At 63.4% G+C, this 88,184-nt stretch carries 68 protein-coding genes (1 of these 68 cut by a window edge); 31 read left to right on the top strand and 37 right to left on the bottom strand.

Translation table 11 applies throughout. The annotated features are described in order from the left end of the window. The coding region (locus tag ACR9Y2_RS38565; RefSeq protein WP_435047245.1) for a beta strand repeat-containing protein at positions 1 to 4,716 on the bottom strand (4,716 nt) is incomplete at its 3' end. A 942-nt stretch (positions 4,717 to 5,658) separates the two neighbouring features. Between ACR9Y2_RS38565 and ACR9Y2_RS38560 the strand changes: the two genes are divergently transcribed. From ACR9Y2_RS38560 to ACR9Y2_RS38550, 3 genes are all read left to right on the top strand, one after another. Further along, on the top strand, positions 5,659 to 6,720 hold the full coding sequence (locus tag ACR9Y2_RS38560) for a HEAT repeat domain-containing protein (RefSeq protein ID WP_435047244.1): 1,062 nt from the start codon (positions 5,659 to 5,661) through the stop codon (positions 6,718 to 6,720). Positions 6,721 to 7,558: 838 nt separating this feature from the next. After that, a complete protein-coding gene (locus tag ACR9Y2_RS38555) occupies positions 7,559 to 7,888 on the top strand; it encodes a PadR family transcriptional regulator (RefSeq protein WP_435047243.1) in 330 nt (109 codons plus the stop codon). A gap of 9 nt (positions 7,889 to 7,897) precedes the next feature. Further along, positions 7,898 to 10,588, top strand: coding sequence for an ADOP family duplicated permease (locus tag ACR9Y2_RS38550; protein ID WP_435047242.1), 2,691 nt, complete (start codon positions 7,898 to 7,900; stop codon positions 10,586 to 10,588). A gap of 3 nt (positions 10,589 to 10,591) precedes the next feature. Here the strand turns inward: ACR9Y2_RS38550 and ACR9Y2_RS38545 are convergent, their stop codons facing one another. Next, positions 10,592 to 12,034, bottom strand: coding sequence for an alginate export family protein (locus ACR9Y2_RS38545; RefSeq protein WP_435047241.1), 1,443 nt, complete (start codon positions 12,032 to 12,034; stop codon positions 10,592 to 10,594). A gap of 84 nt (positions 12,035 to 12,118) precedes the next feature. Here ACR9Y2_RS38545 and nrfH point away from each other — a divergent pair, with 84 nt between their 5' ends. The 3 genes from nrfH to ACR9Y2_RS38530 all read left to right on the top strand — a co-directional run bounded on the left by nrfH (position 12,119) and on the right by ACR9Y2_RS38530 (position 15,297). Beyond that, a complete protein-coding gene (gene nrfH / locus ACR9Y2_RS38540; protein ID WP_435047240.1) occupies positions 12,119 to 12,574 on the top strand; it encodes a cytochrome c nitrite reductase small subunit in 456 nt (151 codons plus the stop codon). Between the two features lie 18 nt (positions 12,575 to 12,592). Next, positions 12,593 to 14,011, top strand: a complete 1,419-nt coding sequence (locus ACR9Y2_RS38535) for an ammonia-forming cytochrome c nitrite reductase subunit c552 (protein ID WP_435047239.1) — start codon at positions 12,593 to 12,595, stop codon at positions 14,009 to 14,011. Positions 14,012 to 14,118: 107 nt separating this feature from the next. Continuing rightward, complete coding sequence (locus ACR9Y2_RS38530) at positions 14,119 to 15,297, top strand: hypothetical protein (protein ID WP_435047238.1); 1,179 nt, start codon at positions 14,119 to 14,121, stop codon at positions 15,295 to 15,297. Positions 15,298 to 15,426: 129 nt separating this feature from the next. On the opposite strand, the gene ACR9Y2_RS38525 is transcribed toward ACR9Y2_RS38530, so the two are convergent. After that, positions 15,427 to 16,362, bottom strand: coding sequence for a DUF4097 family beta strand repeat-containing protein (locus ACR9Y2_RS38525; RefSeq protein WP_435047237.1), 936 nt, complete (start codon positions 16,360 to 16,362; stop codon positions 15,427 to 15,429). A 170-nt stretch (positions 16,363 to 16,532) separates the two neighbouring features. On the opposite strand from ACR9Y2_RS38525, the gene ACR9Y2_RS38520 reads away from it, so the two are divergent. After that, complete coding sequence (locus ACR9Y2_RS38520) at positions 16,533 to 19,973, top strand: pyruvate carboxylase (protein ID WP_435047236.1); 3,441 nt, start codon at positions 16,533 to 16,535, stop codon at positions 19,971 to 19,973. 117 nt (positions 19,974 to 20,090) lie between these two features. On the opposite strand, the gene ACR9Y2_RS38515 is transcribed toward ACR9Y2_RS38520, so the two are convergent. The 3 genes from ACR9Y2_RS38515 to ACR9Y2_RS38505 all read right to left on the bottom strand — a co-directional run bounded on the left by ACR9Y2_RS38515 (position 20,091) and on the right by ACR9Y2_RS38505 (position 22,533). Further along, positions 20,091 to 20,780 carry a porin family protein gene (locus ACR9Y2_RS38515; RefSeq protein ID WP_435047235.1) on the bottom strand — a complete coding sequence of 230 codons (690 nt, stop codon included), beginning with the start codon at positions 20,778 to 20,780 and terminating at the stop codon, positions 20,091 to 20,093. Between the two features lie 144 nt (positions 20,781 to 20,924). Next, positions 20,925 to 21,884, bottom strand: coding sequence for an MBL fold metallo-hydrolase (locus tag ACR9Y2_RS38510; protein WP_435047234.1), 960 nt, complete (start codon positions 21,882 to 21,884; stop codon positions 20,925 to 20,927). Beyond that, positions 21,874 to 22,533, bottom strand: a complete 660-nt coding sequence (locus ACR9Y2_RS38505; protein ID WP_435047233.1) for a sulfite oxidase-like oxidoreductase — start codon at positions 22,531 to 22,533, stop codon at positions 21,874 to 21,876. Before ACR9Y2_RS38505 ends, ACR9Y2_RS38510 begins: the two co-directional genes overlap by 11 nt. A gap of 62 nt (positions 22,534 to 22,595) precedes the next feature. Between ACR9Y2_RS38505 and ACR9Y2_RS38500 the strand changes: the two genes are divergently transcribed. Continuing rightward, positions 22,596 to 23,063 carry a hypothetical protein gene (locus ACR9Y2_RS38500; RefSeq protein WP_435047232.1) on the top strand — a complete coding sequence of 156 codons (468 nt, stop codon included), beginning with the start codon at positions 22,596 to 22,598 and terminating at the stop codon, positions 23,061 to 23,063. A gap of 513 nt (positions 23,064 to 23,576) precedes the next feature. Here ACR9Y2_RS38500 and ACR9Y2_RS38495 read toward each other — a convergent pair. Both ACR9Y2_RS38495 and ACR9Y2_RS38490 read right to left on the bottom strand, forming a co-directional pair. After that, a complete protein-coding gene (locus ACR9Y2_RS38495; RefSeq protein WP_435047231.1) occupies positions 23,577 to 24,305 on the bottom strand; it encodes a hypothetical protein in 729 nt (242 codons plus the stop codon). A 21-nt stretch (positions 24,306 to 24,326) separates the two neighbouring features. Beyond that, entirely contained in the window at positions 24,327 to 25,634 is a 1,308-nt protein-coding gene (locus ACR9Y2_RS38490; protein ID WP_435047230.1) for a thiol-disulfide isomerase, read from the bottom strand. A gap of 153 nt (positions 25,635 to 25,787) precedes the next feature. Here ACR9Y2_RS38490 and ACR9Y2_RS38485 point away from each other — a divergent pair, with 153 nt between their 5' ends. The 5 genes from ACR9Y2_RS38485 (at position 25,788) to ACR9Y2_RS38465 (ending at position 29,451) form a co-directional block, all read left to right on the top strand. Continuing rightward, complete coding sequence (locus tag ACR9Y2_RS38485) at positions 25,788 to 26,123, top strand: helix-turn-helix domain-containing protein (RefSeq protein ID WP_435047229.1); 336 nt, start codon at positions 25,788 to 25,790, stop codon at positions 26,121 to 26,123. Between the two features lie 158 nt (positions 26,124 to 26,281). Then, a complete protein-coding gene (locus ACR9Y2_RS38480) occupies positions 26,282 to 26,611 on the top strand; it encodes a flagellar biosynthesis anti-sigma factor FlgM (protein WP_435047228.1) in 330 nt (109 codons plus the stop codon). A 127-nt stretch (positions 26,612 to 26,738) separates the two neighbouring features. Next, positions 26,739 to 27,101 (top strand): hypothetical protein, encoded by a 363-nt coding sequence (locus tag ACR9Y2_RS38475; RefSeq protein ID WP_435047227.1) that lies wholly within the window; start codon positions 26,739 to 26,741, stop codon positions 27,099 to 27,101. 40 nt (positions 27,102 to 27,141) lie between these two features. Continuing rightward, positions 27,142 to 28,503: a flagellar hook-associated protein FlgK gene (flgK, locus tag ACR9Y2_RS38470; protein WP_435047226.1), complete on the top strand. Its 1,362-nt coding sequence runs from the start codon at positions 27,142 to 27,144 to the stop codon at positions 28,501 to 28,503. 42 nt (positions 28,504 to 28,545) lie between these two features. After that, positions 28,546 to 29,451: a flagellin gene (locus ACR9Y2_RS38465; protein ID WP_435047225.1), complete on the top strand. Its 906-nt coding sequence runs from the start codon at positions 28,546 to 28,548 to the stop codon at positions 29,449 to 29,451. Between the two features lie 98 nt (positions 29,452 to 29,549). On the opposite strand, the gene ACR9Y2_RS38460 is transcribed toward ACR9Y2_RS38465, so the two are convergent. Continuing rightward, positions 29,550 to 30,140: a hypothetical protein gene (locus ACR9Y2_RS38460; RefSeq protein WP_435047224.1), complete on the bottom strand. Its 591-nt coding sequence runs from the start codon at positions 30,138 to 30,140 to the stop codon at positions 29,550 to 29,552. After that, positions 30,133 to 30,468, bottom strand: a complete 336-nt coding sequence (locus ACR9Y2_RS38455) for a PadR family transcriptional regulator (RefSeq protein ID WP_435047223.1) — start codon at positions 30,466 to 30,468, stop codon at positions 30,133 to 30,135. The genes ACR9Y2_RS38460 and ACR9Y2_RS38455 overlap by 8 nt, the downstream gene beginning before the upstream one ends. A 144-nt stretch (positions 30,469 to 30,612) precedes the next feature. On the opposite strand from ACR9Y2_RS38455, the gene ACR9Y2_RS38450 reads away from it, so the two are divergent. Next, complete coding sequence (locus ACR9Y2_RS38450; protein WP_435047222.1) at positions 30,613 to 30,981, top strand: PadR family transcriptional regulator; 369 nt, start codon at positions 30,613 to 30,615, stop codon at positions 30,979 to 30,981. Continuing rightward, positions 30,978 to 33,725 carry an ABC transporter permease gene (locus tag ACR9Y2_RS38445; RefSeq protein WP_435047221.1) on the top strand — a complete coding sequence of 916 codons (2,748 nt, stop codon included), beginning with the start codon at positions 30,978 to 30,980 and terminating at the stop codon, positions 33,723 to 33,725. The genes ACR9Y2_RS38450 and ACR9Y2_RS38445 overlap by 4 nt, the downstream gene beginning before the upstream one ends. 12 nt (positions 33,726 to 33,737) lie before the next feature. Here the strand turns inward: ACR9Y2_RS38445 and ACR9Y2_RS38440 are convergent, their stop codons facing one another. Genes ACR9Y2_RS38440 through ACR9Y2_RS38425 form a run of 4 tightly spaced genes read right to left on the bottom strand, consistent with a single transcriptional unit; the run spans position 33,738 to position 37,989 of the window. Next, complete coding sequence (locus ACR9Y2_RS38440; protein ID WP_435047220.1) at positions 33,738 to 35,189, bottom strand: aldehyde dehydrogenase family protein; 1,452 nt, start codon at positions 35,187 to 35,189, stop codon at positions 33,738 to 33,740. Positions 35,190 to 35,203: 14 nt separating this feature from the next. Further along, positions 35,204 to 36,211 (bottom strand): metal-dependent hydrolase, encoded by a 1,008-nt coding sequence (locus ACR9Y2_RS38435; protein WP_435047219.1) that lies wholly within the window; start codon positions 36,209 to 36,211, stop codon positions 35,204 to 35,206. A gap of 15 nt (positions 36,212 to 36,226) precedes the next feature. Continuing rightward, positions 36,227 to 37,342: an oligogalacturonate lyase family protein gene (locus ACR9Y2_RS38430; protein WP_435047218.1), complete on the bottom strand. Its 1,116-nt coding sequence runs from the start codon at positions 37,340 to 37,342 to the stop codon at positions 36,227 to 36,229. Continuing rightward, positions 37,339 to 37,989, bottom strand: coding sequence for a class I SAM-dependent methyltransferase (locus ACR9Y2_RS38425; protein ID WP_435047217.1), 651 nt, complete (start codon positions 37,987 to 37,989; stop codon positions 37,339 to 37,341). The genes ACR9Y2_RS38430 and ACR9Y2_RS38425 overlap by 4 nt, the downstream gene beginning before the upstream one ends. Positions 37,990 to 38,062: 73 nt before the next feature. Here ACR9Y2_RS38425 and ACR9Y2_RS38420 point away from each other — a divergent pair, with 73 nt between their 5' ends. From ACR9Y2_RS38420 to ACR9Y2_RS38410, 3 genes are all read left to right on the top strand, one after another. After that, on the top strand, positions 38,063 to 38,626 hold the full coding sequence (locus ACR9Y2_RS38420; RefSeq protein ID WP_435047216.1) for a DUF4352 domain-containing protein: 564 nt from the start codon (positions 38,063 to 38,065) through the stop codon (positions 38,624 to 38,626). A 16-nt stretch (positions 38,627 to 38,642) separates the two neighbouring features. Further along, positions 38,643 to 39,506 (top strand): hypothetical protein, encoded by an 864-nt coding sequence (locus tag ACR9Y2_RS38415; protein ID WP_435047215.1) that lies wholly within the window; start codon positions 38,643 to 38,645, stop codon positions 39,504 to 39,506. A 63-nt stretch (positions 39,507 to 39,569) separates the two neighbouring features. Continuing rightward, entirely contained in the window at positions 39,570 to 41,090 is a 1,521-nt protein-coding gene (locus tag ACR9Y2_RS38410) for a YifB family Mg chelatase-like AAA ATPase (protein WP_435047214.1), read from the top strand. A 27-nt stretch (positions 41,091 to 41,117) separates the two neighbouring features. On the opposite strand, the gene ACR9Y2_RS38405 is transcribed toward ACR9Y2_RS38410, so the two are convergent. From ACR9Y2_RS38405 to ACR9Y2_RS38385, 5 genes are all read right to left on the bottom strand, one after another. After that, positions 41,118 to 41,843 (bottom strand): class I SAM-dependent methyltransferase, encoded by a 726-nt coding sequence (locus ACR9Y2_RS38405; protein WP_435047213.1) that lies wholly within the window; start codon positions 41,841 to 41,843, stop codon positions 41,118 to 41,120. Between the two features lie 29 nt (positions 41,844 to 41,872). After that, positions 41,873 to 42,832 carry an alpha/beta fold hydrolase gene (locus ACR9Y2_RS38400; RefSeq protein WP_435047212.1) on the bottom strand — a complete coding sequence of 320 codons (960 nt, stop codon included), beginning with the start codon at positions 42,830 to 42,832 and terminating at the stop codon, positions 41,873 to 41,875. Beyond that, positions 42,829 to 43,338, bottom strand: a complete 510-nt coding sequence (locus ACR9Y2_RS38395; protein ID WP_435047211.1) for an SRPBCC family protein — start codon at positions 43,336 to 43,338, stop codon at positions 42,829 to 42,831. The genes ACR9Y2_RS38400 and ACR9Y2_RS38395 overlap by 4 nt, the downstream gene beginning before the upstream one ends. A gap of 13 nt (positions 43,339 to 43,351) precedes the next feature. Beyond that, positions 43,352 to 43,708, bottom strand: a complete 357-nt coding sequence (locus ACR9Y2_RS38390; RefSeq protein ID WP_435047210.1) for an ArsR/SmtB family transcription factor — start codon at positions 43,706 to 43,708, stop codon at positions 43,352 to 43,354. A gap of 381 nt (positions 43,709 to 44,089) precedes the next feature. Then, complete coding sequence (locus ACR9Y2_RS38385) at positions 44,090 to 44,803, bottom strand: FMN-binding negative transcriptional regulator (protein ID WP_435047209.1); 714 nt, start codon at positions 44,801 to 44,803, stop codon at positions 44,090 to 44,092. Between the two features lie 234 nt (positions 44,804 to 45,037). On the opposite strand from ACR9Y2_RS38385, the gene ACR9Y2_RS38380 reads away from it, so the two are divergent. Together ACR9Y2_RS38380 and ACR9Y2_RS38375 are read left to right on the top strand one after the other, a co-directional pair. Then, positions 45,038 to 48,511 (top strand): PAS domain S-box protein, encoded by a 3,474-nt coding sequence (locus ACR9Y2_RS38380; protein ID WP_435047208.1) that lies wholly within the window; start codon positions 45,038 to 45,040, stop codon positions 48,509 to 48,511. Positions 48,512 to 48,569: 58 nt separating this feature from the next. Next, a complete protein-coding gene (locus ACR9Y2_RS38375; RefSeq protein WP_435047207.1) occupies positions 48,570 to 50,504 on the top strand; it encodes a hypothetical protein in 1,935 nt (644 codons plus the stop codon). A gap of 32 nt (positions 50,505 to 50,536) precedes the next feature. Here ACR9Y2_RS38375 and ACR9Y2_RS38370 read toward each other — a convergent pair whose 3' ends face one another. Both ACR9Y2_RS38370 and ACR9Y2_RS38365 read right to left on the bottom strand, forming a co-directional pair. Continuing rightward, positions 50,537 to 53,200 carry an ADOP family duplicated permease gene (locus ACR9Y2_RS38370; protein ID WP_435047206.1) on the bottom strand — a complete coding sequence of 888 codons (2,664 nt, stop codon included), beginning with the start codon at positions 53,198 to 53,200 and terminating at the stop codon, positions 50,537 to 50,539. 4 nt (positions 53,201 to 53,204) lie between these two features. After that, a complete protein-coding gene (locus tag ACR9Y2_RS38365; protein ID WP_435047205.1) occupies positions 53,205 to 53,534 on the bottom strand; it encodes a PadR family transcriptional regulator in 330 nt (109 codons plus the stop codon). Positions 53,535 to 53,712: 178 nt separating this feature from the next. Here ACR9Y2_RS38365 and ACR9Y2_RS38360 point away from each other — a divergent pair, with 178 nt between their 5' ends. The 4 genes from ACR9Y2_RS38360 to ACR9Y2_RS38345 all read left to right on the top strand — a co-directional run bounded on the left by ACR9Y2_RS38360 (position 53,713) and on the right by ACR9Y2_RS38345 (position 58,438). Beyond that, positions 53,713 to 54,411, top strand: coding sequence for a TetR family transcriptional regulator (locus ACR9Y2_RS38360; RefSeq protein ID WP_435047204.1), 699 nt, complete (start codon positions 53,713 to 53,715; stop codon positions 54,409 to 54,411). Between the two features lie 68 nt (positions 54,412 to 54,479). Beyond that, a complete protein-coding gene (locus tag ACR9Y2_RS38355) occupies positions 54,480 to 56,177 on the top strand; it encodes a DUF5597 domain-containing protein (RefSeq protein WP_435047203.1) in 1,698 nt (565 codons plus the stop codon). Between the two features lie 69 nt (positions 56,178 to 56,246). Then, on the top strand, positions 56,247 to 57,560 hold the full coding sequence (locus tag ACR9Y2_RS38350; protein WP_435047202.1) for a DUF4062 domain-containing protein: 1,314 nt from the start codon (positions 56,247 to 56,249) through the stop codon (positions 57,558 to 57,560). A 56-nt stretch (positions 57,561 to 57,616) separates the two neighbouring features. Then, positions 57,617 to 58,438: an aldo/keto reductase gene (locus ACR9Y2_RS38345; protein WP_435047201.1), complete on the top strand. Its 822-nt coding sequence runs from the start codon at positions 57,617 to 57,619 to the stop codon at positions 58,436 to 58,438. A gap of 82 nt (positions 58,439 to 58,520) precedes the next feature. Here ACR9Y2_RS38345 and ACR9Y2_RS38340 read toward each other — a convergent pair whose 3' ends face one another. After that, positions 58,521 to 59,423, bottom strand: coding sequence for a LysR family transcriptional regulator (locus ACR9Y2_RS38340; protein WP_435047200.1), 903 nt, complete (start codon positions 59,421 to 59,423; stop codon positions 58,521 to 58,523). Between the two features lie 145 nt (positions 59,424 to 59,568). On the opposite strand from ACR9Y2_RS38340, the gene ACR9Y2_RS38335 reads away from it, so the two are divergent. Continuing rightward, positions 59,569 to 61,044, top strand: coding sequence for an MFS transporter (locus ACR9Y2_RS38335; RefSeq protein ID WP_435047199.1), 1,476 nt, complete (start codon positions 59,569 to 59,571; stop codon positions 61,042 to 61,044). Positions 61,045 to 61,059: 15 nt separating this feature from the next. Here ACR9Y2_RS38335 and ACR9Y2_RS38330 read toward each other — a convergent pair whose 3' ends face one another. The 7 genes from ACR9Y2_RS38330 to ACR9Y2_RS38300 all read right to left on the bottom strand — a co-directional run bounded on the left by ACR9Y2_RS38330 (position 61,060) and on the right by ACR9Y2_RS38300 (position 68,428). Next, on the bottom strand, positions 61,060 to 62,130 hold the full coding sequence (locus tag ACR9Y2_RS38330) for a hypothetical protein (RefSeq protein ID WP_435047198.1): 1,071 nt from the start codon (positions 62,128 to 62,130) through the stop codon (positions 61,060 to 61,062). A 408-nt stretch (positions 62,131 to 62,538) separates the two neighbouring features. Continuing rightward, positions 62,539 to 64,092, bottom strand: a complete 1,554-nt coding sequence (locus ACR9Y2_RS38325) for a hypothetical protein (protein ID WP_435047197.1) — start codon at positions 64,090 to 64,092, stop codon at positions 62,539 to 62,541. A 4-nt stretch (positions 64,093 to 64,096) separates the two neighbouring features. Further along, on the bottom strand, positions 64,097 to 65,005 hold the full coding sequence (locus tag ACR9Y2_RS38320) for an ABC transporter ATP-binding protein (RefSeq protein ID WP_435047196.1): 909 nt from the start codon (positions 65,003 to 65,005) through the stop codon (positions 64,097 to 64,099). After that, a complete protein-coding gene (locus ACR9Y2_RS38315; protein ID WP_435047195.1) occupies positions 65,002 to 65,400 on the bottom strand; it encodes a GntR family transcriptional regulator in 399 nt (132 codons plus the stop codon). Before ACR9Y2_RS38315 ends, ACR9Y2_RS38320 begins: the two co-directional genes overlap by 4 nt. A gap of 111 nt (positions 65,401 to 65,511) precedes the next feature. After that, on the bottom strand, positions 65,512 to 66,855 hold the full coding sequence (locus ACR9Y2_RS38310; protein WP_435047194.1) for a hypothetical protein: 1,344 nt from the start codon (positions 66,853 to 66,855) through the stop codon (positions 65,512 to 65,514). Then, positions 66,852 to 67,634, bottom strand: coding sequence for a GNAT family N-acetyltransferase (locus tag ACR9Y2_RS38305; RefSeq protein WP_435047193.1), 783 nt, complete (start codon positions 67,632 to 67,634; stop codon positions 66,852 to 66,854). The genes ACR9Y2_RS38310 and ACR9Y2_RS38305 overlap by 4 nt, the downstream gene beginning before the upstream one ends. 50 nt (positions 67,635 to 67,684) lie before the next feature. Further along, positions 67,685 to 68,428, bottom strand: a complete 744-nt coding sequence (locus tag ACR9Y2_RS38300; protein WP_435047192.1) for a class I SAM-dependent DNA methyltransferase — start codon at positions 68,426 to 68,428, stop codon at positions 67,685 to 67,687. A gap of 56 nt (positions 68,429 to 68,484) precedes the next feature. Here ACR9Y2_RS38300 and ACR9Y2_RS38295 point away from each other — a divergent pair, with 56 nt between their 5' ends. After that, the gene (locus tag ACR9Y2_RS38295; protein ID WP_435047191.1) at positions 68,485 to 69,984 is read left to right on the top strand and encodes a PLP-dependent aminotransferase family protein; all 1,500 of its coding nucleotides are present in this window, start codon (positions 68,485 to 68,487) and stop codon (positions 69,982 to 69,984) included. 129 nt (positions 69,985 to 70,113) lie between these two features. Next, positions 70,114 to 72,678 (top strand): ABC transporter permease, encoded by a 2,565-nt coding sequence (locus ACR9Y2_RS38290; protein ID WP_435047190.1) that lies wholly within the window; start codon positions 70,114 to 70,116, stop codon positions 72,676 to 72,678. Positions 72,679 to 72,791: 113 nt separating this feature from the next. On the opposite strand, the gene ACR9Y2_RS38285 is transcribed toward ACR9Y2_RS38290, so the two are convergent. Next, on the bottom strand, positions 72,792 to 74,291 hold the full coding sequence (locus tag ACR9Y2_RS38285; RefSeq protein ID WP_435047189.1) for an FAD-dependent monooxygenase: 1,500 nt from the start codon (positions 74,289 to 74,291) through the stop codon (positions 72,792 to 72,794). A 551-nt stretch (positions 74,292 to 74,842) separates the two neighbouring features. On the opposite strand from ACR9Y2_RS38285, the gene ACR9Y2_RS38280 reads away from it, so the two are divergent. The 3 genes from ACR9Y2_RS38280 (at position 74,843) to ACR9Y2_RS38270 (ending at position 77,876) form a co-directional block, all read left to right on the top strand. Beyond that, positions 74,843 to 76,066, top strand: a complete 1,224-nt coding sequence (locus tag ACR9Y2_RS38280) for a PQQ-dependent sugar dehydrogenase (protein WP_435047188.1) — start codon at positions 74,843 to 74,845, stop codon at positions 76,064 to 76,066. 88 nt (positions 76,067 to 76,154) lie between these two features. Continuing rightward, the gene (locus tag ACR9Y2_RS38275) at positions 76,155 to 76,628 is read left to right on the top strand and encodes a cytochrome c3 family protein (protein ID WP_435047187.1); all 474 of its coding nucleotides are present in this window, start codon (positions 76,155 to 76,157) and stop codon (positions 76,626 to 76,628) included. A gap of 138 nt (positions 76,629 to 76,766) precedes the next feature. Next, complete coding sequence (locus ACR9Y2_RS38270; RefSeq protein WP_435047186.1) at positions 76,767 to 77,876, top strand: hypothetical protein; 1,110 nt, start codon at positions 76,767 to 76,769, stop codon at positions 77,874 to 77,876. Positions 77,877 to 78,456: 580 nt separating this feature from the next. Here the strand turns inward: ACR9Y2_RS38270 and ACR9Y2_RS38265 are convergent. From ACR9Y2_RS38265 to ACR9Y2_RS38235, 7 genes are all read right to left on the bottom strand, one after another. After that, a complete protein-coding gene (locus ACR9Y2_RS38265; protein ID WP_435047185.1) occupies positions 78,457 to 79,761 on the bottom strand; it encodes an APC family permease in 1,305 nt (434 codons plus the stop codon). After that, entirely contained in the window at positions 79,758 to 81,536 is a 1,779-nt protein-coding gene (locus ACR9Y2_RS38260; protein ID WP_435047184.1) for a M1 family aminopeptidase, read from the bottom strand. Before ACR9Y2_RS38260 ends, ACR9Y2_RS38265 begins: the two co-directional genes overlap by 4 nt. 57 nt (positions 81,537 to 81,593) lie before the next feature. Beyond that, entirely contained in the window at positions 81,594 to 81,965 is a 372-nt protein-coding gene (locus ACR9Y2_RS38255; RefSeq protein WP_435047183.1) for a DUF7670 domain-containing protein, read from the bottom strand. A gap of 90 nt (positions 81,966 to 82,055) precedes the next feature. After that, positions 82,056 to 84,110, bottom strand: coding sequence for an Ig-like domain-containing protein (locus ACR9Y2_RS38250; RefSeq protein WP_435047182.1), 2,055 nt, complete (start codon positions 84,108 to 84,110; stop codon positions 82,056 to 82,058). Between the two features lie 135 nt (positions 84,111 to 84,245). Continuing rightward, positions 84,246 to 85,052: a VTT domain-containing protein gene (locus ACR9Y2_RS38245; protein WP_435047181.1), complete on the bottom strand. Its 807-nt coding sequence runs from the start codon at positions 85,050 to 85,052 to the stop codon at positions 84,246 to 84,248. Positions 85,053 to 85,106: 54 nt separating this feature from the next. Continuing rightward, entirely contained in the window at positions 85,107 to 85,559 is a 453-nt protein-coding gene (locus ACR9Y2_RS38240) for a MarR family winged helix-turn-helix transcriptional regulator (RefSeq protein ID WP_435047180.1), read from the bottom strand. A gap of 12 nt (positions 85,560 to 85,571) precedes the next feature. Next, a complete protein-coding gene (locus ACR9Y2_RS38235; protein WP_435047179.1) occupies positions 85,572 to 86,807 on the bottom strand; it encodes a serine hydrolase domain-containing protein in 1,236 nt (411 codons plus the stop codon). A 43-nt stretch (positions 86,808 to 86,850) separates the two neighbouring features. On the opposite strand from ACR9Y2_RS38235, the gene ACR9Y2_RS38230 reads away from it, so the two are divergent. Beyond that, positions 86,851 to 88,184 carry the 5' portion of a hypothetical protein gene (locus ACR9Y2_RS38230; protein WP_435047178.1) on the top strand. The gene runs 322 nt beyond the window's last position, so only the first 1,334 of its 1,656 coding nucleotides appear in the window; its start codon is at positions 86,851 to 86,853; its stop codon lies off the right edge, out of view.

Genomic DNA, 88,184 nt, shown 5'->3' with positions numbered 1-88,184 from the left:
CCCTGTGTTGATCGAGCACGCGCTGCTGTCCAGCGCGTTCGAGGCGGCGCCCGGTGACACCGGACCCAGGAAGAATCCGACGTCGCTCGAGTACATCCACAGCCCGTTGCCCCCGCGGTCATAGTGCAGGAAGCAGAAGGGCTGCCCGCCCCCATTGGCTGCCGCCGCGATCAGGAACTGCACCCAGCCGAATGCGCTGCCCGCAAACCCGGGCGGGTCCGGATACGTCAACGTAAACGTCTGGCTGGAACCACTGCCGGCGTTCGGCCCAACCGTCATCGTCCCCAGCGTTGCGGCCAACGACGTCCAGGTACCCCTCTGCACCCAGCCCGAGTCGATGCCCGACCGGTCCAGCGTGCGCATGTAGATGTTGCGCACACTCGCCTGCTTGAACACCAGGTTCGCGTTCAATGTCAGCGTTGTTCCGGCGCCAACTACACTCGAAGCCGAAGTGTTCAGCGCGCATAGCGAGTTCTGCAGCCCGTTCGACAAGGTACCCGGAGTCACCGGGCCCACGAAGAATCCACCATCCCCGTAGAACCACAACCCGTTCCCCGCCACGTCATAGTGCACAAAGCAGAACGACTGGCCGCCTCCGTCCGGGCTCACGCCGAACAGCATTTGGATCCACGCCAGATTGTGATAATCGTCGGCCACCGCAAACACTCCGGTGAAGGTCTGCGTCGTGCCGCTGCCGCTACCAGGTACCACCGAAACCGGAGTGGGTCCGGAGATGATGATCGTCGGATTGCTCGCCTGCCCATCCAGTAGCCCGCCGCCCGTCACGCTCACCTGGTTCGTCACCAGCGCCGGAGCCCCCGACGAAACATTCACCGTCACGGTGATGGCCGGGTAACTGGCGCCGGCCGCCAGCGAGTTGCTCCGCGTACACGTACTCCCTCCGGCCGGACACGACCATCCGCTGCCCGCCATCGATACCAGCGTCATGCCCGCCGGCACCGCCTCGGCTACCGTCACCGTCCCGCTGGTCGCCCCGCCACCACCCGGATTGGTCACCGTCACCGTGTAAGTCGCGTTCTGCTGCCCTTGCGAGAAATTCCCGGCATGGGTTTTGGTGATGCCCCAGGTGGCACTCTGCACCGTCAAGGTAACCGGGACTGTCACCGCGGAGGTCCCTCCGTTGAACACCGCCTGTCCGGTATGAACCCCGGCCGTCACCGGCACGCCGCCAGGAGAGCCGGCCACGTTGAACGTGATCACCCTCGACGTCGCACAACAGTTGCCCGATGGTGTGATCGACAACCACGAGCCGCCGTTGCCCGCCGAGGCCGTTGCCGTGAAGTTCAGGGCCGAACCGTTGCTGTTCACTGTCGCCGTCTGCGATAAGGGGTTGGCTCCTCCAAATGGCATGCTGAAGTTGAGCCCGCTCATCTGAGTGAAGATGTTCGTTCCCAGTTGAACACTCACGGGCACCGTCACACTGCTGCTGCCGCTTTCAAACAGGAGTTGGCCTGTATACTGGCCGGCCACCAAGCCCAGGCTGGGTAGATTGCCCGGCACGATGCTCACCGTCACCGTCGATGGCGCCGAGCCGCTTGCGGTCGACACCTGCAGCCACGCGCCGTTGTCGAACGTCATCGGCGTGACTGTCCAGTTCAAGGGCCCCGTACCCATCCTCCGCAGCGTCAACGATTGACTCGCTGGGCTGCCCCCCGTCGCGGCGCCAAAGTACATCTGCCCCTGCACGTTATCGAAGAAGGACTGGCTGCCGGGTGCTACCGTCAGCGTCACCGGCACCACCATTGCGGTGGACCCGTTGTCCAGGATCACCTCTGCTGTATACGTTCCGGCCGCCATGCCCACCGGAGCGGCCACCGTAATCGTCAGCACGCGCGGCGTCGAACAACAATTCCCGGTCGGCGAAACCGTCATCCAATTGCCGCCGTTGCCGGTCGCACCCGCCACCGAAAAGTTCACGCCCGCGCCAATAGTCGTCGCCGTGACAATCTGCGGCAGGGGATTCGCGCCCGCCTGCGGCATCGTGAACTGCAGCCCGTTCACCTGGGCGTAGCCGTTCCCGCCCACCACCACGCTGATCGGCACGGTGACACTGCTTAGCCCGGAAAGGAAGAGCACCTGACCGGTGAAGACGCCGGCCACCAACCCCTGGTTCGGCAGGTTTTGAGTGACGATGCCGATACTCACATTGGACGGCGCGGTTCCATTGACTGCCGAAACGGTCAGCCAGTTGTTGCCGTCGAACGTGCTCGTCTGCGCCGTCCAGTTCAGCGTTCCTGTTCCTCGATTGCGAAGCTGCACCGTCTGCGGAGCCGGATTGCCCGCATGCGTGGCCAGCGAGTAGCTCAACTGCCCCGGCACGTTATCGAAAAACGGCTGGTTCGTCGGGGATACGGTCAGCGTGACCGGAACCGTCTGCGAGGTCGCTCCGGTGTACAGAGAGACTTGCGCCGTGTACGTCCCGGGCAGCATGCCCACCGGCGCGGCGACACTCAGCTTGATCGGCCTCGTGGTGGTACAGCAGTTGCCGGTCGGCGTCACACTCAGCCACGCCCCTCCATTGCCGGTCGAAGCGGCCACGCTGAAGTTCATCGGCGAAGCCGTGTGGGTGGCAGTGATGACTTGCGGCAGGGGATTCGCGCCACCCTGCTGCATGCTGAAATGGATCCCGTTGATCTGGCCAAAAACATTCGCTCCCACCTGCATACTCACAGGCACCGTCACCGTACTGCCGCCACCCATGTCGAAGAGCAGCTGCCCCGTGAAGACACCGGCCACAAGACCCCCATTGGGCAGGTTGGCGGGAACGATGCCCACCGTCACCAGCGAGGGCGCGGTTCCGCTTGTGCCCGCCACCGTCAACCAGCTGCCTCCGTCGAATGTCGTGGCCTTGACACTCCAGTTCAGGGTTCCGGTCCCGCGATTTCTGATCGGCAGCACCTGCGGCGAGGGTGCCGCGCCCGCCAGCGTCATCGTGAAGCTCAACTGGCCGGGCACGTTATCGAAAAATGTCGTAGCCGCCGCGGCGACTGTCAACGTCACCGGGACGGTCACCGACGTCGCGCCGCTGTACGCAATGATCTGGGCCGTGTAGGTGCCTGCCGGCATGGCGGCCGGAGCATTTACGCTTGCCACCAGGGCTCTCGGTGTCACACAGCAGTTCCCTGAGGGCGTAACACTCAGCCAGTTCCCTCCCGTCGCACTGGAGTAGGCCACGCTGAAGTTCATAGCCGCTCCCAGGCTCGCGATCGTGACGTTCTGCGGCAGCGGGTTCGGGCCTGCCTGCTGCATCGTGAAGCTGATTCCGTTCACCTGCTGAAAGCCCTGTCCCACCGCTACCGTAATTGGCACCGTAATGCTGCTGCCCGAGGTGAGAAACAACAGGTTGGCGGTGTAGACTCCTCCGGTCAGTGCCCCGTTTGGCAGGTTCGCGGGCACGATTCCGATGGAGATTTGGGACGGAGCCGTGCCGCTCGTGCTCGAAACCGTCAGCCAGTTGCCGCCATCATGTGTCACCGGCGTCAGCGTCCAGTTCAGCGTGCCTGGCCCCGCATTGCGGATCTGCAACAGTTGATCGGGCGGTGGGTTGGTTGCGGCGGTTGGCAGCGAAAAGCTCAATTGGCCGGCCGTGTTATCGAAGAAGGGATTGTTCAGTGGCGCGATCGTCAGCGTGATGGGGATCACCATCAACTGGGACCCATTGTCCGCCAGGATCTGGCCGAAATAACTCCCCGCTGCCAGCGAAACGATGGGATTCGCACTGATCGTAATCGCTCGCGGCGAAACGCAGCAGTTGCCCGAAGGGCTGACGCTCAGCCACGTCCCCCCCAGCGAACCGGATGTGGCCGATGTGCTGAATCCGAACTCTGCCCCCTGGCTGGCAATGGTGATGGTCTGGTCCAGTGGATCGATACCCGCATACGGCTTTGTGAAACTCAATGCATTCACCTGCGACATCGCGTTCGTTGCGATGGTTAAGCCGATCGGAACCGTGATGATACTCGCTCCCCCCGCTGTCTGGAATAGGAGTTGGCCGCTGTACGTGCCTGCCGTACTGCCGCCATTGGGCAGGTTCGCGGTATTGATGCCCACCGTGATCAGGGATGGCGCCGTGCCCGAGGACGACGACACCGTCAGCCAGTTGCCTCCATTGGAAGTTGCTGTGGTTAACGTCCAGTTCAAACTCCCCACGCCGGCGTTACGCACCTGCACTACCTGCGATGGCGGATGGCCACCCGGCTTCATCGAGAAACTCACCTGCCCCGGGGTGTTGTCAAAAAACGTCCCCGCCACCGGAGCCACAACCAGCGTCACCGGCACTGTCTGCACAAGGGCGCCGGACGTAAAAACAACCTGGCCCGTGTAGGTGCCCACCGCCATCGCCGCACTCGTAGTCACCACCACTCTCACTCCTCGCGGAGTTACGCAACAGTTCCCCGAAGGCGAAGCCGTCAGCCAGTTGCCGCCCGATGACGTCGAAGCCGAAACTGAGAAACCGAAATTCGCGGCCGTGGTGCTCGCCACCGCCAGCACTTGCGGCAGGGGATCGTCAGCGCCAAATGCCTTGGTGAAGTGCAGCGGATCAATGTGCGCGAACTGCTGTGCCAGAAGACCGCCCGGCAGCGCCAGCGCCACCGCCAGCAGGGCAACCGCCCGCAGGAACCCTTGAATAAGGCGGTGCGCGTTCAACACGCGATCGCGAGACACACCTGTGACCTGAGTCGTCTTTGGCTGCATGATCCCTCCATTGCTCCTCTGCATGCGCCGCCACCCCATCGGTGGCATCTTCGCGCTAGCTTCCCGGGTGGCGACAGTATAAGGCCATCGGCTCTTTGGGTTGAAGATCTTTTCTGACATTTTCTGGACAGGATCCTCCGGCCTAGTACTCATGGCCTTTCCTGTTCGCTGCGGCAAAAGCGCAATTCCGGCCTGTCTGGACAGCATCTGACTCGAACCTCCTCCGCCTCATCCGTTCCCCCGCTTCGAAGACCAACGTGCCAACCAGGTGCAATGCCCACAACGCATCCCCTCTCGGCTCTGCCTGCCCGCCCATCTGACGGCTGACCCCATGCTTGGCTGAACACTGCGCGCCTGTGACCAACACGACGGCCGCCCATCCTTCTGCGTGTGCCCAAACAGCCGATAACGTCCGTGAGCGGATGACCTCTGAATCGCCCCGCTCCCTCCGGCAGAGGCCGCCAATCCGGCGCCGTCTGGTCCTCACCGCGCATTGCGCGGAAATCTGCGCGAAACCGTCATGCTGCCCGGATTATTCGTGAGCTTCGTCGAACTGGACCCCAAGTGCCCGCGCGCCTCCCGGAACTCCGCCACTGGTCAATCCCCCTGCGCCAAGGCTCGGCACCTTGCGGCGCGGCGCACCGGAACCTGAACGACGGCCTGCTCACTCAGCCATCACTCGGAACCGCAAGAATTGAGAGACACCCTCCGCTTTCAGCCGATAAGTCCATCGTTGATCGGCCCAGCCTTCCGGCTGTGCCAAAGCGAACGTGTATCTGGACCAACAGTGGAAGCAGTCGTCAGCCGTCTACCAATCCCCGGTGAACGCGAGCGTGGTGCCGTTTGGGTTTCGTCCTTCCGCGCCCCGGCCGGCTCCCTCCGCACCAGCCCGGACCAACCGGCCCGCCCTGGGTCCCCCCCACCTCGGATCGGTGGCCTCTGATGGCAACACTCCTGGGCCGGACTCTCACCTCCGGCGAACAGGCTATCCTGGAACCCGTCCGGGATTGCCTCGCAAGTCCCAGGAAAGCTCCGCGCGATCTTTGGCGGGATCTAGGTCTCCCGGCGCCGGCCCCGCTCTTCGCAGTCGTACTCTCTCTCATCCAAGTGCCGCCTGTGACGCTGGAGCATCGCGCCCTCTGCGACTACCTCATCAGTGTTCCGGAGTTCCTCCCCTTCCTCTCCAGCCCAGACTCTTTCAGCCGCGCGGCCTTCGTGCTCATCGGCCGCGCAATGCTCCTCGTGGACTCTCGCTTCGACGCAAAACTGGCCAATGTCCTCTTCACGCAGGACCCACCCCAAACTCAATCGCTCCTCCATGTCCTCGGTGCCTTGGACGAAATCTCGCCCGGTGGCCGCCTTACCCTGACCCTGGCCCGCCTTCTGCGGGACTGCTCGCCCGCCGTGGCTTCCAAAGTGGCCATGCTCCTCGCCCGCCGCGTCTCCAACCCAACTTGGGTCGACAGCCAGCTCTCCTCCGGCAATCCGCGCTTGAGGGCGAATATCGTGGAATCCCTTTGGGGTGTCGATACACCCCATGTCCGCGCGCGCTTGACCAAAGCCATCGAAGACTCCAACAACCGCGTCGCCGGTAACGCCCTCTACGGGTTGCACTTGCTCAAGGATCACCGCGTCGCCCACCATCTGCAGTCCATGCTGGCGCACGAACATCCCTCCTTCCGCGCCACGGCCGCCTGGGTCGTGGGCAAAACCGGAGAACGCCGCTACCGCGAACCCCTCCTGCGGGTGCTCGGAGACCGGAACAGTACCGTCCGCGACGCCGCCCGCCGCGCCATCCTGAACTTGCCCGCCGAGGAGAATTCCTGCCCGGCCCCCCACACTGCCCCGCCGCTCGTCACAGACCAATTACCCCAGCCGCCACCTCAACCGGAACCGGCGATCGAAACACCCACTCCCTCCGCTCCGCACAACGAGAGCCCGCGGGACACTTCCTTCAACCTCAATCTGGACGGATCGTTCAAGCAGTTGGCCCGCAAGTCCTAATCCCCGCTCAACCGAAACTCGGCCCGCACCTGCGCGCACAGCATCATTGAGCCGCGAACGTAAGTGAGTCGGTGGAGTCACCGCAAACCCCCAGCCCACCCCATGCGGTCACTGGCGAACTGGAAAAATCTGTTCTTTTGCTCTCAGGCACTTACGTACTCCTGATACAGGAAAGGCCTTGCATCGCCTGCTATGCTCAGCACCGTCCGGGCCGCGCAAGCGCGTACCGGCAGCGCAGGATGCTGGTCGACGGACAAGTATCCTGCCTGATCTTTGAAATCCTCACCTCCGCTTCTCCCGATGAGACCGCCGCGCCGAGCTAGGCGAACCCCAATGCCCCGGCAAATCGACGCTCGTCCCAATCCACCAGCTCTGAGCGATCAAAGCCATTCCGCCCCGGCGTCGGCGGTCAGATCGAATCCCGCAACCAGCACGCGAACCCGAATCCATCAGATTTGAGGGACCAAAGCCATTCAATCTCGACCCCGGCGGTCTGATAGAGTTGCTACAACGAGCACCCGCCCCCCCAATCCGCCAGCTCTGAGGGATCAAAGCCATTCAATGTTGACCCTGGCGGTCTGGTAGAATCCCGCAACCTGCGCATGCCCCCAATCCACCAGCTCTGAGCGATCAAAGCCATTCAGTCCTGAAACCTGCTGGCCGATCGAGCCCCACCAACGAGCACCCCCCCTTCAATCCACCAGTTCTGAGTGATCAAAGCCATTTATTCCCCGGGTGTTCTCCAGGCCGGAAGGCCCATCTGCTCACTTTGTTTACTTGACCCCCGCCCTCACCCATGGTTCACTATCCCTAGAACGATACCCCTAGCATAATAGGTATGCCTCCACAGAACTCCGCCCAAACCGCCCTCGACCTCCTGGTCCTGACCCTGCTCGACCGCCGCGGACCCCTCCACGGCTACGCCATCGCCAACTTCATCGAGGACCTCTCCGACGAGGCCCTCAAGGTCGAGGAAGGTTCCCTCTACCCCGCGCTCCACCGCATGGAGGAGAAAGGTTGGGTCGCCGCCGAGTGGACCATCACCGGCAGCAAACGCCGGGCCCGCCAATACAGCATCACCGCCCAGGGCCAGGGCCAGTTGTCCGCCGAAGCCCAGCGCTGGGCTGGCTTCTCCATGGGCGTCGCCCGGGTTCTGCAGCAGGCGTAAGGAGTCCCCATGAGCTGGCTATCCCGCTTCAGGAATGCCCTTCGGCCGGAACCGCTGGAGTCCGAACTCGACGACGAGTTCCAGGAACACCTCGAGCAGCGCGCCAAACGCCTGGAGGCCAAAGGTCTCTCGCCCGAGGAGGCCCGCCGCCAGGCCGCCCTCCGTTTCGGCAACTCCACCCTCATCCGCGAACGCAGCCGCGACATCCGCCTCTGGTTCGGCCTCGAAACCGGCCTCCAGGACCTCCGCTACGGCTGGCGCGCCCTCCGCCGCAACCCCGTCTTCGCCATCACCGCCATCCTCTCCCTCAGCCTCGCCATCGGCGCCAACACGGCCATCTACTCCGTCGTCGACGCCGCCATCCTGCGCAAACTGCCCGTCCCGGACCCGGACCGCCTGATCTACCTGGCCACAACCCCCGTCCAGCAACCCGGTTCCGAACCACGCGACGAGAACGTCTCCTTTAGCTATCCTCTGCTCTCCCGCTTTCGGGAGGCGGCTGGCGACTCTGCCCGGTTGGTGGTCGCCGGCTATCCCGGCCGCGGCGAGGTGCATGAATCGGCGCCTGGCGCGCCCCTCGAGAAGGTCACCCGGGCCTATGTTTCCGGAGAATTCTTCCAGGTATTTGCCGTCACGCCGGCACTGGGCCGCCTGTTCACGGCCGCCGAAGACAAGGTCCCCGGCGGGCACCCTGTGATGGTCCTCAGCTATGACTACTGGCAACGCCGCTTCCACGGCGATCCCGGTGTCCTCGGCCGTACACTGGTCCACGAAAAGGTGCTCCATACGATCATCGGCGTGGCGCGTGAGGGCTTCTTCGGCAATGAGCCCAGCCGCTTCGTCGACGTCTGGATGCCAGCGATGATGTATCAAAAGCAGGCCTTCACCAACGAAGGCTGGCAATGGATGCGCATCGCCGGACGCCTCAACCCCGGCGCGACTCGCGAACAGTTGGCTGCCCGCTTGCAGCCGGTGCTCAGCCAGTTCAACACGAACAGGCTGAAGCAGTTTGCGACGGCGCCCGCCGTGCTCGTCAAACAGATCCTGGCAATGAAGATCTTCGTGCAATCCGGAGCGCGCGGCGTATCCAGCTTCCGCACCACCTTTGCCCGTCCTCTCTGGATTGTGCTCTGCGTCGCGGCCGCCATCCTGCTCATCGCCTGCGCGAATGTCGCCAGCCTGCTGCTGGCCCGGGCGTCAGCCCGCGCCGCCGAGATGGCGATGCGCATCTCCCTGGGCGCCGCCCGCTTGCGCCTGGTCCGCCAATTATTGACGGAGAGCCTCATGCTGGCCGGCCTGGCTGGAATCGCGGGCTGGCTCATCGCCCGGTTGGCGGCCCCAGCGGTCGTCGCCATGCTGGCTACCTCCGGAGACCCCTACCGGTTCGTCCTAGCCCTGGACTCCCGCGTCCTCCTCTTCTGTGCCGTTACCTCCGCCGTGGCCACCCTGCTGTTCGGCATGCTGCCGGCCTGGCAGGCTTCCGGGACTCAGCCCATGCAGGTGCTCCGAGGCGTGGCCAGCCACGGCGGCCGCCTGCGCCTGGGACGCCTCTTCGTCAGCATCCAGGTCGCCTTTGCCTTCTGCCTCGTCATGGCCGGAGCCTGTTTCCTCTTCAGCTTAAGAAACCTGCGGGCCGTCGACGCCGGCTTCGACCCCCACCAACTCGCCCTCTTCTCCATCAGTAACGAGTTGGGAGATAAGGATCCGCGGCGCCTGGGCCTGTTGCTCCAGGTGCGTGACCGCGTGGCGGCACTGCCCGGCGTACAGGCAGCGGCTGTCGCTCCCTGGGCAGTCCTGGAAGGCAGCACCTGGACCGACCAGATCTTCCTGCCCGGCAAACCGCCCAGTGAACGGGAAGAGATCTTTTACCCCGTTTCGTCCGGCTACTTCCAGACGATGCGGACCCGGATGTTGGCTGGCCGCGACTTCATGCCGCGCGAAACCCAGGAGGATCCAGTCATCGCCACTGTGGTCAACATGGCCTTCGTTCGCCAGTATTTCCAGTCAGAAGACCCGGCGGCCGCGATCGACAAACCATTTCAACGCTCGAGCCAGCCCAGGATGGTGAACCACCGGATCGTCGGCGTGGTCAACGACTCCCACTACTACAGTCTGCGGAGGGCGCCCGCCCCGATGGTCTACATGCCGCTGAATGGAGATCGCTACTTCAGCCTGCATGTTCGTTCCGGCCTCGATCTGCCTTCCCTCTCCAGGCTGGTCGAAAGGGAAGCCGCGGCCGTCGGCTCAGGCTCCCGCCTCCGCGAAATCTCCACGCTCGAAACCCTCATCGGCAACACCCTCCTGCGCGAGCGCCTGCTGGCCGTCATCGGCGGTACCTTCGCCCTGCTGGGTCTGGTCCTGGCCGCCATCGGCCTGTTCGGCCTGCTCAACTACTCCGTCGCCCGCCGGACCCGTGAGATCGGCATCCGTTCCGCCCTCGGCGCCCAGCGCGGCGAAATCGTCATGTTGGTGGGTAAGGACTTAGCTGGCATGGTCGGCGGGGGCTTGCTCACCGGACTCTTGGCGTCGCTGGGCCTCATCACCCTGGTGCGCTCCCTGCTGTTCGGCATCCGCACCGTAGACCCGCTGGTCATCGGCTCAGCCACCGCCATCTTCGCGCTGGTCGCCCTGCTGGCCGGAGCCTTCCCCGCCGGCCGGGCCGCCGCCGTTGATCCGGTGGTGGCCCTGCGCAGTGAGTAGCCGCTAGAACTTGTAGTTCAGCTCAATGTAGGCGAACTGGGCGTTCTGGTCGTTCGGATAGATCGCCCGCATCGCCGCCTTGCCGTCCACATACGCATAGAAGCCGGTGATGCTCCAGTTCTTGTTCACAGTCCAGTCGATGCTTGTATCCCACTGATTTGCCAGGCTCTTCGCCTTGCCGGTGTTGCGCCCGATGAAGCCGAAACTCCAGGGTTGGAACGCGCCGCCACCCACATACCAGAGATCGTTGCGATTGGTCAGCGCCAGGGAATGGAACTCCGACCGGATCGTTACTGCCTTGTGCGGCCGCAGCGCCAGAATCCCGTAGATGTCCCGGTTGTTCATCATGTTGTAGAACGGGATGCGCGCATACGGGCGCGGCGTCGGCAGCATCTGGAAGTAGGACCCATGCCTGTTGTCCGTCGGGTCGTTGTCGCCGCCCGTCCGCGTAATGCCCCCCATCAGCCACGGCTTCAGCTTCGGCATCGCCTTGGGCTGCCACCCGGCTTCGAGGTCAAAGGCGTTCGACCTGTGATCCTGCCGGCCCCACTTGCCGCTCTGCAGCATCCCCCACAGCATGAAGTCGAAGATGCCGGCCGACGTCTCGGTCCTGTGGATGTAGTGGCCGCCGTAGGTCCCGATCCGGATGTTGTTCATATCCGCCAGCCGCACAGCCGCCGCCCGGTTGTCCGTCTTCAGCACGTGGCGCCAATCCTGGTAGTAGACCGCCAGCGCCCGCCATTCACCCACGTTCCTGCCCTTGCCCACCTGTCCGGTGGCGGAACCGTACGAGAATCCGGTCTTGAGGTTGCCCCACCCATCCACCTGGAATGCACCGCGGGTCGTTAGGGCACTGACCACTGAATAGGTGATCGCCCCCTTCGACGCCTTGTACTCGAAACCGTCGAAGCTGCGGCCCACATGCGACCAGCCAAATGGTCCGATCAGGCGCTGGTTAACGCGGTCGCGTTTGAGCGCCGCCAGGGTCGCATCCTTTGGCGTAACTTCTCCGCCGTCCATCCACTCGAAACGGCCCACACGCAGGCTCTGGTCCTTGTCGCCGAACAGGCCTTTGAAGCGCAGATAGCCCTGCTTCGGGAAGATCATTCCGGCAAACCGGTGCGCTTTGTTCGCCCCATAGTAATTCCCGCCCAATCCGAGCTGGAGCTGCGGTGCGACCGAAATCGCGTCATCCGGCAGGCTCAACAGGAACGGCGCCGCCAGCTCGAACTGCCAGTCCACCTTCTTGGTGGTCTGCGCAAAGCTCAGCTTGAAGATGTTCCCGCTGAAGGCATAGTCGTTGTTCGCGGCGCCCTGGAAGTAATCCCAGATCTCAGTCCTGGAGCGCAAACTCCCGCTAATAGTTACACTTCCGACCTTGATCGGGTCCTGGCCGAAGGCGGCCAAACCGTAGAGAGAGAGCGAGAGAAGTACTGTGGTGCGCATTAATTTAAGGCTATCGAGTCCTGAATTTCAGAAATGTGACCTGAGTCACTGTGAAGGTTTCATCCATGATATAAATTCGAGGCAATGAAAGAAAAGGGCGCCATCACATCGCTGCTGCTCGGGATCCCCCTGGGTGTCCTGATGGGCGTCGGTGTTTACACGTTCGGCTATGCCCGCGGCGCCTCCTATCTGACCGACGACCCCAAGGCTTGCGCTAACTGCCACGTCATGCGGGACCAATATGAGGGCTGGATGAAGTCGAGCCACCGCAAAGCCGCGGTCTGCAACGACTGCCACACGCCGCACGGCTTCCTGCCGAAGTACTTCACCAAGGCCCTGAATGGCTTCCATCACTCCCTGGCCTTCACCTCCGGAAGATTTCCAGACGACATCCAGATCACCGCGCGCAACCACAAGGTGGCCGAAGAGGCCTGCATGAAATGCCATGAAGACATCACCGATGGCATCCGGTCCACGCGCCACAAAAAAGACGATATCGCCTGCACCACCTGCCACCGCAACGTAGGCCATCAGCACTAATCGGGGTTTCATTTCACCATGCCAGCCAACAATTCGAAAAAGCTACTCATTCTTGCCATCCTTTTCACCGCCGTCGTGACGGTGGGCATCACTGCTTTGCTGGTGAATATCCTCGAGCACAAGCAGGAGTCGAAGAATGCCTTCTTCCGGGTCGTGGAACTGACCGATGAGACGGACGACCCGGCCGTATGGGGCAAGAACTTCCCGCTGCAGTACGACGACTACAAGCGGACGGTGGACCAGACCCGGACGCGCTACGGCGGCAGCGAGGCCTTGCCGCATGCCCCCACCCAGGCCGACCCGCGTTCCGTCGTCGCGCAGAGCAAGATCGATGAGGACAAACGACTCAGAACCATGTGGGCCGGCTACGCCTTCTCAGTCGACTTCCGCGAGGAGCGCGGCCACTCCTACATGCTCGACGACCAGCGCTATACAAAGCGCGTGACCGAGTTCAAGCAACCCGGCACCTGCCTTAATTGCCATGCGTCGACCTACAACATCTACAAGAAGCTCGGCGATGGCGACATCTTCAAGGGCTTCGACAAACTGAACCACACGCCCTACCTGGAAGCGGCCAAGCTCGCCAAGCACCCCGTCAGCTGCATCGACTGCCACGAGCCCAAGACGATGCAGTTGCGCATCACGCGGCCGGCGTTTATCGAAGGCATCCGGGCCTACAAAGCCTCGCAGGGTGTCCAGAACTATGACGTGAATACGATGGCCACGGCCCAGGAGATGCGCAGTTTCGTGTGCGGGCAGTGCCACGTGGAATACCACTTCAAGGGTGACGAAAAGCGCCTCACCTTCCCATGGAAGAACGGGCTGAAGGCGGAGAACATGTATGCCTACTACGAAGAGATCAAGTTTAAAGATTGGACCCACAAGGAGACCGGCGCTCCGGTGCTGAAGGCCCAGCATCCGGAGTTCGAATTCTGGAATCAGGGGATTCACGCGCGGTCCGGCGTCGCCTGCGCCGACTGTCACATGCCGTATAAGCGCGAGGGCGGCACCAAGGTCTCAGACCATTGGGTGCGCAGCCCGCTGTTGAACATCAACCGCGCCTGCCAGGGTTGCCACCACTTCCCCGAGGAGGAGATGAAGGCCCGTGTGGAGCAGATCCAGGCGCGCTTCCACGAGTCGCGCGACGTCGCCATGGACGCTCTGATGGCCTTGATCGAGGACACGAAGAAGCTGCGCGAGGCCGGCGCGACCGACGATCAGCTGAAGGATGCCTGGGCGGCCCAGCGCAAGGCCCAGTTCTTCATCGACCTGGTGGAGGCTGAGAACTCGGGCGGATTCCATGCGCCGGGCGAGTCGCTGCGGGTACTCACCCAGGCACTGGACACCATCCGGAAGGGCCAGTTGTCGCTGCGCGGCATTACCGTGGTCAAAAAGGCGCAAGCGGGCGTTGGCGGTAGGTCCGGCCACGGCGACTAGCCGCTGGCAGACGCCGCAGCCTATCGCGAAGATTCAAATTTTCAATGCATTCGGGGCAGAATCTGCCCATTCGATAGCCTGTTGGGACGCTACACTAGGGATGACCCATGAACCGTACCGGGCTCCTGCTGTGCCTGATCAGCTCCCTTGCACTCGCCGCTTGTCATGCTTCGGAGGGTCCGGCGACCTCCTCCACGAAATCCGCTCCTGAAAAGGCTGCGGCCACTCCGCCGAAACCCGCCAACCGGGAAGCGGACGATGCCGCCCGATTCCTCGCCGGTATGCCCGGCCTGGAAGGCAGTGCCTATAAGGCTCTGGAAAGCCAGAAGGCCTGGATCGACCATGCTCGCCAGATGGATGAAGCGTGGGCCGGCTTCGAGAAGCGCCGCAAGGCGGGCATGACCAAGTTCCAGCGATCCGAGCTGGTGGGTGCTCCGGTCGACGGCAGCCCGATCTGGTATCCCTTCTCCGGCGGTGACGCCCTGACGATGCTGGTGTTTTTCCCCGGGCACACCACTTACTCAATGGCTGCGCTGGAGCCGCCGGGCCGCATACCCACCGCCGCTCAGTTCGAGAAGCTCGACTTGGGCAAGGAGCTGCCGCAGATCGCCAGCACGCTGTCCTCGCTGCTGGGTAAGAGCTTCTTCGTCACACGCGAGATGGACCGCCAGTTGCGCGGCCAGGTAACGGACGGGGTGGCCGAGCCGATGCTGATTCTGCTGGCCCGGCTGGGCTACCAGATCAATGGCTACCAGTATGTCCAGTTGGACGAGAACGGGAAGCTGGTTCCTCGCGCGGTCGATACCCAGCGCGCCGCCTTCGGCCGGAACCGCGGACTGTCTTTGGAGATCGAGCGGGCGGGCGAGAAGCCGGCCACCCTGGTCTACATCTCACTGAATCTGGACGACGCCCATATGAAGGACAATGCGGCCTTCAAGACTTACGTGGCCGGGTTGGGCAAGAGCTGCACGCTGCTGAAGTCGACATCCTATATGATGCACAGCGACGGCTTCAAGCAGATCCGCCAGATGGTGCTGGACGACAGCGCCCTGATCATCCAGGACGACTCCGGTGTGCCGTGGAAGTACTTCACCCCGGAGCATTGGCAGGTCCAGCTGTATGGCGATTATGTGTCACCGTTCGGCGCGGACTTCCAGTTCCGCACCCAGAAAGACCTGCGGGCCGCCTACGAAGCGCAGCGCAAGGACGTCAAGCCGATGGCCTTCCGCATGGGCTACGGCGCGGGCAAGATCGAATCCAATCTGCAGGTTGCGCGCCACAAGTAGCGCTGCCAACAACCAGTTCAAACGTACGGGGCGGAGCCGATCCGCCCCGTACGTGCGTCTGGACGTGAAAAAGCCCGGAGCGCCGGGTCAGGGCGCGCCGGGCAGTAGTTCCCGCAGGAGATGGGACAGTTACTTCTTCAGAAGCCGGATGTTGCCATTGGAACTGGTGAGGTCCAGCAGGGCGCCACCACCGTTCAGTTGGCCGCTGACGCGGGTCTTGCTGAACTGATTGGTGTTGATGGAGATGTCCGAGGTGATGCTGCCGTTCGAGGTGGAGGCGCGCAGGTCGGCATGGATGTTCTCGGGCACGCGCAGGTTGATGGACGAGTTCGAGGTGCTGGCGCGGACCGCATTGTTGTTCCACGAGTCGAGCGTAGCATTGATGCTGCCGTTGGAGCTCTCCAGGTCCATCGACCGGCCGGTTTCCAGCGAAACGATCTGGACGTCGATGGAGGAGTTGGAGGTGTGCGCGCTGAACGCGCCTTCCACGCCGTCGGCCTTGATGCGGCCGTTGGAGGTAATGATGGTGGCGGCGCCCTTGAACTTATCCAGCTCGACGCTGGCGTTCGAGGTGGTTGCTTCCAGGGAACCCTCGACATTCCAGACTCGGATGGAGCCATTGGAGGTCTTCAGCCGGGCATTGCCCTGGATGGATTCGACCCGCATGCTGCCGTTCGAGGTCTGGATGTTGTCCAGAATGGCCTTCTTCGGAACCTTGATGACGAAGCGGGCTCCGCAGTTGCAGTTGCGCTCCATGGGCCGCAGCGCGCGAATACGGAGGGAGCCGGGATCGGAAATGACGTCGATCTTGAGATCCTTCATGACCTCTTCACGCGAGGCATACTTGGTGCCGCTGATATCGACCCTGTCTCCATCCCAGCCGAGGACTTCAACGGAACCGTTGAAGGTCTCCAGCACGACCCGGCCGCCGGGATTGAGCTTGTGCTGATAGGAGAACTCCTCCTTATACCGGTCTGAGTTGCCCCAGTCCGACGGATCGATGTCGCAGCCGGTGAGCGAGAGGGTTCCAAAGACTAGAGAGAGTGCGAGCCAGTTTCGTTGCATAGAGACCTCGTCGTCTTTACTACGGACCAAGCGGCGGCAATGTTCCGAAACTTCGCCCTTTGTGCCAAAAAAGCTGGTCGCAGGCCGGGGCTGGTGGAAACGGCCAAGGGGCTGGAAACTGTCGTACGGTTTGACGGTGAGGGCTTGGGCGTCATGTTAGCCTGAACTTAATGAAGAAGTTACTGGCGCTGAACAGAGGGGAAATTGCGATTCGGATCTTCCGTGCCGCCAACGAGTTAGGGCTCGGAACGGTGGCTATTTACAGCCAGGAAGACCGGTTGAGCCTGCATCGCTTCAAGGCCGACGAAGCCTACCTGATTGGGGAAGGCATGGGGCCGGTCCAGGCCTATCTGGACGTCGAGGGCATCGTTTCGCTGGCCAAGGAGAAGGGTGTTGATTTCATCCACCCCGGGTATGGATTCCTGAGCGAGAATCCAGCCCTGCCCAAGGCGTGCGCCGCGGCAGGGATCACCTTCGTCGGGCCGAGCGAACGAATCCTGGAGATGCTGGGCGATAAGACCGCGGCGCGGCGCCTGGCGCACGAGGCCGGTGTACCGACCCTGCCTGGAACCGAGAAGCCCGCCGCAAGCTTCGAGCAGGCCAAAAAGCTGGCTCCGAAGATCGGTTTCCCGTTGATTCTTAAGGCTGCTTTCGGCGGCGGCGGGCGTGGTATGCGGGTGGTGACCAAGCCCGAGGAACTGGAGGCGCGGTTCCACGAAGCGACGGCCGAAGCGCAGGCGGCGTTTGGCAACGGCGCGGTGTTCATGGAGCGCTACATCCGGCGCGCCAAACACGTGGAAGTACAGATTCTGGGAGATACACGCGGCAACATGGTCCACCTGTGGGAGCGTGACTGCAGCGTGCAGCGGCGTCACCAGAAGGTGGTGGAGGTGGCTCCGGCGTTCGGGCTGGATCTCAGGATTCGCCAGGAACTGTGCGCGGCGGCCGTCAAACTGTGCTCGCACGCCAAGTATTACAGCGCCGGCACGGTGGAGTTCCTGGTGGACGTGGACTCCGGCGAGTGGTTCTTCATTGAAGTGAACCCGCGCGTGCAGGTGGAGCACACGGTGACCGAGGAAGTGACGGGCATCGACATCGTGCGGGCCCAGATCCAGGTGGCGCATGGACTGGAGCTGCATGGCGCCGAGATGGGCATTCCACCGCAGGACGAGATCCGGGTGACCGGAGCGGCGCTGCAGTGCCGCGTGACGACCGAGGATCCGGCCAAGAACTTTCTACCCGATTACGGCAAGATTCAGACCTACCGTTCGCCCGCCGGCTTCGGTGTGCGCCTGGACGGAGCGTCGGCCTATGGCGGAGCGGTGATCACGCCCTATTACGACTCGCTGCTGGTGAAGGTGACGACGCGCGGCAACAACTTCGTGCAGGCCTGCCAGCGCATGGACCGCGTCTTGCGCGAGTTCCGCATTCGCGGCGTGAAGACGAACATCCCGTTCCTGGAGAACGTGATCCACAACGCGAAGTTCCAGGCGGGCGAGGCGACGACGACCTTTCTGGAGCAGACACCGGAGCTGTTCCGGTTCAAGGCCCGGCAGGACCGGGCGACACGGCTGCTAACCTACCTGGGCGACGTGATGGTGAACGGGAATCCGGAGATGGCGAACCGGGTGGCGCCGGCGACGACGCGGACGGCTCCGGCACCGGAGCACAACGCGGCCGAACCGCCCAAGGGTACGCGGCAACTGCTGGACGAGTTGGGCGCGGCCGGGTTTGCGGAGTGGACCCGCAACCAGAAGCGGCTGCTGGTCACGGATACGACGATGCGCGACGCGCACCAGAGTCTGATGGCGACGCGCATGCGGACCTACGACATGCTGCAGATCGCCAACTATTACTCCCACCGGTTGAGCGGGCTGTACAGCCTGGAGATGTGGGGCGGGGCGACCTTCGACGTCACCATGCGATTCCTGCACGAGGATCCCTGGATGCGGCTGAGGCGGCTGCGGGAGCTGGTGCCGAACATCTGTTTCCAGATGCTGTTCCGGGCGTCGAATGCAGTGGGCTACACCGCGTATCCGGACAACGCCGTGCGGCGCTTCGTGGAAGTGGCGGCGGCGGAAGGCATGGACATCTTCCGCATCTTCGACTCGTTGAACTGGCTGCCGAACATGAAGGTGGCGATGGAAGCCGTGCGGCGGACGCCCAAGGTGTGTGAGGCGGCGATCTGCTACACGGGCGACATCCTGGACCCGAAGCGCGACAAGTATCCGCTGGCCTACTACGTGAAGATGGCCAAGGAACTGGAGAAGATGGGCGCGCACGTCCTGGCGATCAAGGACATGGCCGGGTTGTTGAAGCCCTATGCGGCGCACAAGCTTGTGAAGGCGCTGAAGGAAGAGATCGGACTGCCGCTGCACTTCCACACGCACGACACCAGCGGGCTGAACGCGGCTTCGATCCTGAAGGCCAGCGAGGCGGGGGTAGATGCGGTGGACGCGGCGCTGTCGTCGATGAGCGGTTCGACTTCGCAGCCCAACCTGAACTCGATTGTGGCGGCGCTGCAGCACGACCGGACGCGCGGGACGGGGCTCGATTTCGAGGCGCTGAACCGGGCGTCGGACTACTGGGAAGTGGTGCGGGCGAACTATGCTCCGTTTGATACGGCTCCGCGGTCGGGGACGGCAGACGTGTATATCCACGAGATGCCGGGTGGGCAGTATACGAATCTGAGGGAGCAGGCCGAGAACCTGGGCCTGGGTCCGAGATGGCCCGAGATCGCGCGGATGTACGCGGACGTAAACCAGGCGTTCGGGGACATCGTGAAGGTGACGCCCTCGAGCAAAGTGGTGGGCGACATGGCGCTGTTCCTGATCCAGCACGGCATGACGGTGAAGGAGTTCGAGAACCTGGGCGCCGGGCACAGCCTGAACATTCCGAACTCGGTTGTGGAGATGTTCGAGGGGACGCTGGGCGAGCCGGAGGGCGGCTGGCCAAAGAAGATCTCGAACGTGATTTTGAAGGGCAAGAAGGCGGGCAAGGGCCGGCCGGGCGCAAAGTTGGCGCCGATCCAGTTCGACGAAACGCGCGTGGTGGTGGAGAAGAAGACGGGCCACAAGCCATCGGAGACCGATCTGATGAGCTATGTGATGTACCCGGATGTCTTCACGAAGTTCGACAGGGCGCGAGCCGCTTATGGGGACCTGACGGTGCTGCCGTCCCCGACGTTCTTCTATGGGATGAAGACTGGGGAAGAGATCACGGTCGAGATTGAGGCTGGCAAGTCGCTGGTGATCAAGTTCGTGGCGGTGGGCGACCCGCATCCCGACGGGACGCGGACCGTATTCTTTGAACTGAACGGCCAGCCGCGCGAGGTGACGATCCGGGACCGGAAGCTGAAGGCGGAGACGAAGGCGCATCCGGTGGCGGATGTAGCGGTGCCTGGCCAGGTGGGCGCGCCAATTCCGGGGGCGGTGACGAGTATCGCGGTGGAACTCAACCAGGAAGTGAAGAAGGGCGAGAAGTTGCTGGTGATGGAAGCGATGAAGATGCAGACGACGGTATATGCTCCGGTGGCGGGCCGCATTAGTGCGCGGCATGTTGCTGTCGGGCAGACCGTGCAGCCGAAAGATCTTCTGATAGTGATCAGTTAGAAGTCCGGCTCGAACATCCTAATAGATCACTCGGGCTCTACGCGACGGGAAGAGAATAATCTTCCCTTCGCATAGAGCCCGATCTGTTGGAATCTAGTCGAATTTACCGGCCGCCGGCTAGAACCGGACGTTGAGCAGGAAGTCGACCTGATTCTGATTGGATTTGAAGAAGCCCGTGGGATTGGAGGCAAAGTTTTCCCAGCCCCACCGGGTGTAGCGAAACTGGGGTTCGATCTTCAGTGATTTGGCCCCCAGGCTGACGCCGCCCCCGACGGAAAAGCCGGGTGCGAAGCTATTCTTCAACTCACGCGGCACGATGTCGGAGCCGTTCTGCGGATTGCCGCTCAGGACGGTGGTGTTGCGTTCCCCTTCGGACACATACCGGAAGTTGGGACCTGCCACCACAAAGGGACTCAGCGGGCCTTTGAAGACCCGATACTTCAACAGAATGGGGAATTCCCAGGTGTTGGAGCTGGTTTTAGTGGTCACCAGAGTGTTGACGGGAGCCGCATCGGATGTGTAGCTGTAACGACGGTAGAGCGCATCCACCTCCAGACCCAGGTGCAGCGGCAGATTGAACTGGACCATGGGGCCGACGATGTAGCGGTGGTTGGAGAACGAATATCGAATATTCGATGGTGTCAGGATATCGACGTTACGAGAATCGAAGGGATCATTCAAGCCGACTCCGCCGATTACGCCCACTGAAATTGGGCGTTCTTCTGTCTGCGCATTTACCGCGCATGCAAAAGCGAGAGTGCATGCGGATATGGCGAAGATGCGGTGAATAGTGGGGTTATTTCTCATAGGCATTCCTCTTGTATGTAAGACGCTATGAGATCGGCTGAAGTTGCGGAAATCAGGCCAATGATGAATATGAAGTTACACGCACTATTTATTTGCGACGAATAGCGCGTGTATCAATTTTATAGGTCTGAGGGATGAGGTAGTTTATACCAGGCGCAGTTCGTCGCCGATGACGCGGGCGGGGATGCGGCTGTCGCAGGCGTTGCCGGCGGCGCTGAGGATGCGTTCCAGCGGCTCGTTGGACGATTCCTGGCTCAAGTGGAAGGTCTGGTGGTGGATGGGGAGGACGAGGTCGGCGCGGGCGTCATTGGCCATTTGCCACGCCTGTTCAGGGTTGCAGTGCACGCGGATCCAGGGATTGTAAGCGCCGACGGGCATGATGGCGAGGTTGGCGCCGCCCACCTGGCGGAAGGTGTCGGTGATGGCTGTGTCGCCGCCGAAGACGACGCGATAGCGGCCGGTCTGGATGATGTAGGCGTTATAGCCGCGGTAAGTGTCGCTGCGCAGGCGCGCGCCCCAATGGCGGACTTCGAAAGCGCGAATGGTGGCCGGACCAACGCGGACCTGCTGGCCCCAACCCACCTCCTGCACGCGGCGGTAGTTCTGGATCCGGAGTAGATCGGACGTTGCATGGGCCGTGACGACTTCGGGCTTATCCGCCTCCAGGGCGCGCAGGCTGGGCAGGTCGAAGTGGTCCATGTGGGCGTGCGAGAGCAGGATCAGGTCGACTTTGGGGAGCTTTTCCAACTCCAGCGCCGGTTCGATGAGGCGTTTCATGCCGAGGGTGAACGGGCCGATGCCCAGGCCGATCCAGGAGCTGAACACAGGGTCGGTGATGATAGTGAACCCATCAATCTTCATCAGGACGGTGGAGTGCCCCAACCAGGCGGCGTGGATTCCCTGATCGGGCCATTTGGCCGGATCGGGATGCCTGGGCGCCGGAGCAATGCTGCTGCCCAGGTCCTTGGCGAACTGTTTCCAGAAGAAGGGCGCGGCCCTGTAGACCAGGCCTGCTCCGACACCTGCCGCGCCCACGCCAATTCCACCAAGCCAGGCGCGGCGTCCAATGCGCCGTTTGGCCGGCGCCACGAGGTCAGTAGCCAAAGCGTTCCTCCTGCCAGGGGTCTCCATTCATATGGTAGCCATTGCGTTCCCAGAACCCGGCTTTGTCATTCTCGATGAGTTCGATGCCGCCGATCCACTTGGCGCTCTTCCAGGCGTAGAGTTGCGGCACGATGAGGCGGGCCGGGGCGCCGTGTTCGACAGAGAGGGGTTCGCCGTCATGGTGCGTGGCGATCAGCGCGTCTTCCGCCAGGAACTGGTCCAGGGGGAGATTGGTGGTCCAGCCGAAATCGTACCCATGCACTAATACATACCGCGCCTGGGGAGAAATGGTTCCAACGGACTGCATGAGGTCGCGCGTGGAGACGCCTTCCCAGATGTTGCCCAGGCGGCTCCAGCGGGTGACGCAATGGAAGTCGCTAAAGACTTTAGTTCGAGGGAGTTGCTGAAATTCATCCCAACTGAAGGAGGCCTCTTTTTCGACCAGGCCGTGGATTTCGAGCCGCCATTTGGCCAGGTCGATGCGCGGCGGGCCGCCGGCGTCCAGAATGGGCCATTTCAGGGTACGGCTCTGGCCGGGCGGGATGCGATTGGCGCGGTGGGTGTCTGGACTGACGATGATGTCTTCCGGCAGGCCCTCGGGGGTAGGGGGCTTCGCCGACTGCAGTTTCTTCGACTCGAGATCGAACATTCTTTCACCTCGCCTGAGAAGATTCGCCGTCACGAGCCACTAATTCCGGCAGCAGCAGCCCTATGAGATCACGAATCAGACTCTATCTAGTACTGATGCTCGCATTCGCCTGTGGATTCGCCGTCGCCCGGGACAATGGGGCGCCGGCCGAGTATCTGGGCGGGACTTTGGCGGCGCTGGAGACCGGGCAGAACGGCAAGCTGAGTGCGACGGATCCTATTTCCTTTATTTTCCTATCAAAAGGGTCGGTAGTGCGCGTGCCGTACGAGCGAATCAACTTATTGGAGTATGGCCAGAAGGTGGACCGGCGGCTGTGGGAAGCCATTGTCATCTCGCCGCTGATGGTCTTGAGTAAGAAGCGATCGCACTATCTGACGGTGGGGTTTGAGGCTGAAGATGGTAAGCAGCAGGCGATGTTGTTCCGCGTGGAGAAGAACGCGGTGCGGGCGATGCTGGTGAGCCTGGAGGCGCGAACGGGACGCAAGGTGACCTTCATGGATGAAGAGGCGCGGAAAGCAGGAAAGGGATGATCCGGCGGGCTTCGTCAATTTTCGCCATATGTTTTCTGGCGCTGGCTAGGGCTCAGGCGCCGGATGCGCTTTCACTCCAGTTGCGAACGCTGAAACGGGTATACGTCGATAAGTTCGGAGGCGGCGAAGGCGCGGCACAGATCCGGGACATGCTCATCGCCAGCATGCAGGGCGCCCGGCTCTTCGTCATCACGGAGAACCCGGAACGAGCAGATGCCGTACTGCGCGGATCGGGCGAGGACTTGGTCTTCACCGATGTATTCCAGTCCTCCGAGGGGATCAATGCACGCACGAACCTTGGGGCAGGGAAGGGATCGTCGTCGAAGAGCAGGGATTACCTCAGCCTGGGTGGCGGGGTGGGCGATAACGAGCAGTCGAGGATCCAGGAACGAAAGCACGAAGCGTCTGCTTCGGTACGGATTGTGAATAAAGATGGCGATGTGATTTGGTCAACGACCCAGGAGAGCCAGGGGGCGAAGTTCCGGTCGGCGAGCGCGGATGTGGCTGACAAGATCACTCGGCAACTGGCACAGGAGTTCGGGCGAGTGCCTGGGCGGCCGGTGATTGAGCCAGCACCGCCCGGAAGCGCACCTTCGAGCCCGGCCGGCCCGCCGTCGAGATGACAATGCGGGCGCCCGGTTGTGCGGTAATGGGCTCCGCCAGAAGATAGAGGCGGGGGGCAGCGGGTTGGAATTGACGGATCCAGATCAGCGGGATGTGGGCTCCTCCGGGCTGCTGGAGGTACAGGTGGGCTTCACCGCCTTTCGGCATGGAGGCGATGCGCAGGCCCAAGATGGTCGCGGACCGGAGGAAAGCGCCGGCATCCGACTCGACGGCGCCGGCCGGGAGTTCCTCGGGATGGTAGGAATGTGGGATTGCCCCGCTGGCGAATTTTGGATCGCCCTCAGGCGCGCCACCGTTCACCCAATCTGCAATCGTCTGGATTTCTTCCTGGGTGAGGGCCATCTCATTGCGGAAGGCACCGAAGCCCTTGACCGCATTCCAGGGCGGCATGGTGCGGTTGGAGATCTCTTCGCGAATCGCCACGGCCCACGGACGGGCCTGCTCGTAAGTTGTGAGAGAGAAAGGGGCTTTGCCGCCGGCCTGGTGGCAGCCCAGGCATCGCTTCTCGAGGATTCGTGAAATCTCCCTGGACCAGGTGAGCGGAGTGGTTATGGGGTCGTGCGCCAACAGCCTGGTGGCGGAGAGCAGCAGCCAGCCGATGGCGCAGCCTGGTTTCATTTTCGTTCCGCAGCGGCCGGATTAATCCCCTGAGGACGCAGGCTTCTTCGCTGTCTTTTTGCGTGGGTAGAGTTCTCGCCGGTCCATTTTGGGATCGATGGAGATATCGAAGAAACCAATCATCATCTCTTCCCAGCTCTGGTCGCCCCAGTGGACTTCCTTTTTGGGATCGGGGTTGAACGGATTATTGGCGGAGTTGTCGTAGGTGGCAATGCACTCCATCTGGGTGCCGGCCGGCAGGGTGAGGTCGCCGGACGGTTCATAGACGAGTTGCCAGTTGAAGTCGTAACGCGGCACGTTGAGCAACTCCCGCGTGCGGCCGTCGGGGTAGATGAGCTTATAGGAGAACGCCTTGCCCCGTAAGTGCATGTGCGGTTGGAGGTTGACTAGCTTTGCCGGAGCGGCCAGGGTGGTGACTGCCTTCACCTGGTAGTTGGCGTTGCCTGGAGGAATGGCGAACTTGCTGGTGGAGGCGGCGGCCATGGTGACGCGTTCGGAGACCGGTCCCGCGGCGAATTTCAAACCCAGACGGGAACGGTCAGATTGCGCCTTGCCGTTAGCAGTGTAGTGGACCTGGAAGATGATGTCGCTGCCGGCCGGCACGAGGCGGGCCTGGCCTGGCTTCAGTTCCATGGGCGGCGTTCCGGGCGCGTAGCCGGCCAGCCACTCGTCGGCCATGCCGTCGCGACCCTCTCCGCCGGAGCCGCGTTCATCCTTTGGAATGAATGGGATGCCCGGCTTAGCCTCGGCCAGCCACTTCGACCCGGGGGCGCGGACGAAGGCGATCATGTGGTGGACGATGGCCCGGTTGCCGGGGCGGGCTTCGGAAGCGGTGATCCAGCGATCCTCGGTGAAGCCGGTAGGGATGACGAAGTAGGTGTACTCGAGCGTGCCGGAGGCAGGGACTTGGAAGTCGACCGGCATCTCATAGGTGCGATCGGGCTTGCCCATTTGCCAGCCTTCGGAGAAGTGAACGGGCGCGGGCGCCTGATGGGGGTCGCCGGCCGGCGCTCCGGTGTCGGACCAACGGGTGAGGAGGTCGATGTCGGTTTGGGAGAGAGACCGGTCGTTCGAGAATTTGCCGGTGTGCGGATCGGCGAACCACGGCGGCATTTTGCGGGTTTGGACGGCCTGTTTGATCGACTTAGCCCAGGGGCGGGTGGTGTCGTAGGTGAGGAAGGACATGGGCGCGGCTTCGCCCGGGCGGTGGCACGACTGGCAGTTCTTCTGCAGGACCGGCAGGACGTCCTTGTAGAAGGTGACGGCGGCCGCGGGTGCGGCCCAAATGGGGGCACACATCAGGCCCAGAAACAGAAATCGGGTGGACAAGTCGGAATCGCCTCTCTTCTGATTACAGTATACGGGAGCGAGTTGATACTGGATTTCCGGGGGGGCGCCAGGGATTCGGACGGTGGTATCCTGAGTGTTGTTCCGGGGTACTCAGTGCCTAAAGGTAATAGACGGCAAGAGACACCAAAACGGGTGGCCACCACGGGTGGGCAGCAGGGCGGGAAGCCCTTGCTTCTGCGAGAGCACCGGATCAAGCACAAAGTCCGCTTGGAAGACATCGCCGAAGCCACGAAAATCAGCCGCCGGTTTCTAGAGGCGATTGAGATGGGTGAGTACGGCAAGCTGCCAGGTGGAGTGTTTACTACTAGTTACATTCGCCAGTATGCGGCGGCGATTGGGTTTGAGGCGGACGAGATTCTGGCGGACTGCCAGGCGAGTCTTGGAGAGAAGCAGCCGGAGCGGCGTGAGCCGGGCAGTGAGGCTGCTGCTGGTGCGACGAAGTGGTATCGATTCCTGTCACTGGGCTAATTTGCGGATTGTGAGAGAGTTTCTCGAAAACTCTCGTTGGCATTCGATAAGCACAGTGGATCACATCCAAATCAAAATATTCTAAAGGCGGCGGATCCGGGCCGATAAGTTGAGTGAAGGAGCTGGTGAACCCATCTGGGGTAAGCTAGCAGAACCGGATGCGCATAGACACGAATAATATGGCCGGAATCGGAGCCTCAGGGCTAGATCGTACGCAAAGTGCGGACGCGGTCGAACAGCAGGCTGGGCAGGCGGTTGCCAAGCGTGGCGCCGGCGGCGCTGCCGATCAGGTCAATCTCTCTGTTTTGGCGGAGCGGCTGCAAGCGATGGAGCCGCAGTCGCCGGAGCGGCAAGCCCGCCTGGAGCAACTGGCGGCGGCCTACCAGGCAGGCACGTACAACCCCGACCCGGCGGCGGTGAGTGAAGCGATGATCGACGATGCCACGATGGCGAGTGGTGAATCCACTGGCAGCGTGGGTCCAGGCTAGCGAACGGGCTCGCTGAAGGCGAGCGCCCAATACCCATGCGGCCGTGGTTCGATGCAACCAGCCCGTCCGCGTCTCAGGCACGCTGCTGCCGATTCTCCAGAACTGACAAGCGGGATAGTGGTGTTTCATGAGCATTGCTTCTTCGTCGAGCGGCCCGATGGCGGCTGTCGTGTGTGCCCACCTTGATTCGGTCGAACGCCGATTGTTGGCGCGACCCAGTGTGGATGAGATTCAGGAGATCCAGAACGAGCTTGAACTGGTGATAACGCTGGTGCGTTCATTTTCGGTACCGGTGATGCCGCCGGGTATCCTGGAGCACACGTTCCGTCCCATGCAGACGCGCCTGCGACGGTTGTCGGCGCTTCTGGAGCAGGCGCTCTCGTTTTGTGATGGTTGGCAATCGTTCTTAGGGACGCAAGCGGGATACAACCCGGCCGGGGCCTGGAATGCGGCTCCGCCGGCTTCCGGGCTGCTAGATCACCGGGGCTAAAGATTGTCCGGCCGGCGGGAAGCCGGTACAGGAGCACGCGATGGGCAGCTTGATGGTCTCGCTGCGCAATGCAGCCGGATCGATGGGCGCATTCGAACGAGCGATGGGCGTCGTGCAATCGAACGTCACCAACGCCTCAACACCGGGCTATGCGCGGCAGCGAGTGGAGTTTCAATCCGAACGGATCCAGCCAGAATTGGGTTTGTCGGGTGGTGTGACGTGGAGCGGGACTCTGGATTCGCGGAGTTCGTTCGCCGAATCGAACGTGAGGCGGCGGGCCGCTGAGTTCGGGGCTGCCGATGAGATGTCGGCGCAGTTGAAGCGGGTGGAGCCGTTATTCGACATCAGCGGAGATTCGGGCGTGCCGGGCGCGCTGACGGATCTTGTGGAGTCGTTCTCAGCGTTGACGGTCTCACCGAACGACAATGCGATGCGGCAGACTGCCATTGATCGAGCGACGCAGTTGGCTGACAGCTTCCACGCACTATCGAATGGATTGGCCGAGGCTTCGCATACGGTGGAGCGCTCACTACAGGATCAGGTGAGCAGCATCAATTCGACGGTCGCGAAGATTGTCGAGATCAATCGCGAATTCCGGTCCGATGTCCGAGCAGTGAGCGATGCCGGCTTGCAGGCGCAGCTGGCGACCCTGCAGGAGGATCTCTCAGAGAGTGGCGACTTCACGATCCTGACGGCCGAGGATGGCAGTTCAACCATCTTCCTGGGCGGGCAGGTGATGGTCGCGGGGGGCGACAAGGCTTATCCGCTTTCGGTCGACGCCAGCGGCGGGCAGGCGCTGCTGCTGGATTCGCAGGGGCGCGACGTAACGGACAAGGTCTCCAGCGGGCGCGTGAGCAGTCTGCTGACATTGCGCAATTCGATCATTCCCCAGCATCAGTCAGAGATTGACAGGCTGGCGCAGGTTGTGGCGGACACCGTCAATACGACGCTTGGCGGAGGGGTGGATAGTACCGGCCAGCCGCCCACGCAGAATCTGTTCGAGTACGACTCGACGCTTGGCGCCGCGCGAACTTTGCGGACGAATGCCCTCCAGCCTGGTGATTTGGCGCTGGCGGACAGCACGGCTCCCGGCGGCAACGGGGTGGCGTTGAAACTGGCGGATCTTTCCCAGGCCAAGAGCATCGACGGGCTGACCTTCAGCGAGTTTTATGGCAACCGGGCGGCGTCAGTTGGACTGCAGTTGCAGAGTGCGGAGGAGAGTGTCGCGACAAAGTCGCAACTGGTGGCACAGGCGCGGGAGTTGAGAGACGAAGTGCAGCAGGTGGATTTGAATGAGGAGGCGATCCTGATCATTCAATACCAGCGTGGTTATCAGGCCTCGGCGCAACTGGTGAAGACGCTGAATGAGATGACGGAGATCGCGCTGGGCCTGCTGCGATGACCAGCGGCCGCCTGAGCGCATGCGGCGAGGACTATTGATTCTATGATTCGATCGATTGATGGCAGCACGGATCTGTACCTGGAGAGGCTGCGGCAGATCAATGCCCGGATGGCGAAGGCGCAAAGCGAGGTGAGCGGGGGAAAGCGGGTGGAGTCGGCCTCGGACGACCCGGCGGTGATTGCGAACCTGATGCAAGTGCGGACCGACCTGGCACGGCTTAATCAGGTCAGCACGAACCTCGACCGTGTACAGTCCGAGGTGGACTCCGCTGAAGGCGCCATGCAGAATGCGGTCAGGGTTTTCGACGAAGTCCGCACTTTGGGATTGAGTGCTGCTAACAGCGAACAGACCGCGGTGTCGCGGGCCAGCGTGGCGGAGCAGGTGGGCACCCTGATGCAGCGTATGGTGGCGCTGGCGAATACGCAGGTCGGGGGGCGGTTCATTTTCTCTGGCGATAACGATCAGGGCGCCGCGTACGGCCTCGATCTGCAGCAAAACCCGCCATGGACCAGCTACCAGGGGTCCGATTCGAGCCGCCAGGTGGCGCATCCGAATGGTGGAATGATCCCCGTTGCGAGGGATGCGCGGATGATTCTCGACAATTCCGATCCCGCAAAAAACGTGTTCCAGGCAATGGAGAATCTGCGCCAGGCGCTGCTCGCCAACGACGCGGATGCGATTCAGGCCTCGTTGGCGCCATTGCCTGGAGTGTCCGACCACCTCAATTCCTCACTGAGTTTCTATGGAAATGTGCAGAGCCGGTTGGAGGATGCGGTGAACACTTCTTCGAAGGAGCAGGTGCGGCTGAAGGAGGACCGTGGGCGTCTGGAAGATGCGGATCAAACCCAGGCGATTCTGGATTTCACGCAGTTGAAGTACAGCCAGCAGGCCGCGCTGGAGGTGCGATCGAAGATGGGGAAGACCAGCCTTTTCGACTACATGGGGTAGAGCCGCGGAAGCCGGATCCGACGTCGGGGTGTTATGTACAGGCTGGGGGGCGGCAGGTTCCCCTTGATGGCCCGTGGGCGAGGATTATGGGTTCGGGTCTATCGCGCGGCGTGGCAGCCGGTTGCGGCACGGGTCCGGAATAAGAAGGTGCCGGCGAGAAAGCAAGTGGATCTGATCAAGGTTTGTTGGAACGGCCGCTCCATTCCTGGCCAGAGCTGCCCCATGCGCTGAAACTGGAGGTTTGATAAATACACCGACGCCAGTTGGACCACAGCCATCAGTATGACCGTGGCGAAGGCGGCAGCCACAGCCCGGTGCCGGTATTGCCGCGCCCGAGCCCAGCCGCACAGCAGCGGAGCGATGGCAAGGTAGATCGTCAGGTGCACTGATGGTTCCCACGAAGGGATGATGCCGATCAGGCGGTTGCGCAAAAGCGCGACGACCATGGACAGGAGAAAGGCCACCACCCAGCTTGTGCTCCAACCCCAGAAGGCAAAGCCGAGCATGCGTAGCGGAGCATCATGGAGATCCCTGCCCAGATGTGCGGCGGCTGTGCGGAAAACATTCCACCAGAACCAGCCTCGGCCCCGCGTGGAGGCTTCCTCTTCGAGATCGCCCACCATCGAGGTGGCGTTTTTGGGCTCGGACACGAGTGAAAGCAGCCACTGCGCCGCCACAGTACTATCCATCGCACACCTCCGACAGTTTCAGTCCTTTCAATAGCCGTTGATAGGCCCTTTGTGCGGATGTCACGGCCTCGACGCCCACTGCCGTCACAGTGAAATAGCGCTTGGACCGTCCGCCGCGCTGGGGTGTGGGTTCTCCAAACCGGGATGTCGCCAGCCCCTTCTCTTCCAGGCGGTCCAGAGTGATATAGATGGCACCCGGACTGGGTTCACGGCCAGTGCAGGCGGCTATTTCCGCCCGGATCGTCACACCATAGGCATTCTGTTGCAGCCGCAGAATCGCCAGCAGGACAACCTGCTCAAACTCGCCGAGCGGGGCTGGGCTCTGCATTTGAACTACATAATAGGCTAAACCGGTAGCCGGCTCAAGGCCACATTGGCAGACTGGACGCGAGTCGGCGCCACTGCACTTTTCCGTTGACATTCAGTTCCGCTCCATATATATATCAATCGATATCTATATGGAGCAGGAGCTATGACCAAAGCGCGCCGTCCGGAGAGCTTCGTTCCGCTGAAGCCCAACTGGTTTCACGTACTCCTCTCGCTGGCCGATGGGGAACAGCACGGCTACGGCATCATGCAGGAGGTGCTCGATCGTACTGATGGGAAGGTGCGGCTCTGGCCCGCGACGCTCTACGGCACGATCAGGCGGCTCATGGAGGAGAATCTCCTCGAAGAGTCCGAGACACGACCCTCCGTCGAGCTCGACGATGCGCGCCGCCGGTACTACCGCCTGACTCCGCTGGGTCGAAGCGTACTTAAGGCCGAAAGCGAACGGCTGGAGGATCTCGTGCGCGTGATTCGCGGGAAACGCGGGTTGACGAAGAAAGAGGCGGACGCATGAGGCCGGTTTCCACGGATTCACAGCGGCCAGTGGCGATGACTTTGCGGCTGTACCGCGCTTTGGAGCGGGCATTCCCGCATGAGTTCCGCAACGTTTATGGGGATGAGTTACTGCAGGCGGCCGAGGACCTGGTCGAGCCCGTTTGGCGGCGGCATGGCGTAGCCGGACTGCTGAGGCTGCTGCTGGATCTGGCGTGGCGCGTGCCGGTGGAGTATGCGGCGGAATTGCGCTACGACGCCCGCCATGGGGTGCGCAAGCTGGCTGGTTCTCCGGGGTTCACGGCGGTTGCGCTCACCTCCATCACCTTAGGCGTCTGCATTGCGACGTGCGCCTATTCCGAGATGAACGGGCTGCTGCGCGACCTGCCCGGCGTGCCGGCTCCGGAGCAACTGGTCTCGCTGCAGGCACCGGTCTCCTATCCCGCCTACCGGCGGTACCGCGAATTGCCGAACCTGTTCGCGGGCTCCTTCGCCTATGTGGCTCCGGTGCCGTTCGGGGTCCAGAGCGGGGCGCGGACTGAGCGCGTGTGGGGGCACCTGGTCACGGCCGGTTACTTCTCGACCCTGGGGGCGCGCCCGATGTTTGGCCGGTTCCTGGATGAGTCCGATGCACAGCCTGGCCTGGCTCCGGTGGCCGTGGTCAGCTTCCGGTATTGGAAGCTGCATCTGGGATCGGATCCATCGGTAGTAGGCCGCAGGCTGCGCGTGAATGGCGGCACCTGCACCATTGTCGGCGTGGCCGCTGAGGAGTTCCTGGGCGCCTCGCCCACCATCTTTCCGGCTGATGTGTGGCTGCCGGTCACCGTCGATGCGCGGCTGGCTCCGGAGATGGGGAAGGACGCCCTGGAGCGTCGCGATCTCAGCATGTTCCAGATGGTAGGCCGGCTCAAGCAGGGCACTTCGGAGGCGAGCGCACAGGCAGAGTTGAATGCGGCCGCACAACGTTGGGCAGATAGCTACGGCGATGCGGATCGCCACCAGAAGGGGCTCCGGGTGCAGTTGATGGGGGGCGGGAAGATCCTGCCTCTACGCAAACAGGACGTGCCGTTCTTCAAGGAGTTCCTGATGGTGCTGGGCGGGCTGCTGCTGCTGATCGCCTGCGCCAATGTCGCGAATATGATGCTGGCGCGCGCCGTGGACCGCCGGAAGGAGATTTCGGTGCGGCTGTCCCTTGGGGCGAGCCGGGCACGGCTCATCCGGCAATTGCTCACGGAGAGCGTGCTGCTCTCGGTGGCGTCGGCTCCGCCGGCCCTGCTGCTGAGCTACTGGCTGATGCATGCCCTGTCGCAGTTGAAGATGCCTCTGCCGATCCCCGTCGGCTTTGACCTGACTCCCGACTGGCACGCCCTGCTGTTCACCTTTGCCGCGACGGGGCTGGCCGGATTGGCGTTCGGGCTGGCGCCGGCCTTCCAGGCGACCCGCACGGATCTGGTGCAGGCGCTCAAAGGAAGCGGTGGGCTGCGAGCCGAGATGCGCAGGGTGCCCCGATTGAAGAACGGGTTGATGCTGCTGCAGATGGCGGCCTCGTTGACACTGCTGTTGATGACGGGCTACCTGGGCATCGGAATCCAGAGCACACTGGGCGTACAGGAAGGGTTCGATCCCAGGAACCTGTACATGGTTTCGCTGGATCCCGTGCGTGACGGGTACGCTCCGGAGCGCGCAGCTGACTTTCTGGAAAAGCTACTGGAGCGTGTGAAGTCGAAGCGCGGGGTGATCTCGGCCAGCCTGACAGACACGCTGCCTGTTTCGCTGGATGGCAACGCCGGGATCCGGTTCCTAAATGCGGATTCCAGCGAAGACGGGCGGCGCGCCGCGAATTGGGCCCGGAAGCACACAGTGGGCCGCGGCTACTTTGAGACGGTGGGGATTCGCATCCTTTCTGGACGCGGCTTTCAGCGGCAGGATGAGCGGGCCGGAGCCTCGGCGGTGATCGTCAGCCAGGAGGCGGTGCGCCGCATCTGGAATGGAGCCGATCCGGTGGGCCGGCGGATTGAACTGGGGAATGCGGCCGCGCAAGGCGGCTTCGGAGCGATGCCCGGGACGATCGATTTCCGGGCCAGCGCGCTGTCGGCGGCGCCGGTCACCTATGAAGTCGTGGGTGTGGCCGGGGACGTTTCGGAGGACCTGGTGGCGAGTAAGAAACATTCGGCGGTCTACTTTCCGTTGCGCCCGGCGGACCATGCCCAGCCCTCACTGCGCGGTGTGACGTTGCTGGTGCGCGGCGCTCCGGGTGTGGACGTCATCAGTGCGGTGGAACGCGAGATTGCGAGCCTCGACACCCGAGTGACGCCCTTCCACGCCAGCAGCATGATGGAACACATCTCACAGTTCATGTCGATGCTGAAAGCCGCTTCGTGGACCTATGGCCTGATTGGGCTCTTCGGGCTGGTGCTGGCGGCCGTCGGGCTGGCGGGTGTCACGGCATACTCGGTGGCGAAACGGTCCCGCGAGATCGGGATCCGCCTGGCGCTGGGCGCGCAGAAACGCGATGTGCTGGCGCTGGTGATGAAGGAGGGCGCGCTGATGGTGCTGCTCGGCACGGCTGTGGGGTTGGCGCTCTCGATCGCTGGGATTCGCGGGCTCTCCGGCGTCTTCTTCACAGTGGCCAGCGTGCAGGGCTACGACCCGATGCTGCTGATTGGAGCGCCGGCCTTGCTGGCCGGGCTGGCTTTGCTTGCCTGCTATGTCCCGGCGCGGCGCTCGACCAGCATTGATCCGGCGGTGACCTTGCGATCGGAGTAGCCGGACCCGCGGCTACCCGCGCCGGATGCGCCAACTGATCAGCTTGGGCTCCGTCATCTCCTCAATCGCGTAGCGCGGACCTTCGCGGCCGGTGCCGCTGAGTTTCACGCCGCCATAGGGCATCTGGTCGAGCCGGAATTGCGGGACATCGTTAATCAGGAAGCCGCCCACTTCCACCCGGTGCGCGGCGTGGAACGCCTTGTCCAGATCGTTGGTGAAGATGCCGGCCTGCAGGCCGTAGTCGGAGTCGTTCACTCGCGCAATGGCATCGTCCAACTCGTCGTAGGCGTTGATGGCGGCAACCGGCCCGAAGGCCTCCTGCCGGAAGACGCGCGACTGCTCGGGCACCTCCGTCAGGACCACGGGTTGCAGGGTCGCGGCGGAACGCGGGCCACCACTGTGGCGGGCAGCTCCAGCGGCTACCGCTTCTTCCACCCATTGCTCCACGCGCTGCGCCTCAGTTTCCGTGATGAGTGAACTCACCTGAGTCTCCGGGTCCAGCGGAGGGCCGACGCGCAGGGCGCGGGCGGCGGCGGTGAAGCGCTGAACGAATTCGTCGTGGATGCGCCGATGAACGAAGATCCGCTGTACGGAAATGCAGACTTGGCCGGAATGCGCATAGGCGCCCGGCACGGCGCGCTCGAGGCAGTCGGCCAGGTCGGCGTCCGGTTCCACCAGGAGCGCCGAGTTGTTGCCCAGTTCCAGGGTGACGCGCTTCAGGCCCGCGCGGGCACGGATCCGCAGGCCCACCTCGGCGCTGCCTGTGAACGTGATCATGCGGATGGATGGGTGCTCCACCAGGAAGTCGCCGATGGCGCCGCCGGGCCCGGTGACGACGTTGAGCGCTCCAGCCGGGAGACCGCATTCGTGCAGCAGCCGTGCCAGCTTCAACGCACACACGGGCGTGGCGGAGGCGGGTTTGTGGATGACGGCATTGCCGCCGGCCAGGGCGGGTCCAATCTTATGCACGCTGAGGTTGAGCGGGAAATTGAAGGGCGTGATGGCGGCGATGACACCGACCGGTTCGCGGACGGTCATAGCCATGCGGCCTTTGCCGGAGGCCAGCGCCTCCATGGGGACCACTTCGCCGGCCAGGCGATGGGCTTCTTCCGAGGAGAAGAGAAGGGTTCCGGCGGCCCGTTCGACCTCCACACGGCCTTCGCGCAGGGGCTTGCCGCTCTCTGAGCTGATGGTGCGCGCGAAGTCCTCTTTCTGTTCCAGTAGGCGATAGTGCGCCGTGCGCAGGATGGCGCTGCGTTCGTCCAGCGTCAGGGCCCGCATGACCGGCGCCGCGGCTACGGCTGCGTCGACCGCTTGCTGAAGTTCCGTGGGGCCGGCCGCATACACGGTGGCGAACGGAGAGCTGTCGTAGGGAACGCGAACCGAGAGTGGAGCGGCGGTGCGGATCTCCCTGTCGGCGATCCACATGGGGTACTCCGGATTGTGCGTTTTGGCTGTCGTCACAGGTGGGCGCCCTCCTAGGGCTTCTTTCCTGATCCCATCCTGCCAAACACGAACCCCTCGTGCACGACGCGGCCCTGCGGATCGACGATCCACTCGGCTGAGAACGCTCCTTCTTCGGGCAGGCCGAAGCGCAGGTCGTGGACGGTGAGGCTCACCGCGCCTTCCTGCGACGAAGCGGGGGTGATGCGCCAAAGCGCGGCCTGGGAGAAGTCGAGAAAGACGCGGGCCGTTTCCGTGGCCAGGACGGCCTTGCGCACGGCACTCACATCGGGTTTGGGGAACGTCCGTCCCGAATCCGGATCAAACTCGTGGTGCAGATCGAGCGGGACCACATGCCAGGCGCTGGGGGTTTCCACGACTCCAGTCCACTGCCAGGGCTGGAAAGCGCCGGGGAGGGCCAGGACGCGGCGCGGCATTTCGCGTCGGTACATGCGGGCTTCCAGGGTCTTCACGGCCTGGTCGTGAAGTTGGGCCCGTCCGCCGATGTAGAGCGCGACGAGCACTAGTCCAGCGACGGCCATACCGCGTCCTGCTCCGCGCCGGGCGCCCATCTCGCTTTCCACCAACCGGCCCAGCATGGGGCCCAGCACGCAGAGCAGCAGAATCGCCCAGACCCAGACATCCACGATGTTCAGGAGATCGAGATGCAGCCACTCGCCGGAGAATGGCAGCTTCAGGCGGATGCCGTAGACGTTCATCCAATCGAGCACGAGGTGGCTGAGGAGGGCGACGGCCGAGATGAGGTAGGCCTTCAACCAGTCGAGCGGCCGGACGCCCTGGCGGCGCGCCAGCAGCCACCAGATGGGCAAGGGCGCCAGCGCCACCAATGGCAGCCAGAAGAGAGCATGCGAGAAGCCTCGATGATTGGCCAGGTAGCAAAGCGATCCGCGGAGCCCGGTGACGATGTCGAGGTCGGGCAGATTGGCGGCGATCACGGCCAGGACGGTGGCCCGCGGCACCAGTTTGTTCAGGCCGGCGCGCGCCAGCAGGACTCCGGTGAGCGAGTGGGTGAGGTTATCCATGGCGACTTACCGGATTCATGGGGCGGGCACTTCCGCGGCATAGACCTGCGGGTGACCTGTGCGGTCGCTGGTGAAGATCACCAGTTGCTCGTCGGGTGAGAAGGAAGGGTGTGGATGGGTCCACTGCGGGCCGTAAACGGTATCGGTAGAGACCTCCATCCAGCTCAAGGCGCCCGATTTGGCGGCGCTGCGGGCAGCGGCAAAGTCCTCAGCGAGGGCATAGCGGGAGGTGAGCCACTGTGTGCCGCCGCTGGAGGCCTGCGACTGGCAGATGGGCTGGCGGGCTCCGCTGGCGGAGTCGATCAGGAACAGGCCCAGGTCGGGATGATTGGTGTCGCACAGCACGCGAGTTCCTGCGCGGTTGGGTGTGATGTGCCAGGCGTTGAATTCACAGATGCGGTGGCGTTCGCGGGTCTCCCAATTCATGCGCCAGAGGCCAAAGGGCCAGACGGTGTACACGAGGTCGCCGGTGCGGCCGAGAAAGGTTTCGTGCACTACGAACTCGTCGTTGCCGTGTTCGTAGAGACACTCCATGGCGCTGCCATCGCGGCGTACACGGTGCATGCGCGGGGCGGGGTCGCCGGCGAACTCGATCCACTCGGGGTCGAGCGGATGGAACTGGGGATGGATGACGGTTCGGGGGAAGGGAATCAGGTGCCAGCCCGTACCGTCGGTGCGGCCCACGACGAGACCGCTTTGCGGGCCCTGCTTGGCCGCTGCCGTCAGCCACTCGCCATCGGCCGAAAGGGATACTTCGCCGAGTTGGGTGCCTTCGAAGCGGGCGATCAGGCGTTCTTCCAGGTTCTGCCTCTGGATCGACCAGACCGAACCGGAGCGAACGAAGTAGACTTGCTGCCCGGACAGGTCGATGGCTGGCGAGAAGGGATGGATTGCGTCCCCGTCGGTCCACTGCCGGATGGGGCCGGACGGAAAGTCCTCAATCGAGAATAGCTGGGCCGAGCCGGTCCGGTAGCTGGTGAAGATGAGGGTGCTGCCGTCCGGGGTAAGCGAACTCTGCAGAAAGTAGGTTGCGTGGTTGATGCAGGCGGCGGAAGTGAGCCGGTGAACGGCGGCGCCTGTGGAGGGATCCCGTTCCAGGGCGTGCTCGGAAGGGTAGATTGTTGATTTCACTTGCGAAAGATAAGGATATGCTGCCAGGGCAGATCAGGCAACACCTTCTCAAACCGGAAGCCTTCCGGTTCCAGTTCGGCGCGCACGCCGGCCACGCTCATTTTGTGCTCCTCGCGGATGGGAACGGAGGGATCCTCCTTGCGGAACTCCAGCAGCACCAGCCGGCCGCCTGGTTTGAGACTGGCGCGTATCGCCCGCAGCATCTCCTGGGGTTTGGAGAACTCGTGGTAGACGTCCACCAGCAGGACCAGGTCGAGCGTGGCGGGCGGCAGTTTTGGACTATCCTCTGACGCCTGGACCACCTCGACATTGCGCAGGCCTTTTTTTTCAATGCGCTCGCGGATGAGACGGAGCATGCCGGGTTGGAGGTCGGACGCATAAACCTTACCGGAGAGACCCACCCGGCCGGACAGCAATTCTGTGTAGTAGCCTGAGCCGGCGCCCACATCGCCGACGACCGCGCCGGCTGGCACTTCCAGTAATTTCACGGCAAGCTGCGGATTTTCTTCACGTTCCCGATCACTGCGGTCGAGCCAGGACGCTCCGCCCATGCCCATGACGCCCGCATAGGCGCGGCCGGTGACAGGGTGCTTCTCCTGCTGTGCCGGGGCCACCCCACTTCCGGCCAAAAGAAGGGCGAAAGCCATTATTCCAGATGATTGCAACATGGTCCGCATTTCGATAAGGTTCTACAGTGGAGTGATTCGGAGTGACCTCGGAATGATTGTGAAATTCATCAAACTACCAACCCTGAGCCTGCTGCTGGTTTGCCTGGGGCTCGCCTTTATCCTGCCCGGATGTTCACGTTTCAAGAGCGGTTCAAACAGTACCAGGGTATATCAGATGGGTTCCCCGGCCGTTGCGGGCCCTTTGACCTACACAGTGCTGGACACGGAGTGGAAGGAATCCCTGGAGGGATCTTTGGGCGCCCAGTTGCCCGAGCACCGGTTCCTGGTGGTGAACGTCTCGATCATGAACGGCAGTGGTGGTGACATCAATGTGCCGCTGTTGGCGTTGATCGATGCGGAGGGCAAGGAATACCGCGAGAAGGACAAAGGTGAGGGCGTAAACCAATGGCTGGGCATTTTGCGTCCGATTCCTCCGGCGCAGACCTTGAATGGCCACATCCTGTTCGATGTTCCGCTGGGCGGCTACAAATTGCGCATCTCCAGCGGCGGCGATGCGGAGTCTGAGACCACCGCCCTGGTGGACCTGCCCCTGCATGTGGAAGCACCGCCGGTGAAGGGCGTCGATTCCCTGGCCACCCCTGCGAACCCCAAGTAAGGCGCACAATGGAAGCGTGAAGCTTCTGTTCTTCGCGCCCTTATTCTTAACAGCGGCGGCTGGTTTCGCCCAGCCGCCTGCTGCCTCCACACGTGGACTTTCCGTTGTCAGGCCCACCCTCCACTACAAGCAGGAGGAAGGGGCCGCCATTGCCGATACCTACAAATACACCGCCGGCGAATTGCTCTACTTCAGCTTCCGCATCGGCGGCTTCACCGTTCAGAAGGATAAGGTGGACCTACGCTGGCAGTTGGTCGCCGTCGATCCGGACGGGCTCCTCCTGATGGCGCCCCTGAACGGAACGATCCAGGAAGAGCTCAGCGATAACGACAAGAACTGGCTGCCGAAAGTCGCCCAAACCCTCCCTTTGCCGGCGCAGCTTCCGCCCGGCGCCTACAAATTGAAGCTCCACGTGGCCGATGAGTTTGCCAAAACCAGTATCGACACCGAAACCGGTTTCAACGTTTCGGGCCGGCCATTGCCCGTCGTCCAGGGATTGTCGATTCTCAATCTCCGATTCTTGCGGAACCCCACAGACCGGCAGGCCATGGAAAACGCTATCTATCACGCGGGCGAGACCTTGATCGCGCGGTTCGAGCTGGCCGGCTTCCAGTTAGGGGAAAAGAACCGCTTTCAGGTGGATTACAGCCTCTCGGTGTTGAATGCTGCAGGGAAGGTACTGTTTTCGCAACCCCAAGCTGCATCGGAGACGAACTCGCCCTACTATCCGCAGCGCCTGCTGAATGGGGAGTTGACCTTGAACCTGAACGCCGGGGTCCTCGCCGCTGAGTACGCGTTGCTGGTGAAAGTGAAAGACCATGTGGCTGGGGTTGAGACCGAGTCGACCGCCAAGTTTACTGTGGCTCCCCCTCCGAATTAACGGCATTGCCTGAGAACATCGCCGGCGGCGGGACACTCTGTTTTGTCAGGTCTCTGACGGTCCATGCCGCTCTTTCATACGCGCAGCGCTGCCATATTCGGGATTGAAGCGCGTCCCATCGACATAGAAGTCGATCTGTCCCAGGGCGGATCGCAGCGGGACTTTGTCGTCGTCGGTATGCCCGACACGGCGGTCCGCGAAAGCCGCGAGCGGATTCGCTCAGCCATCCACAACTCCGGTTTCGGGTATCCCAACCGGGCCGTCACCATCAATCTGGCGCCGGCCAACGTGCGCAAGGAAGGCGCCGGTTTCGACCTGCCCATGGCGACGGCGATTCTTGGCGCGATGGGTACGGTGCGGAAGTGCGACCGGCTGATGATGGTGGGCGAGTTGTCGCTGGATGGAGGACTGCGCCCAGTGCGCGGCGCCATCTCGATGGCAGCCTGTGCCCGCGACGAAGGGGCGCACAGCCTGGTGGTGCCGCGTGAGAATGCGCCCGAGGCCGCCGTGGTGGAAGGCCTGAAGGTCTATGGAGTTTCCCATCTCAGTGAGGTGGTGGGCCTGCTTTCGAATCCTGAACGGTTTACGCCACAGAAGCCGAGCGTCCCCGCGGCGATTGACCCCGCACTGGATGCCATGGACTTCCGGGATGTGCGTGGGCAGGCTACAGGCAAACGGGCGATGGAGGTGGCTGCCGCCGGGGCGCACAATCTATTGCTGGTGGGGCCGCCCGGCTCCGGCAAGACCATGCTGGCCCGGCGGTTGTCCGGGATACTGCCGCCCATGTCCCTGGCCGAAGCACTGGTCGCGACGCAGGTTCACAGCGTCGCTGACGCACTGCCGAAAGGGACGGGACTGCTCGCGGCCAGGCCATTTCGGGCGCCACATCACACGATTTCTGACGCTGCGCTGGTCGGTGGAGGCGTCGGCATGCCGCGGCCGGGTGAAGTGAGCCTGGCCCACAATGGCGTGCTGTTCCTGGACGAACTGCCCGAATTTCCCCGCAATGTCCTGGAAATGTTACGCCAGCCGCTGGAGGAAGGCTCCGTGACGATTGCACGTTCACAGATTACGCTGAACTTTCCCTCCTCGTTCATGTTGGTCGCGGCCATGAATCCCTGCCGCTGCGGTTATCATGGCGATCCCACCCGGGAATGCCGTTGCACGGGCGCCCAGATCCAGATGTACATGGGCAAGATCAGCGGTCCCCTGCTCGATCGCATCGATTTGCACATCGAGATTCCGGCCGTGCCCTATCAGGAACTACGCAGCCGCGATACCGGATTGTCATCGGCGGAGATGCGGCAGCGCGTGCTGGCTGCCCGGGCGATCCAGCAGCAGCGGGGCTATGTGAATGCGATGATCCCGCCCGGTCGGTTGCGCGGCATCTGTCCGCTGGACGATGCCAGTGAACGCACCATGGAGATGGCGGTCCGCCGCATGGGGCTCTCCGCGCGGGCTCACGACCGGATTCTGAAAGTGGCGCGCACCATTGCGGATCTATCCGCCTGCGAACAGATCCAGGCCAAGCATGTCGCCGAGGCGGTACAGTACCGGTCGCTGGACCGCAGCTACTGGAGCTGAATCCAGTCCTCTCGAATGCGCTCGGGATCACGCCGGCTTCGCCCACTCCATGACGAGGAACCAGGGCACGCGCCGGTAACTGGCCGCTTTGGCCGGCGGAGTTTCGGCGATGGGCGCCGGTTCATCGAAGTGGGTGAGTTGCAGGCCCGCCTCCAGCAGCAGCCGCATGTAGGTGCTCAGCGGGCGGTGGTGGTTCACGACCCGGATGTCCCGGTAGTCGATCCACACCGAACGTTCCTTCAGGTAGTCGTCGATTGGGAAATGCAGGCGGCGGCCGGTGCTGCCTTTGATCCAGCCTTCGCCGGCACAGGCCGTGTTGAAGCTGGTCAGGTTGGCGATCAGTAGGGAGCCCCCGGGCTTCAATACGCGCGCCATCTCCAGGATGGCCGCCCGGATGTCGGGGATGTCGATCAGGGTCAGATAGCTGACAACCAGGTCAAAGGATGCGTCCTCAAAGGGCAACCGCTCCGCCGTGGCTTCCAGGTAGGCGCCGGTGGTGTCGCGTTTGCGGGCCGCGGCCAGCAGCGCCGGGGTCGGATCGATGCCCGTCACCTCGACTCCGTGGCGTTTGAGCATGCGGCAGAAGCGGCCCTCCCCACACCCTACATCCAGGGCGGTCTTCGGTGATTGTGCCAGGGCACGCGGCAGCATGACGGGGTCCAGGACGTACCGTCGTCCAAAATCGCCCGTGTTGCCCATGTCCGCGATCCAGGCTGCCGCGGACTTCTGCCACCCATTGTCCATGTCAACCATGGTAGCCGGGCGGTTCTCTTCCGGACTAATTAAGGTTGGCCGGGTGCGCCGAAAAACTGTCCGGCCGCGGCTGCCAGTTCCTTGGGCGCCAGGAGAACAGCGGAGTGATCCTGTCCCTCCAGAGAGAGGTATCGGGCCTTCGGCAGCAGTCCGGCCAATGCCTGCGCGCCGTGGTGAAAGAACAATTCGCTCCGGCCGCCCACCGCGATCAGCGCCGGCGCAGTCTCAGTGCTCCAGCGATCGCGCGGCAGCGGCTGCCCTGTCTGTGTACCGGCCAGGATCGCCAGGTCGTAAGGGATCGTCTGCGCAATCGCCGTCATCTTCGACCACCCGGGCATCAGATATCGCATCGCGCTGACCGCGGGCGCCGGAATCCCCATGCCCTTCGAGAAGAAGAGCTGGACGGCTTCGTTGCGGCGGCCGGCCGCGGTGAGCGCAGCGGCTTCCTGGCTGAGTCCTTCCGCCATCGGCGGCCGGCTTTCGTCCACGATGAAGGGCGGCTCGAATAGGACCAGGCGCCTGACCTTCGGACCCAGGCGGCTGGCGGCGTCCAGGGCCAGTGCCGCCCCCGAGGAGCTGCCGAACAGATAAACCGGTCCACCCGACGCGTCGATCAGCGCCTCTATATCTTCGACCTCCCGCCCCGGTGAGTACGGTTGAGTGTCGGTGCTCCCGCCCCTGCCTCGCCGGTCATAGTTCAGCGCGGTGAAGCGGTCAGAGAGTTGCTCAGCGAACCGCCTCGCTCCACCGCGATCGGCCAGGGCCGCGGCAACGATGACAACTACGGGCCCTTGGCCCGTCTGCTCGTACGCAATCACCGTACCGTCCTTGGACGTCACCCGCTTCTCCACCGCGCCGGCCGGAATCCGGTCTGTGTTCAGTGCCATGCTGGCTGCGATCCACAGCCCGGCCAGAAGGGTCACGAGGATCGCCAGGAGTCCGCCGGCCCAGCGAAGGATCCGCCGCGGACGGCGGCTTCCGCTGCTCACGTTCGTGCCGCTTCCTGTCCGGAGAGGGGCGCTGCTGCGGAGTTCAACAGCTCTGCCAGTTTGTCGTAGCTCTCCGCGGCACCGTGCTCCATGCCCATCCGGATGACGATGTCCCGGATCTCCTGCGACGGGTAGAGTACGGTGGCCGTCATCGTGGTTCGGCCGCCCTGCTCCACCAGCAGCGTCGTGACCTGCGATTCGCCCGGGTAGTCGTCAAACGATTCCATGTGGACCGAGCGTTCCGGCGGCGTGACCTCGCGGTATACCCCGCGCATTCCCATGTCGCGGCCGTCCGGGCCTCGCAACAAAAACCGGAACGTGCCGCCCACTCGCAGGTCGATGTCGCAGACCACCAGTTCCCAGCCGCGCGGGCCAAACCAGCGCTTCAATAATTCCGGTTTTGTGAAGGCGTCGAAGACCATGCGGCGCGGCGCGTCGAAAACCCGCGTCAGGACAATCTCCCGCTCAGTGGGTGTGGTGACCTTCAAGGTCCCTGTGTTTTTCATCGTGGCTCCTCTGTCATTTCTGCTTGCGTTTGTGCTGCTTTCCGGCGGCTTTCATCTCATCCAATAGTTCGTCCAGGCGCTCGAAACTGCCCTCCCAGAACTGCCGGTAGTCTTCCAACCAGCCGGCAATGTCCGCCAGCGGCTTTGCTTCCAGGCGTCGCGGCCTGCGTTGTGCGTCGCGCCCCCGCGAAATCAGCCCGGCCCGCTCCAGTACCTGCAGATGCCTGGAGATCGCCGGTTGCGAGATCGCGAACGGTTCGGCCAGTTCCATCACCGAGGCCTCCCCGGCCGCGAGCCGGGCCAGAATCGCCCGCCGCGTCGGATCGGCGAGGGCCGCAAAGGTGGCATCCAGACGTTGTGATTGGTTCATCGCTCGTTTGTTATATAACTAACGCATTATGTAGCGGGATTGTGGAGATGTCAATACCCTGGCTGCGGACTCCGCCGGAATCTGCGGGTGAGGGGACTGCCCAGGGCTCTGTGTTCGAGGTTCGCGGTCCATTGCCGCGCAATGCCGGTATCGCGGTCGCGGCCCTCATTGGGCTCACCGCCCTTCCGGACTGCGACTGCCTCTGACCGATGGAGACTGGACGTTTCGAGCTATATCTGGCGCCCGGTCATCCAGCAGGCTTCACTGCCTGGCTCGCGAATGTTCCGGCGATGGGCCGAACGCCGGGGAGACGGGCGATCGGCTGTTGTGCCCGGTCATTGCGGCCGCGGGCTCTCCTGGCTCAGGGGCACGCGCCGCCGATTACTCCTTGATCCGCCCGTAATGCGCCTTCGTGAGTTCGGTCAGGTTGCGCTCCTTGCGCCCGTTCTCCAGGCCCTTCAGGATGCCCGCACGGTCGGCGGCGGAACGATCCTGCCCCAGTTTGAATTTTGCTTCCACCTGGTCGATCACCATCTCATAGGCCACGATGCCCTGCCGCATCCCTTTCAGGTACGACTCCGGCAACTTCGCAAGATCCCAGTGGTCGCCGCCGCCATAGTCGCCTTCGTTGCGGGCCACCAATCGCTCCAGCGATTTCGCGAACGCCGCGTCGTCGTCCACCCGTTTGGGCTTTCCCGTCGCATGGACTACTGCAAAATTCCAGGTCGGCACCGCGTTCTTTGTGGTGTACCAGTTCGGTGAAATATAGCCGTGAGGCCCGTGGAAGACAACGGTGCACTGCGTGTTGCCGTCGAAGACCTGATTCTGCCCGTTGCTCTTCGCAAGATGCCACCAGACCCTGCCCCAACCTTCCGTCGAGCGGTCGAACAACGTGGGCACATTTGTGATTTGAACACCCCCGGCGGCCGTGACCAGCATGGCGAAGGAGTACTCTTCCAGGAAGTCGAGGATCACCGCGCGATCCGATTCACGCTGGCGGTCCGGAATGTAGATGGTGCTTTTATCTGCTTCTTCCATGGCAGCGCCCAAGCCGAGAGAAGACAAGGCGCCCAGAAACTCACGGCGTTTAGGCATGCAATTAGGAAAGCACGCCTTGGCTTAGGCTTCAACTTAGCTGTGCCTCACCCAGGACGTTTTCCATGAATTGGTGCGGGGTAACCGGCATCCGGAGCTGCCCGATGCCCCCTCACTGCAGGCCGTTTCTGTCCTCGCCCACGCGGCTGCAATTCGCTGAGCCGCGAACTCAAACGCTCCCTGTGACTTCCGGTCCATTGCGTTTTTGACTATTTGGCATAGACTTAGGTCGAGATGAAGGAAGCGGAGCAAGAGTCCCGAAAGTCGCCTTTTGCTGTCGCCTTCCTGGTCGTGCTCATCATCGTCATCGCCTTGATGGGCTCTCTCTACCTTCTCCGTCAACATCGTGGTTTTGACGCCGAGGTGCAACTCAGGGTGGCCGCGGCGGCCAACATGAAGGCCTCGGATGTCGCCGCTTGGCGAGCGGAGCGCCTCGCCGACGCCCATGTGCTGGCCGCGGGAATCGGGCACATGCCGGCCATGGCCCGAATCCTCCGCGATGAGGCTGGGCCACCAGACCTCGAGCAGGCCCGCGGGTGGCTCGAACTGATTCGCACTCAATACCGCTACGCCAGCGTGACGCTGATTGGGCCGCACGGTGAGGTCAAACTTGTGACCGGCCGTGCCTTCCCAGCCTCGCATCAGATTCAGGATTGGACCACCCGCCTGGGTGATGTGGCAGAGATCTCCTTTTGCGAAGTTGCGCCCGCAAGCCGTGGCCGCGCACCTCTCCTTAGCGTCCACATGGCCCTCAAATCGCCGCAAGGAGACCGCTTGGGCTATCTGCTTCTGGGCATCGACCCGGAAGTCTACCTGTTCCCGACGCTACGCGATTGGCTGGGAGCGGGAGAGACCGGTGAACTTCTGCTGGTGCGCCGGACGGGCGGCTCAGTGCTGATCCTGAACAATACGCGGCTGACTCCCAATTCCGCCCTGGCGCTGCGTGAGCCGCTCTCCCTGTCGTCCCTGCCCTCCGTCCGGGCGGTCACCGGGGAGACCGGCCCGTTGGAAGGAACCGACTACCGTGGACGGTCTGTCATCGCCGCGGGACGTCCAGTGGCCGGATCGGATTGGTATATCGTCGCAAAGATCGACCGCAGTGAGGCGCTGGCGCCGGAACTCCAATCCACACTCCAGTTCGCCGCCCTCATGGCTGCACTTCTGCTTCTCAGCGGGGCCCTCTTTCACTTGCTCATGCGCCGTCAAAGCGCCCTCTTCTACCAGGAAAATTACCGTAACGAGATAGAAAGAAACCGCCTGCTCAGCCTCTACAATTCGCTCTCCCGGAACGCGAATGACACCATCCTGGTTTTTGAGCGTGACGGCCGCATCATTGAAGTCAACGACCGGGCGGTGGAAATGTTCGGCTATTCGCGTGAAGAGCTGCTGTGCATGCGTGTTCCGCAGTTGAAGCCGGAGGCGAGTGTCGACGACTTTGAGCGCGTCATGAAAGTGGTGGACGAGAAGAAGAGTGTCGTCTTTGAGACCGCCAACCGCCGGAAAGACGGCCGCTCATTCCCTACTGAAGTCAGTTCATCCGAGATGTTGGTGGACGGCCGCCGCATCTATCAGAGCATTCTCAGGGACATTTCTGAGCGCAAGCAGGCCGAGCAGCAGATTCAGCGGCTCAATCGACTCTACGCCGTGCTCAGCCGCTGCAATGCGGCTATCGCCCGCGCTCGCTCAGAGGAGGATCTCTTCCACGAAGTCTGCCGCATCGCCGTGGAGTCCGGCGGCTTCGAAGTTAGTTGGGTCGGCCGTGTGGATCCCCAAACCCTGCTCGTCTCACCGGTCGCCAAAGGGGGGCCGGGTGCGGCCTATTTGGATGAAGTCCGCATCGAGGCGGGTACGGGGCCGCTCAGTATCGGGCCTACGGGCGCCTGCATCCGGGACGGCCACGCCGTCGCCTCATTTGATTTCGATACCGATCCCAACATGGCGCCCTGGCGCGAAGCGGCTTCCAAACATGGATTGCGATCTTCCATCTGTCTTCCTGTTTCTCGTCGCGGCAGGACCGACTATGTCATCGGCATGTACTCTACTGAGCCGGGTTTCTTTTGCACCGAGGAGGTCGGACTGGCGGAAGAGGTTGCGGAGAGTCTGTCGCTGGCCCTGGAACGCATGGACCTGGAGCGCGAGCGGGAGCGCGCTGAACGGGACCGCATCCTGGCCCAGGAACGGCTGGAACTCGCCCTGGACGCAGCCAACGAGGGCTATTGGGACTGGAACCTCGAAACCGGAGAGCGTTTCCTGAGTCCCCGATTCTGCACCATCCTCGGGTACCAGCCGGGCGAACTCAGCGTCATCCATCCGATGTGGTGGGAGCTGACGCACCCCGACGACCGGCAGAGACTCGAAAGCGCGCAGGCGGCTATGACCAGCGGGCTCAATTCCAGCGCACACGTCGAGTTCCGCGTCCGCCACAAAGACGGGCATTACCTGTGGATTCTTGGTTCGGCCAAAGTCGTGGAACGCGACAGCGCGGGTTTGCCGCGGCGCATCGTCGGCGCCCGGGTCGACATCACACACCGCAAGTTCCTTGAGCAACAGGTGCTCCAGGCCCAGAAGCTGGAATCTGTCGGACGCCTCGCCGGCAGTGTGGCCCACGACTTCAACAACCACCTGACCGTCATCAACGGCTATGCCAGCCTGCTGCAAAGGGAGGTCGCCCCTGGCAGCCTGCTGGCTGATTCCCTCGATCAGATCCACGACGCAGGCGAGCGGGCGGCCGCGCTCACGCGGCAATTGCTGGCCTTCAGCCGCAAGGAGATTGAACATTGCGAGGCGCTGGATCCCAATACGGTCATCTCGGACCTCGAAAAGATGATCGGGCGCCTGATGGGCGAAAATGTCACCCTTCATCTGGAACTGGACCCCGATGCCGGTTCTGTGATGGCCGATGCGACTCACCTGGAGCAGATCCTCATGAATCTGGCGATCAACGCCCGTGACGCCATTGCCCGCTCCGGGCATGTCATCATCCGCACCACGAGGGCGGAGTTGCAGGCCGATGACTCCTGGCCCCATCGCCGCGGCCCGCACGTGCGGTTGACAGTCGCCGATGACGGCTCCGGCATGCCCCCGGAAATTCTACAGCGCATCTTCGAGCCGTTCTTCACCACCAAGGACCGGACACATGGCACTGGCCTCGGGCTCTCCACCGTCTATGGAATCGTCGAACGCAGTGGCGGCTTCATCGAAGTGGAAAGCGAACCTGGACACGGCTCCTCATTCCACGTCTTCCTGCCCTCCATCCCGCAACCGCAAGGCGCATCGAAGACTACGGTGATGACCAGCGAAGAACTCGCCGGAACCGAAACCGTGTTGGTGGTGGAAGACGATGAGAATGTCCGCCGCACGGCTGTCGACATCCTCGGGCACTACGGCTATCAGGTTCTCGCAGCGGCCAGCGGGAGCGAGGCTCTGGCAATGAAAGAGGCATTCCAGGGCCACATCGACATGGTCATCAGCGATCTCATGATGCCCGGCATGAGCGGGACGGAGCTCGTCCAGCAGTTGCGGCTGGCAGACCCGCACTTGAAGGTTCTCTATGTCTCCGGCTATGCGGGCGACGGCATCCACAAGGAGGAGTTGCTGGGCGCAGGCGCCCACTTTGTGCCCAAACCGTATACTCCTGACACGCTCCTTAGGATCGTGCGGGCATTGCTCTCCGGCAGGAATGCCAATACTACGCCGGCGGGCGCTTAGCCCCGGCGGGCACCCGTCGCACTCATCTGATCGAGTTGATATCGTGAGGTCCATCCCGATGCGCCTCAGAAACCTGCTCCTCCTGTTCACGGCGGCCCTCTTGTCGGGCCAGCAACCCCGCGCCGAGCTCACAGTTCACATCGACACGCCCATGGTTCCACCCGCCTGGGCCCTGCTGGAACGCGACCTGCTCAAGTACAACTCGCTCGCCGTGCAGGAGTTTGCCCGGAAGTTCATCGACGATCGCGGTTACCTGCTGCACACGCCGCGCTGGGGCACCCTCGACGGGCCTGACGACGCCATCGAGACTTACTGGAACTGGACTCTCCTGCACGCCCTCGGCGGCTCCGATGCGGTGCTTGACCTCTATAGAAAAGGCCAGGAGGGCCATTGGCGGCAATATGGGGAATTGCGCACCAAGCTCACTCCGCTGGCCGCGAATGGCGCTTATTCCAAGGAGTTCATCACCCAGTCGGACTGGTTTCACACCGGCGAAGGGATGCGGGCCTTCCTGCTGCAAGGTCTCTCCGATCCCAATAACTCCCTTTACCGTGAACGCGTCAAACGTTTCGCCGCCATGTACGACGGTGAGGATCCAGAGGCGCCCAACTACGACAAGGACAAAAAGATTCTCAAGAGCATCTGGACCGGCAGCAAAGGGCCCATGCTCCGCAAGGCGACCACCTACGATTGGGTGGGCGACCCGGTCCCCGGCACTTTCCATCTCCTTCACAATCCGGCCGGGCGCGGCAAAATGCTCGACCTCGAGTCGCACTACCAGAAGATGCTGGCCCATTGCGCCGAGTACCTCGACAGCACGGGCGACAACTCCCTCAACCTCGCGTCCACCATCCTTGGGCTGAATGCCTATGCCCTCACCGGCGATGAGAAATACCGCCAGTGGGTACTCGAATACGTAGGCGCCTGGAAGCAGCGCGCTGCGGAGGCGGGTGGCAACATCCCCAGCAATATCGGGCTCGACGGCAAACTTGGCGGCGAATACAAAGGCCAATGGTGGAAGGGTACCTATGGTTGGAACTTCACCATCTTTGACGGTGAACTGGAACAGATTGCGCATCGCAACTACTTCACTGACGGCTCTTGGCCCGGTTTTGGCACCGCGCTGCTGCTCAGCGGCGACCAGTCCTTCGTCGATACGCTCCGCAAGCAACTGGATAACCTGTACGCACAGAAGAAGGTCGAGAAGGGCGAAACGCTGCTGCCGCAGATGTACGGAGATCCGCGAGGCTACAAGTTCGATGGGCCGCCTCAGTGGTATCACTACACCAACAAGCTCTACATCGACCGCCTGGCTGAGATCTACTTCTGGTCGATGAATCGCAAGGACCTCGAACGGATCCCCATCGCATCTTCTTTTGAAGTCCGTTCCGGCCGTGGCGGCTATGGCGAGCAGGATCGAACCTCTGCCTGGCTGGGCTTCCTCGAAGGCAAAATCCCCGACTTCCCCGAGAAGTCGCTGCAAAGCGACCTGGCTCGCGTCCGCCTGCGCGTGGACATGATTCACAACGACCAGACGTCGCCCGATTCAAGGCTGGCCGACTATCTGCTCGATTTCAACCCAGCCACCACCAATGCGCTCACCAACCTCACGCTAGGCGGGTACTTCTCCACCGGCCGCATCTGGGTGCTGCACAGCCGCTTCCGGTACTTCGATCCCGTGCGCCGCCGCGCTGGTCTGCCCGAAGATGTGGGTGCTCTCGTCGAGAAACTGGACGCTGCCTCAGCGACCGTTACCCTCGTGAATACGAATCCGATTCAGCCCCGCGAAGTAGTGATACAGGCCGGTGGCTATGGGGAGCATCGCTTCGAAGCGATCACCATCGCGGGCCGCAGGACCCAGTTTCAGGGGCCGGTCATCACCGTGCGCCTTGATCCGGGCGCCGGCGCTCGCCTGGAGTTCCAAATGACCCGCTATACCAACAGGCCCACGTTCGCGTTCCCCTGGGACCGCGGCTGGTATCCGGTGAAATAGAAGCAGGACTCGAGCTTCCCGGAGAGCGAGGCTCACCCCTCCCTGAGCGCCTGGATCGGATCCGCCGAAGCCGCCCGGATCGCTGGCCCCAGCACCGCCAGCAGCGCCGCCAGCGCCAGTGCGGCCGCGGCCCAGGCCACAATCACCGGGTCGAGCGGTTCCATGCCCAGATTCTTGTAATCGACATACCGCTGCGCCGCCCACCAGGCCACCGGCGTCCCCAGCACACACCCGGCCAGCGCCACGCCAACGCCCTCCCCAATCACCTGGCGCAGCAGGTTCGACGGGGAGGCCCCCAAAGCCATGCGAATCCCAATCTCCTGGCTGCGCCGGGAGGTGGCATAGGCCATCACACCGTAAAGACCCACCATGCACAACACGAGCGCCAGGACTCCAAACGCGCCGCACAGCCACGCAAACAGCCGCTCCCGTCGCAGGGTGGCCGCGATCTGCTCCTGCATGGTCACCGCCTTCACAATCGGCAGATTCGCGTCGAGGTCGGACACCATCCTGCGCACTCCGCCCATCACCTGCAGGGGTGGAATCGAGGTGCGCACCAATACGGTCGTCGTGTCGCTATTGAGTGTATTGGGCAGATAGAGTACGCTCGGCTGCTCAGTCAATCGTGAGTAACGCGCCCGGGCCGCGACCCCCACGATCTCGATCGATTTGCCGTCCATCGGGAAGCTCAGGCCCAGCGGCGACCGGCCCAGTTCCTTGCCGAAGTCCTCGCTCACAATGGCCACCCGGGCCTGCGACAGCACATCCTGCCGCGTGAATGGCCGGCCGGCAACAATCCTGACACCCAGGGCATCGAGATAGCCCGACGTCACGAAATTGACTGCCGTGGAGATCACCTTCGCATGGCCCGGAATCCGGATGTCATCCCAATACCCGCCGCCCCTCATCGGCCGGATCCGCGCCAGGCCGGCCGACTCCACCCCGGGTATCTCCCGCAGTCGCTGCTCCAGTTGAACATAGAACTGCCGCAGCTTCTCTTCGTGGTATCCGGATTGGCCGGGACGAAGATCGAACATCAGGATACGCGTCCTCTCAAAACCTGTATCGCGTGTAACGATCTTCCTTAAATGGGCGGTGAAGGCCGCACCCGCCGCCACCAGCAGGACACTGAACGCCACCTGCGCGAGCACCATCAGCTTGCCCGGAGCAAGCCACGTGTGCCGCACGCCGCCGCTCGCCCCGCTGCCTTCCTTCAGAGCCGGCGCCGCATCCATTTGGGCTGCGCGCCATGCCGGGTACAGTCCAAATGCCAGGGTAGTGACGGCCGTTACCGCCAGTGTCGCCAGGATCACTCGCAGGTCCACGGCAAAGTTCAGACGCAAATCTCCAGGCATCAGCGTCACCGCGAAGTTGGCCGTGGCGTAAGCAACCGCGATGCTCAGCACGCCGCCGCAGGTCGCCAGCAGGGCGCTTTCCGTGAAGAACTGGCGCATCAGCCGCGCCCGGCTGCAGCCCAGGGACACTCGCAACGCCACTTCGCGGCGACGGCTGTCGGCCCGCGCCAGCATCAGGTTCATGATGTTCGCGCACGCTATCAACAGTACAAAGCCCACCAACACCAGTAACATCCTCAGCGGATTGCCGAACTCGCGCCGCAGGCTCCCAATGCCGCCGCTGGCCTGCTGCAGCCGGATCGCCGGCGCATCCTCCGGGTTCTCGGGGGCAGCGCCCCAACTGGAGCGGAACAGCGCGGTCATCTCCGGAGCCAATGCTTCGGCCGTCACCTCCGGAGCCCGCCGCGCCAATATCTGCAGATACCACGTCATCGGATCCGTGGCTGCTTTCCGCTCCTGGCTGTCTGTCTCGAGCACCGAAGGCGCGTGCTCGATCGTCGTGTACAAGTCGGTCGTGTCGCCGGTGGCGATCCCGCCAAACTCGGCCGGCAGCACACCCGCGATCGTGTACGAGCGGTTGTTGATCCTCAACACACGCCCCACCGCTTTGGCATCGCTCCGCAGGTTCGATTCCCAGAACGAATGCGCCACCACAACCGCCAGCGGGGCATCCGCGCGGTCGTCTCCAGGCAGCAGCAGCCTGCCCGCCAGGGGCTGCACTTGCAGCATTGCGAAGAAATTGCCGGTAACCGCCCGCAGCCGCGCCACTGAGTTGATGCCCGCATAGCTGGTGCTGACGTCGTCAGGATTCAGATGCGCCGCCACGTTGGCCCTTTCCATCTTTGTCCGGAACGTGTCAAAGGCCGACCGGCTGAAGAAGTCAGCCACGTGCGTCGCCCCGTCCAGATGCATGCTCCCGCTGGAGCTCTGGTAGAGCCCCTCCGGTCGCCCCTTCGACTGCCACAGCACTTCCGTCAGCTGTTCGGGATGCGGCACCGCCAGCGTCCGCCACAAGACTGCATCCATCAGCGACAGAATCGCCGTGGTCGCCCCAATGCCCAGGGCCAGTGAGAGCACTGCCGCCGCGGTCACGGCTGGCGCCTTGCGCATCATGCGCGCTCCAAAGGTCAGGTCCTGCCAGAGCTGCGCCAGGGGCTGCCAGCGCCGTTCGTCCCGGCACTGCTCCTTATACAACTCCACCCCGCCGAACTCACGCCGCGCGCGCAGCATCGCCTCATTCGGAGTCAGCCCCTGCCGCTCAAAGCCCTCGGCCAGCGACTCCAGGTGATACCTCACCTCGCGTTCGAGTTCCGACTCTTTTCTGTTCCATGGCAGCTTCATGACGTTAAGCCTCCAGAACCCAGCGAATCGACTGCGCATAGAGCTTCCACTGGTCGAGCTCCGCCTCCAGTTGCGTCCGCCCTAGTTTCGTCAAGGTGTAGAACTTCGCCATCCGCCCGTTTTCTGACTCGCGCCACTCGGCCTCCACCAGCCGCTTGCGTTCCAGACGGTGCAGCGCCGGATACAGCGATCCCTGCTGCACATCCAGGGTCTCCTTCGAGGCAATCAGGATGCGTTGCGCAATCGCATATCCATGCAGCGGCCCGGCCGCCAGCGTCTTGAGCACCAGCAGGTCGAGTGTGCCCTGCAATAGGTCTGATTTCTTGGGTTCCATGCCTAGAGTGTCTACATGCATAGAATCACGACATATGCAGAGTGTCAAGGTATAATCTCATCGAAGCTTCCCACCCAATTCTTCCACTGCGCGCAAGAGCGGCACTATATGCCGTCATCAACATGAAATGCCTGGATTGCCACTAAGCGACAAGTCGTGCTAGGTTCGCAGTAGCTCTATGACCTCTCAGGCATCGCCGCATTCAAAGGACCTGGTACAGGAATCGCCCGACGCGCTGCCCACTTTGCAGGCCCGCAAACAACAGTTCGTGCGGGACGCCATCTGGGATGCGGCCATCGACCTGTTCGCTGAGAAGGGCTTCGACGAGACCACCGTCGACGACATCGCACGGGCTGCAGGCGTATCCCGCCGCTCCTTCTTCCGCTACTTTGCCTCGAAGAACGATCTGATGGCGCACGCGATGCTGAGCTACGGAACTCTGCTCACCGCGGCCATCCAGTCTTGTCCGCCGGACTACTCACTGCACCAGGTGTTCCGCTCGACAGTCGTCCAGATCGTCCAGGCGTCAGCCGCACACCCTCGTACCCCGAAGATCATGGCCATCCTGGCGGAACATCCCGCCGCGCAGGCTGCCGAGATGTCGAGACTGGCCGAAGTGCAGAACCAGGTCGCCGCGGCATACGCCCAGCGCTGTGAGCTGTGCGGTGAGGACGACCTGACGGCGAGTTTGCTCGCGGGGCTTACCTTGCACGTGGCCGGGCTCGCCGTCCGATGGTGGTTCGAGCACGGACAGTCCGACATCTCGGCAGCAGTCGATCAGGTCTTCGACAAACTCGGCCCGCTGTTGAATCCGAACCCCGAAGCCGCAACAGGGAGCCCGTCGAAATCCGGCGCTGCCCGCAAACCGCGAAAGTGAGCCGGCATGCTACGCTCCGCTGGACGCTTCGATCCCGATCTCTCACCCTCCTTCGATCCGTGAACCCTATGAAGTCCATCCGCCTCCTCCTTCCGGCGCTCCTCCTCGCGGCTGCAATCTGCTCGGCGCAGACGGCGCCCCTGCCCCAGATCCGTCAGAACGGTGCCGTCCAGCACTTCTTCGTCGACAACAAACCCTTCCTGATGCTCGCGGGCGAGCTCCACAACTCCAGCGCCTCCAGCGCCGAGTACATGAAACCGATTTGGGACAAACTCGCCGCCATGCACCTCAACACGGTCATCGGCACCGCCAGTTGGGAACTGGTCGAGCCCGTCGAAGGACAGTTCGATTTCGCCCTCGTCGATGCTCAGATCAAACAGGCCCGCCAGCGAAACATGCGGCTCGTCCTCATCTGGCTCGCCACCTGGAAGAACGCCGGCTCCAGCTATGTGCCGCATTGGGTGAAGTCCAATCCCAAACGCTTCCCGCCCATGCTACTGAAGATCCGCCCCAACTCGGGCCTCGCCTCCTTCCTCGCCGCCGACATGGAGCAGAAGGGCACCGGGCCGCTGAGCCCCCTGGGAGAGGAAACCCTCAAGGCGGATGCCAAAGCCTTCCGCGCTCTCATGCGCCACATCCGCGAGGTCGACCCCCAGCACACAGTCATCATGATGCAGGTCGAGAACGAAGCCGGTTCGCTCGGCGACAGCCGCGATCGTTCGCCCCTCGCGGAAGCAGCCTGGGCCCAGCCCGTGCCCGCTGCCTTGATGAACTACTTCACCCAGCACAAGGCCGCACTGTTGCCGGAAATGCAGGACCTCTGGAAGCGCAACGGGTATAAGACGAGCGGCACCTGGGCCGAGGTGTTCGGCACCGACGAATGGGCGGATGAGATCTTCATGGCCTATCACGTCGGCCGCTACATCGGCGAAGTTGCCAAAGCCGGCAAAGCCGAGCTCAACCTCCCCATGTACGCCAACGCCTGGCTCGGGCCCCAGCCCAACCAGGAAACCCCGGGCAAGTACCCCAGCGGCGGACCCGTCGCCCGAGTGATGGATGTCTACCGCGCCGCCGCCCCCTCCCTCGACTTCCTCGCGCCCGATATCTACGTACCCGATTTCAAGGGCACCTGCGCGCTCTACGCCAGGTCCGGCAACCCGCTCTTCATCCCCGAGGCGCGTGACCAGGTGGGCAACCTGTTCTGGGCCTTCGGCCATCACGCCGCCTGGGCCTGGGCGCCGTTTGGTGTCGAGGATCTCAATCCCGAGGGGCAGGTCTCGCAGGCCTACATGCTGCTCACTGAAATGCTGCCCCAACTCGCCGCGTGGCAGGCCGCGGGCAAGGTGAAGGCCATTCTGGTGGCCGAGGGCGAGAAACCGGAACCCCTCTCCCTCGGCGGCTACCGGATCACGCTCCGCCGTGGCGGGACAGGCGGAACCGCCGCAGGCGCCAGCACCCCGTCCGGCGAACTCCCCGGAGCGGTCTCGTTGTCAACCCGCGCCCTGTCAAACGACACCCGGCCCTTCGCCCTCGTTGTCAACACCGCGCCCGAAGAGTTCCTCTTCATCGGCGCCAACGGCGACCCGGCCTTTGCGGTGGACTCCCCCGGCCCGGCGCGCGTCGGCATCTCAGCCAAGGACGAGGGCCGCTACGAAAAGGGCAAATGGGTGCCGGGCCGCCGCATCAACGGCGATGAGATCTATACGCCCGCCCTACCCGGCCCGAAGATCGGCATGTTGAAAGTGAAGCTGGTCCGCTTCGATTGATTCGAGCACCACGCCGCTCCCGGCCTGCCCGCGCACCTGTGATACCCTGCAAACCAATCGAGGGCGCTCATGCCGGGAAAACTACGCATCTTCATCTCAAGCACCATGGAGGACCTCGAGAACGAGCGCGCCTTCATCGTCAGGCAGCTCCAATCCATGAACTTCGAGCCGGTCAACGCGGAAGGCATCCTGCCCAATGGCGCCACCTCCTGGGACCGTATTTCCGAGGAGATCGAAAGCTGCCATGCCATGATCCTGCTCGGCGGAGTCCGCTACGGCTGGATCCCCACCTCCGGTCCGCTCTCGCAGCAGAACGTGTCCGTCACGCACGGTGAGTATCTCGCGGCGCGCGCCCACGGTCTGGCTGTCCTGCCCTTCTTCAAGAATCTGAGCTACAAGGCTGACCGCATCAGTGAGGATGCCAAGCGCCGTGACAATTTCCGCAGCGAGATCGAGGAGTGGGAAGGCGGTCAGTTTCGCAGCAACTTCACCAACGTGGTCGACCTCTCTGAGAAGGTGGCCGCGGCCGTGGTGACGATGCTCTCCGATCATTACCAGCGGGACCTCATCGCCAAGCGCCGCACCCAGATGGAAAGCGCGCCGCCCCCCCCGCCGCCTCCGCCCGCCAAGGTCGAGCCTCCGGTCCACCTCGCCCGTTCCGTGGCCGAGGGCAAAGCGATTCTCTGGGTCGGTTCCGGCATCTCCCTGCGTGCCGGCATGCCCTCCACCGATGTCCTGACCTCCGAGCTTGTCCGGTCCATTCGCGAAAAAGCCGCCGGCTATGCGCCTCCGCCCGTCGGCAGCGGCATCGCCTCCGTCACCAGCGACTTCGAACTCCTCCATAGCCGAGACCTGCTGCTCGTGAAGCTCCGCGAACTCCTCGACCTGCCCGGCGGCGTCACCCCGGGCGAGGCGCATCTCCACGCCGTCCGTCTCTTTCCCCGCATCATCACCACCAACTACGACCAACTGCTCGAGGCGGCCGCCGCGACAGAAGGAACAGGGCACACGCTCGTCGTCGGCCCCAGCCTCCCCTCACCTCCGCCGCAAAAGTACATCTGGAAGATCCACGGCGCCGTGGACTTCCCCGACGTCCTGGTCATGAGCGAAAAAGACCTGGCCCGCTTTGAAGCCCCAGGCACCGGACTGGAGGCCGCGTTGATCGCCCTCCTCAAGGATGCGCCGCTGCTCGTGGCCGGAACCTCCCTCCGCGACCCCAGCATCCTGCGCCTGTTCCGGGCACTCCGGCCTGTTCTGGACGGATACTGGACCATCGTCCCTGGTGACGTCGTGGGCAAGGCCCGCGCCGCTGACCTCCGCCTCCAGCCCGTCGAGGCGACCTTGGAGAGCCTGCTGGCCGCGCTGGCACAACCCGGAAATTAACCCGGCATCGAAACCCGCCAGCATTCGCGCTACCCTACAGGCGGATAGGGTTCCAGATGCCAGACTCCGATTTTCTCCGCCATCATTTTGGTGCCAAAAACTGGCCCGTCTATCGCTTGGGCCTCTCAGCCACTTACAGGCCGGGTGAACGAACGGTCCGCTGCGCGCTCGATCACGGCGTGAACTATCTGTTCGCCTATGCCATCGATTCCAACGTGACCGGCGTTGTTCGTGGCATGAATGCGGATCAGCGCGAAAAGGTGCTCCTCGCCACCGGCAGCTACAACTGGATCCTTGGCCACACTTCGCTTAGGAAATCGCTGGAAAACGCCTTGCGAAGATACAAGACCGACTACATCGACGTGTTCCACTTCCTGGGCGTTCTGAGGCCGAAGGAGTTTCCACCTCGCATTCAGGACGAACTCAGTGCCTTGCGCGCGGACGGCCGGGTACGCGCCACCGCCATCTCCTGCCATCATCGGAAGTTTGCCGGAGAACTGGCCGCTCGCGGAGCCGTGGATGCGCTGATGGTCCGCTACAACGCCGCCCATCCCGGCGCCGAGACCGATATCTTTCCGCATGTGGCGGAGCATAAGACCGGCGTCATCAGCTATACGGCCACCCGCTGGCGCCGCTTGCTCGCCCGGCCGCGAGGCTGGCCCGCCAACGAACCAGTCGCCACCGCCGGACAGTGCTACCGGTTTGTACTATCCAATCCCAATGTCGACGTAGTCTTAACCGCACCCAGCAATGAACGCCAACTGCTGGAGAATCTCCGCGAGGTAGAACGCGGCCCGCTGCCCGAAGACGAAATGGCCTACCTGCGGCGCTTCGGAGCCTATGTGCACGGCCACGCCGGCTGGTTCATGGGGCAGTGACCACACGCCCCGCCGTATTCGCTGCGACGGGTGACTCCGCTCGAATGGCTGTTCACTGCCTGTGTAGAGAGGCCGGGCCAAGCTACCCCGTCGCCTGATCCCCGCCGCAGACCTCCAGCACAACACCCCGCATCCACCCGTGCCCCGCATCCGCTTCCATCCTCGGGTGCCACATCAACGAAATCGTCAATTCCGGAGCGTCAAACGGCAGGGGAAACGTAAACAGGCCCGAACGCAGAATCCCCGTCTGCCTCTCCGGCACCGTCGCGATCAGTTCAGATGCCCGGGCCAAGGCCAGCGCGCTCGCAAATTCGCCAACAATCGCCACCGTCCTGCGCTCCAAACCGATCGCCCGCAACGCCTCATCCACCGGACCCTGATCCCGGCCCCGCCTCGACACACCGACATGCCGGCCCGCCGCATACCTCGCAGCCGTCACCTTGCCCTTGCTCAGCGCATGCCCCTTCTGCACCACACCCACAAACCGGTCCCGGAATAGCTTCTGCACCCGAATCTCCGAGCCCGTCGCCGCCCCCACCACGCCCGTCTCCAGATCCACCTCTCCATCCCGCAGCCCGGCACTCTCCTTGTCCGGCTTCTGCACGAAACACAGCCGCACCCCCGGAGCCTGCTTGCTCGCGCGTGCAATCAGCTGCGCTCCGAAGTTTTCCACAAAACCCTCGCGCGCACGGATCGTGAACGTCCTGGCCAGACGTTTGAGGTCGAGCTGCTCGGCCGGCCGCAGCACCGCCTCCACCTGCTGCACCAACCCGCCCACCTGCTCGCGCAACTCCAGCGCCCTTGGTGTCGGTACCAGCCCGCGACCTGCCCTCACCAGCAGCGGATCCCCGGTCGTCTCCCTCAGCCGTGCCAGCGCCCGGCTCATGGCCGAAGGACTCAGCCGCAGCCGCCGCGCCGCGCGCGCCACACTGCCCTCCGCGAGCACCGCGTCGAGCGTCAGCAGCAGGTTGAAGTCCGGAGTCAACGTGCCTTGATCTTAACTCAATCTCGTTTTGGTATGGCGTCTGGTGCACGAATACAGTGCAACCGGTGCGTCTTCCGCTATCTCACATAGAAAGGTATGGTTGGGACAGAGCAAGGAAACCAACTGACAGAAGGCGAAGAACCCCATGATGACAACCACTGCGGAACAGGAATTCAGGACGGCCGGAACAGCGCGGCACAGCCCCCCGCTCCTCTGGGTCCAGGCGAGCCTCTCCCTCTCGATGTTGATGCCGTCGCTCGACACCAGCATCGCGAACGCAGGCCTGCCTGCGCTGGCCCAGGCATTCGGAGCTTCCTTCCAGGCGGTCCAGTGGATCGTACTGTCTTACCTGCTGGCCATCACTACCATGATCGTCGGTGTCGGACGGCTGGGCGACATGCTGGGCCGCCGCCGCGTCCTGCTGGCTGGCATCTCGGTCTTCACAGTGGCTTCGGTGCTGTGCGGCGCCGCGCCTACGCTCTCGTTCCTCATCGCCGCCCGCGCCGCGCAGGGCCTCGGGGCCGCCGTCATGCTGGCCCTTACCCTGGCCTCGGTCGGTGAGACTGTACCCAAGGAACAGACTGGCCGCACCATGGGCCTGTTGGGCACCATGTCCGCCATCGGCACAACCCTGGGACCCTCGCTCGGCGGCCTCTTCATCGCCGGACCCGGCTGGCGCTGGATCTTCCTCATCAATCTGCCACTGGGGCTCGCCAACCTCTTCCTCGCACATCGCTTCCTGCCCGCCAGTCATCCGCCTACTGCGAGTCCTGTGCCGGCTCACTGTGAACCGAAGGCCGCTCCCGCCTTCGACATACCTGGGACGTTGCTCCTGACCGGGACGCTCGCCGCCTATGCGTTGTCCATGACCCTGGGCCATGGCCGCTTCGGATCAATCAACCTGACACTACTCGCCGCCGCCGTCGCTGGCGCCGCTTTGTTCGTGCGGGTCGAAGCCAAGGCCGTGTCTCCGCTGATCCGGTTGGAGCTGTTCCGCAACCCGCTGCTCAGCGCGGGCCTCGCGATGAGCGCGATCGTCTCCACCGTACTGATGTCCACACTGGTAGTCGGACCGTTCTATCTCGCTCGCGCCCTCGGCCTCGACGCTGCCTCGGTAGGCTTCGTCCTCTCGGTGGGACCGCTCGTCGCGGCACTCGCCGGAGTGCCGGCCGGTCGCATTGTCGACCGCTGGGGCGCGCCGCGCATGACCCTCGCCGGCCTCATCGGAATCGGCGCCGGTAGCCTCACCCTGTCGTTACTGCCCGCGACCCTCGGCATCGCTGGATACCTGGCCCCCATAGTCTGCATCACAGCCAGCTACGCACTCTTCCAGGCAGCCAACAACACGGCGGTCGTCACCGGCGTCCAACCTGCGCAGCGCGGTCTCGTCTCTGGCCTGCTCAGCCTGTCCCGTAACCTCGGCCTGATCACGGGGGCGTCTGCCATGGGGGCAATCTTCGCACTGGCTTCATCGACGACCGCCATCACCGCGGCCAGCCCTGAGGCGATAGCCGCCGGTATGAAAATCACCTTCGGCGTAGCGGCGATGCTCATGGTCGCCGCTGCTACCCTCGCCCTCGGCGCCAACCGTCGGTCTTCCGTTAATCCAGCCGTGGCCTGAGGCTGGCTCCGTTGCCTACCCAGGCCGCTTCGAAAAATCGGTTCCACTGATGACGAAGCCGGTCGACGCGTAATTTGGATTCCCGACCGGCGGGGGCGTCCCGTACTTCTGCACCCGTGGCGGCCCGGGCAGGGCAATGGATACCTCGTTCAAATCAGTCGCCTTCGGAACGCTCACCGCGAAAACGGGAAATCGGCTGAGATTGCCGCAACGCCGGTAGGCAATCGTGATCTCGTTGGCCGTCTGATTCCCCAGGATCGCTTTGTAGTTGTTCCGGGCATGGTTTCTGCAGTCTGTCGGCGATTGCCCCTGCACCGTATTGTTCTTCGTCCCTCTGACGTACTTGACGCTGTCCTGCCCGGTTCTCGTGGATTTGACGACTACATATTGGGCGCCCATGTCCAGGCTGGACGCAAACTGCGGTCTCGTGAACTCGCTCGCCATCACCACAACCGCGTTCTGGAAGCTGGGGCACCCGCCCGTCTTGGACAACTCCCGCAGTTCATAGAACAGCCGGACGTCATCGGGGAACGGCAGCGGCATCAGGACAACCAGCACCGATTCCTCATAGCGCTTGAGGACATAGCCAGCCGGGTCGAGCAACGAAGCGCTCAGCGCGTGCAGTCCCAACCGGAACTTGCTGGATTGGGGCGCTTCCGTGGTCCGCATGAAATTCTGCGGATCCATGCGCCTCACAATGCCCGCACCGCCAGCGTCGAGCCGGATGCGGGTCCGCCTTGCTCCGCCCAGCACCCAGACATCATCATCGTTCTTGACGGCCGTATTGGTGACCTCCTTTTGATGGCTGTCGTTGTTGATAATGCCCAGGATCTTTTCCCGTGTTGGGTCTTTGGTTGGATTTTCCTTTGCGTAGTTGTACTTCTTTTCCGGATGGCTCATCTGTCGAAAAGTCAATCGGCCATCCGCAAACGCATCAGATAGACTGTCCGAATCCTGCCAGATCTTGATCTGCTGGTGCCAGTAGACGATCCGTTGAGCGGCTTCCTCGGACATGGTCTTGTTCTCGGCAATGATGTCTGTAATCGCGACTCTCGCGTCTAACAGCTCTTGTGTGGGCGGCGGCATCGGACGGACCTCCTGGAGAAGAAACTAAAGTCGTTCACCCGTGAACTCCGGCCGGCAGAGAGTGCCGGTGAGCCATGCGGCTGGCCTGGGCTTTTTTGGCGCAATACTTCTGCAAACAGGGAGAGGCCCAGAATCTGATCTGTTCCCAGTTTGGCGGCCAGCTTATCACATACCAGAATGTCAGGATTCGACCCGAGGCGAACCAGTCACCCTGCCGCAAGCGAACAAACGGAGCCGCGATCGTAAGTGAGCGGAGGAGTCCCCGAAACGCCCCACCCCAAAATACAAGCAGCCCCAGCCGTTCCACATACCCAACGACGACCGCCGAAAGCAAACCACGCAAAGCCGCTGTGCCTATGCAGGTTTCCTGACTCGCTGTGGTCAAGCCCCTAGTCACCCCGCGCCAGCTCACTCCCCCGAAGTCACCACGAACGCACCCAACGCCACACCCCGCAGCTCAATCGCCAGCGCAGCCGATTCCCCCATCGCGCCCGGCGTGATCGCCACCCGACCGCCCGTCAACGCTTCCGGCGGCACCAGCCAGCCATTGCCCGGCAGTGGCCGCCTCGCGCCGGCCGCCAGCTGAAAATGCGTCTGCAATCGATGCAACGGCGACAGCCACGCTGTCCGGGGCCCGTACACCACCGGAGCGCTGTCACCCAGATGCCGCCGCCACGAGCGGCCCATCCCCTCATTCCACAACCGCACCTCCGTGAGCGGGGAAATCGGCGTCAGCGCTTCACAAACTACCTTCAGCAGGCCCTCCCGGTAAGCGTCCTGGCCTGTCAACTCCTCGGTCATGCATCGACCCAAACCCGGTACTGCGGCACCGCTGCCCGCCGCGATCCAGGTCGTCTCGCCACGGCTTACGAAATTCACTGTCGATCGACCCACAATCGTCACCCGGCCAGCCTGGATTTGGTCCATTGCCCGGCGCGGGATCCGCAGGCCCAGCCAGTCTTGACCGTGATCGTTCAACACGAAATTGGCAAGCACGTCGGACGGCCCGGGACGGTGACCCGGGGTGGGCACGACGCTCCGCAGTCGCTGGCCTTCCGCGCCAGTAATCTCCACCTGCGGTCTGTCGATGAGGTACTCGGCTGCGCCGGGCGCCGGAGTAATGGTCACCGGCAGCGCTATGGAAACGAACGTCGCCTCCGTCCGCCCAGCCCGGAAGGTTCGGGGCGCTTCCGGCCGTGCGTCAGACAACCGCAGGGCGAGTACGGCCTGTTTCGGGTTCAAGGCCACCCGCAACCGGGCCGTCAGCGCCGGCGTCAGCCCCGCGAAGAGCACGGCCGCCGCGGCTACCGAAACCGCGCCCACTACCCGCGAAGAAGTGGTGCGCCGCCGGCTGTATTGCAGCACGATCACCAGTGCCGCGGCCAGCGCCACCACGCCGGCGGGCAGTCTCCTCCTCATCTCGTCTGGAACAGTCCAGGGCGGTACGGTACCCGAGAAGGCTGCCAGATACGCTGCCCCTCCAAAGAGCAGGATCGCCGCTACCAGGAAGTGCGGGATCCGTCGGCAGACCGCAGCCATCGCCATCGCCGGACCCGTCACCACCGCCGCCAGCACAGCCTGTTTCCCCAGCAGCGCCGGCATCGAATGCCCCAGTGGGAACCCATGAGCCGACACAACCGCGCAATCCGCGACTAGCGCCGGTACGTGGAGGAACACGATCACAAACAGTACTTTCGACCCCAGCAGCGCCGGCCAGCGGTAAGGCCACGTGATCCAGAAATGATCTGGATCGGCCAGCGGCTCCTCCTGCACCACCATCGCGGTCAGGCACGCCCAAGCCAGGGGCAGCAGCAGATTCAGCCAACCCTCCGGTGCGTCGATCAGCCAGTCCGTGCGCCAACTGTCCAGCCACGAGAGAGCCGCTAGCGGTACCCACGTCGCCAGCACCGCCCACCACAGCCGGCGGGCGTCTTTCAGGAAGATATGCAGCATCATCGGCATGGCGTCACCTCGCCCCCACTCCGGTTTCCGTCGACTTCGCCAGCGCCACCCCAATCGCTCGCAGCGTCATCGACCGTGCCGTCACATCCCTTACGCCGCGCAGCCGCCGCTGGACCTCGGCCTCTGTCTGCTGACGGTCGAACCTGCAATCCGTGAACCGTATGACCACGGACGACTGCTCCGGATTCAGCCAACTCCGCGGCAGGTCCCCCGGCAGCATCGCCGGCTCCTCCAGCGTCACCTCCACCTCCCGGAAGCGCTCCGTCAGGCTGCCCATCTCCTCCGCGAACGCCAGCCGGCCCTCGTCCAAATACGCAACATGACTCGCAAAGCTCTCGATCTCCGGCAGGTCGTGCGATGCCAGCAGCACCGTGGATTCCGGAGTGCGCTCCAGGAGGCTCTCGATCAGTTGCTCGCGCACCAGCACGTCCAGGCCACTGAAGGGCTCGTCCAGCAGGATCAGCTTCGGCCGGTGCGCCAGCGCCGACGCCAGCACGGCCTTCAACCGCATGCCCCGCGACAGTTCGCTCAATTTGCGGTCCAGCGGAAGCTGGTACAGCCGCACCAGTTCTGCTAATTCGTCGTCCCGCCACGTCGGGTAGAACCGGCGGCAATAGGAGAGGAAGCAACCGGTCTTCATCCAGCCCGGCAGGCGTTGGTTCTCCGAGATGTAGCCGATCCCGGCCAGTTGCTCTGCCCCCATTGCCCGGGAATCCACCCCCAGCACCTCCGCCCGCCCGGAAGTCGGCTGCTCAATGTTGAGCAGCGTCTTGAGGAACGTAGTCTTGCCGGCGCCGTTCGCACCCAGCAACGCAAAAACGGCCCCTTCGGGCACCTCCAGGGTCACTTGGCGCAAGACTTCCACAGAACGGAACCGCTTGGTCAACTCCTCGGTACGCAGCGGGCTGCTCATGGCCTCTCCTTCAGGGCCGGCTCCAGCTTGAGCCAGTGTTCATCGATCGCGTCGTGCAGCTCCTGCCGTGACAGGCCCAGCTTCTTGGCCTCGACCGTCAGTTGTTCCACTTCGCGGCCTAGCAGTTGGCCGCGTTCCGTGCGCGTGCCGGGCGGCGGTGCCAGCACCACCGTGCCGATTCCGGGCCGCACCTCCAGCAATCCCTCCGCCGTCAACTGAGCCACCACCTTCTGCGCGGTGTTTGGGTGGATCTTCATCGCTTTGCTCAACGTGCGCACAGAAGGGAAGGGATCGCCCGGCCGCAACCGGCCGGAAATCATGGCCTTCTTCGCCTCAAACGCCACCTGTTCGTGGACCGGAATCCCCGATTGCAGCGTCACCCGGAACGGAATCATGCTTTGTCTCCGGTGCCGGTTCGCATCACAGGTGTACTATGTCACGTGTTACACCATGGCGCAAGAGGAAAAGTGCAACCTCTGGCGGCCCCAGCAGACTCACACCCACGGCTACTCAATGGCACGTGTGTCGCGAAGTCCGCCTCGGCGGGCCCGTTCCGTCAGCCGCCCCAGCACGCAGATCAGCAAGGCCATTCCATACGACGGAAGCAGCGACCGGGACCACCACGCATCATCCCAAGCTCCCACCAGCAACACCGGCAGATACCAGGGAGCCGTCACGCCCGCCACAAGAGCCGCACAGCCCACCCAATCCAGCCAGCGACTGCCTCCAGCCCGTGGCCGCTGCAGAATCCAATCTCCCGTCAGGATCGCCGACACAACCACCACCACATAGGTGGCGGCGCCCCGCATCTGCGTCACCCGATCATCCGGCAGATACTGTGACAACCCAGCAGCCACGGCAATGGCCATTGCTGCCATCAACCACTGGGCCAAACGCGTTCTGGAAAACAACGAAGCGGAATCCGCCAAAGCCCGAAAGCACAGCCGTATGGCGCCAAAGCCGGTCACCCCGGCAATCATCATGTACCCGGCCGCCGCGCCCCGTGCGGCACCACCCCACATCGCCATGGCGATGTTCGGGTTCATGCCCTGCTCGGCGTAGGGAGACGAATGAGTGGCCGCATTGGATATGCCCACCAGTAGGAGCGCAGCGAACAGCGGTAGGGCCAGCCCCCAGGCAGTCGCCGCCACGATCTGTCGGCGGCCTGCGGTCCGGCGGCCCCAACCAGCAGCAAAGTAGCCGAACGGCGCTACATACAGGGCCACTACCGACAGGCCTTGCCAGATGAGCATACCCGCTGGCCTGCTCTTATCCGCCGGAAAGCCATGCGGGATCTCCGGCCACCCCACATGCACGCGGACCAATCCCGCGATGAGAATCGCCAGGCCCAGCTTCGTCGAGAAGTTTGCCAGCCTTGCCGCCGTCGTCTCGCGTTGCAGACCGGTGAAGCAAAGGAACCCAAGAGTACACACGATCAGGCCCTCGAACACCAGGCTTCCGTCCTCCTGTCTCAGGGCTTGGGAGAGCGCCCAGCGCTGGATCCTCAGCAACTCCGAGATCCACAGGATCAGCAGCACTACACCGCATGCCCGAACGACCTGTGCCGGCCCACTGCCCACGGAATCCGCCAGGGTTTCGAATAGCGGTTTCCGCGAAGTGTGCACCGCCAGCGCAGGCAGCAGGAAAAACACCACGGCCAGGAACAGCGCAACCACGGCCAGAATGACCACATACACCGGCAGCGGCCATTCCATCCAAAATCGCCCGCCATACAGGAAGTAGAACGGCAGGTTGAAGAAGAGAGCCGACAGCATCCACGCCTGCAGCCGCCAATCCAGTGGTGACGCGGGGTCCGCCGCCACGGGCCTCGAGAAAGGAAGCCGGATCACTCTGCTTTCGACACCAACCGCGCTGGAGGGGTTCCGCCGCGCTGCGCCGGTCCCTCCACATACGTGAACCGCTCCACAAAACCCAGCCGTTGATACGCCGCGATCGCCGGAGCATTCGTCGACTCCACGTTCAGCCCGATCGTCCGGATGCTCTCTGCGCGCAGCGCTTCCACCACGGCCGACGTCACCACCTGCGCCAGCCCCTGACCCCGGCAGTCGGGCCGCGTGAAGATATTGCCGACTCCGGCGACACTCTCCGCGCGTGACACCACATGCACCCCACCCACCGCCACCAATGCGCCACCGCGCCGCACGCCGCGGAAGAAACCAGTCGCCACTTGATACGGCGCGAATGCCACGCCCCCTCCGTCGCCCGTGTCGTACAAGCTCCGGATCTCGTCCTCATCCTCAGGACCCAGCACCACACATTCGCCGTGGCGCGGCCGCCACTCCTGCACCACCATGCGATGCATCTGATGCTCCTCGCTATAGCTCCATACCCCGGCAACGGCTGCCCATTGCGGCAGACGCAGGTTCAAATAACCCCAGTCCGCCGGGATGGTCCCCAATAGCTCGCACAGTTCCGCCCCTTCGCCCATCACGAAGATCGGCCGGATCGAAATGCCGCCAAACACCAGGGCCAGCGCCTCGCCGCACGCCCACCATTCGCACTGCTCGAACAGACCGTCATCCAGGTCGGCCAACGCATACAGCGCCCACACACGATCCCTGTCCAACAGGCGCCGGATCTCGTCGCGCTCGGTAATACGGGTAATCATCGCCTCTCCAGCATCGCCCAATCCGGACCCCGCAATAAACTCCCCCGCCCTCACGCGCCCGGTTGCTGTCCCCTCTGTGCCAGCACGTAGATCACCCAGGGAGCAATCTCGGTCTCATGTACCCAGTCGCCTGGTTCATCCGGGCCGGCCAACGGGCGGTACACCTCTTCCGCCGCAAGCCCGGCCGCCTCGAAAATCGCGCGATACGAGTCGTCCGGGCAGTACACATCGTCCACCGGGCGGCGATCTTCCACGTCCTTCATCACCGTTTGCACCGTATCGCCCGGACCGGCTCGCCAGTTCTCGGGAAAATCAGCCGTGGAGAAGGAAGCCCATTCGTGGATGTACAACTCCGGCGACGACACAATCAGCACAATCCGCGCGCCAGGCGTCGTCAACCGGCCCAGTCCAGCCAGCAGCGGCGTCTTCTCCACCATCGGAATGTTGTCAAAAGTGAACACGGCGGTGGCCACGTCGTAGCTGCCTGCTGCAAACTCGCCGAAATCACCATTTGCCATCAATCGGTAGTCGCCATGCGGATCTCGGACCCTCGCCTCGCTGATCATCTCCGGTGAGATGTCCACTCCGGTCACCTCAAATCCGCAGGCCCGCAGGAACCGTGTCGAGCGGCCCGCCCCGCAGCCAAAATCCAGTGCCCGTCGGCCTTCGACATGCGCCGCCAGAATGCCTGGCAGGTCGCGGAATGCCAACGCATAGGTGCCGGGAAACTCCAACCGGGCGTACGATTCAGCACGCCGGCGGTCGGCATAGACGTTCAGGAACGCATCGCTCACCACTACACGCTAACGGATGACTGGTATATTCAGTAGGTCCAATTCTTGCCAGACTCATGGAACCAGTCGTTGCAGCGCTGGGCCTCTTCCCCTCTGGGCTCGACCCCTCGTTGCCTCTGCCCCTGCAGCGCCAGGTCTTCAATCAGGTGCGGGCCGCGATCCTCCAGGGACGCCTCGCGCCGGGTACCCGCCTCCCTTCCACGCGTGCCTTAGGGCGGGATCTTGGGGTCGCCCGCAACACCGTCCTCTACGCCTTCGATCAGTTACAGGCCGAGGGCTACATCGAATCGCGTCCAGGCTCGGGCATTTTCGTTTCCCGGCTGCTGCCGGAGACGCTCCTCCGCGCCATGGCGGCAACTCAGCTACGCCCGCCGGCTCTGCCAGGCGATGGCACGGTCTCACGCCGCGCAGAACTCGTCCGGTCGGGCTGGAAGCCCACCATCCACCGTGGCTCCTACATCCCGTTCGCCACTGAACCCATCGCCGCTGACCGGTTTCCATTGGAGCTGTGGGCTCGCCTTTGCGCACGCCATTTCCGCACCGCCAAACCACGCGACCTCGGCTATGGCGAACTCGCCGGCTACCCGCCCTTGCGCGACGCCATTGCCCGCCACCTGCTCGAATCCCGTGGCATCCGTTGCACCGCATCGCAGGTGATGATCGTCTCCGGTGCCCAGCAGGCTCTCGACCTCACTTTTCGCGTCTTGCTCGACCCCGGCGACCGCGTAGCGCTGGAAGAGCCCTGCTATTCCGGGATGCGCGCGGCCCTCCTCGCGGCCGGCGCCCGCCCCCTCCCCATCCCCGTGGACGCCGAGGGCATCCAGGTACAGCACCTCGCGTCCCTCCGTGGAGCCCCACGGCTGACCTGCGTCACCCCTTCCCATCAATACCCGCTGGGCGTCACCTTGAGCCTCCAGCGGCGCCTCTCGCTTCTGGCTTGGGCCGCCCGGCGCAAGACCTGGGTTCTCGAGGACGACTATGATGGCGATTTCCGCTACAGCGGGCGCCCTCTGCTCGCCATGCAGGCTCTCGACCAGGCTGGCCGCGTGATCTATGTAGGCACCTTCAGCCGGACCATGTTGCCCTCGCTTCGACTCGGCTACCTCGTGCTCCCGCCCGCCCTGGTCGACGCGTTTACCGCGATGCGCGCGCTCATTGACGATGCTCCGCCGCAATTGACACAGGCCGCGGCCGCCGCTTTCCTTCTCGAAGGGCACTTTGACCGTCACCTGCGCCGCATGAGAATCATCTATGCCGAGCGCCGCGACGCACTGCTGGAGGCCGCATCCAGCCAACTCAAGGGACTCCTGGAACTGCAGCCCGGCGAGGCGGGCCTCCAACTCATCGGCTGGCTGGCCGACGGCCTCACCGAAGAGGCCGCCTGCGAACACGCCGTGCGATCCGGCATCGATGTCCGCCCGTTGAGCCCCTGCCGGTCCATGCCAGGGGGCCGCCCCGGCCTTCTGTTGGGCTTTGCCGGCTTTTCTCCGGCCCGCCTTCGTTCTGCTGTCACGAAACTGGCGCACGCTTTGAAGGCAGCCGGACAGGGCAGGTAGGTCGCGCGGCGGTCCCCCCCTTAGCCTTGTGCAGTTTTTCCGCCAGAGTCCGCACACATTCGCCCGCCTCAACCGTATATAGGGAGTGCTGCAAAGCTTCAATTCTCACTGAAAGTGACGGAGGGACCAGTGCTGGCAGATCTGCGCGATGCAGTGCGGCAATTGCGAAAGGCGCCCGGTGTCACCGCCACCGCGGTGATGACACTCATGCTGGGCATCGGGGCAACCACCTCCATCTTCACCCTGGTTCATCAGGTGATGCTGAAATCGCTCCCGGTCACAAAGCCCGAAGAGCTCTGGAAGATAGGTGACAAAGTCCGCTGCTGCAATTGGGGTGGATACACCCAGGGCGATGACGGCGATTTCTCTCTCTTCTCCTGGGAAGCCTACCGGCACTTCCGCTCCCAGACGCCAGAATTCGTTGATCTCGCCGCACTTCAGGCGGGCAACGCGCCACTGGGCGTCCGCAAGTCCGGCTCGGGTGCACCAGCCGAAACCCGCAACGGGGAGTTCGTCTCCGGCAACTTCTTCCGTACCTTCGGCGTGCAGCCGTGGATCGGCCGCCTGATGACCGACGAGGATGACGTCGAAGGCGCGCCGCCGGTCGCCGTCATGAGCTACCGCATCTGGAGCGAAAAATACGCCTCCGATCCCTCCGTAGTCGGCGCGGCCTATCAAATCAACGGCCATTCCTTTACCATCATTGGTGTCGCTGCGCCGGGCTTCTACGGTGCGAAACTCGCCGGCTGGGGCATGCCCGATTTCTGGCTGCCGCTGACCGCGGAACTCGTCATCGATGGCGAGACAGCCCGCCTGAAACGGCCCAACGCGAACTTCCTCGATCTGATTGGTAGAGTGCGTCCTGGCGTTAACCCGAAAACCCTCGAAGCCAAGCTCAAGGTGGAATTTCACGACTGGCTGGCCGGCCACGTGCCCGATATGGAGCCGGGCGAGAAACAACTGTGGACCCAGCAGACCGTGCGCTTCGTTCCGGGCGGATCGGGCATCGAGGTCATGCGCGATCAGTACGAAGACGGGCTCAACCTGCTCCTGATTGCCGCCGGTTGCGTGTTGCTGGTGGCCTGCGCCAACCTCGCGAATCTCATGCTCACACGCGGCTTGAAGGATCGCGTCCAAACCTCCATCCGTGTCGCCTTGGGTGCGTCCCGCGCACGCCTCATGCGCGGTGTCCTGGTCGAATCCATACTGCTATCCGTCATCGGAGGACTCCTGGGCATCGCCGTGGCCTACGCCGGCACAAAGGTCATGGTTTCCCTCGCCTTTTCGGGCGGCAGCCAAAGCAACTACGTCCCACTCCAGGCGGCCCCGTCCTGGCCCATCCTGCTGTTCGCCCTCGCCGTCTCCATGCTCACTGGCATCCTGTTCGGCATCGCACCGGCGTGGATCACCTCTCATGCCGATCCCGCCGATGCACTGCGCGGCCTGGGCCGTTCCGTCGGCGCCGGGCGCGCCTGGACCCAGAAGACACTGGTCATTGCACAGATCGCTGTCTCGGTCGTGTTGCTATCCGTGGCCGCCCTGTTGGGCAAGAGCCTCCGCAACCTGGAGCATCAGGACTTCGGCTTCGAAACGAAAGACCGCTATATCGCCTCGATCAATCCCATGCTCGGCAACTATAGGCCGGAACAGCTCGAGCCCATGTTCCGCCAGATCAACGAGCGCCTGCTCCAGATCCCGGGCATGCGCATGGTCGCGCCTGCCCTCTATGCACCCATGACGGGCGACAGTTGGAACAACAGCATTCGTGTAGCGGGCCAGCCGGAGCCGGGCGCCAAGGAAGATACCGGAGCCGGCTTCGTCCGCGTCATGCCGGGCTTCTTCGACGCCATCGGCGCCAGGACCGTGTTGGGCCGGTCCATTTCGGAGAACGATACATCGACTACGCGCCCCATCGCCGTCGTCAACCAGGCGTTCGTGAAGCGATTCTTCAAGGACCAGAACCCAATCGGGCAGCACTTCGGTGCCGGCAATATCAAATACTCGGGCACGTACGAAATCGTCGGTGTCGTCAACGATGTCCGGTACATGACCTACGAATACAAGAAACCCGTCCGGCCCATGTACTGGCTGCCGGAAGCCCAGACCGTCCACTTTGACAATCCGGCATACCAAAGCGGCGAAATCTGGTCCCACTACCTCTACAACATCGTGCTATGGGCGCCGGGCAGCCAGCCGGAGCTGGAGAAACAGGTGCGCAATGCCATCGCCGGCGTCGATCCGAATCTCGTTCTCTATGAAGTTGAACCATACAGCAGGATCGTGAGCGCGGACTTCCAGCAGCAAAGGCTCATCGCCTCCCTGACGACCCTCTTCGGCTTGCTCGGACTCGTGCTGGCGGTCGTGGGACTCTTCGGCGTGCTGTCTTACATGGTGGAGCGCCGCACCGGAGAAATCGGAGTGCGCATGGCCTTGGGGGCGGATCGCGCCTGCGTCGTCGCCATGGTATTGGCCGGCGCCCTCAGGCAGGTGTGCGTCGGTCTCGCCATCGGGATCCCCCTGGCGATCGGGGCGGGCAGGCTAATGACCGTTCATCTCTTCGGAGTGCAGCCCGGCGATCCCGCCATGTTGACCGTCGCCACACTCCTGCTCGGCTTGGCAGCTCTGCTCGCCTCCGCCATCCCGGCCTGGCGCGCAGCCTGCGTGGAACCCATGTCGGCGCTCCGCGCTGAATAATCCTCACGCCCTGCCTGCAAGCGCTCAGGGCAGGTCATCGCTGAAAGCCGGCGGGCCAGGTACAACCCGCCGGCCATGGCCATCAACTCCCCATCCGCGCCTCTCTCCCGTGTCTACGCGGCAACCGGCGCTCCGAACCATTTGGTAAGCGACTCGGCCAGTCCCTCCTGGTCCGCCTCCCCCACCCACGCCACATATCCATCAGGCCGCACCATCACAGCGTCCGGCGCAACCACCGGCCCGATCGCTGGCAGTTCCCAGCCCCCGGCATAGTTGGCGTCCACCACCTGAACCCGGTCACCGCATGGAGCAATGTCGAAGCGGCCAGGCTCGCCAAAGTTGAGCAACACCGGGCCCGCCTTGTGCAGTAGCGTGAAGACGCGAAAGGTCCCCTGCTTCCCGGTTACCTCAAGGTCAGGCATGCGGCGCCCCAGCAGCGGGTGTCCTTCCCCCAGGTCGTAGCGAATCCCCAGGCCGCTCATCTCGGCCGCGAATCGCTTGCGCGGCTCGTCCATCCCCAGCAGTTCGGCCAGGGTGTCCTGCACGGCCTTCGTCCGTTCGTCCGCGCGGCGCAGCAACACCGACGCCATCGTGTGGCGCAGCACGCGGGCCGCTACAGGGTGGCGCTCCGCATGATAAGTATCCAGCAGGCTGTCCGGCGAAGTCCCCTTCACCACTTGCGCCAGCTTCCATCCCAGATTCACTGCATCCTGCACCCCCGTATTCAGGCCGTGTCCACCGTCCGGAGCATGTATGTGCGCGGCATCGCCGGCCAGCAGCACCCGCCTGTTCCGATAGGCCGCGGCCTGCCGCGTCATATCAGTGAACCGCGAGAGGTACGTAGGACTGTGCACCCCGTAGTCGGTCCCATACACCGCAACCAGCGCCTCACTCAGCTCGCTCAGCGTCGGTTCCGCCGAACGTCCAACCTGCCGCTCCGTCACCATCACCCGGATCGGCCCGGAATCCTTGTACACCACCTTGCCGTCGCGGATTTCGTACTCCAACCGCCCGAAGCCGTGGACCCCGATGGCGTCGTGCCGGACCCCCAGTTCCGGCGCCTCGGCCAGTTCGACCTCGGCAATCAGGCAGCTGGTCGTCGGGTCCCAGCCCGGGAACTCAATGCCCGCTGCTTTCCGCACCAGGCTGCGTCCTCCATCGCACCCGGCGAGATACTCCGCCCGCAACGTCTGGCCATCGGAGATCTGAACGTCTACCCCCGTGTCGTCCTGCGCAAAACCCGTCACCTCGCGCCCGCGGTAGATCGGCACAGCCAACTCTTCCACCCAGCCGGCCAGAATCCGCTCAATGTGGTTCTGCCACAGCCCCAGTCCGTAAGGGTGCCGGGTCGGAAACTCGCTGATGTCCAACCGGACCCCCGCGAACCCCGCCACCTGCGCCACCTGGCCCTCCGCCAGGAACCGGCCCGCAATCCCTCGCTGATCGAGAATCTCCAGGGTCCGCGAATGCAGGCCGCCCGCCCGCGAGCCGGTCAACGCCTGGCTGCTACGCCGCTCGACAATCGCCACGTCGATCCCCGCCAACGCCAGTTCGCCCGCCAGCATCTGCCCCGTCGGGCCGCCCCCGGCGATGACCACCGTATGTCCGCTCACGCCCGCACCCCCGCCGCCAGGGCGCCCGTCGCATCCCCAGTTTCGGCCGCGTTCCCTGAGTTGATAGACAAATCGAATTCGTAGGTGAGTTCTGGCACACTTGTCTCCTGTTCGCGCTGTTCGAATTGTTCAGGTTCCGGGCCGGAAGGCGGAACACTGCCGTCAATTGCTGGCTTCGGCCGGTTTCATCTGGCGCAGGGCTGCCCAATAGCCTGTGCCGCTGGTACGCCCTCAGGTTATGCGAATTCGTACCGCGAAGTCGACTCTTTTGAAGCTCGAGTGCCGGACTATATCTTGTTTAGTATCAATTAGTTAGATTTCCGCATGGGCCGGCTGCTATCCTAAATGCGGGGGAGCCTGTGACGCTCCGCCCCACTGCATAGCTCCGTACGCGAGCAGGCTCGTCTTTACACCCCAATCCACTCGGTCCTTCATCCAGATGAATGACTGGAAAAGATACGCCGCCTTCGCGTGCTGCACCCCTGTCCGATTGGTGATGCCGGTCGGCTGTTATTCTGGACTACGTCCCTCAGAATGAAGCAAGGAGAAAGATGATGAAACTGGCGACAGCATCGCTGCTGCTCACCTTGGTGTCTGCCCCGGTTTGGGCCCAGGTCAACGTGGGCGAACAAAAACCCGAACCCACGCTCCCCTTCAAGATGACCACCGTGTCCACCTTCGGCCTGCCCTGGAGGATCGCTTTCCTGCCGGATGGCCGCATGCTTGTGACCGAGAAGATCGGGCCCATCTGGCTGGTCTCCGCGCAGGGAGAGAAGATCGCGCCTTTAGGCAATACGCCGCCTGTGTACTGGCAGGGGCAGAGCGGAATGCTGGGCGTCTACGTTTCGCCCAACTTCGCCACCGACCAGAGCATCTATATCACCTATGTGGAGCCCGGTGACTACGGCGGGGGCCAGGCTTTGGCTCGTGCCCGTCTGGACGCTGGCCGCGTCCCCAGGCTCGAGAAACTCGAGGTGCTGTGGCGCCAGATGCCCAGGGGGAAGGGTGGTCAGGCCGGCGGGCAGGTCGCCTTCGCGCCCGATGGCCAATCTCTCTTCATGACCGTCGGCGACCGCCAGCGCATGACCCCGGCTCAGGATCCGAATCAGCCCGTAGGCAAGATCCTGCACCTCACCCTGGACGGCAAACCGTTCCCTGGCAACCCCAACTACGGCAAAACCGGTGCCTCCACCATTCCCTTGATCGATCCACCCCGCGACACCGAGGCAGCCAAAAACGCGCCCGTGGTCAGCAGCTACACCTTCCCCGGACCCAACCAGACACCCTCCGAAACCTGGGCCAGTGGCTTCCGCGCCCCCTATGGTTTGGCCTTCTCCCCGAAAGGCGAATTGTGGGAGGTCGAGCATGGTCCGCGCGGCGGCGATGAGTTGAACCTCATTGAGAAGGGTAAGAATTACGGCTGGCCCGTCGTCTCCTACGGCATGAACTATGACGAGGTGCCCATCCCCAGCCACGACACGCACCCCGAATTCACGAAACCGGTGCTCTACTGGGTCCCGGTGATCGCGCCCGGCAACCTGATGTTCTATCGCGGCGCCAAAGCGTTTCCGCAATGGGACGGCAGCGGCTTCGTCACCGGTTTGGGCAGCCATACCCTCACTCGCCTCATCTTCGACGGCAAAGGCGGAGCCAAGACCGCTGAGCGTTGGGACCTGGGCAAACGCCTCCGCGATGCGGAGGAGGCTCCGGATGGTACCCTGTGGTTGTTGGAAGACGCCAATCCCGGCGCTCTCATCCACGTAACGCCCAAGTGACTCCAGCCAGTCATGCGAACAGGAACCAAACAGTCGGTAGCACGCCGGCTTCCGTCGCTCCTGGCACTGCCGGAATCTTGCTGACCTGATGAAGCACGCGATTTTTGGATTGTCCGGAATGCTGCTGCTGGCTGCGGAGTTGTGCGGCCAGCAGCAGCCGGTTCCTTACAGTCACAAGACGCATCTGGCTTTGGGGCTGCAGTGCAGCTCATGCCACAAAAATGCTGACCCGGGCGAATACATGGGGTTTCCGGCGGAGACCTTCTGCATGAGCTGCCACCGGTCGGTCAAGGCCGATAGCCCGCATATCCAGAAGTTGGCCGCCGCCGCGAAAGAGCGGAAACCGCTGCCCTGGGTCCGCGTCTATCAGCTCTCTCCTTACGTCTACTTCAGCCACCGCGTCCATACGCAGGCGGGCGCCACCTGCGACACCTGTCACGGACCCGTTCGCGAGCGCGACCAGATCACCCCTGAGGTGTCCCACAATATGCGTACCTGCATGGCCTGCCATGCCAAGTCGAAGGCCCGCAACGATTGCGGCACCTGCCACGAAGAACGTTAGCCCTGCTGCCAACCCATCCCTTGGTCGATTTCTCTGCCCAGGAAAACGCCAGCCTGACCCGCCCTGGATGGTCCTGGCCATTTCTTTCTGGCTCGACTGCTGCAATCCTGGAGACACTCGGAAACTGGGAGGTTCTGCATGAAGGTAGCCTTCATGGGCGGACGCGCCTACGTCTGCGTCGCCTTCGATGTGGCCTGGGCCATCAACTTAACGCTCTGCCGCGAACACCTGGGCGAGGTGGAGTCGGAGTTCGGCTATCGCGATCCCCAACGCGCGCCACTGGTCCTGCGCCAGGAGTGTGCTCCGGTCATCCTGGGTGAATTCGCCACCGATTGCGCCGTCGCCGCCACCATTTATGACATCGGCAGCATCTCCATTCGCTATCGTCTCGATCTGCCTGCCGGCGTACAGTTGCCGCAACTCGTCGAGCTCAGCCTGCTGCTCGCCGACAACCCAGCCATTCGCCAAAGTGCGGCCGCTCTGGTCGCACAACTGCTACAGCGCCTCGAAAGCCGCGCTCCCTCGGCGATCACTCCGCCTCGCCTCACTACCGCGGTCGAGGACTATTCCATCTTCCGTCTGCAATTGGAACCTGGCTCCGGCATCGACTCACTGCTAAACGACTCACAAAGGGAAATCGCCCAGATCGTCAAGTCCTTCCCCTCCGATCCCTCCAGCCAGCTCGTCCACGAAGCACTCTCCGGACACCATCGCTGGTCCCGCAACGCCGACCTGACCGTGATCGACTGGCATGCCGCCATCCTGATCAGCGACGGGGACAAAGCCGTCAACCTCATCATCGACCGCGTGCTGCGCATGCTCGAATACGCCAATGTGCAGTTGCTGAACTTCAAAGGCATGCAACTCGCCCTGGAAAGCCAGTTATCCAGTCTCGAGGTCTCGCTCACCAGCGGCCTGCCCGCCAAGCGCGGCCAGCAGAAACTGGACGCGCTCGCCATCGCCTACACCCAACTCTTCAGCGAAGTGCAAAGCAGCCTCGAGGCGTTCGACAACGACTTCCTCGAACGCGCGTTCGATACCGTCGCCGCCCGCTTCCGTTTCGAGAAGAAGACCCGCGACATCCGGGAAAAGCTGTCCCGCCTGGAAACGATCACAGACCGTCTCAAAGCCGCCGAGGATCATCGCCGGATGGAACGCCTGGAGTGGTACATCATCTGGCTGTTCGTGGTCGACATCATCCTGGCGCTGGTCGAATTCGCGCTCTTCTTTCTCCACAAACGGCCCTGACCGCCCGGGTAGGTGAGGGCCCCAGGCAGTTGCCCGAAATGGGCAATCCTGACAAAAGTATCAGGGGCCTTCCATCCCGTCCGCTCCAACGGTCCTGCCAGTTCAAAATATTCTCAACCCAATGGGCTCAGTCAGTTGCAGATCATTAGCTGGCCTGCCTCTTCTTCTGCTCCGTATCATGCGCTCAGGAGCAACGAATGTGATGAAGATGTCGAACAAATCGAAGGCGGCGCCGGCTGGGCGTTTGATTTTGGCTGAGCAAAGCCACTTCGCCGCAGGCCGCCCGCCTGCCTCAACGCAGCCGGCAGGCAAACCCAAGCACCAGCCGCCCACGTTTTTGAGGGAACAAACCCACTTCGGCGCTTCACCGCCGCCGGTCAGGTTATTGGGATTTTTTGAGGGAACAAACCCACTTCGGCGTTTCACCGCCGCCGGTCGGCCTATTTGAGTTATTTGAGGGAACAAACCCATTTTGCCGTTGCACATCGGCTCACGGGTCAATCTGATCCGGTGCCCGGCCAGCTCTTTGACATCCAAACCTACACCGCAAATCGCGAGTCGTAGTCCGGGCGGCCCCCGCTCACCCGCCTGCCCGCGCCGCCCGCCACCTCGTCATCGCGTACAAAACGAACCCGAATGCCGTCGCCAGCAGCGTGTCCCGCGCCTCAATCCAGGTGCTGCTCGAAAACAGCCAAAGGCAGACCACAACCCCCAGCAACGCCATCGGAATCCCTCCAGGAGTCTGGAACAAAGCCACCGGAACCGCCGCCTGCCGCCGCAATCGGGGCACCGCTCCGCACGTCGCCAGGTACGCGACCAGCCTCGACAACGTACTCACCGTGACCAGATAGACATAGGTCCCCGACAACGTCAGGGCCAGCATCGCCGCGGCCGTCCACACCACCGCCGCCACCGGAGTCCGGAACCCGGGATGCAACCGCGCCAGCGGAGCCGGCAGGTCGCCCTGCTCGCCCATCGCAAATAGAATCCTCGACGCCGACAACACCAGCACGTTCAGATTCCCCGCCAGGGACACGACCAATCCGGCCGCCATCACCATCGCGCCCACCGGACCGCCAAACGCCGCCGCCGCATCCGCCAGCGGCCGCTTCGAGCCCGCCAGTCCGGGCAGTGTCCCGATACACACCACTTGGATCACCATATATAGGGCAATCACCACCGCCATCCCGGAAAGCAGCGCCCTCGGCAGGTCTTTCTTCGGGTTCTTCGACTCCCCCGCCGGCACCATGCCCATTTCAAACCCGGTGAACGCAAACACCAGCAGCAGCACCGAGAGTGAGAACGAGCGGTAGCTGGGCGGCTGCTGGAAGTTGAATTGCGCTGGCTGCAGGAAGAACAAACCCACTAGGGCGAAGCCGGCCAGCGGGATCAGTTTGCCCACCGCCAGCACATTGCTCGCCGTCGCCACGGGCCGGATGCCGCGGATATTCAGCCACGTCAGGGCCGCCACCACCACGGCCAGCAGAGCCGCCCGCGCCGGCCCGCCCGACAACGCCGGAACAAACAAAGCCAGGTACTCAGCCAGCAGCGAACAGTTCGCCGCAAAGGCCGACACCCGCGCCACCCACAGCAGCCAGCCCACGGCGAAGGCGGTGCTCGGCCCGAACGCCTCCCGTGCGTAGAGATACGGTCCGCCCGTCTCCGAAAACCGGCTCGCCACCTCTGCGAACGACAACACGATGATCGCCACGCACACGGCGCAGGCCAGAAAGGCAAACAGGCTGTAATTGCCGCTCAGGGCAAACACCCGCGAAGGCAAGCCGAAGATTCCTGCCCCGATGACTCCATTCAGGACCACAGCCGTCAGGTCCCGCGTCCGCAGGGATCGCAGCAGGCTCTGGCCCGGCAGCCGGCCCGGCGTCAAGGCTTCTCCTGCTTGGGTTCCTTTACCGCCTTCAGCGCTTCCGTGGCCGCCTGTGCCACGCGCGGCTGCGCATCCCGGGCCAGCAAGGCCAGCAGCGCCCGGCCCTGGCCGCCCGCCTTCAGGTCGTATACCAGCGTCAACCGTTCCGCCGCGCTCAATTCCGCCAGGCCGCCCTCCGCAAGTGCCGCCAACTCCTCGTCCGTCCACACCGTACGGTAGTAGCCCGTCCCGCCTGCGTTCGCAAACACCCATGCCGGACACGCTTCCAGTTCCACCTCGCGGGTCGCCCCGGTCAACAACGTACAGGCCTTCCCCGAGTTCGACTTCCAGCACACCGGCACGGCCCACTTCGCCTCACCCGCCGCCTGTTCCACCACCAGTCCGCCCCGGCCGCCCGCGCACTTCCGCTTCACCTGGATGGCCGGCACACCAGGCTGGTCCAGGAAGGAATGCAGCGTCTGCCCGGCATCGAGGACTTGAGCCAGGTCGTCTGTCGTGGCGGTGCCATACGGCCGCCGCTTCAGATAAGTCTGCAGCTCACGCTGGAACCGCTCCGCCCCGTGCCACCCCTCCAGCATCAACAGCACGGCCGCGCCCTTCTGGTAAACCACGCGGCTGTAAACGTCGTTCAACTCCGCCCGGCTCCGCATCGGCACGCGCACCGGCCGCGCCTTTGGGCCCGCATCTGCTCCCATGATCCGCTCGCGGGCCGCTACCGCCGCCAGGTTCTTCTCCGGCGCCGGATGCTCGGCATCCATCGTTACGCCCGCCAGCCAGGTCGCGAAACCCTCGCTCAGCCACACGTCCTCCCAGCCCGCCTGCGTCACCAGGTTGCCGAACCACTGGTGCGCCAGTTCGTGCGTCATGATCTGCCGCAGCCTCTCGCGCCACTGCTCCGAATCCTTGCCTGGTTCCGCCAGCAGCGTGCTCTGCTGGTAGTTGATCAGTCCCGGATTCTCCACCGCGCCAAAGGCGCCCTCCGCCCGCGCCAGGTGGTCCAATTTGCGGAACGGATAGGGGATGCCGGTGTAGCGCTCCAGCCCCGTCATGACACGGTCCGTGACATCCGCCGCATAACGCCCCTGCTCGGCTCGCCCCTGCGGCGTCACCACCCGCACCGGAACCTTCTGTTGGCCGGCGTCCGGACCGTTCACCGTATCGAAGGGGCCCACCGCAAATGCCACAATCTCGCTGGGCAGCGGAGCGGTCTCCACGAAGCGCACCGCCTTCATGCCCTCCGCTTCTTCCACTTCCGACTCCAGCGGAGCGTTGCTGAACGCCCGGTGCTCGCGCCGCACATGCAGCGTCACCTGCCAGGGGGTCTTGAATCGCGGTTCATCGAAACACGGTATCGCCCGTCGTGCTTCTATCGCCGTGAATGTCGTGAAGACATACCATTGGCCATCCACTTGCCTCCGGTATGGGCCCTCCATCGCCTTTTCATCGATGCGCCCCTGGTAGCGGATCTCCACTTCGGCCTCGCCCGGGCCCAGCGGTTCAGGCCACTCTAGCCGCATCTCCTCCGGATTCAGGACTGAGGCGTGCGCCGCCACCCGCCGGCCGCTCAAACGCACCTCCGCCTCCGTCACGGTGAGATCCTTGGCGTTCAGGGTGAGTTGCTGCGTGGCGGCATCCAGCCGGACCGCGATGCGCACCACCCCGCTGAACTCCGGCCGTTCCGGCCGCACCGTCAGCTCCAGCGCATAGCGCAGCGGTTGGGCCGCCCACACTCCAGCAGCCATCAGCAGGCAGGCAATCAGTCGCAGCGTCTTCATCTCCACCCTGGATCCCCAGCGTCAGCCGGGAATGTTTTCCAGGGTAGCGCACCGTGCCTAATTGGTCTGCATGGGCTTGCCCAACGTTTTCCTGACCGCCCAGTCCAACAGGAACAGGCAGGCCGGCACCGCCATCACCGCCACCACTTTGCCTCCGCGGTCCAGCCGGAACTGGACAATCGAAACCCAGGCAGCCAGCGCGGCCAGCGAAAGCACCGCCGCTTCCATCTCCCACTTCCACGCCAGCAGCGGCGCCAGGCAGGCAATCGTGATCAAGGCAATCCCCAGCCACTCCCGCCACTGCGTCGGCGCGCCGGAGTGCGGCGAAAAGAACTCGGCACTCACCAGGAATAGAAAGCCGCCGGCCACCAATATACCCGTCACCCGGGCCATCCACTTTAGGACCTGCATCCACCATCGGGTCGTCATTGGTACTTCTCCCAATGTGATCGTAGGCCCGGCCGCACACAGGGCGCATCACCAATCCGGCGAACGGTCGTCAACAGCGGATGAACGGCTCTACTGCAGGAAGCCCGTGGTCTCCGGCAGCACGTCCGGCGCCTCGAACAGGTTGATGCCGAAGAACGGCTTGACCAGGTAGTTCGCGTCCGGGATCGCGTTTTCGCCCGATTGCACGAACGTCGCGGCCTGCGCCAGCACGGCCAGGGAGATCGGCGCACCATTGGCGTCCAAAAGGAAGGCGAAGTACGTGTGCGGATTGGCCGGCAGGTCCGGACGCAGCGCGCGCGCCAGGTCGTGCCGGTAAATCGACGTCATGGCCTGGCCATCCGCGCACCGCACCAGCAGTGAGTTGGACGGATTCGGCACCGTCTGGTCGCCGGTAGCGAACTGGAACAACACCCGCTTGGCGGCGACTCCGTCCAGCGGAGCCGTCATCAGGTGCGGAGCATACGTCGAAGGCGCGCCAGCCGCCTCAATCCACTCCAGCCGCTCGAACACATCCTTCAAATCGGCCGCGCCCGGCACGCTCAGGATCTTCACCGGCTCATCGCGCCCTACATACTGTTCGTCGAAGTCAGGGAAGGCATTCAACAGCGCCGGTGTCCGCAAGCCCATATAGCTCTGCACGAGCGGACGCAAGGCCGGGCTCACCCGGGCCGTCTCCACTCCGCTGGCCCCGCCCACGTTCAGGACCGCAGTGGAGATATCCGGACTCGTTGCCGTCACCAGCGTCCCCACAAATGCGCCCAGGGATTGCCCCCAGAACGCCATCTGCGAGCCATCCAGGTCAGGCCGCCCATCCCCGTCCACATCCAGGCCGAGCTTGATCGCCCGCGCCATCGACAGCCAGTCGATCGCCGTCTGGCGCAGGCAGTCGCGAATCGCGACCGGGGCCCCGGGCAACAACACCACGCAGCCTTCAGTCGGTCCAATGGCGCCGTCCCCATCCAGGTCGACACCCCGGCCGGCGGCCGGGATCTCTTGCACTCCGGCGTCCTTGCCGACCAGGATCGTCGATTCCGGACCATAGCCATGCCCCACGGCGTTCAACGCCACGATGGCGTAGCCCTTCGGCATGAACGACTGCGCCATCACCGATGGGCCGGCCAGCCGGTTGTCGCCCAGTCCATGCGCCGCCAGCAGCACGGGATATCCGCCCGGCGGCATCGGCGTGTTCGGCAGCAGGACATGGAAGGCGACCTGCCCCATGCTGATCTCTTTGGGCAGCGGGTCCAGCGTCGGCGTATTCGGGATCACCTGCTGGTCATTCAGCAGTTGGGGTGACTGCAGCGTCCCGAACGCGATCCGGTCAATCCCCAGCACAGCCAGGATGGCGGGCGGGGCAGGGAACGGAACATCCTCAAACTTCTCTCCCTCCGTGCGAACCTGCCCATGTATTGTCAGGGTACGGATGTCCCGCACGGGTACGGTCGCCACCCGCTCAAACGCAGGGGCGGTCAGGTCGATCATCTGCCGCGCCGCTTCCAGCAGGGTCGTGCCGGTCATGGTCGTGAAGACGGATCCGCCAGTCACCACTACGCCCGGCAGCAACTCACCGGCCAGCGTGACCGCCTGGCTGATGTCGGTGCAGTAGACGCCACCAATCAGTTGGTCCACACACGCCTGAAAGCCCTCATCGCGCAGCACCGGGGCGCCTTCCGGATCCTTCACCGCATCCGTCACCAGCAGCGCGTAGCGCAGCCCCTGCCGCAGCGGGTCGTTCGGTTTGGCGAGCATCGTGTTTGTCGCCGGATCCCAGCTCACCCGGTTGACTCCTGTCACCCGGTTCGAGCCGTCCAGCCATACCAGCACCACGCCGCCGCGCAGCGTCGCCGGGTCGATGGAGCCGTTGAACCGCACCGTCAACCGCGCCTGGACGTTGAAGCCGTCCAGTTCGTTGATGAGCGTCAACTCCTGGCAATCGCCTGAACGCTGATCGCAGCCGGGCAGCGGCAGGTTGACCCGCCGCCCTGTCTTCTGGGTATCGTCCGGCACCGTCATGAAATCCGAAGGAAACGGCCCGATTGCCGGATCGGTCGGATTGAACGCGACGGTGACACTACCGCCAAAGATACTGGTGGAACAAAGTAGAACCAGGACGAGAGTCCGCATGAAAGCCCCTCACAGGCTATCAACAGGATAGCCCTGAGCGACCCACTCGTCATAGCCGCCCTGCAGCGGCCGGACATTCGCAAAACCCATCTTTTGGAGTCGTAGCGCCAGACCGGCGCTGGATGCCTCGTTGGGTCAACTGCAGTAGAAAACCAGGTGCGCGCCGGAGGGCAGGTCGCGCAGGTGGACGTCGATCTCCTCCTGCGGCAGCATCAACGCGCCAGGCAGCTTGAAGCCCGACCGCTTGATGGCCTTGGGCCCGCGTAAGTCGATGATATAGGTGGGCTCGCCGGAATCCAGCAGGGCCTTTAGGTCAGTCGGCTGCAAACGCGCGATCCGGTAAAGCCGCATCGCCCGCTCCCTCTGCCACAGCTTCCAGAAGATCCAGGCGGCCAGCGGAGATCCGACGACCACCAGCAGTCCCAGGCCGAAATTGGAGAGTGCCTCGGCGAACTGTTCCACTTTGCGCCGCAGCAGGAAGCCCACCGCCAAGGCCGAACCGGCCCACAGCAACGACCCGGCCGCGTCAAAGGCCAGGAAGCGTCCCACGGGCAGCCGGGCGCTGCCGGCCAGTGGCGGCGCCACCGTGCTCAAGCCGGGGACGAATTTGGCCACCAGCAGTGTGGCGGGCCCCCAGCGGTCAAAGGCATTCGTCGTCGTTCTGACACAGGTATCGGGTTCCAGTGAAAGCTTACAGAGCAGGGCTAGGATCGAGTCGCCTCGCCTGCGGCCCAGGTAGTACCACAGGGTATCCGGAGCCAGGGTGGCAACTATGGCGAGCAACAGGCTCAGCGGGAGGGAATAGTAGCCCAGTCCCGCCATCGCGCCCATCGCCAGCAACACCGGTACGGCCGGAACCGGCGCACCCAGTTGCTCCACAAACACGGCGGCGAACATCAGGCCGTACCCGTGGTGCAGAACGAATTCCCAAACCCCATGCATTTTGGAAGAACCCCAGTTGAGGAAAGACCCGTGCCGAAGGCGCCAAATAGATCCCTACATCTTAGAAGCATCCGGGCCGGTCCGGGATGCAAGTAGCGCGTCCAGCAGTTTCACCAGGCTGGCCGTGCGCCGCTCCCGCAGGCCGGCGAACTGCTTCCGGTGCAGTTCTGTCACAGGCTCATCGAGTTGAGCCAGCAGGGCTAAGCCGCGCTCGCTGATCACCACCCGCACCACCCGGCGGTCGTTTACACCACGGTAGCGCGACACCCAGCCCAGCTTCTCCATGCGGTCCAGCAATCTTGTTACATCCGGATCGCGCGTGATGAGCCGTTCCCCCACTTCCCCGCACGTCAGCGCGTCCGGACGGGCGCCGCGCAGGATCCTCAGCGCATTGAATTGCACCGGAGACAGGCCATAGCCCTTCAGTAATCTGGCAATGTCTTCCATCAGGCCGTTCGCCGCGCGCTGCAAGGCGACGAAGGCCTCGGTTTCGAGCGTGATGCTCATCGCTGCACCCGTCTACTGTTTGGAGGCCTCGAGCACCGCGGCGTTGGTCATGTTGATGAACGCGTCGCGCACCGGCTTTGCATCGTCGTCGCACTGGACCAGAAACACGCCCACCAGTTCCTTCTTCGGATCCACCCACCCATAGGTGCCAAACGCTCCGCCGTGGTTGAACGTGCCGATGCTGTGCCCGGTGAGGGTCCCGATCGGCTCTTTCACTACCGCCCACGTGAGCCCGAACCCTACGCCCGGATCGTGGCCGGCCTTGAGGTCGCCCGTGTGGACCCTCGTCATCACTTCCACCGACGAGGGCGAAAGCAGCTTCTTGCCATTCAATGAGCCCTTGTTCAGCATCATCTGGTACCACTGCGCGAGGTCCAAGGCGGTGGAGTACAGGCTGTGCTCCGGGCCGGAATACTTCGCCCCTTTGCGGTACTGGAGTGCGTCGCCGCCCAGGACATTCGCTCCGGCCTTCACCAACTTGCCGTCTTTCCGGTCGTAGAGCGCGGCCAGGCGGGCCTGCTTCTCGGCGGGCAGGAAGACGTAGGTGTCCACCATGCCCAGTGGCTGGAAGATCCTGGTTTCCAGGAACTTCTCATAGGACAGGCCGCTCTCCACTTCCACGATGCGGCCCAGCGTCGCCAGTCCGGCGTTGGAGTACTGCCACCTGGTGCCGGGCTCAAAGTCGAGCGGTTGCTGCGAATAAATGAGGCACGCTTCGGCCAGCGTGCGGTCCATCTTCACCATGATGTCGCCGATGCCGGGCGCCGCCTGGCCCATGCCCGAGGTGTGCGACATCAGGTCGCGCACTGTGATGGGCCGCGCCGGACGCCGCAGGGTCCGCACGCCATCCGTCTCGGAAGCGATCACCCACAGCCCGCGGAACTCCGGCAAGTGCTTCTCCACTGGATCGTTGAGCCGCACCTTGCCCTCTTCCACCAGCATCATGATGGCCGCGCCCGTGAACTGCTTGGTCATCGACATGATCTGGAAGATCGAGTCCGTTCGCATGGGTTTCTTCGCCTCGATGTCCGCCCACCCGGCCGCCTCCAGGTGCGCCAGCACTCCGTTATGCTGCACCAGCGTCACCGTGCCGGCCACCATCTGGGCGTCGACAAGGGCCTTCATGCGGGGCCCGACTTTCTGCATCTGGGCGGCATCCAGTCCCGCTTTGCCCGCATCGGGCGCCGGAGGAGCGGCGAAGACCAGGCTGGAAAGCAGCAGCAGGCCGGCGAAACATCTGGGCAACATATGTAGAAACTCCACGGGCATTATAATCGCAGGGAACCCGCTCATGCCCATCAGCCGCCGACACTTCACCGCCGCCCTGGCCGCCACTGCCTCCGCCGCTCCCGCTGTTTCTCCGCTGGACGCCGGATTGATTCGCCGCCATGATGACTCCGTCGACCAGATTCTGCGCCAGCAGATCACCGATCCGGCCGACCCCCATCGCGGCGGTTATGCCGACGAGTTCGGGCTGTTCAGCGCCGGCACCGGCGCGGGCCTGTGCGACACGCTGATCGCGGCCTATGCCTGCCCTGGCTCGCGGCACCACAAATCGGCGGAAGTGGCCAGGCGCTTCCACCTGGCCGCCGGCTATCTGACGCGCATGCAGAATGACGATGGCACCATCGATCTGCTCGTCACCAACTTTCACTCCACACCGGACCTGGGCTTCGTCATTCATGGCGCCGCCGGGGCGGCCTGGATTGCGAAACACTTCAACGAGCCGGCCCTGTTCGCGGCCCTGGAGCCGTTTCTGCGCAAGGCCGGCAAAGCCCTGGCTACTGGAGGCGTCCACACTCCGAATCACCGCTGGGTGGTGTGCGAGGCGCTCTCGCAGATCCACGAACTGCTGCCCGATCCCAGCTATCCGCTGCGCATCTCGCAGTGGCTCGCCGAGGGGATCGATATCGATTCCGACGGCCAGTTCGACGAGCGTTCCACGACGGTCTACAACACCGTCAGCGACAAGGCCCTGCTGGTGACCGGGCTCAAGACCGGCCGGCCGGAGTTGCTGGATCCGGTTCGCCGCAACCTCGAGGCCATGCTTTACCTCATCCATCCGGGCGGGGAAGTGGTGACCGAGATCTCCAACCGGCAGGATCAGTACGACCGCGCCGGCATGGACCGTTACTGGTTCCCGCTACGCTACTTCGCCATCCAGGAGAACAACGGGCAGTTCGCGACGGTGGTCCGCAGCATCGAGCAGCGTGCCGGTTCGCTCTCGTTCTACCTGCGCTATCCCGAGCTGCAGAAGCCGTTGCCGGCCTCGAAACCGTTGCCTGATAACTTCGAAAAGCTCATGCCGGCCGTAAAGATTGCGCGGTTCCGGCGTGGAGCGATGAGCGCCAGCGTCCTGCTGAATGGCAACAGCCGTTTCTTCACCATGCGCATGGGCGGCTGCGTGGTGCAGGCGGTGCGTTTTGCCTCGGCGTTCTTCGGCAAAGGCCAGTTCCGCGCCTCGTCTTACGAGAAGACGAAGGACGGCTACCGCATGACGCAGGAGCTGGAGGGTCCGTACTATCAGCCCTTCGATCCGCCGCGCCATGTTGAGGCGTCAGAGTGGTCGGCGCTGCGCCCGCAGCGGAAGAAGAGCAACATCGAACGCCTGCGGTATACGGTCAC

This window comes from Paludibaculum fermentans (assembly GCF_051172195.1).
Taxonomy (GTDB): Bacteria; Acidobacteriota; Terriglobia; order Bryobacterales; family Bryobacteraceae; genus Paludibaculum; species Paludibaculum fermentans_A.
The sequence above is the reverse complement of the archived record's forward strand: the minus strand, read 5'-3'. Positions and strand labels throughout refer to the sequence as shown.

Coding starts and splice junctions, on each gene's coding strand:
- ACR9Y2_RS38345 (WP_435047201.1), top strand. CDS start 57,617: ATGCCAGACTCCGATTTTCTCCGCCATCATTTTGGTGCCAAAAACTGG.
- ACR9Y2_RS38495 (WP_435047231.1), bottom strand. CDS start 24,305: ATGAAACCAGGCTGCGCCATCGGCTGGCTGCTGCTCTCCGCCACCAGG.
- ACR9Y2_RS38385 (WP_435047209.1), bottom strand. CDS start 44,803: ATGCCTAAACGCCGTGAGTTTCTGGGCGCCTTGTCTTCTCTCGGCTTG.
- ACR9Y2_RS38260 (WP_435047184.1), bottom strand. CDS start 81,536: ATGAAGACGCTGCGACTGATTGCCTGCCTGCTGATGGCTGCTGGAGTG.
- ACR9Y2_RS38370 (WP_435047206.1), bottom strand. CDS start 53,200: ATGAAGCTGCCATGGAACAGAAAAGAGTCGGAACTCGAACGCGAGGTG.
- ACR9Y2_RS38500 (WP_435047232.1), top strand. CDS start 22,596: ATGAGATCACGAATCAGACTCTATCTAGTACTGATGCTCGCATTCGCC.
- ACR9Y2_RS38515 (WP_435047235.1), bottom strand. CDS start 20,780: ATGAGAAATAACCCCACTATTCACCGCATCTTCGCCATATCCGCATGC.
- ACR9Y2_RS38535 (WP_435047239.1), top strand. CDS start 12,593: ATGCCAGCCAACAATTCGAAAAAGCTACTCATTCTTGCCATCCTTTTC.
- ACR9Y2_RS38295 (WP_435047191.1), top strand. CDS start 68,485: ATGGAACCAGTCGTTGCAGCGCTGGGCCTCTTCCCCTCTGGGCTCGAC.
- ACR9Y2_RS38240 (WP_435047180.1), bottom strand. CDS start 85,559: ATGAGCATCACGCTCGAAACCGAGGCCTTCGTCGCCTTGCAGCGCGCG.
- ACR9Y2_RS38410 (WP_435047214.1), top strand. CDS start 39,570: ATGCCGCTCTTTCATACGCGCAGCGCTGCCATATTCGGGATTGAAGCG.
- ACR9Y2_RS38405 (WP_435047213.1), bottom strand. CDS start 41,843: ATGGTTGACATGGACAATGGGTGGCAGAAGTCCGCGGCAGCCTGGATC.
- ACR9Y2_RS38350 (WP_435047202.1), top strand. CDS start 56,247: ATGCCGGGAAAACTACGCATCTTCATCTCAAGCACCATGGAGGACCTC.
- ACR9Y2_RS38545 (WP_435047241.1), bottom strand. CDS start 12,034: ATGCGCACCACAGTACTTCTCTCGCTCTCTCTCTACGGTTTGGCCGCC.
- ACR9Y2_RS38520 (WP_435047236.1), top strand. CDS start 16,533: ATGAAGAAGTTACTGGCGCTGAACAGAGGGGAAATTGCGATTCGGATC.
- ACR9Y2_RS38455 (WP_435047223.1), bottom strand. CDS start 30,468: ATGCAGAGCCCAGCCCCGCTCGGCGAGTTTGAGCAGGTTGTCCTGCTG.
- ACR9Y2_RS38275 (WP_435047187.1), top strand. CDS start 76,155: ATGAAGCACGCGATTTTTGGATTGTCCGGAATGCTGCTGCTGGCTGCG.
- ACR9Y2_RS38530 (WP_435047238.1), top strand. CDS start 14,119: ATGAACCGTACCGGGCTCCTGCTGTGCCTGATCAGCTCCCTTGCACTC.
- ACR9Y2_RS38435 (WP_435047219.1), bottom strand. CDS start 36,211: ATGGATAACCTCACCCACTCGCTCACCGGAGTCCTGCTGGCGCGCGCC.
- ACR9Y2_RS38505 (WP_435047233.1), bottom strand. CDS start 22,533: ATGTTCGATCTCGAGTCGAAGAAACTGCAGTCGGCGAAGCCCCCTACC.
- ACR9Y2_RS38450 (WP_435047222.1), top strand. CDS start 30,613: ATGACCAAAGCGCGCCGTCCGGAGAGCTTCGTTCCGCTGAAGCCCAAC.
- ACR9Y2_RS38250 (WP_435047182.1), bottom strand. CDS start 84,110: ATGCGGACTCTCGTCCTGGTTCTACTTTGTTCCACCAGTATCTTTGGC.
- flgK (WP_435047226.1), top strand. CDS start 27,142: ATGGGCAGCTTGATGGTCTCGCTGCGCAATGCAGCCGGATCGATGGGC.
- ACR9Y2_RS38480 (WP_435047228.1), top strand. CDS start 26,282: ATGCGCATAGACACGAATAATATGGCCGGAATCGGAGCCTCAGGGCTA.
- ACR9Y2_RS38475 (WP_435047227.1), top strand. CDS start 26,739: ATGAGCATTGCTTCTTCGTCGAGCGGCCCGATGGCGGCTGTCGTGTGT.
- ACR9Y2_RS38270 (WP_435047186.1), top strand. CDS start 76,767: ATGAAGGTAGCCTTCATGGGCGGACGCGCCTACGTCTGCGTCGCCTTC.
- ACR9Y2_RS38460 (WP_435047224.1), bottom strand. CDS start 30,140: ATGGATAGTACTGTGGCGGCGCAGTGGCTGCTTTCACTCGTGTCCGAG.
- ACR9Y2_RS38445 (WP_435047221.1), top strand. CDS start 30,978: ATGAGGCCGGTTTCCACGGATTCACAGCGGCCAGTGGCGATGACTTTG.
- ACR9Y2_RS38425 (WP_435047217.1), bottom strand. CDS start 37,989: ATGGCTTTCGCCCTTCTTTTGGCCGGAAGTGGGGTGGCCCCGGCACAG.
- ACR9Y2_RS38325 (WP_435047197.1), bottom strand. CDS start 64,092: ATGCCGATGATGCTGCATATCTTCCTGAAAGACGCCCGCCGGCTGTGG.
- ACR9Y2_RS38315 (WP_435047195.1), bottom strand. CDS start 65,400: ATGATTCCGTTCCGGGTGACGCTGCAATCGGGGATTCCGGTCCACGAA.
- ACR9Y2_RS38360 (WP_435047204.1), top strand. CDS start 53,713: ATGACCTCTCAGGCATCGCCGCATTCAAAGGACCTGGTACAGGAATCG.
- ACR9Y2_RS38390 (WP_435047210.1), bottom strand. CDS start 43,708: ATGAACCAATCACAACGTCTGGATGCCACCTTTGCGGCCCTCGCCGAT.
- nrfH (WP_435047240.1), top strand. CDS start 12,119: ATGAAAGAAAAGGGCGCCATCACATCGCTGCTGCTCGGGATCCCCCTG.
- ACR9Y2_RS38395 (WP_435047211.1), bottom strand. CDS start 43,338: ATGAAAAACACAGGGACCTTGAAGGTCACCACACCCACTGAGCGGGAG.
- ACR9Y2_RS38335 (WP_435047199.1), top strand. CDS start 59,569: ATGATGACAACCACTGCGGAACAGGAATTCAGGACGGCCGGAACAGCG.
- ACR9Y2_RS38330 (WP_435047198.1), bottom strand. CDS start 62,130: ATGCCGCCGCCCACACAAGAGCTGTTAGACGCGAGAGTCGCGATTACA.
- ACR9Y2_RS38355 (WP_435047203.1), top strand. CDS start 54,480: ATGAAGTCCATCCGCCTCCTCCTTCCGGCGCTCCTCCTCGCGGCTGCA.
- ACR9Y2_RS38380 (WP_435047208.1), top strand. CDS start 45,038: ATGAAGGAAGCGGAGCAAGAGTCCCGAAAGTCGCCTTTTGCTGTCGCC.
- ACR9Y2_RS38235 (WP_435047179.1), bottom strand. CDS start 86,807: ATGTTGCCCAGATGTTTCGCCGGCCTGCTGCTGCTTTCCAGCCTGGTC.
- ACR9Y2_RS38320 (WP_435047196.1), bottom strand. CDS start 65,005: ATGAGCAGCCCGCTGCGTACCGAGGAGTTGACCAAGCGGTTCCGTTCT.
- ACR9Y2_RS38560 (WP_435047244.1), top strand. CDS start 5,659: ATGGCAACACTCCTGGGCCGGACTCTCACCTCCGGCGAACAGGCTATC.
- ACR9Y2_RS38280 (WP_435047188.1), top strand. CDS start 74,843: ATGATGAAACTGGCGACAGCATCGCTGCTGCTCACCTTGGTGTCTGCC.
- ACR9Y2_RS38420 (WP_435047216.1), top strand. CDS start 38,063: ATGATTGTGAAATTCATCAAACTACCAACCCTGAGCCTGCTGCTGGTT.
- ACR9Y2_RS38305 (WP_435047193.1), bottom strand. CDS start 67,634: ATGATTACCCGTATTACCGAGCGCGACGAGATCCGGCGCCTGTTGGAC.
- ACR9Y2_RS38555 (WP_435047243.1), top strand. CDS start 7,559: ATGCCTCCACAGAACTCCGCCCAAACCGCCCTCGACCTCCTGGTCCTG.
- ACR9Y2_RS38245 (WP_435047181.1), bottom strand. CDS start 85,052: ATGCATGGGGTTTGGGAATTCGTTCTGCACCACGGGTACGGCCTGATG.
- ACR9Y2_RS38550 (WP_435047242.1), top strand. CDS start 7,898: ATGAGCTGGCTATCCCGCTTCAGGAATGCCCTTCGGCCGGAACCGCTG.
- ACR9Y2_RS38365 (WP_435047205.1), bottom strand. CDS start 53,534: ATGGAACCCAAGAAATCAGACCTATTGCAGGGCACACTCGACCTGCTG.
- ACR9Y2_RS38465 (WP_435047225.1), top strand. CDS start 28,546: ATGATTCGATCGATTGATGGCAGCACGGATCTGTACCTGGAGAGGCTG.
- ACR9Y2_RS38375 (WP_435047207.1), top strand. CDS start 48,570: ATGCGCCTCAGAAACCTGCTCCTCCTGTTCACGGCGGCCCTCTTGTCG.
- ACR9Y2_RS38255 (WP_435047183.1), bottom strand. CDS start 81,965: ATGACGACCCGATGGTGGATGCAGGTCCTAAAGTGGATGGCCCGGGTG.
- ACR9Y2_RS38525 (WP_435047237.1), bottom strand. CDS start 16,362: ATGCAACGAAACTGGCTCGCACTCTCTCTAGTCTTTGGAACCCTCTCG.